Annotated in this window: 90 protein-coding genes, 4 tRNA genes, 1 other RNA gene and 3 pseudogenes; 40 read left to right on the top strand and 58 right to left on the bottom strand. The window is 36.4% G+C overall.

Going from position 1 to position 115,343, the window contains the following annotated elements:
• Positions 1–83: 83 nt before the first annotated feature.
• From BLW28_RS06545 to BLW28_RS06530, 4 genes are all read right to left on the bottom strand, one after another.
• Positions 84–740: a T9SS type A sorting domain-containing protein gene (locus BLW28_RS06545; protein WP_073216751.1), complete on the bottom strand. Its 657-nt coding sequence runs from the start codon at positions 738–740 to the stop codon at positions 84–86.
• Positions 741–952: 212 nt separating this feature from the next.
• On the bottom strand, positions 953–1,672 hold the full coding sequence (locus BLW28_RS06540) for a carboxypeptidase-like regulatory domain-containing protein (protein WP_073216748.1): 720 nt from the start codon (positions 1,670–1,672) through the stop codon (positions 953–955).
• Between the two features lie 243 nt (positions 1,673–1,915).
• Positions 1,916–2,437 carry a DUF488 domain-containing protein gene (locus tag BLW28_RS06535; protein WP_073216745.1) on the bottom strand — a complete coding sequence of 174 codons (522 nt, stop codon included), beginning with the start codon at positions 2,435–2,437 and terminating at the stop codon, positions 1,916–1,918.
• A gap of 306 nt (positions 2,438–2,743) precedes the next feature.
• On the bottom strand, positions 2,744–4,525 hold the full coding sequence (locus BLW28_RS06530) for an AMP-dependent synthetase/ligase (RefSeq protein ID WP_073216742.1): 1,782 nt from the start codon (positions 4,523–4,525) through the stop codon (positions 2,744–2,746).
• 584 nt (positions 4,526–5,109) lie between these two features.
• On the opposite strand from BLW28_RS06530, the gene BLW28_RS06525 reads away from it, so the two are divergent.
• The gene (locus tag BLW28_RS06525) at positions 5,110–7,938 is read left to right on the top strand and encodes a M16 family metallopeptidase (protein ID WP_073216739.1); all 2,829 of its coding nucleotides are present in this window, start codon (positions 5,110–5,112) and stop codon (positions 7,936–7,938) included.
• A 183-nt stretch (positions 7,939–8,121) separates the two neighbouring features.
• Here BLW28_RS06525 and BLW28_RS06520 read toward each other — a convergent pair whose 3' ends face one another.
• The 9 genes from BLW28_RS06520 to BLW28_RS06480 all read right to left on the bottom strand — a co-directional run bounded on the left by BLW28_RS06520 (position 8,122) and on the right by BLW28_RS06480 (position 17,819).
• Entirely contained in the window at positions 8,122–9,822 is a 1,701-nt protein-coding gene (locus BLW28_RS06520) for a sodium:solute symporter family protein (RefSeq protein WP_073216736.1), read from the bottom strand.
• 122 nt (positions 9,823–9,944) lie between these two features.
• Entirely contained in the window at positions 9,945–12,437 is a 2,493-nt protein-coding gene (locus BLW28_RS06515) for a PIG-L family deacetylase (RefSeq protein ID WP_073216733.1), read from the bottom strand.
• Positions 12,438–12,583: 146 nt separating this feature from the next.
• Positions 12,584–13,147, bottom strand: a complete 564-nt coding sequence (locus tag BLW28_RS06510) for a mechanosensitive ion channel family protein (RefSeq protein ID WP_073216730.1) — start codon at positions 13,145–13,147, stop codon at positions 12,584–12,586.
• Positions 13,148–13,157: 10 nt separating this feature from the next.
• Positions 13,158–14,093: a septum formation inhibitor Maf gene (locus BLW28_RS06505; protein ID WP_073216728.1), complete on the bottom strand. Its 936-nt coding sequence runs from the start codon at positions 14,091–14,093 to the stop codon at positions 13,158–13,160.
• A gap of 34 nt (positions 14,094–14,127) precedes the next feature.
• Complete coding sequence (locus BLW28_RS06500; protein ID WP_073216725.1) at positions 14,128–14,715, bottom strand: Maf-like protein; 588 nt, start codon at positions 14,713–14,715, stop codon at positions 14,128–14,130.
• Between the two features lie 65 nt (positions 14,716–14,780).
• On the bottom strand, positions 14,781–15,692 hold the full coding sequence (locus tag BLW28_RS06495; protein WP_073216722.1) for a geranylgeranylglycerol-phosphate geranylgeranyltransferase: 912 nt from the start codon (positions 15,690–15,692) through the stop codon (positions 14,781–14,783).
• Between the two features lie 178 nt (positions 15,693–15,870).
• Positions 15,871–16,398 (bottom strand): KdsC family phosphatase, encoded by a 528-nt coding sequence (locus tag BLW28_RS06490; protein WP_073216719.1) that lies wholly within the window; start codon positions 16,396–16,398, stop codon positions 15,871–15,873.
• Between the two features lie 52 nt (positions 16,399–16,450).
• On the bottom strand, positions 16,451–17,203 hold the full coding sequence (locus tag BLW28_RS06485) for a Rossmann-like and DUF2520 domain-containing protein (RefSeq protein ID WP_073216716.1): 753 nt from the start codon (positions 17,201–17,203) through the stop codon (positions 16,451–16,453).
• A gap of 28 nt (positions 17,204–17,231) precedes the next feature.
• Positions 17,232–17,819 (bottom strand): Crp/Fnr family transcriptional regulator, encoded by a 588-nt coding sequence (locus BLW28_RS06480; RefSeq protein ID WP_073216713.1) that lies wholly within the window; start codon positions 17,817–17,819, stop codon positions 17,232–17,234.
• A gap of 79 nt (positions 17,820–17,898) precedes the next feature.
• Here BLW28_RS06480 and BLW28_RS15595 point away from each other — a divergent pair, with 79 nt between their 5' ends.
• From BLW28_RS15595 to ccsA, 3 genes are all read left to right on the top strand, one after another.
• Positions 17,899–18,186 (top strand): hypothetical protein, encoded by a 288-nt coding sequence (locus BLW28_RS15595; RefSeq protein WP_073216710.1) that lies wholly within the window; start codon positions 17,899–17,901, stop codon positions 18,184–18,186.
• Between the two features lie 6 nt (positions 18,187–18,192).
• The gene (locus BLW28_RS06475; RefSeq protein WP_073216708.1) at positions 18,193–18,600 is read left to right on the top strand and encodes a group III truncated hemoglobin; all 408 of its coding nucleotides are present in this window, start codon (positions 18,193–18,195) and stop codon (positions 18,598–18,600) included.
• Between the two features lie 188 nt (positions 18,601–18,788).
• Positions 18,789–21,974 (top strand): cytochrome c biogenesis protein, encoded by a 3,186-nt coding sequence (gene ccsA / locus BLW28_RS06470; RefSeq protein WP_073216705.1) that lies wholly within the window; start codon positions 18,789–18,791, stop codon positions 21,972–21,974.
• An 82-nt stretch (positions 21,975–22,056) separates the two neighbouring features.
• Here the strand turns inward: ccsA and BLW28_RS06465 are convergent, their stop codons facing one another.
• Entirely contained in the window at positions 22,057–23,424 is a 1,368-nt protein-coding gene (locus BLW28_RS06465; RefSeq protein ID WP_073216702.1) for a TlpA family protein disulfide reductase, read from the bottom strand.
• Between the two features lie 206 nt (positions 23,425–23,630).
• On the opposite strand from BLW28_RS06465, the gene hutH reads away from it, so the two are divergent.
• Positions 23,631–25,142: a histidine ammonia-lyase gene (gene hutH, locus BLW28_RS06460; protein WP_073216699.1), complete on the top strand. Its 1,512-nt coding sequence runs from the start codon at positions 23,631–23,633 to the stop codon at positions 25,140–25,142.
• Between the two features lie 141 nt (positions 25,143–25,283).
• Here hutH and BLW28_RS06455 read toward each other — a convergent pair whose 3' ends face one another.
• Positions 25,284–27,836: an ATP-dependent Clp protease ATP-binding subunit gene (locus tag BLW28_RS06455; protein WP_073216696.1), complete on the bottom strand. Its 2,553-nt coding sequence runs from the start codon at positions 27,834–27,836 to the stop codon at positions 25,284–25,286.
• A gap of 259 nt (positions 27,837–28,095) precedes the next feature.
• On the opposite strand from BLW28_RS06455, the gene gyrA reads away from it, so the two are divergent.
• Together gyrA and BLW28_RS06445 are read left to right on the top strand one after the other, a co-directional pair.
• Positions 28,096–30,630 (top strand): DNA gyrase subunit A, encoded by a 2,535-nt coding sequence (gene gyrA, locus BLW28_RS06450; RefSeq protein WP_073216692.1) that lies wholly within the window; start codon positions 28,096–28,098, stop codon positions 30,628–30,630.
• Positions 30,631–30,640: 10 nt separating this feature from the next.
• The gene (locus BLW28_RS06445; RefSeq protein ID WP_073216689.1) at positions 30,641–31,882 is read left to right on the top strand and encodes a tetratricopeptide repeat protein; all 1,242 of its coding nucleotides are present in this window, start codon (positions 30,641–30,643) and stop codon (positions 31,880–31,882) included.
• A gap of 67 nt (positions 31,883–31,949) precedes the next feature.
• Here the strand turns inward: BLW28_RS06445 and BLW28_RS06440 are convergent, their stop codons facing one another.
• Both BLW28_RS06440 and BLW28_RS06435 read right to left on the bottom strand, forming a co-directional pair.
• Complete coding sequence (locus tag BLW28_RS06440) at positions 31,950–32,699, bottom strand: C40 family peptidase (RefSeq protein ID WP_073216686.1); 750 nt, start codon at positions 32,697–32,699, stop codon at positions 31,950–31,952.
• Between the two features lie 33 nt (positions 32,700–32,732).
• Positions 32,733–33,911, bottom strand: a complete 1,179-nt coding sequence (locus tag BLW28_RS06435) for an acetyl-CoA C-acyltransferase (protein WP_073216683.1) — start codon at positions 33,909–33,911, stop codon at positions 32,733–32,735.
• A gap of 130 nt (positions 33,912–34,041) precedes the next feature.
• On the opposite strand from BLW28_RS06435, the gene BLW28_RS06430 reads away from it, so the two are divergent.
• The 4 genes from BLW28_RS06430 to BLW28_RS06415 all read left to right on the top strand — a co-directional run bounded on the left by BLW28_RS06430 (position 34,042) and on the right by BLW28_RS06415 (position 36,591).
• On the top strand, positions 34,042–36,087 hold the full coding sequence (locus BLW28_RS06430) for an HD family phosphohydrolase (protein ID WP_073216680.1): 2,046 nt from the start codon (positions 34,042–34,044) through the stop codon (positions 36,085–36,087).
• A 136-nt stretch (positions 36,088–36,223) separates the two neighbouring features.
• Positions 36,224–36,307 (top strand) — tRNA-Ser (locus tag BLW28_RS06425).
• Positions 36,308–36,398: 91 nt separating this feature from the next.
• Positions 36,399–36,473, top strand: a tRNA-Pro gene (locus BLW28_RS06420).
• 44 nt (positions 36,474–36,517) lie between these two features.
• A tRNA-Arg gene (locus BLW28_RS06415) sits at positions 36,518–36,591 on the top strand.
• Between the two features lie 867 nt (positions 36,592–37,458).
• On the opposite strand, the gene BLW28_RS06410 is transcribed toward BLW28_RS06415, so the two are convergent.
• The 5 genes from BLW28_RS06410 to tsaD all read right to left on the bottom strand — a co-directional run bounded on the left by BLW28_RS06410 (position 37,459) and on the right by tsaD (position 42,648).
• The gene (locus BLW28_RS06410) at positions 37,459–38,628 is read right to left on the bottom strand and encodes a class I SAM-dependent methyltransferase (protein ID WP_092842547.1); all 1,170 of its coding nucleotides are present in this window, start codon (positions 38,626–38,628) and stop codon (positions 37,459–37,461) included.
• A gap of 3 nt (positions 38,629–38,631) precedes the next feature.
• Positions 38,632–39,726: an AI-2E family transporter gene (locus BLW28_RS06405; RefSeq protein WP_073216677.1), complete on the bottom strand. Its 1,095-nt coding sequence runs from the start codon at positions 39,724–39,726 to the stop codon at positions 38,632–38,634.
• A 148-nt stretch (positions 39,727–39,874) separates the two neighbouring features.
• Complete coding sequence (locus BLW28_RS06400) at positions 39,875–40,531, bottom strand: DUF4159 domain-containing protein (protein ID WP_073216674.1); 657 nt, start codon at positions 40,529–40,531, stop codon at positions 39,875–39,877.
• Between the two features lie 203 nt (positions 40,532–40,734).
• A complete protein-coding gene (locus BLW28_RS06395; RefSeq protein ID WP_073216670.1) occupies positions 40,735–41,463 on the bottom strand; it encodes a 16S rRNA (uracil(1498)-N(3))-methyltransferase in 729 nt (242 codons plus the stop codon).
• 162 nt (positions 41,464–41,625) lie between these two features.
• The gene (gene tsaD, locus BLW28_RS06390; protein ID WP_073216667.1) at positions 41,626–42,648 is read right to left on the bottom strand and encodes a tRNA (adenosine(37)-N6)-threonylcarbamoyltransferase complex transferase subunit TsaD; all 1,023 of its coding nucleotides are present in this window, start codon (positions 42,646–42,648) and stop codon (positions 41,626–41,628) included.
• Positions 42,649–42,738: 90 nt separating this feature from the next.
• On the opposite strand from tsaD, the gene BLW28_RS06385 reads away from it, so the two are divergent.
• Positions 42,739–47,106 carry a translocation/assembly module TamB domain-containing protein gene (locus tag BLW28_RS06385; protein ID WP_234946446.1) on the top strand — a complete coding sequence of 1,456 codons (4,368 nt, stop codon included), beginning with the start codon at positions 42,739–42,741 and terminating at the stop codon, positions 47,104–47,106.
• A 125-nt stretch (positions 47,107–47,231) separates the two neighbouring features.
• Here BLW28_RS06385 and BLW28_RS06380 read toward each other — a convergent pair whose 3' ends face one another.
• The 3 genes from BLW28_RS06380 to BLW28_RS06370 all read right to left on the bottom strand — a co-directional run bounded on the left by BLW28_RS06380 (position 47,232) and on the right by BLW28_RS06370 (position 50,222).
• A complete protein-coding gene (locus BLW28_RS06380) occupies positions 47,232–48,068 on the bottom strand; it encodes an arsenite methyltransferase (protein WP_073216660.1) in 837 nt (278 codons plus the stop codon).
• Between the two features lie 87 nt (positions 48,069–48,155).
• A complete protein-coding gene (locus tag BLW28_RS06375; protein ID WP_073216657.1) occupies positions 48,156–48,473 on the bottom strand; it encodes an ArsR/SmtB family transcription factor in 318 nt (105 codons plus the stop codon).
• A gap of 78 nt (positions 48,474–48,551) precedes the next feature.
• On the bottom strand, positions 48,552–50,222 hold the full coding sequence (locus BLW28_RS06370; protein ID WP_073216653.1) for a SulP family inorganic anion transporter: 1,671 nt from the start codon (positions 50,220–50,222) through the stop codon (positions 48,552–48,554).
• Positions 50,223–50,453: 231 nt separating this feature from the next.
• Between BLW28_RS06370 and BLW28_RS06365 the strand changes: the two genes are divergently transcribed.
• From BLW28_RS06365 to BLW28_RS06355, 3 genes are all read left to right on the top strand, one after another.
• Complete coding sequence (locus BLW28_RS06365) at positions 50,454–51,272, top strand: carboxypeptidase-like regulatory domain-containing protein (RefSeq protein ID WP_073216650.1); 819 nt, start codon at positions 50,454–50,456, stop codon at positions 51,270–51,272.
• A 180-nt stretch (positions 51,273–51,452) separates the two neighbouring features.
• Positions 51,453–51,740, top strand: coding sequence for a twin-arginine translocase TatA/TatE family subunit (locus BLW28_RS06360; RefSeq protein ID WP_073216647.1), 288 nt, complete (start codon positions 51,453–51,455; stop codon positions 51,738–51,740).
• Positions 51,741–52,313 carry a phosphatase PAP2 family protein gene (locus BLW28_RS06355; RefSeq protein ID WP_073216644.1) on the top strand — a complete coding sequence of 191 codons (573 nt, stop codon included), beginning with the start codon at positions 51,741–51,743 and terminating at the stop codon, positions 52,311–52,313. It abuts the gene before it with no gap.
• Here BLW28_RS06355 and BLW28_RS06350 read toward each other — a convergent pair.
• The 3 genes from BLW28_RS06350 to BLW28_RS06340 form a co-directional block, all read right to left on the bottom strand.
• The gene (locus tag BLW28_RS06350) at positions 52,296–52,940 is read right to left on the bottom strand and encodes an O-methyltransferase (protein ID WP_073216641.1); all 645 of its coding nucleotides are present in this window, start codon (positions 52,938–52,940) and stop codon (positions 52,296–52,298) included. The genes BLW28_RS06355 and BLW28_RS06350 overlap by 18 nt on opposite strands.
• A gap of 124 nt (positions 52,941–53,064) precedes the next feature.
• The gene (locus BLW28_RS06345; protein WP_073216638.1) at positions 53,065–54,156 is read right to left on the bottom strand and encodes an amidohydrolase family protein; all 1,092 of its coding nucleotides are present in this window, start codon (positions 54,154–54,156) and stop codon (positions 53,065–53,067) included.
• Positions 54,157–54,252: 96 nt separating this feature from the next.
• The gene (locus tag BLW28_RS06340; RefSeq protein ID WP_073216635.1) at positions 54,253–55,038 is read right to left on the bottom strand and encodes an SDR family oxidoreductase; all 786 of its coding nucleotides are present in this window, start codon (positions 55,036–55,038) and stop codon (positions 54,253–54,255) included.
• Positions 55,039–55,483: 445 nt separating this feature from the next.
• Here BLW28_RS06340 and BLW28_RS06335 point away from each other — a divergent pair, with 445 nt between their 5' ends.
• The 3 genes from BLW28_RS06335 to BLW28_RS06325 are packed head-to-tail and all read left to right on the top strand — an operon-like array spanning position 55,484 to position 58,984.
• A complete protein-coding gene (locus BLW28_RS06335; RefSeq protein ID WP_073216632.1) occupies positions 55,484–55,969 on the top strand; it encodes a SixA phosphatase family protein in 486 nt (161 codons plus the stop codon).
• Positions 55,969–58,068: a polyphosphate kinase 1 gene (gene ppk1 / locus BLW28_RS06330; RefSeq protein WP_073216629.1), complete on the top strand. Its 2,100-nt coding sequence runs from the start codon at positions 55,969–55,971 to the stop codon at positions 58,066–58,068. Before BLW28_RS06335 ends, ppk1 begins: the two co-directional genes overlap by 1 nt.
• Before the next feature lies 1 nt (position 58,069).
• A complete protein-coding gene (locus BLW28_RS06325) occupies positions 58,070–58,984 on the top strand; it encodes a Ppx/GppA phosphatase family protein (protein ID WP_073216627.1) in 915 nt (304 codons plus the stop codon).
• Positions 58,985–59,075: 91 nt separating this feature from the next.
• Here the strand turns inward: BLW28_RS06325 and BLW28_RS06320 are convergent, their stop codons facing one another.
• The 10 genes and pseudogenes from BLW28_RS06320 to BLW28_RS06270 form a co-directional block, all read right to left on the bottom strand.
• Positions 59,076–59,639: a GNAT family acetyltransferase gene (locus BLW28_RS06320; protein ID WP_073216624.1), complete on the bottom strand. Its 564-nt coding sequence runs from the start codon at positions 59,637–59,639 to the stop codon at positions 59,076–59,078.
• 200 nt (positions 59,640–59,839) lie between these two features.
• On the bottom strand, positions 59,840–60,937 hold the full coding sequence (locus tag BLW28_RS06315; protein WP_073216622.1) for a poly(ethylene terephthalate) hydrolase family protein: 1,098 nt from the start codon (positions 60,935–60,937) through the stop codon (positions 59,840–59,842).
• A gap of 161 nt (positions 60,938–61,098) precedes the next feature.
• Positions 61,099–62,355, bottom strand: a complete 1,257-nt coding sequence (locus tag BLW28_RS06310) for a T9SS type A sorting domain-containing protein (protein ID WP_073216619.1) — start codon at positions 62,353–62,355, stop codon at positions 61,099–61,101.
• A 37-nt stretch (positions 62,356–62,392) separates the two neighbouring features.
• Positions 62,393–62,857, bottom strand: a complete 465-nt coding sequence (locus BLW28_RS06305; RefSeq protein ID WP_073216616.1) for a hypothetical protein — start codon at positions 62,855–62,857, stop codon at positions 62,393–62,395.
• 131 nt (positions 62,858–62,988) lie between these two features.
• Positions 62,989–63,753, bottom strand: a complete 765-nt coding sequence (locus BLW28_RS06300; RefSeq protein ID WP_073216613.1) for a CDP-alcohol phosphatidyltransferase family protein — start codon at positions 63,751–63,753, stop codon at positions 62,989–62,991.
• Positions 63,754–64,254: 501 nt separating this feature from the next.
• Complete coding sequence (locus BLW28_RS06290; RefSeq protein WP_073216608.1) at positions 64,255–64,512, bottom strand: hypothetical protein; 258 nt, start codon at positions 64,510–64,512, stop codon at positions 64,255–64,257.
• Between the two features lie 107 nt (positions 64,513–64,619).
• A pseudogene (locus BLW28_RS06285) lies at positions 64,620–65,927 on the bottom strand (chloride channel protein).
• 145 nt (positions 65,928–66,072) lie between these two features.
• Positions 66,073–66,654: a MiaE family protein gene (gene miaE, locus BLW28_RS06280; protein ID WP_073216604.1), complete on the bottom strand. Its 582-nt coding sequence runs from the start codon at positions 66,652–66,654 to the stop codon at positions 66,073–66,075.
• Between the two features lie 72 nt (positions 66,655–66,726).
• Positions 66,727–68,601, bottom strand: coding sequence for a DNA polymerase III subunit gamma/tau (locus BLW28_RS06275; protein ID WP_073216602.1), 1,875 nt, complete (start codon positions 68,599–68,601; stop codon positions 66,727–66,729).
• A 135-nt stretch (positions 68,602–68,736) separates the two neighbouring features.
• On the bottom strand, positions 68,737–69,033 hold the full coding sequence (locus BLW28_RS06270) for a hypothetical protein (protein WP_143036848.1): 297 nt from the start codon (positions 69,031–69,033) through the stop codon (positions 68,737–68,739).
• A 240-nt stretch (positions 69,034–69,273) separates the two neighbouring features.
• On the opposite strand from BLW28_RS06270, the gene rnpB reads away from it, so the two are divergent.
• Positions 69,274–69,609: RNase P RNA component class A (gene rnpB, locus BLW28_RS06265), an RNA gene on the top strand.
• A 235-nt stretch (positions 69,610–69,844) separates the two neighbouring features.
• Here rnpB and BLW28_RS06260 read toward each other — a convergent pair.
• Genes BLW28_RS06260 through BLW28_RS06250 form a run of 3 tightly spaced genes read right to left on the bottom strand, consistent with a single transcriptional unit; the run spans position 69,845 to position 71,845 of the window.
• Positions 69,845–70,384, bottom strand: coding sequence for an RsmD family RNA methyltransferase (locus BLW28_RS06260; protein WP_073216595.1), 540 nt, complete (start codon positions 70,382–70,384; stop codon positions 69,845–69,847).
• Entirely contained in the window at positions 70,384–71,205 is an 822-nt protein-coding gene (locus tag BLW28_RS06255; protein ID WP_073216592.1) for a DUF3822 family protein, read from the bottom strand. The genes BLW28_RS06260 and BLW28_RS06255 overlap by 1 nt, the downstream gene beginning before the upstream one ends.
• Positions 71,186–71,845: a hypothetical protein gene (locus BLW28_RS06250; RefSeq protein WP_073216589.1), complete on the bottom strand. Its 660-nt coding sequence runs from the start codon at positions 71,843–71,845 to the stop codon at positions 71,186–71,188. The genes BLW28_RS06255 and BLW28_RS06250 overlap by 20 nt, the downstream gene beginning before the upstream one ends.
• 127 nt (positions 71,846–71,972) lie before the next feature.
• Between BLW28_RS06250 and BLW28_RS06245 the strand changes: the two genes are divergently transcribed.
• The 5 genes and pseudogenes from BLW28_RS06245 (at position 71,973) to BLW28_RS06230 (ending at position 76,576) form a co-directional block, all read left to right on the top strand.
• On the top strand, positions 71,973–73,394 hold the full coding sequence (locus tag BLW28_RS06245; RefSeq protein WP_073216586.1) for an ATP-dependent DNA helicase: 1,422 nt from the start codon (positions 71,973–71,975) through the stop codon (positions 73,392–73,394).
• Positions 73,395–73,586: 192 nt separating this feature from the next.
• Positions 73,587–74,297, top strand: a pseudogene (kdsB, locus tag BLW28_RS15980) (3-deoxy-manno-octulosonate cytidylyltransferase); the annotation flags it as partial.
• 45 nt (positions 74,298–74,342) lie between these two features.
• Positions 74,343–75,401 (top strand): iron-containing alcohol dehydrogenase family protein, encoded by a 1,059-nt coding sequence (locus BLW28_RS15975; RefSeq protein WP_234946450.1) that lies wholly within the window; start codon positions 74,343–74,345, stop codon positions 75,399–75,401.
• 21 nt (positions 75,402–75,422) lie between these two features.
• Positions 75,423–75,959 carry a 1-acyl-sn-glycerol-3-phosphate acyltransferase gene (locus tag BLW28_RS06235; RefSeq protein WP_073216582.1) on the top strand — a complete coding sequence of 179 codons (537 nt, stop codon included), beginning with the start codon at positions 75,423–75,425 and terminating at the stop codon, positions 75,957–75,959.
• Between the two features lie 167 nt (positions 75,960–76,126).
• Complete coding sequence (locus BLW28_RS06230; protein ID WP_073216579.1) at positions 76,127–76,576, top strand: hypothetical protein; 450 nt, start codon at positions 76,127–76,129, stop codon at positions 76,574–76,576.
• Between the two features lie 96 nt (positions 76,577–76,672).
• On the opposite strand, the gene BLW28_RS06225 is transcribed toward BLW28_RS06230, so the two are convergent.
• From BLW28_RS06225 to BLW28_RS06215, 3 genes are all read right to left on the bottom strand, one after another.
• Positions 76,673–77,272, bottom strand: coding sequence for a superoxide dismutase family protein (locus tag BLW28_RS06225; RefSeq protein WP_073216576.1), 600 nt, complete (start codon positions 77,270–77,272; stop codon positions 76,673–76,675).
• Positions 77,273–77,471: 199 nt separating this feature from the next.
• Positions 77,472–78,686, bottom strand: a complete 1,215-nt coding sequence (locus BLW28_RS06220) for a bifunctional alpha/beta hydrolase/OsmC family protein (RefSeq protein ID WP_073216572.1) — start codon at positions 78,684–78,686, stop codon at positions 77,472–77,474.
• Positions 78,683–79,597, bottom strand: coding sequence for a diacylglycerol/lipid kinase family protein (locus BLW28_RS06215; RefSeq protein ID WP_073216569.1), 915 nt, complete (start codon positions 79,595–79,597; stop codon positions 78,683–78,685). The genes BLW28_RS06220 and BLW28_RS06215 overlap by 4 nt, the downstream gene beginning before the upstream one ends.
• Before the next feature lie 62 nt (positions 79,598–79,659).
• Between BLW28_RS06215 and BLW28_RS06210 the strand changes: the two genes are divergently transcribed.
• From BLW28_RS06210 to BLW28_RS06190, 5 genes are all read left to right on the top strand, one after another.
• Positions 79,660–80,628 (top strand): App1 family protein, encoded by a 969-nt coding sequence (locus BLW28_RS06210; protein ID WP_073216566.1) that lies wholly within the window; start codon positions 79,660–79,662, stop codon positions 80,626–80,628.
• A 93-nt stretch (positions 80,629–80,721) separates the two neighbouring features.
• Positions 80,722–81,843: a vWA domain-containing protein gene (locus BLW28_RS06205; RefSeq protein WP_073216563.1), complete on the top strand. Its 1,122-nt coding sequence runs from the start codon at positions 80,722–80,724 to the stop codon at positions 81,841–81,843.
• 84 nt (positions 81,844–81,927) lie between these two features.
• The gene (locus tag BLW28_RS06200) at positions 81,928–83,391 is read left to right on the top strand and encodes a magnesium chelatase (RefSeq protein ID WP_073216561.1); all 1,464 of its coding nucleotides are present in this window, start codon (positions 81,928–81,930) and stop codon (positions 83,389–83,391) included.
• Between the two features lie 79 nt (positions 83,392–83,470).
• Positions 83,471–84,235, top strand: a complete 765-nt coding sequence (locus BLW28_RS06195; protein WP_073216558.1) for an exodeoxyribonuclease III — start codon at positions 83,471–83,473, stop codon at positions 84,233–84,235.
• 207 nt (positions 84,236–84,442) lie between these two features.
• On the top strand, positions 84,443–86,932 hold the full coding sequence (locus BLW28_RS06190; RefSeq protein WP_073216556.1) for a DUF5686 family protein: 2,490 nt from the start codon (positions 84,443–84,445) through the stop codon (positions 86,930–86,932).
• Positions 86,933–87,046: 114 nt separating this feature from the next.
• Here the strand turns inward: BLW28_RS06190 and BLW28_RS06185 are convergent, their stop codons facing one another.
• Positions 87,047–88,711, bottom strand: a complete 1,665-nt coding sequence (locus tag BLW28_RS06185) for an ABC1 kinase family protein (protein ID WP_073216552.1) — start codon at positions 88,709–88,711, stop codon at positions 87,047–87,049.
• A gap of 265 nt (positions 88,712–88,976) precedes the next feature.
• Between BLW28_RS06185 and BLW28_RS06180 the strand changes: the two genes are divergently transcribed.
• From BLW28_RS06180 to BLW28_RS06170, 3 genes are all read left to right on the top strand, one after another.
• Positions 88,977–90,608 carry a tetratricopeptide repeat protein gene (locus BLW28_RS06180; RefSeq protein WP_073216549.1) on the top strand — a complete coding sequence of 544 codons (1,632 nt, stop codon included), beginning with the start codon at positions 88,977–88,979 and terminating at the stop codon, positions 90,606–90,608.
• 107 nt (positions 90,609–90,715) lie between these two features.
• Positions 90,716–93,028 (top strand): T9SS type A sorting domain-containing protein, encoded by a 2,313-nt coding sequence (locus BLW28_RS06175; RefSeq protein ID WP_083540683.1) that lies wholly within the window; start codon positions 90,716–90,718, stop codon positions 93,026–93,028.
• A 19-nt stretch (positions 93,029–93,047) separates the two neighbouring features.
• The gene (locus BLW28_RS06170) at positions 93,048–94,535 is read left to right on the top strand and encodes a T9SS type A sorting domain-containing protein (RefSeq protein WP_073216542.1); all 1,488 of its coding nucleotides are present in this window, start codon (positions 93,048–93,050) and stop codon (positions 94,533–94,535) included.
• A 195-nt stretch (positions 94,536–94,730) separates the two neighbouring features.
• On the opposite strand, the gene BLW28_RS06165 is transcribed toward BLW28_RS06170, so the two are convergent.
• From BLW28_RS06165 to BLW28_RS06155, 3 genes and pseudogenes are all read right to left on the bottom strand, one after another.
• Complete coding sequence (locus BLW28_RS06165; RefSeq protein ID WP_073216539.1) at positions 94,731–95,048, bottom strand: GNAT family N-acetyltransferase; 318 nt, start codon at positions 95,046–95,048, stop codon at positions 94,731–94,733.
• A 155-nt stretch (positions 95,049–95,203) separates the two neighbouring features.
• Positions 95,204–96,079: pseudogene (locus BLW28_RS06160) on the bottom strand (DUF5996 family protein); the annotation flags it as partial.
• A gap of 764 nt (positions 96,080–96,843) precedes the next feature.
• A tRNA-Lys gene (locus tag BLW28_RS06155) sits at positions 96,844–96,916 on the bottom strand.
• A gap of 235 nt (positions 96,917–97,151) precedes the next feature.
• Between BLW28_RS06155 and BLW28_RS06150 the strand changes: the two genes are divergently transcribed.
• Positions 97,152–97,673, top strand: a complete 522-nt coding sequence (locus tag BLW28_RS06150; RefSeq protein ID WP_073216536.1) for a shikimate kinase — start codon at positions 97,152–97,154, stop codon at positions 97,671–97,673.
• Here BLW28_RS06150 and BLW28_RS06145 read toward each other — a convergent pair.
• Positions 97,665–98,168 (bottom strand): phosphoribosyltransferase family protein, encoded by a 504-nt coding sequence (locus BLW28_RS06145; RefSeq protein ID WP_073216534.1) that lies wholly within the window; start codon positions 98,166–98,168, stop codon positions 97,665–97,667. The genes BLW28_RS06150 and BLW28_RS06145 overlap by 9 nt on opposite strands.
• Before the next feature lie 27 nt (positions 98,169–98,195).
• On the bottom strand, positions 98,196–98,585 hold the full coding sequence (locus BLW28_RS06140; protein ID WP_073216531.1) for an RNA-binding S4 domain-containing protein: 390 nt from the start codon (positions 98,583–98,585) through the stop codon (positions 98,196–98,198).
• Between the two features lie 78 nt (positions 98,586–98,663).
• On the opposite strand from BLW28_RS06140, the gene BLW28_RS06135 reads away from it, so the two are divergent.
• On the top strand, positions 98,664–99,599 hold the full coding sequence (locus BLW28_RS06135) for an FKBP-type peptidyl-prolyl cis-trans isomerase (protein ID WP_234946445.1): 936 nt from the start codon (positions 98,664–98,666) through the stop codon (positions 99,597–99,599).
• A 136-nt stretch (positions 99,600–99,735) separates the two neighbouring features.
• Here the strand turns inward: BLW28_RS06135 and BLW28_RS06130 are convergent, their stop codons facing one another.
• Together BLW28_RS06130 and BLW28_RS06125 are read right to left on the bottom strand one after the other, a co-directional pair.
• On the bottom strand, positions 99,736–100,689 hold the full coding sequence (locus BLW28_RS06130; RefSeq protein WP_073216526.1) for a transketolase family protein: 954 nt from the start codon (positions 100,687–100,689) through the stop codon (positions 99,736–99,738).
• Positions 100,690–100,815: 126 nt separating this feature from the next.
• Positions 100,816–101,661 carry a transketolase gene (locus BLW28_RS06125; RefSeq protein ID WP_073216523.1) on the bottom strand — a complete coding sequence of 282 codons (846 nt, stop codon included), beginning with the start codon at positions 101,659–101,661 and terminating at the stop codon, positions 100,816–100,818.
• A gap of 355 nt (positions 101,662–102,016) precedes the next feature.
• Between BLW28_RS06125 and tgt the strand changes: the two genes are divergently transcribed.
• The 5 genes from tgt (at position 102,017) to dnaB (ending at position 107,845) form a co-directional block, all read left to right on the top strand.
• Positions 102,017–103,147 (top strand): tRNA guanosine(34) transglycosylase Tgt, encoded by a 1,131-nt coding sequence (gene tgt / locus BLW28_RS06120; RefSeq protein ID WP_073216520.1) that lies wholly within the window; start codon positions 102,017–102,019, stop codon positions 103,145–103,147.
• 1 nt (position 103,148) lies between these two features.
• Positions 103,149–104,228, top strand: a complete 1,080-nt coding sequence (locus tag BLW28_RS06115; RefSeq protein ID WP_073216517.1) for an LptF/LptG family permease — start codon at positions 103,149–103,151, stop codon at positions 104,226–104,228.
• Complete coding sequence (locus tag BLW28_RS06110) at positions 104,215–105,117, top strand: DMT family transporter (RefSeq protein WP_073216515.1); 903 nt, start codon at positions 104,215–104,217, stop codon at positions 105,115–105,117. The genes BLW28_RS06115 and BLW28_RS06110 overlap by 14 nt, the downstream gene beginning before the upstream one ends.
• A 52-nt stretch (positions 105,118–105,169) precedes the next feature.
• Complete coding sequence (locus BLW28_RS06105; RefSeq protein ID WP_073216512.1) at positions 105,170–106,123, top strand: acetyl-CoA carboxylase carboxyltransferase subunit alpha; 954 nt, start codon at positions 105,170–105,172, stop codon at positions 106,121–106,123.
• 168 nt (positions 106,124–106,291) lie between these two features.
• On the top strand, positions 106,292–107,845 hold the full coding sequence (gene dnaB / locus BLW28_RS06100; RefSeq protein WP_073216509.1) for a replicative DNA helicase: 1,554 nt from the start codon (positions 106,292–106,294) through the stop codon (positions 107,843–107,845).
• A gap of 87 nt (positions 107,846–107,932) precedes the next feature.
• Here the strand turns inward: dnaB and BLW28_RS06095 are convergent, their stop codons facing one another.
• A complete protein-coding gene (locus tag BLW28_RS06095) occupies positions 107,933–108,532 on the bottom strand; it encodes a porin family protein (protein ID WP_073216506.1) in 600 nt (199 codons plus the stop codon).
• Positions 108,533–108,882: 350 nt separating this feature from the next.
• Between BLW28_RS06095 and BLW28_RS06090 the strand changes: the two genes are divergently transcribed.
• Entirely contained in the window at positions 108,883–110,067 is a 1,185-nt protein-coding gene (locus BLW28_RS06090; RefSeq protein WP_073216857.1) for an asparagine synthetase B, read from the top strand.
• On the opposite strand, the gene BLW28_RS06085 is transcribed toward BLW28_RS06090, so the two are convergent.
• The 5 genes from BLW28_RS06085 to thrS form a co-directional block, all read right to left on the bottom strand.
• Positions 110,064–111,011 (bottom strand): OmpA family protein, encoded by a 948-nt coding sequence (locus BLW28_RS06085; RefSeq protein WP_159431749.1) that lies wholly within the window; start codon positions 111,009–111,011, stop codon positions 110,064–110,066. The genes BLW28_RS06090 and BLW28_RS06085 overlap by 4 nt on opposite strands.
• A gap of 109 nt (positions 111,012–111,120) precedes the next feature.
• Positions 111,121–111,465, bottom strand: coding sequence for a 50S ribosomal protein L20 (rplT, locus tag BLW28_RS06080; protein ID WP_073216501.1), 345 nt, complete (start codon positions 111,463–111,465; stop codon positions 111,121–111,123).
• 139 nt (positions 111,466–111,604) lie between these two features.
• Complete coding sequence (gene rpmI, locus BLW28_RS06075; protein WP_073216500.1) at positions 111,605–111,802, bottom strand: 50S ribosomal protein L35; 198 nt, start codon at positions 111,800–111,802, stop codon at positions 111,605–111,607.
• A gap of 173 nt (positions 111,803–111,975) precedes the next feature.
• Positions 111,976–112,491 (bottom strand): translation initiation factor IF-3, encoded by a 516-nt coding sequence (infC, locus tag BLW28_RS06070; RefSeq protein WP_394331655.1) that lies wholly within the window; start codon positions 112,489–112,491, stop codon positions 111,976–111,978.
• 56 nt (positions 112,492–112,547) lie between these two features.
• The gene (gene thrS / locus BLW28_RS06065; RefSeq protein ID WP_073216497.1) at positions 112,548–114,494 is read right to left on the bottom strand and encodes a threonine--tRNA ligase; all 1,947 of its coding nucleotides are present in this window, start codon (positions 114,492–114,494) and stop codon (positions 112,548–112,550) included.
• Positions 114,495–115,343 lie beyond the last annotated feature (849 nt).

Genomic DNA, 115,343 nt, shown 5'->3' with positions numbered 1-115,343 from the left:
TTTTTATCAGTCAAAGTTTAACGCTAAACCTTATGTTTGATTTCCAAACGGGTTTAGCGTTTTTTGTTGGCTTCGATTTGTATTTACTTTTTAATGATTTTCTTGGTCTGAATTTCGCTCCCGCTAATTAATTTCAGAAAATAAACTCCATTTGAAAAATCTGATAAATCTATTTGCGTAAGATTTTCCGATTGTGATTTTTTCAATCTTCCTAGGGAATCGTAGATTTCTAAATATTCCACACTTGAGTTCTTTGATTCAATATGTAAAATGTTTTTGGTAGGGATAGGGTAAATATTTACATTTTGGGTTTTAAAATCATCTGTGCCCAAGAGATAAATAGTACCTATTGTATCTATCTCAAAATCCCCATTTTCATATGCACCATTAAATGAAATTTCTGGATTGTGGATTATCCACATCTCGCTCACATTGGTCAACACTTCCGCAATTGAATTCTCGCCTTCAATCAATGAAAAAAACTGTGGGGATGTTTCAAATTCTACAATCGACCATGCCCCAGTGTTTGCGGGTATTATTGTCGGTTCGGTAAAAACAATTTTTGAACCTTCAAAATCTGTAAACCCTAGGCGAAGATGGAGGTCAAAGGAATTATCATTCTTTATTTCCATAAATATCTTTGCAGCTTCCCCGCTATAATAGTTATCCTGAAAATAGGCGGGATTTCTAATGGCCATTTCGCCATTAACAGAGTTGCTGCCATCACAACTTTTTTTCAAGCTAAATGGATTTCGTTCCGCTAATGATAAATTTGCGGTCGACCCATCAGAGTTTGTTCATGCCTCCAAAGTTCCAGAATCAAAAAAAGTGTATCCAAAAGTTTGACTATAGCCAAAGGAAACGGACAAGAACAAAATATAAAAGTATAAGTTTTTCATAGTTCAGGGTGTTTGAGTTATCAATCTTATTTAGTCTAAAAAGCTGTATTGAATTATTCATCACAACTTTCTTTATGCTTCTTTTTAAAGAGGTTACCAATCCGTCTAAAAATGCTCTGTCTCTCAACTACAACCATTCCCGTAGTAACAACTTCTCCATTATCTTTCATTTCAATATTCAAAAAACCTGTTGTTTCGTTTACTCCTATTTCTTCGGTTTCAAAACCTATAAATGAGACTATTAGAATAGGATTTGCTTTTAGCATTGTCTTACTTACAGATAATGAGAAGTTTCCGTCATAATCGGTTTGTGTTCCGTAGTGCGTACCCATAAGGTGAATATTTACTCCTGGTAATGGGTAATGAGTATCGCTTACAACTCCTGAAATACGTATTGAATCGTTAGGTTTATCAATTTTATGTAATTCTCGCTTAACTTTTTCAAATTGTTGTGTTTCGAACGTTTTTGGAGTAGCATCTTGTCCATACGAAGGTGTTGCCAAGGTCAATAATGATGATATTCCTAAGAAAAAACCAATTTGAGAAACTTTGCTGTTTTGTGCTGAAAGTATAGGCACGTTTAATTGTTCTTGCCTAAATTTTCCACAAGGATTTTTACTTTGTTTTATAAGTCTTTCAATTTCTTGATTAGATTTACCGGTGAAATCAAGTACTTCTTTTTGGCAATTTGAGCAATAGGCACCTCGTGCAGTAGGAGTCATTTCGCTCCATTTTTCATTACAAGGTTTTGGTACTTTAATAGTGTACTTCATTTTATTTCGGTTCAATAAACAATTAAATTGAGCCAATTTGTACTTGAAAACTTGACTTATAACTGAATTTAATAAGATTTTCGAGTTAAAACCCTAGATATTAGCTTACTGTTCGCTACAATTTAAGGAATAATTTGAAACATTGAACTAGTCTACTTCTATTTATTGTTTGCTTTAACCTTTTTAAGAGGAAATAGGTGATAGTGAGATGATTTCGAAAAACATGTAGTAGAAGTGAAGGGCTTATTTTTCTTTAGAGTAATCTAATTTCCCATTTACTAATTTAGCAGGTGAAGTATACGGATGTTCTGTAGCTGTATTCTGGTTCATGATATGAAGAACCTCCCAGCCTTGTACTTTTAGGGCATCAGAAATCAAGGAGCGGTGGCAACTCCACCAAACAGCTTCGGCACACATAATAGCAGTTCGTTTTTCTGTAGCCAAGGTTTTAAGTTGGTCTAAAGCAGTGTTAAACTCCGTAGTTTCCATATAATCTGCGTAGGCACGAAACGAAGTCAGTCGCCAACCATCATTCTTTGAATTGGGCTCCATTTTTCTGCGACCGCCTAAATCTATAATATGTTTGTAATCGAAACCATTTTCAGGAAGACTTGTCGCTAGATTATCTTTATTGAAATGTGGAAATTTCCGTGAACCTGGATAATGGCGTACATCCACAAGTAATTCTATTTCGAAAGTTTTGAGCAATTGCAAAAATTCGGTTAGCGATCGAGTAGAATGACCGATTGTCCAGATGGTATACATTTTAAATAAAAATTGTTAACGTTATAAAATAAGACGCTATTTTGGTGTTCAAACCTTGGTCTTTTTGGCTTAGTGAAGTTAGCCTTCTAGTTATAAAGTTATGAAAACAACCAAGTTTTATAAAATATATAAAGTGTTTTAACGGAAGTTTAAAATAAAAGAAGCTGTTTCAAAACCAAGATATTGCTAACTTTTCTGTTTAAGTGGAGGTGGAGGTTATCGATTTCCAACGCTTTAAAACAGCTGCAATAAATCAATTTTGAGACAGCTTTACATTACGACTCAATGAGTATTGAACTTTGCTATTTAACTAGAATGCCCATAAATTCGCTCATACAAGTCTTTGTACATTGCTTTAATCACCTTTCGTTTCATTTTCATTGTAGGTGTAAGTTGTCCGTCTTCAATGCTCCAAACATCGGGTGTTATTTCGAATTTTTTAATTTTTTCCCATTGGCCAAAACGTTCGTTGTAGTGGTCTACTTCTTCTTGGATTCGTGCAATAACCTCTTTATTATTGACTAATTCTTTAGGGTCTGAAGGTAAGTTATGGCCTTTTAATTTACCCCATTCCTTGACAAATTCGAGATCGGCTTGAATTAGGGCAGCAGGCATTTTTTCACCTTCACCTATCACCATAATTTGTTCGATAAAACGCGATTGCTTCATCACATTTTCAATGATTTGTGGCGCAATATATTTTCCGCCACTTGTCTTGAACATTTCTTTTTTACGATCTGTAATTTTTAAGAACCCTTCGCTGTCTATTTCACCAATGTCGCCAGTATGAAAATAGCCTCCTTCCATTACTTTTGCGGTTTCTTCTTCATTTTTGAAATAACCAACCATTACCTGTGGTCCTTTCACTAAAATTTCGCCATCGCTTGCAATTTTTACTTCAGTTTCGCGAAGTGGCTTGCCAACAGTCCCAATTTTAAATCCTTTATTTCTCATGTCATTAACTGAGATTACAGGAGAGGTTTCTGTTAGACCATACCCTTCCATAACTGGAATTTGTCCTGCGTTAAAAACACGAGCCAAACGAGGTTGTAGTGGTGCGCTACCAGATGCGATTGCCTTTATGTTTCCGCCTAAAGCTTCACGCCATTTGCTAAAAATAAGTTTGTTGGCAAGTTTAAGCTGAGTTTCGTACCACCATCCGTTTTGTTCGTAAGGTTCGTAGCGCAACCCTAGGTCTATAGCCCAGAAGAATAGTTTCTTTTTAACGCCTGTTAGCTCAGTTCCTTTAGCATAAATTTTATCGTACACTTTTTCCAATACTCTTGGAACAGCCGTCATTACTTCTGGTTTTACTTCATTTAAGTTCTGGCTAATGGTTTCGAGCGATTCCGCGAAGTAAAGCTCTACACCACAGTATTGATACATATAGTGAAGCATCCGTTCGTACACATGACATACTGGTAAAAAGCTGAGTCCTTTAGATTTTCCCATTTCAATTGGCAATCTTTCAGAACTAAAAATGGCGTTACTTGCAATGTTTTTATGCGAAAGCATTACGCCTTTAGGCTTTCCAGTAGTTCCCGAGGTGTATATTAAAGTAGCGATATCATTTTCGCCTATCGCTTCTTTTCGTTTGTCTAATTCGCCCTGGTTGCTTTCGTCCTTACCTTTCTCTAATACTTCCGACCAGTTTTTGGCGCCGTCAATTGTATCAAATGTGTAAACTTCCTTTAAAGAAGGAACATTATCCTTAATCGACATAACTTTATCGTAAACCTCTTTATCTGAAACGAAGCAATAAACGGATTCACTGTGGTTTAAAACGTATTCATATTCTTCTTCCGAAATCGTTGGATAGATAGGAACGTCTTGTGCCCCAATTTGCATAATTCCAATGTCGCATATATTCCATTCGGTTCGATTGGTTGAAGATATTAATGCAACTTTATTATTTGGTTGTACGCCCATTTGTATTAGTGCACGACTAAGCGCATTTGCTTTGTCTATATACTCTTGAGTAGATGTAGGTACCCATTTACCGTTGTATTTGGTTACTAAAGCATTTTTTTGTGGGTAATGCTCAAGTTGGTAGTATGGGAAGTCAAAAAGTCTTTTCGGGTTTGTCATGATAGTATAGTTAAGGAGGACAATTTAACAATAATTTTTGAGGTTTTTGTCTTGAATAAAAAAAGGAATGCCACTTTGTAACATTCCTATAAAATTAATGTATTTTTTTCACCTTTTCAACTGCGCTATTAACGAAACATTCGAAAAAGGTAAGAACATATTGTTTTTTGAATTTTGTATTCTATAAAATCATCCTCAAGCAATTTCATAATGCAATTTCATAGTTCCTGTAAATTTTTCTTTTTGAGCGCTTACTGCTATTGTTACGAAAGTGCAAATAGCGAAAATAATGTGAGTTTTCATAAGTTTTTGTTTTTTAGTAGATTATCGAAATTTTTCAATAAAAGTATGATTGTTCCGATTGCCAAAACATACCCATTGACGGGTACTTTTTTGTATGAAATTCAAATTTAAATACATGCATTGATTTGCTTTACAATTGGTTTCATAATTTTGTTTGGCTGTAATAAATAAGAGATTAATACTGGTAGCACTTAGTCTAGTCTTTTATACCGAAATCCGTTTTTTAATTCTTTCAAAAATGTAAATTCGCATTAAATCAAAACCTTTAATTCACTTGTATTATGAAGTTTTTTAAAACCTTAGCCCTTAATTTGTTTTGTCTCACTCTTTTGGTATCCTGTGCAGAATCACAAGAAAAAGTTTCTGAAGACAAGGAATTTAAAGTCGATTTCGAAACGTACACTCTAGATAACGGTTTACAAGTTATCTTTCATATAGACCGTTCAGACCCTGTGGTGGCAGTAGCCTTAACAAGTCACGTAGGTTCAGCTAGAGAAATTGAAGGTAGAACTGGTTTTGCACATTTATTCGAGCATTTACTTTTCTTAGAATCAGAAAACCTAGGAAAAGGTGGACTCGATAAAATGAGTGCTCGTATTGGAGGTTCTGGCGCAAATGGTTCTACTAGTAGAGATAGAACAAATTATTTCCAAACCGTGCCCAAAGATGCTTTAGAAAAAATGATCTGGGCGGAAGCTGATAAGCTTGGCTTCTTTATCAATACAGTTACAGAACAAGTCTTGGCAAAAGAAAAGCAAGTGGTGAAAAATGAAAAACGCCAAAGAGTAGACAATGCTCCTTACGGTCATAATTTTTACGTAATTCATAAAAACCTTTATCCAGAAGGGCATCCTTATAGTTGGGAGGTCATCGGGTCTTTGGAAGATCTTCAAAATGCAACCCTTCAGGATGTAAAAGACTTCTATAACCGTTGGTACGTGCCGAATAACGTAACCCTGACCATTGCTGGAGATATTGATGTTGATCAAGCAAAAAAATGGGTTGATAAATATTTTAGTGAAATTAAACGCGGCGAGGATATTCCTAAAATGGAAAAGCAGCCTGTTACGCTTTCTGAAACTAAAAAGCTGTATTACGAAGATAACTTTGCCCGTGTACCTCAATTAACGCTTACTTGGCCAGGGGTTTACCAATATCATCCAGATTCGTATGCCTTAGAGGTTTTGGCGACCTATTTGGCAAAAGGTAAAAAAGCTCCTTTATACCAAACGCTAGTTGAAGATAAGAAGCTAACCGACGAAGTGGATAGTTATCAATACAACTCTGAAATTGCGGGTCAGTTTATGATGCAGGTTACTGCATTTCCAAACACAAGCTTGCAAGAGGTTTTAAATGGAATTGAAGAAGGATTAAAAAAGTTTGAAGCTGAAGGGATTTCTGAAGCCGATTTAGATAGAATTAAAGCGGGGCAGGAAACTGCTTTTTATCAAGGACTTTCAAGTGTATTAGGAAAAGGATTCCAGTTGGCTCAATATGAAATATTTGCAGGAGACCCTGGATTTGTAAATCAAGATGTGAAAAACATTCTTGCAGTTACGCCTGATGATGTAATGCGAGTGTACAACCAATATATTAAAGGTAAGAATTATGTGGCAACAAGCTTTGTTCCTAAAAATCAAAAGAATCTTGCCCTAACAGATTCTAAATTAGCAGACGTAGTGGAAGAGCCAATTGTTGAAGGTGCTGAAGAAAGTTTTGATGCAAGCGTAGTTGCGGAATATGAAAAAACACCTTCAAGCTTTGACAGAAGTGTGGAGCCTCCTTATGGTGAAAGTCCAGATGTGAAAGTTCCAGAAGTATGGAAAGACGAATTGTCTTCAGGTATTAAATTATTTGGAATAGAAAACAATGAAGTGCCTTTGGTGCAGTACAGAATTCAACTTGATGGCGGAATGCTTTTAGAAAATTCAGAAAAAATTGGTGTTTCAAATTTACTAGCAAGTCTAATGACTCAAGGAACTGCTACTAAAACTCCTGAAGAACTGGAAAATGCAATTGAAAGTCTCGGGGCATCTATAAATACTGTAGCTACAAAAGAAGCTATTATGATTTATGGAAATACATTGGCTAAGAATTATGATAAAACGATGAGTCTTATTGAAGAAGTTCTACTTAAGCCAAGATGGGATGAAAAGGAATTTGAACTTCAAAAGCAAAGTGTTCTAAGTCAAATTGAACGTCAAAAAGCCAATCCAAATAGTATTGCAGGTATTGAATTTGACAAGTTGATTTACGGTGAAAGCAATATCTTATCGCACGACAATTTTGGAACTAAGGAGTCTGTAGAGGCTATTACTTTAGATGATTTAAAAACATATTACAACACATATTTCTCGCCAAACATTACTAAATTTCACATAGTGGGTGCTGTGTCACAAGCTGAGGTTTCACGCTCGCTAACGTCATTAAATGATAAGTGGGCATCAAAAGAAGTATCGTTTCCTGAAATAGCTGAAATTAAACACCCTGAAACTTCAAAAATTTATTTTTATGATTTCCCAGGAGCAAAACAATCTATTCTTAATTTTGGTTACCCGGCTATAGCTGCTACACACGCAGATTTTTATCCTGCTAATTTAATGAATTACCGATTAGGCGGTGGTGGTTTTGCGTCGCAACTTACTCAAGAATTACGCGAAGGTAAGGGTTACACTTATGGTGTTCGTTCTGGATTTACAGGTTCAAGTATTGAAGGAACGTTTATGATAAGCAGTGGTGTTCGCTCTAACGTTACTTATGAGTCCACAGCCTTAATAAAAGAGATTTTAGAAAACTATGGTAAGAATTTCAATGAAAATGATTTGGAAATTACCAAAGGCTATATGCTAAAAAGCGGAGCAAGAGCTTTTGAAACATTAAATAGCAAGCTGTCTATGCTTTCAAATATTAGCAACTACAACTACCCAGTTGATTATGCAAAACAACGCGAAGCAACTGTAAAAGCGTTGACAGTAGAAGAAGTTAAAGCCTTAGCTGAAAAATATATTCGTCCAGATAGAATGATATATGTAGTAGTTGGCGATGCAGCAACTCAATTGGATAAACTAGACCAACTAGGAATGGGAAAGCCAATTCTATTGAACAAATAAAGAAGTTCTGAACCAGACATTAAATGCAAAACTTCAATCGTATGCGAACTTTTTGTGAAACTTACTCAAGTAAATTCACTTAAAGTTCGTAAAGGTATTTCAAAGCTCAAAAGGTCGTGAAATTAATTTTCAAGACTCTTGCACTTTACCCAGAAACCGTTTGAATTCAACCCCGATTTCGTTTTATTCGGAAGCGAGAAGCGGTTCTTTATCCTTCGTAGGCATAATGGTTTGCAGTAGGATTGCAATTCCCATCACCAAAGCGCATCCTACTAAATTCAACCATAAGTAGGGCATCAAATCTATATACCAAAAATAGATAATTACTACTTGGGTGATGAGGGCAGCTATAAAAACGGCTCTGCTTTTTACATATTTAATAAAGAAAGCCAATAAGAATATTCCCAGAACATTTCCGTAGAAAATAGAGCCAATAATATTTACTAGTTGAATCAGGTTGTCAAACAAATTTGCAGTACAAGCTACTAGAATGGCAATTATTCCCCATAAAAGAGTGAACCCTCTAGAGGCTGCTACATAGTGTTTTTCTCTTTTTCCCGGTACGTTTCTTTTGTATAAATCTATAGTTGTTGTACTTCCCAAAGCATTTAATTCGGAAGCGGTAGACGACATTGCAGCACTTAGAATTACGGCTAGCAACAATCCAATCAAGCCACGAGGAAGGTTATGCAGAATGAAATGTATAAAAACGTAATCCTTATCATTGGTTTCGGCATTTGGATTCGCCTTTTTAATAACCGCTACAGACTGGCTTCTAAGTTCATTTTCTGCTGCATTTAATGTTTTAATCTCGGTAGCAAGTTTTTGTTTTTCAAGTTCGTTTTCGGCTTTTGAATAACTTATTTGTGAAGCCGACAGTTGTTTGTCCAACGCTTCTTTTTGGGCTTCCAGATCATTGTATTCACTGGCGTACTTAGATTCCTTGACATCTTTTACCGCCGATGGATTAAAGTGAAGTGGAGAACTATTAAATTGATAGAACACAAAAACCATAATTCCCACCAATAGAATAAAGAACTGCATCGGAACTTTCAATAAGCCATTCATAATTAAACCCATTTGGCTTTGCTTCACGCTTTTCCCTGAAAGGTAGCGCTGCACTTGACTTTGATCTGTCCCGAAGTAGGAAAGGGCTAAGAATGTCCCTCCAATTATCCCACTCCAAAAAGTATATCGATTATCAAAATCGAATGAAAAATCTAGAATATCCATCTTTCCATTGGCTCCTGCAATTTCAAGAGCCTTGGAAAAAGTAATGTCCAGCGGTAAGTAATTTAGAATTAACAGAAACGCAATTGTCATTCCTAAGAAAATAACCCCCATTTGCTGCTTTTGGGTAACGCTCACAGCTTTAGTACCTCCACTTACGGTGTAAATAATTACAAGCACCCCAATAATAATATTGAGATAAATTAAATTCCACCCAAGTACAGCCGAAAGTATAATAGAAGGCGCAAAAATAGTAATACCACACGCCAAGCCACGTTGGATTAAAAATAAAATGGCGGTTAAGGTTCTTGTCTTTTTATCAAAACGGCTTTCGAGGTATTCGTATGCGGTGTAAACATTCAGTTTATGGTAAATTGGGATAAATACCATACAAATAATCACCATCGCAATTGGCAGTCCGAAATAAAACTGAACAAAGCCCATGCCGTCGTGAAAGGCCTGTCCTGGGGTTGAAAGAAAAGTGATGGCACTAGCTTGAGTTGCCATAACACTCAACCCAATGGTCCACCAATTCGCTGAATTCCCTCCTTTTAAAAAATCGCCTACATCTTTTTGTTGACGAGACTTCCAGGTACCGTAAAGCACGATAAAAAGAAGTGTTCCGATTAAAACAACCCAGTCAATTTGTTGCATTTAGACGAAATTTTGCATTATTAGATAAAACAAATAAATGTATATAGCGTTGAATAGAAGCACGAATGTAAAGCTCCTTTTCCAGACGAATTTATGTTTTTCTTCAGTCATTTTTATATGTGTTATTTTCCGATTGAAAGCATATTTGCAAACAGCCTATATGCTCCCGGGACTCCCGCTGGAAGTTCTCTAAAAAAGCTCAAGCCTGTATAAATATAATACCCTTTTCCGTATTTCGCGACAAGCAACGATCCTTTCGTTTTTGGGTCACCTTTGTCGTTCATTCCAAGGATAGGAGTAAATTCCTTTGCCCATTCATCAGGGAAGTACAAACCTCGTTCTTGAACCCAACCTTCAAAATCTCTTTGGGTTATTTTGTTAGGAGTATTTAAAATCGGGTTTTCTGGAGCAAGTAGTTTCACTTTAGAAAACTCATCGGTAACCCTGTCTCGAGAAAGTTTTAACGAATAGGGGGCAAGGTCTTCGGTCACCAAACCACGACTTGTGTTGTATTGAACAATTACCGTTCCTCCGTTTTCAATGTATTTGTTTAGAATGGGTTGAACAAAAGCTAGTTCCGCAACGATATTATAAGCACGAATTCCTACTACAATAGCGTCAAAACCTTGAAGGTTTTCTGCCGAAATATTCGCAGGATCAATCGTTGTTACTGAATATCCAATTTGCTTTAAACTTTCTGGAATTGCATCGCCAGCGCCATTTATATAACCTATGTTTTCACCTTTTTTCTGAATGTCAATTTTAGCAACTTTCGCTTCCGAAGGCAATAATACACTTTGATAAGGAATATGCTCGTAGTCGATTGTTACCAACTCTCTGTCAAACGTTTTTCCTTCAACATCTATAATCGTTTTTAAATATCCTTCACTTTGTCCAGTTGGTGGAATTACCGTGAAATTTAAAGTTTTTGTTTCCCCCAATCGTTTTAGATTAAAGGTTTGTTGTGTTGGTGAAACCTTCCAACCTTTTGGATGTTCAAGACTTACATTGCCAGAAATATCATTTTTTCCGGCGCGAACCATTACAGAAACATTTTGAGATGCATTATCCGCGAAGATTAAAACCTTTTCAGGAATTGTTGCCGTTACTTCGGGTAAAACTTCTAACGGGCGATACACTTCGCCCTTTACAGGATCGTTAAATTTATATATTATATTTCTTGTATATGGAATTGTAATTATTCCAAAATCTAACTCGAACACTAATTGTTCAAGTGGCGGAGTAACGGGGAGACCGCGTAATTGTTCTGGTGCTGCATACATACCGAGGGTTCCTTCTTCGTTTAACCAATAAGGAGATGAATACATGGGATTATGAATTCCCGAACTCACTGTTACTTCAAATTTCTTGCCTTCATTAAAAGGTAGCACTCCACTTTGGTTCCATAGAATATTGCCTTCAAGATTTTTTACAGATTTCAAAGTCACATTTCCTATGCCTCGGTTGATGGCTTCAAGAGTTACTTTAAAAGTGTCATTAGGATTTATTGTATTTACTTCGGAAACGGCTTCGAGAAAAATTCCGCTACAGTCAATGATAAGTTGTTTAAGTTGCTTTAACTTTATTTTTTTCCAGTGTTCATCTTTTAAATTTGAAATAAGTGGATACGCTTTTAATAATTGCGGAAGCATTTTGGAAGGATTTGAAAAGTTGAAGTTTGTTTCCAACGGATTTAAAATTGCTCCAATTTCCTGTCCGCCTTCAAGTCGTGTCCAATTTGTATTTATACCTTCAAATAAATTGTTGTTTTGAGGTTTTGATCCTTTAAGTAGTTCTAAATATTCTGTTTCTGATCCTCGCGAGCCCGTGCTTCCAAACCCTTGCGATTTGTGCATACTCCTGCTCAGGGAAGCTATTTCGCCATTGGAGAGACCAAGGGAAGGGAAATAATTGCCTGTTTCCACGGTAACGTGTTTCGATTTGTCTGCTTTTTCAAATTTTTCTTGGCTGCCATAAAACCACCAAGATGTGTTGAAAAATAGACGCTTCGGTTGCCAGATTCCATATTCCTGTGCAGATTCTGGAAATTTCGAAGCGTTGTTTACATCATCAAAAGCTTCTACGCTAAGCATTGCCGATGCGGTGTGATGGCCGTGCGTCGTCCCAGGACTTCGGTGATCGAACCGGTTAACGATAATGTCAGGTTTAAACTGTCTGATGGTTCTAACTACTTCGCCTAGAACTTCTTGTCGGTTCCAAAACTCAAATGTTTCATCTGGGTTTTTACTGTAGCCAAAATCATTTGCACGTGTGAAAAATTGTTTGCCCCCATCAATTTTACGCGCTTCCACAAGTTCTTCGGTGCGAATTACGCCTAGAAGCTCGCGCAATTCAGGGCCAATAAGGTTTTGCCCGCCATCGCCACGGGTTATGGATAAGTAGGCTGTATTTGCGTGAACATCATTTGCTAGGTAGGAAATTAGACGCGTATTTTCATCATCTGGATGTGCTGCAATATATAAAGCAGAACCTATAAAGTTTAGCTTTTGTAGGTTGTGATATATCTCTGAAGAAGTTGGTTTTTTGGGTGCTTGAGCCGAAATTGCTATGGTGAAAAATACAAATAGAAACTTGAAAAAGGATGATTTTTGCATAGAACTAATTAATTTTTACTCACAAAAGCTTCAAAGATACTTATAAGCAATAAATCTACTTTACGAAATTCGATGTTGAACAGCTAACTATGTGTTAAATTATGGCGTTATAAGTTTTTGGCTGCCAAAAACACTACGAGCGCAATTTAATCGTGTGGTAGGTTTTCAGTGTTTTTATCAGGCGTTGGCTGAGGTTCAGGAATTACTTTAGGCTTCACTATGCTAACTCCTTTTTGTAACATCATACTGTTTGGGTATGTTATAATTTCGTCATCGGTAGCGTGAAGAATAATGTGAAAGGTTTTTATGTCTTCAATATAGCCTTCGCAAGGTATTTCTTTGTCATGAATTTTAATATAATCGCCAATTTTATACGGAAAGGTAAAAAACATAATAACCCCGCTAGTAACATTGCTTAAAATAGACCATTGTGCAAAGAAAGCAATCCCAATTACCGCAAAAATAGACGACATTACAAGTCCGAGGTTTTTAAAATCTACTCCCCAAATAGTAATCAGTCCCAGAATCATAATAAATAAAACAGCAAAATCTACATGTTTCATTATTAAACCCGTTCTGTGTTCTAAGCGTTCAATTTTGTTTGCAAAGTTCCGGATAGTACGTTTTAAAGCCCACCGTATTATTAGGAGGACAATTATTAAAGCGCTGGACTGAATTAATTGTATAGAGTATTCTGTTATTTCCTTCATGTGTAATTAGTTACATTAAATCTAATGAATCCCTTAAATGCGTAAATTCATTTCGGTTTTTGTTCCAATAATCAATTTTCATTCGGTTACGCTTTGTAGCTGTGGTTCGTAACCTTAACGTGTCATTTTGTTTTGAAACATTTACCTCTTCCCACTTTTCAATTTCGTAAGGAAATCTACTTTTAAAAAACAGTTGCAACTGTCGCTGTAAGTCTATATAATTTAGGGTATAGACTGTAATGGAGTCTCCTTGCTTCAGATTAGCGAAAGCTTTGTACTCTTTTATTTCCTTATGTCGAAGTCGAATGTATTCAAAAGATGGAATTACAGATAAATCGCCTGTGGGAAGCTCTTCTGGATTAATTCGAATTAGATTCCAAAGTTCATCTTCAAGCCAGGTTTTCTGTAATGATAGTTTTTGGTCTGCTTCACCTTCAAAGTAGGAGTGCGCTTCAATCTCAAAATCATTTCGGTTGTTGAGCTGCATATATACTTGTCCGCACCATTCTTGAACGCTATTGCTTATTTTTAAGGCATGGCCTGTTGTGGAAATAGGGCTAAAGCTACTGCTCATAATAGCATAAGGGTAAATACCGGTATTGAAATTTTTCATCTGATTTAATTTCATAACCAGGCTATTCGTAGTGGATGAGGTATTTGCCTTAACCTGCTCTTCAGGCAAAAATTCTTCGGTAACAAAAATATTTACAGCCGTTCCTTCCCTAATTTCGCCATAACGCTCTTGCATCAATTTGTACGAAGTGATTTCAGCCTTTCCATCAAACCAATAATCTTTAAACTCTGTAGAAATGTTACGTGAAGTCTTTGTTTGAAGGTCGTTGGTTTTGTTTTCAACCCCTGTCGGACTGTTTTTTTCTTCGGAAGAATTGCAGCCGCTAATGAAAATCAATAAAATAAAAAGTAGTGTGTAGTTTGAAACATTCATGCAACAGCAGATTTCTTGCTAAATTACCAAAAAATCAACGGGTAGCCATATCACTTAACGTTTTATAAACAAGTCGAATAGGAAGACCCATTACATTAAAATAACATCCTTCAATCTTTTCAATTCCAATGTAACCAATCCATTCTTGAATACCGTAACCACCCGCCTTGTCAAGAGGTTGATAGTTTTTTATATAATAATCTATTTCTGAATCTGAAAGGGTTTTAAACCACACTTTGGTAACATCGTGCACCGTTTTTTGAAACCCTGATGTGGTAAAGCAAACCGAAGTTATTACCTCATGCATTTGACCGCTCAATTTGCGCAGCATTTCTTTGGCTTGTTCTGTGTTTTTGGGTTTTTCAAGTGCGGCTTCATTTAGCCAAACTATGGTGTCACTTGTAATAAGAATCTCGTCTTTCTGTAATTCGGTAAAAGCAGCAGCTTTTTGCTGCGAGATGTAATCTGTTATTTGAGAATGAGTTAAATGTGAAGGGTAGGTTTCATCTATTGCTTTTACTTGAATCTTAAAATCTAAATCTAATTCTTTAAAAAAATCTTGCCTTCTAGGAGAGCCTGAAGCAAGAATGACTTTGTGATTTTTAAGTATTTCGCGAAGCATACATGATGTTTTAAAATGAATAATAAAAGGATTCTAATTTTTTGATGAAATACATATACAAAGTACTACAAAAGGGCAATTTGAAATAAAAGCAACGAACAAATTCCTGTAAACATCACTATTTTAAGTAATGTAGAAAGAAAACCATACTCTTTTTTAGTTTCTGCACTCCACGCTTTGATGCAAAAAAACAATAGTGGCGCAACTATAGCAAAAAGGAAGTATAGCAATAAAACTTGTTGTTTATAAAGGTATTCATACATATAAAAAACCACTCCCATAACCAATAGGGCGCCGAGGATAAAAGTGATAGTTGTTGTTCTTTTTCTTCCTAAAGCAATGGCCAGCGTATTTAAACCTCCTTTTTTATCGCCATTGATATCTTGTAAATCTTTAACTATTTCTCTTAAAAAATTGATGGAAAAAGCAAACAGGGCATAGTCTAAAACAATACTGAAAATAGTAGATTGGGTGGCCTGATTTTCGGGGGTAACGGCAGGTAAAAGATCAAAAAGTGCGACAACAATAATGCTCATAGCCACTAAGGCGGAAATAAGTAAGTTTCCAACTAACAGCATACCTTTTAAATAGGAAGCATATAAATAGAGCAATGCCGAAAAGGCGATAAATAATGCCGAAAATCCAGGTCTGCCTATTATATTAGCAAGATAAAACCCAATTGCAACCCCAATTACGTTTAAAATTATAAACAGGTTATTGGCACTTTTTTCGGTGATTGTTTTTCCAATAAGAACTTTTTCTGGCTTATTGATTTTGTCGATTTCCACATCGTAAATATCATTTATAATATTTCCTGCAGCCGCAATGCAAAGTGTGGCAACTACTAGAAGTGAAAACCCGAAGCCGTTGAGTGTTATTTCAATTCCAAACGGATGAAATAGCCCGTATTTTATGAAAAACTGCACAAGTGCAATAAATATTAGGTTTTGATAGCGGATGAGGTGGAGGTATTTCAATTTTTAATTATAAGTTTTTTGGTTAGTTATAAGTTCATGGTTATGAGTTCGAATCCAGAATTGTCATTGAATATATTCTATCAAATTTGATTGAATGTTTTGAAAGCAATTCAGAATTTAGAATAAGAAAGTTGTTTTTAGTTTTCAAAATGTATCGAAGGCCAAGATGTACTCAATACTAGTCATATTTAGCACTTATACCTTTCGTAATGCCCCATTTACCTTGCACTTTCATTACTTGTTCCAAGACATCACGAACGCAGCCTTTTCCGCCTTTTTTATGCGATACATATTTTGATATCGCTTTTATTTCCTGAACAGCGTCTTGAGGGCAGGTGGGGAGACCAACTTCCTGCATTACTTCATAATCTGGTAAATCGTCACCCATATACAGCGTGTTTCTTAGTTCTACGTTTTTTTCTTTTAAATAATCTTCAAGAATTTCAGTTTTGTTATGAGCACCCAAAAACACATCTTTAATTCCTAAATTTTGTAATCGAACGCGCACGCCCTCATTATTACCGCCAGAAATAATACAGACGTGATATCCTTTTTCCACAGCAGTTTTAAGTGCATAGCCGTCTTTAATGTTCATAGTTCGGTACATTTCGCCTTGGGTTGTAACCATTATAGTGCCGTCGGTTAAAACGCCATCCACGTCGAAGATGAAGGTGTTTATGTGTTTTAAGTATTCTTTATAACTCATATTTTGCTTTTTACGGATTCACGATTTCTACCTTTACGTTTTCCAGATTCTTTTATACGTTTTTCAACGCTTTTGTAAATAGTTCATAAAACTCTTTGTTGTCACTGTTTTCTAGCAATTTTAAATGTTTGTCTATAGTCTTTTGGTCCTTTCGTCGGGCAGGACCGGTTTGTGCTGCTTTAGGCGAAAGGGTTTCAATTTTTAAAGCTGTTTCTGAAATAAGAGGCTTTAATAAATCGAATGGTAAGTTTTCTTTGTTCAAAATATCGCTTCCTATGGCGTATAAATGGTTCACAAAGTTATTTACAAAAACGGCGGCAAGGTGTAGCTTTAATCGTTTTTCTGATATAATCCCTACAACATTTTCTGAAATACATTCCCCTAGTTTTCTAAGAAGTTCTAAATCACGCACGTTTTCAGCTTCAATACAAATTGGAATGTTTTTAAAATTCACCTCCCGTTGCTTTGAAAATGTTTGTAACGGATAAAAAACGCCGCGTCTGCTGTTGTTTGAAAGCTCACTCATATTTACCCCACCCGAAGTATGGACAATCAGTTTATTTTGAATGGGCAGGCTTTCGGAAAATGGTGCTATTGCATCATCGGGGATACCTATAATATATACATCGGCATCCATTAGTTTTGAAATGTCTTGAGTACAAGGAACATTTTTCAATAGGCTAGAGGAAGAGTCGACGGAACTTCTATTGAAAACTTGTTTTATAACAACATTTTTGGCGCTGCTTAAGGCTATAAAGAGATGATGGTTAAGATTGCCAAACCCTAAAAACACTACATGTATCATAATGCGAAAATAAGGTAAATTTTAAATTTCAACGGAACACTTTACGATTTATCAATTCAATTTCGCTTTCTTGCTCCAATTGTTTTACGGCCCTAATAACCGTTTCCACCCTAAGTCCTGTAAGATCGGCTATTTGCTGTCTTGTTAGTTCTACTTGAAAGCGTTCTGTTGAACCGTATTTTCGTTTTAAAAAATCAATAAGGGTTAAAATACGATGTTCTGGCGTGTGAACAGAAATTTCCTTAAGGATAGTTGCTTTGTAATACAGCCTTTTGGCAAGCGCTTTTGTAAATTTTAAATGAACCTCGGGATTTTCTGTAAGAAGCTTAAAAAGTTTGGTTTTAGATAATTTATAAACCTGGGTTTCTTTTATCGCAGTAGCCGATGCAGGATATTTAAAATCGCCCAATAACGGAGGTTCTCCAAAACTATCTCCATCATAAAAAATGCCTTGAACAAACTCTTTCCCTGTATCGTTCAAATTAAACATTTTTATTTCTCCCGTTTTAATTTGGTAGTAAAAGTCTGCACGGCTGTTTTCAGAAAAAATCAACTCGGCAGGGTTATAAGTTTTCAGCGCGCAATTGTATTTTGAAAGTAAATTTTCAGGAATCATGTCTATATGATTAGCCTCATAAAATCTAGGCTATTAGTATGGGTAAATTTACCCATAAAACAATTAAAGATTAAATATTATGAAAATATTATCCTTAAAGGCTATGCAAGCCGAATTTGAATACGATTACTATATGTATGTACCGCTTACAATTATTTTAAATAGTTGTTTGGGATCTATTGCCGCTATGACCATTTTAGCCCAAGGTACATCATTACTTACGGGCATTGAGTTAACGCTTTGCGTGTCTCTATGTATGGGTTATAATGCTGCGTTATTATCGGGAGCTAGTAAAAAACTGAGCTTTTGGTTATTGGTGATATCATTAGTAGTCAATATGTTGTTGCTTTTGATAACTTTGCTGTAAAAAAATATGGCAAATCGTAAAATCAATTCTAGAGAAGACGTTTCCTTATTGGTTAGAACTTTTTATTCAAAAGTAAGAAAGGACGAACTGCTCGGCCCTATTTTTAATGGAATTATAACCGACTGGGAAAGTCACCTAGAACTTTTAACAGATTTCTGGGAAACCAACCTTTTTTTCAACCGTAAATACTTCGGAAATCCAATGCATGCACATGTTGAAGTTGATAAAAAGGTTGGTAACTCTATTAACGAAATGCATTTTGGAACTTGGATTAACCTGTGGGTTGAAACTATCGATACGTTGTTTGATGCTGACGATGAAAGAGCTCAAATTGCAAAAAACCGTGCACGAAATATGGGGACTTTTCTTCATCTTAATATTTTTAATTCAAGAACTCCTAACGCGGGGAAATAAAGCTTTCATTAAAACCTGTTTTTTATGATTACTTCTACGGAATAATCTACGTTTTATAGGTTTCTGTTATTCAAACTATTTAGCCGAGAATTAGGTGAAAAACCTTACTGCATTTTCAAATGTTAGAACAAGGTTTTTAGTAGCTTTAATGAGTACAATTACCTAAATTTGCCCCAAAATTATTTATAATGCTAAAAAAGATAGCTTCCGTTCTTTTCTCAACCCGATTAACCGCTGTTCTTTTCATTGTTTATGCCGCCGCAATGGCCGTAGGAACATTTTTGGACGCTTCCTCTCAAACCCCTCCAACTCCCTATACGCGTGAACTTATATACAACGCTTGGTGGTTTGAAGCAATCATGGCCATTTTTGTAATTAACTTTATTGGAAACATATTCCGGTATAATCTTCATAAACCGAAGATGTGGGCATCACTTATGCTTCACGTTTCTTTAATTCTTGTAATTTTTGGTGCTTTCGTTACCCGTTATATTGGTTTTGAAGGTGTAATGCACATCCGCGAAGGTCAAACAGAAAACTCCATTCTTTCAGAAGAAACTTATCTAGACGTTTTTATCGACGGCGATTATATGGTTGATGGTGTAGCGCAACGAAGAAAGTTGAAACCAAAAAAACTTAGACTATCCGAGCGGTTAAACAATAATTTTGAAATTAATACCGACTACAAAGGGCAGGAGGTAACGATAAAATATAAAGACTTTATAAAAGGAGCTAAAGAAGGCTTAACTCCAGACGAAACGGGAGAGGAGTATCTTAAAATTGTAGAGTCTGAAGGTGGTGAACGTCATGACCATTGGGTTAAAAACGGTGAGGTTTCCAATATTCACAATATACTTTTTGCAGTTAACAAACCTACTGAAGGAGCTATAAATATTACGACTCACGACGATGGAAGCTACACAGTTTCCAGTCCTTTTGAAGGAAATTATCTGCGAATGGCAGATCAGTTTGAAGGTGCCGTTGTTGCAGATAGCGTTCAAACATTTAATCTTCGATCTCTTTATCAATTAGGCGGAATTGGTTTTGTAGTGCCGGAACCTTTAACCAAAGGAAAATTTGGCGTTGTTAAAGCCGAAGCAGACGAACCTGCAAATCAAGACGCTCTTATCGTTGAAGTTACTTCAAACAACGAAACCGAAACGGTTGCATTGCTGGGTGGAAGAGGTACAGCTCCAAATCCTAAGGAAACCGAAATAGCTGGTTTAAAAGTATATATGAGCTACGGTTCTGAAAATATTGAGCTTCCATTTAGTATAACCTTAAACGATTTTATAGCCGATAAATATCCAGGAACAGAAAAGGGATATTCATCATTTAAAAGTAAGGTTACCGTAATAGATGAAAACAAAGAGCATTTCGATGCCGAAATTTTTATGAATAATGTATTAGATCATCAGGGATATCGGTTTTTTCAATCAGGTTTCGATCCAGATGAAGGGGGAACTATTCTTTCTGTAAATCACGATTGGTGGGGTACTTGGATCACTTATATAGGATACTTCTTTTTATACATTGGTCTAATGGCAATTCTTTTTAGCAAACACAGTCGTTTTGGGAAATTAGAAGTAATGCTCGATCGAATTAAACGTAAGAAAAAGAGCATGATGACTGTTTTAGTCTTGTTTTTTACTATTTCTGGAATGGCTCAAGAACACGACCCTTCACGACACGTTCCCGTACCCAGGCAGCAAATAGACTCTTTGATTGTCGCTAATGCCGTAAGTAAAGAACACGCCGATAAATTTGGACATTTATTGATACAGGATAATGGTAGAATGAAGCCTATCAATACCTTTGCTAGTGAACTCTTAAGAAAGGTTAGTAGAAGCGATCATTATCAAGGTTTGAATGCCGACCAGGTGTTTATTTCAATGGCGGAGTTTCCTCGACTTTGGGTAGAAGTGCCAATTATTGCATTAAAAAGAGGTAACGATAGTATTCGCCACGTAGCTGGCGTTCCTGAGGGGCAAAAAGACGTTGCCTTATTGGATTTGTTCGACGAAAAGGGAAACTACAAACTCGAACCGTACCTTTCTGCTGCCACGCGAACAACAACTCCTAACCAGTTTCAAAAGGACTTTATTAGAGCTCACGAAAACTTTTCGTTGCTTAATGCAGCACTTAGTGGAAGTATCTTAAAAATATTTCCAATTCCAGGGGATGAAGGAAATAAGTGGGTGTCGTACCCCGAATTGGGAGAAGTTAATTTAACAGGAATGGATTCGCTTTATGCCAGAAATATTCTTCCTATGTACTTTGATACATTAAAGAAAGCACGCGACACAGGCGATTATAAACAAGCTGATGAACTATTGGAAAGTATCACCAATTTTCAAAAGAAGTATGGTTCTGAAATAATGCCATCAGAAAACAGGTTGAAAGCGGAAGCCTTTTATAACAAAGCAGATATCTTTAATCGTTTGTACAAATATTTTGCGGTATTTGGAATTTTAATGTTCATCTTTATTATTGCGCAGCTTTTTAAAGATAGAAAAATCCTTCGTACGCTTGTAACGGGTTCTAAAGTTATAATGTGGATATTGTTTGCATTAATGACGCTCGGGCTTGCGCTTCGTTGGTATGTAAGTGGGCATGCACCGTGGAGCGATGCTTATGAATCGGTTATCTACGTTGCTTGGGCTACTGTTTTCTTCGGACTTTCCTTTGGTCGCAAAAGCGATCTAACTGTGGCTTCTACTGCTTTTGCAGGAGCAATTATATTATGGGTAGCGCACGAAAACTGGTTAGATCCTTCAATAGCCAACTTACAACCCGTTCTGGATAGTTATTGGCTAATGATTCATGTTGCTGTTATTGTAATGAGTTACGGCCCATTCACACTAGGAATGATATTGGCAATGATTTCATTGTTTTTAATGATTTTCACAAACAAGAAAAATTATAGCCTGATGGAAATTAACATCAGTGAACTTACGGTTATTACCGAAATGGCACTTACTGCTGGTTTAGTATTGCTGACCATTGGAAACTTTTTGGGTGGCCAATGGGCGAATGAGAGCTGGGGGCGTTATTGGGGCTGGGATCCAAAAGAAACCTGGGCACTTGTTAGTATTATGATTTATGCATTTGTTATCCACGCAAGGTTAGTTCCAGGCTTACGCGGGCGATGGACTTTTAATGTACTGGCAATGTTCTCGTATGCATCGATTATGATGACGTATTTTGGCGTTAACTTCTATCTAAGCGGTTTGCATTCATACGCTAGTGGAGATGCGCCAGCCACGCCAACTTTTGTTTGGTGGATCACATTATTTGCGGTAATTTTAAGTGTAGTGTCTTACTTCAGGTATAAGAAGTATTACGGGAAGAAAAAGAAACCTAAAAAAGCTTAAAGCTGAATAGAGGATAAAATATAAAAACCCCAGAATAACTTTGCGTATTCTGGGGTTTCTATTTATTTGTAAAACTATCTTATTAAAGCAAAGAGTCGAAAACTTCTTTTAATTTTAAATCGGATGGACGGGGTGCATCGGCATTTACAATGTTGCCTTTCGGATCTAGCAAGATAAATCTAGGGATTCCTAAAATGCCATATTCTTTTACAAACTTAGATTCCCAATTGTTGTCGGCCATGAGTTGAATTCCAACTAGAGATTTTTCTGTTACCATAGCTCTCCATTTTTCGTAATCTTTAGGTTCGTCAATAGAAATACTCACAAACTGAATGTTTTTTCCTCTATATTCTTCTTCTATTTCCTTTAACGAAGGAATTTCGCGTAGGCAAGGTCCACACCAAGTAGCCCAAACATCTATATAAACATATTTTCCTTTTAAATCGTCTAGGCTAGTAGTGCCTCCTTTATGATTTTCAAAATCGAAAGTAGGCGATGGTTCACCTTGCATTAGCGACTTTAGAAGATTGTAACGCTCTGTAAGTTTAGCGAGGTTTTTTGGGTTTGGATTAGACTTTACATAAATATCATAATTCTCGCCTAAATGTCTGTCGGCCTTAAGACCAAATTGAAGATGGTCGTACATTAATTTATCTTTAGCATAACCGTCGGGTAGGGCTTCGTCTACACTTTTTAGAAAGTATAAAGTATGTTCTGAATTATCTCCTTCTAGTGCTTCCTTACTCGCTACACGATTGAAGTGTACAGAAAGTAAATTTTGATAAGAAGCCGAATTGCGAAAAGCTAAGGTGTCTGAAAAATTAATATCGTTTAAAGATTCGTAAAACCCTTGACTAACTTGAAATTCGGGTTTCATAGTGTAATAACTATGTGCACTCTGATAGTTTTCAATTAATGAAGCTTTTGAATACTTATCTTCTTCAGCTAACATTTTTTTGAAATTATCGTTCTTGATATTATGTGAAGCATAAAGACTATCTAGTGCTTTTTGATCTTCATTTAGTTTGTTCAAAAAGCTATCTTCATCTCGTGTAAAGAGATATTTAAAATCTAGGTTTTTTTCGTTCCAAAGATATTTCTGTGCTAAAAAGTTATTCGGATTTGCAAGATCTCCCGAATATTTTAGGCTTTCGTCAAACTCTTCTGTGTTCAGGTTTACAGTAAGGTTCTGACCTTTTTCCAAATAAATTTCAGCTCGTTCCCTACCTACATATAATTGATAAAATCCATCATTTTGTAGGGTAAGTGTATCCAAAAATGTGCCCTCGAGCGATATAGGAAGTTTGGCTTCAAAATCAGTTCCACGTATTACAACATTTTCTGCTGTATTGTTTTCAACGGTGCCGCCAACTACTGTGTAGGTTTGTTTCTTTTCTTGCTCGCACGAAAAAAGCGCCAATGCTAGCAGAAGTATTGTAAATTGCTTCATTTTTTAATAAAAGTTTTAAGTGTTGATTTGATTCGTGGTAAATTTAACAATGTGCGCTGATATCTACGATACTAGTTTGTTAATTTTTAGGAATGTAAAAGTTTGGTTTTGACACTTGATTTTAAACTTTTACAAAACTCTTTTTAGAGCAGTTTACCTACGCTCACCCGTTTAAAATTGCTTACTTTTGCACAAATTTAAATACCATGGAAGGAATACATTATATTAGTTCTGACATCTTAGATTTATCCATTATTAAAGAAATATTAGATAGTCAGAAAAAGCTTGCATTATCAGAAGAAGCCCAATTGAATATTAATAAGTCTAGGGACTATTTAATAAACAAGATGAAAGACAACGAAACTCCCGTATATGGTATTAATACTGGTTTCGGTTCGCTTTGTAATGTGAAAATAACTTCAGATAATCTTTCCAAATTGCAAGAGAATTTAGTGATGTCGCACGCCTGTGGTACTGGAAGTTTTGTGCCGAAGCCGATTGTGAAACTAATGCTTTTACTAAAAATCCAGTCGTTGAGTTATGGGTATAGCGGCGTTCAATTACAGACCGTAGAACGATTGATTGAGTTTTATAACAATGAAGTGCTTCCTGTAATTTATACACAAGGAAGTTTAGGTGCTTCGGGAGACTTAGCTCCGTTGGCGCATTTATCATTACCATTATTAGGTAAGGGAGAGGTGTATTATGGAGGAAAGCGTGTTGCTTCTGAAAAAATAATGAAAAAGTTTGGCTGGGAACCCATAACACTTCAAGCAAAGGAAGGTTTAGCACTCTTAAATGGAACTCAATTTATGACTGCTTATGGTGTTCATTGTCTATTAAAAAGCTATAAACTTTCGTATATGGCCGATTTAATTGGGGCAATTTCAACAGATGCCTTCGATTGCAATATGAGCCCTTTTAATTCTTTGGTGCATTTAATTAGACCTCATAGAGGGCAAGTAAAAACTGCCGAACGATTTCTTGAGTTCCTTGACGGTAGCGAAATTGGGAATTCAGAGAAAATAAATGTGCAAGATCCGTATTCTTTCCGATGTATTCCACAAGTGCACGGAGCAACAAAAGACACTCTCAATTTTGTGCACAAAACGTTTAAGACTGAAATGAATTCGGTTACCGATAATCCTAATGTTTTTGTAAAAGAAGACGTTATTATTTCTGCAGGAAACTTTCACGGACAGCCGTTAGCATTGGCTTTGGATTATTTGGCAATTGCAATGTCTGAATTAGGGAGTATTTCTGAAAGAAGAACATACCAATTAATCTCTGGGTTAAGAGGGCTTCCGGCATTTTTAGTAAACAATCCAGGATTGAACAGCGGGTTTATGATTCCACAATATTCTGCAGCGAGTATTGCAAGTCAGAATAAGCAACTAGCATCGCCAGCGTCGGTAGATTCTATTGTTTCTTCTAATGGGCAGGAAGACCACGTTAGCATGGGAGCGAATGCAGCTACTAAATGTTTACGCGTTATCAACAATATTGAAACAATATTGGCTATTGAATTGATGAATGCTTCTCAAGCATTAAAATTTAGAGAACCTAAAAAAACTTCGCCATTTATAGAAACCTTTCTAAAGCCTTATCGCTCTATAGTTTCGTTTATTGAAGAAGATCGAGTAATGGCAGACGATATTCATGCAAGTGTATCATTTCTTTCTTCATTAGAAGTAGATCCAGAAATAATGTTTGAATAAGAAATAATGCGTTAACAGATAATCTGAATCTAAGTGCTGCAAGTGAATGCTGCTTACTGAAACAAGCAAATATTTAAAATAAAAAAATCCCCAAGATTAATCGTTCTTGGGGATTTTCATTTTTATGAATCTTTACACTCATTAAGATTCGGTTGTCTTCTTTTGTTTTTTGATATTAATAGTCAACTCCTTTTTCTCTTCGTCTAAGTCCATTGTAATGGTATCGCCTTCGTTTAATCCGCTGTTAATTATCTCTTCGGCCAGCGCATCTTCAATATACTTTTGGATAGCTCGATTTAAAGGCCGTGCTCCATATTGTTTATCGAATCCTTTGTCGGCAATAAAGTCTTTAGCCTTTTCAGATAAATTCAAGGTGTATCCAAGATCGTTAATACGAAGGTAAAGCTTGTCAAGTTCGATGTCGATAATCTTATGAATATCGTCTCTTTCTAAAGCATTAAATACCATAACATCATCAATTCGATTTAGGAATTCTGGTGCAAACGTTTTCTTAAGTGCGTTTTCGATAACACTTTTGGTATACGTTTCCTCTTGGCTCTTTTTCGCCGAGGTTCCAAAACCAACGCCTTGCCCAAAGTCCTTAATTTGGCGCGCTCCAATATTGGATGTCATAATGATAATAGTATTTCTAAAGTCAATTTTACGACCTAGACTATCTGTTAAATAACCATCGTCTAAAACTTGAAGCAGCATATTGAATACATCTGGGTGTGCTTTTTCAATTTCGTCAAGCAGCACAACAGCATACGGTTTTCTTCTAATTTTCTCAGTTAGTTGGCCACCTTCTTCATATCCTACATATCCTGGAGGTGCTCCAATTAAACGGGAAATAGCAAATTTTTCCATATACTCACTCATATCAATACGTATAAGCGCATTGTCTGAGTCGAATAATTCACGTGCCAATACCTTTGCCAATTGGGTTTTTCCAACGCCTGTTTGACCAAGGAATATGAATGATCCAATCGGTTTATTTGGGTCTTTTAAACCAGCTCGGTTACGTTGAATAGCCTTCACTACTTTAGTAACTGCTTCGTCTTGCCCAATTACCTTTCCTTTAATTCGGTCAGGAAGCGCAGCTAATTTGGTGCTTTCGGTCTGTGCAATTCGGTTTACAGGTATCCCTGTCATCATAGCTACAACTTCAGCTACATTTTCTTCGGTAACTGCAATTTTATTGAGTTTAGACTCAGCTTCCCAATTTGCTTGTTCTTCTGCCAGTTCTTTTTCAAGATTCTTTTCGTCGTCACGCAGTTTAGCAGCTTCTTCATACTTCTGCTTTTTCACTACCGAGTTCTTTAATTCGCGAACTTCTTCTAATTGGGCTTCAATTTTAAGAATTTTATCAGGAACGTGTATGTTCGTAATGTGTACGCGGGATCCTGCCTCATCTAAAGCATCAATGGCTTTGTCTGGAAGGAAACGTTCCGTCATATAGCGATTTGTGAGTTTTACACACGCCATTATTGCCTCGTCGGTATATTCTACGTTGTGATGCGTTTCGTACTTATCCTTAATATTCATAAGTATTTCAACGGTTTCTTCCACGTTTGTAGGTTCAACCAATACCTTCTGGAAACGTCTTTCTAAAGCCCCGTCCTTTTCAATATACTGGCGATATTCGTCCAACGTGGTAGCTCCTATACATTGAATTTCGCCTCTGGCCAACGCAGGTTTAAACATATTTGAAGCATCGAGCGAGCCAGTGGCACCACCTGCGCCTACTATAGTATGAATTTCGTCTATAAAAAGAATGATGTCATCGTTCTTTTCAAGCTCGTTCATTACTGCTTTCATTCGTTCCTCAAACTGTCCTCTGTATTTTGTACCCGCAACTAAACTCGCCAAATCTAAAGTAACAACGCGTTTGTCGTATAAAATCCGCGAAACTTTTCGTTGTATAATTCTAAGTGCAAGTCCTTCAGCGATTGCAGATTTTCCAACTCCTGGTTCTCCAATTAAAAGTGGGTTGTTTTTCTTTCTACGACTTAAAATTTGAGAAACTCTCTGAATTTCATTTTCCCTTCCTACAACCGGATCTAACTTTCCTTCTTCTGCAAGTGCGGTAAGATCTCTTCCAAAATTATCTAATACAGGGGTTTTAGATTTTTTATTGGACTTAGAAGCGCCACCTGTGAACAGATTTTCTTTTCCGCCCTCGCCTGGTGAAAAATCGTCTTCGTTCGGAAGTGCATTGGAGGGGGGGGTATCTATAAAATCATCTTCATTAGTTATCATAAGCTTAAATTGGTCTTTTACAGCGTCATAATCAATCTTCATTTTGTTCAACAATTTTGTTGTTGGATCATTTTCGTTTCGAAGAATGCATAAAAGTAAGTGCGCTGTGTTAATTGAAGTACTTTGAAAAAGCTTGGCTTCCAAAAAAGTAGTTTTCAATGCCCTTTCGGCCTGTCTAGTTAAATGCAGATTCTTTTTGTCATTTGTGGTTGTTATTACTGCGGAATTAGCAGGTCTTAAAATCTCCACTTTTCTACGTAGATGGTTTAAATCTACCGCCAGTGAATTTAAAATTGTTACTGCTTTTCCGTTTCCATCTCTTAATAGCCCTAGCATTAGGTGCTCCGTGCCAATAAAATCATGGCCCAATCGGAGTGCCTCTTCTTTACTATACGCTATTACGTCTTTTACTCTCGGTGAAAAATTATCCTCCATGTTTTAAATATCCTTTCTTCTTTAAAATACTAAATTAATCAATATTAAGTCAAAAACCATTCCTCTTTCAATTCATTTTAGTAAAAGGACAAAATCTAAATCGAAATTCAAAGTTTTCATCCTTATACTTATCAACGGTTCTACCTCCTTATTTTGTTAATAAATTCGTGATTTTGACCTGCCGAAAACTACGTAAAACCTATTGAAATATGTATCTTGCTCCGTAAATTTTATTAACGATAAATAAACTTATATTTTTATGGCTGACGGTGAAAAAGTGATTCCCATAAACATTGAAGATGAAATGAAATCGGCATACATCGATTATTCGATGTCGGTCATTGTGTCACGTGCTTTGCCAGACGTTCGCGATGGTATGAAGCCCGTGCATAGACGGGTTTTGTTTGGAATGCACGAATTGGGTATTAGGGCAACAGGGGCACATAAAAAATCTGCTAGAATAGTCGGGGAAGTTCTCGGTAAATACCATCCACACGGTGATACTTCTGTGTATGATGCCATGGTAAGAATGGCGCAGGAATGGAGTTTACGCTATATGTTGATAGACGGACAAGGTAACTTTGGCTCGGTCGATGGCGATTCTCCTGCTGCAATGCGATATACTGAAGCTCGTATGCAGAAGATTTCTGAAGAAATGTTAGCAGATATTGATAAAGAAACCGTTGACCACCAACTTAACTTTGATGACACGCTAAACGAACCTACAGTATTACCAACAAGGGTTCCTGGATTGTTAATTAATGGTGCAAGTGGAATTGCAGTTGGTATGGCAACGAATATGCCACCTCACAACCTAACGGAAATAATTAATGGAACCATAGCTTATATTGATGATAATGATATTGATGTAGATGGTTTAATGCAGCACATTAAGGCTCCAGATTTTCCAACAGGTGGAACAATTTATGGCTATGAAGGTGTTCGCGAAGCATTTCATACTGGTCGTGGCCGCGTTGTAATGCGTGCTAAGGCTACTTTTGAAGAAGTAAACGGTAGGGAATGTATTATTGTTACCGAAATTCCATATCAAGTGAATAAGGCTGATATGATTAAAAAAACAGCCGACCTTGTAAATGAAAAGAAAATAGATGGCATTGCCAACATCCGTGACGAAAGTGATAGAAAGGGAATGCGAATCGTTTACATATTGAAGCGCGATGCAATTCCGAACATCGTTCTCAATACATTATATAAATACACCGCATTACAATCTAGCTTTAGTGTTAACAATATTGCTTTGGTCAAAGGAAGACCGCAAATGTTGAATTTAAAGGAGCTAATTCATTATTTCGTGGAACATCGCCACGAAGTAGTAGTGCGTAGAACTGAATATTTACTTCGAAAAGCTGAAGAACGCGCCCATATTTTGGAAGGGTTAATAATTGCTTCAGATAACATTGATGAAGTAATTAGGTTGATTCGCTCGTCCTCAAATGCAGATGAAGCAAGGCAGAAATTAATTGAAGCCTTCAAGCTTTCAGAAATTCAAGCAAAAGCAATCGTTGAAATGCGTCTACGCCAGTTAACTGGATTAGAACAAGATAAGCTGCGATCTGAGTACGACGAATTAATGAAAACCATAGCCGACTACAAAGAAATTCTTGCCAGCGTAGAAAGAAGAATGGAGATTATTAAAGAAGAGCTTGTAGAAATCCGTAATAAGTATGGTGATGAGCGCCGTTCTGTAATTGAATATGCAGGGGGTGATGTAAGCATAACAGACCTTATTGCCGATGAGCAAGTGGTAATTACCATTTCGCACGCAGGATATATTAAGCGTACATCGCTTACCGAATACAAAACTCAAAATAGAGGAGGAGTAGGCCAAAAAGCTTCTGCTACCAGAAATGAAGATTTCTTAGAGCATCTATTTGTAGGTACAAATCACCAATATATGTTGTTCTTCACCCAAAAAGGGAAGTGTTTCTGGATGCGGGTTTTTGAAATTCCAGAAGGCACCCGTACTTCAAAAGGTAGAGCAATACAAAACTTAATTAATATTGAGCCGGACGACAGCGTAAAAGCGTTCATCAACACACAAGATTTAAAAGATGAAGATTACATAAACAGTCATTATGTAATCATGGCAACTAAAAAAGGTCAGGTTAAGAAAACACCTTTGGAGCAATATTCACGTCCTAGAACTAACGGTATTAATGCCATTACTATTAGAGAAGATGACGAGCTATTAGAGGCAAAACTTACAACCGGCGATAGCCAAGTAATGTTAGCTGTACGATCTGGAAAAGCCATTCGTTTTGAAGAAGAAAAAACGCGACCTATGGGAAGAAATGCTTCTGGAGTTCGTGGTATTACACTAGGCAGTGAAGATGACGAAGTAATAGGAATGATTGCTGTAAATGATTCAGAGTCTGATATTCTTGTGGTTTCAGAGAATGGCTACGGAAAACGATCATCTATCGAAGATTACCGAATTACAAATCGAGGTGGAAAAGGTGTAAAAACCATAAACGTTACTGAAAAAACAGGTAAATTAGTCGCCATTAAAAACGTAACTGATGATGATGATCTTATGATTATCAATAGATCTGGAATTGCAATTAGAATGGCTGTCGATTCACTTCGTATAATGGGAAGAGCCACACAAGGGGTCCGTCTTATTAAAGTAAGGGAAGATGATGCTATCGCGGCCGTTGCTAAAGCAATGAAAGACGAAGATGAAGTTACTATGGAAAACGATCAAGAACAAGAAAGTGAAACAAATGGCACTATTCTTGACTCAGATGATGAACAAATAGAAAACAACGAATAAATTTTAAAACATGCGAACACGATTTTTAATAGCCGGACTGGCATTAATGACAACTGTTTCCTTCGCTCAAAAAAGAGAAATTAGGAAAGCTGAAAAAGCAATTAAATCAAATCAGTACAATGAAGCTTTAGACTATTTAAAAGAAGCAGAACCCACGCTTGGTTCTGCGGATAATAGTATGAAGGCACAATTTTACGCTGCAAGAGGCGAAGCAATTTTTGGCGTTGGTAAGAACGATCACGCTAAGTTACTGGCGGCTACCGAAGCTTTTCAAACCGCAATCTCTCTTGATCCTGCTATTGAGGGACAGCTAAGTGCGCAACTTCAAAATCTTAGAGCATCACTTATAAACGGTGCTGTTAAAGATCAAAATGCTCAAAACTACAAGCAGGCAATTGAAAAACTGTATGCTAGTTATGTTACTTCAAAAGACCCTTCCGATTTATACTTTGCGGCTGGAAACGCTGTAAATGGGCGTGATTACAAAACGGCTTTAGAGTATTATCAAATGCTTTTGGATATGGATTATACAGGTGAAGAAGAAGAGTATGTAGCTACCGATAAGGTTTCTGGTGAATTAAAGTCTTTTGACAACAAAAATCTACGTGACCTAGCAGTAAGAGCCGGTGAATATATTAAGCCAGAAACTCAAAAAACTGAATCGAAAAAAGGTGAAATCCTTCGAAATATGACACTTATATATATTGAAGAAGGAAACACCGATAAAGCAACTGCTTTAATGAAAGCAGCACGAGCAGAAAGCCCAGACGATGTTTATTTAATGCGTGCAGATGCTGATATGAGTTATAAAATGGGGGATGTAACTAGATACAACGAAATAATGAAAAAAATCGTTGCTTCAGATCCAACAAACCCTGAATTATATTTCAATCTAGGCGTAGGAAGCGGTGAGATTGGAGATAAAGAAAAAGCTATTGAATATTACGAGAAAACCTTAGAGTTAAAACCAGATCACGAAGGAGCACTTATTAATATTGCTGTGGTAAAGCTTTCAGGCGAAGATAAGTTGGTTGAAGAAATGAACAGCTTAGGAAACTCTGCTGCAGATAACAGAAAGTATGACGAATTAAAGAAACAGCGTCAAGCTATTTATGCCGAAACCGTACCTTATTTAGAGAGAGCGCATAAACTTAATCCAAACAATAAAGAGGTTATTCGTACTTTGATGAACATCTACGGTCAACTTGCCGACGATGATAAATATCAAGAAATGAAAGCTAAATTAGACTAGAAATTAAACTCTTACAACCTGTGTTTAAAAAAAATCCCTCGGAAAAAATTCGAGGGATTTTTTATTTTTAAATAATTCGTTTTATAACGCGCAGTCGGTGTGTGTGGTTGCCAACATCGTAATTGAAAATTCCACTATGGTCTAATCGGTCAATTCGTACTTTTCCGTGAGCATGGATAATGTAGTTGTCTTCCATAATGATTCCTACGTGGGTTATTTTTCCTTCGTCGTTATCAAAAAATGCTAAATCTCCAGGTTCGCTTTCTTCAATAAAACTTAAAGCCTCTCCCTGAGTTGCTTGCTGACTGGCATCACGAAATAGCTTGTGCCCATTTAGCTTGTAAACCATCTGAGTAAATCCGCTACAATCTATTCCGAAAGGACTTTTACCGCCCCATAGATAGGGTGTATTTAAATATGATATCGCAGTTTCAATTATATTTTCCTTCGGAAGCATTCCAAAAACAGATCTTCCTTCATATAAATGGTTTAAGAATTTCGCTGATGAAATACTGCTTCCCATACATATCGACAATAATTGATTCTTTTCATTTGTAACGAAGTCAACCATGTCTGAAGACAAAATAAGTTGTTTAGACTCAAGTTCTGAATAGTTTTCTTCGCTGATGTTTAGGTACTGCTTGTTATCTAGCCAACCTTCGTATTTGTCAAAAGAAAGTCGGATATAGCTCCATTTCTTTCTTTTTTCCAATACTTTAAAATGTTCGCCATACAGCACCTGAGTAACCATTTCACTAGAGTCATTTGGCTCTGCGCGAAGTGGGACAATGCTTAGATTGCATACACCGTATTCCATTCAGGGTTAATTGTGGGTTTGCTAGGAAACGGATTAGATCGATTCAATTACCATTGCCGAAGCACCGCCTCCACCATTACAGATAGCCGCTGCCCCAATTTTAGCATTGTTTTGTTTCAATACATTCAGAAGTGTTACTAAAATTCTAGCACCGCTGCAACCAAGTGGATGACCTAATGATACGGCACCACCGTTCACGTTTACGTTGCTATCGTCTAGACCTAAAATCTTCATATTTGCAAGTCCAACTACTGAAAAAGCCTCGTTAAATTCAAAATAATCAACGTCTTTAATATCGACGCCTGCTTTTCCTAATGCTTTAGGTAATGCTTTTGCAGGAGCTGTAGTAAACCATTTTGGTTCGTGTGCTGCGTCTGCGTATCCTTTTATGTACGCCAAAGGGGTAAGGCCTAATTCTTTTGCTTTCGCTTCACTCATTAAAACCATAGCGGCCGCTCCATCGTTGATAGTAGATGAGTTGGCAGCAGTAACAGTACCGTCTTTTGTAAATGCAGGACGTAACGTTGAAATTCTATCCATTTTCACATTCTTATACTCTTCATCTTCCGAAACGATAACTGGTTCTCCGCGGCGTTGGGGTACTTCAACTGGAACTATTTCTTCCTTAAATTTGCCTTCAGACCAGGCTTTTGCAGAACGTTCGTATGATTGTTTTGCGAATGCATCTTGATCTTCTCTTGAAAATTCATACTCGGTTGCGCATAAATCTGCACAAGTTCCCATTGCATTTTGGTCGTAAGCATCTACCAAACCATCTTTTTGCATACCATCAACTAAGGTAGCTGGGCCAAATTTATTTCCATTTCGCATGTGTACGTAATGAGGAATATTACTCATACTCTCCATTCCACCAGCTACTATTACATCGGCATCGCCTAAAGCAATAGATTGTGCAGCTTGCATAATAGCTTTCATACCCGAAGCACATACTTTGTTTACAGTTGTACTCGGTACAGAATCTGGAAGACCAGCTCCTAAAGCAGCCTGACGAGCGGGCGCTTGTCCCACACCTGCCTGAACAACATTACCCATAATCACTTCCTGAACTAAGGAGGCGTCTAGATTTATTTTCTCAATGGCTCCTTTAATAGCAGCCGATCCTAATTGGGTTGCGCTAAGTGAAGAAAGACTTCCTAAAAAGCTTCCGATTGGGGTTCTAACTGCCGATACTATAACTACTTTATTACTCATGCTATTATTTTTTACGATTAAAATAAGGTTTGCGAAATTACAGATTTATAACTTAAATGTCAATAATTGCATAGATAGGTTTTGCAATATTCCGTTCCTTATTTATACCTTTACTCTAAGTTATATTTTTATGAAAGATCTTTTTTCCTTCTTTGCCAAAAATCAATCCCTGATTTATAAGGTTTTTCTCTTTATAGTGTCCACGCTTTTGCTAATTTATTTATTGCCAAAGGGCGGACAGTTTAAGTACAACTTTCAGAAAGGTAAACCTTGGCAATACGAGAACTTATACGCACCCTTCAGTTTTTCAATTAAGAAAAGTGATGAAACCATTAAGAAGGAACAGCAAGAAATTCGTGTAAACTCTATTCCCTATTTCGATTTTAACACTGAAATCATTCAAGATGTTTCTGAAAAATTCCGGAACGACGTTGAGAAAAAATATATCGATAGTCTATACACAACGTCAAAAACCGTAGTGGCACGATTAGGAGAGCGAATAATAAAAGATATTTATGAAAATGGTGTCTCTGATGAAATTCATCCTTTCGAAAAAGACAAGCTCATTTATTTAAAAAGAGGGAATGAAATTGAAGAACGCACTTATTCACAGTTATTTAATAAAGAAAACCTTAATAAGAAAGTTCGGGAAATAGTTGAAAAAAATAACACTGTAGATGTACAACCACTCCTTTATACATTGCTGAATGAAGCAATTTCTCCAAATGTTAGCCTAAATACAAAACTTACAGAAGCCTCTATTAATGCTGAGTTAAAAGCACTAAACCCCAATAGGGGCGTAATTGAAAAAGGCGGAAGAATTATTGCAAAAGGGGAAGTGGTTGAAGGAGGCAAGTTCCAAATTTTGGAATCCCTAAAAGCCGAATATCAAAGCCAAATTTGGAGCAAAAACAATTACCTATGGCTATTAGTGGGCTATTCATTGTTGGTTTCATTGGTGTTTTTAATGTTGTTTTTATTTCTAAAAAAGAACCGTCCCGAGATTTATCATAACAATACGAAGGTTACATTTATATTTTTCAATATATTTTTGATGGTGTTTTTAACAACGCTCATCGTAAACGTACACGCAGATTATGTGTATGTAGTGCCAATTTGTATTCTTCCACTAATTCTCAAAGCTTTCTTTGATCCTCGATTGGGGCTTTTTGTACACGTGCTTACTGTGTTGCTCCTTGGTTTTATTGTGCCTAATAGTTTCGAGTATATGTTCTTGCAGTTTATCGCCGGAATTGTAACTATTTTAACTGTTTCGGAACTTTATAAAAGAGCGAACCTATTTATTTCTGTTGGGCAAATTACGTTGGTTTATGTTGTTGGGTATTTTGCTTTTTATGTAATTCAAGAAGGAAATGTACAAACCTTACCAATTGAAAACTTCGGTTATTTTTTTCTATGTGGGTTGGCAACTCTTTTTGCCCATCCGCTAATTTACTTTTATGAAAAAATATTCGGACTGGTTTCGGATGTATCATTATTAGAACTTAGCGATACCAATTCAAAACTATTGAAAGAGCTTTCCAACAAGGCACCTGGTACTTTTCACCACTCATTGAATGTGGCAAACCTAGCTGAAGCATCTGCTAATGAAATAGGAGCCAATAGTATGTTGGTGCGTGTTGGGGCGTTATATCACGACATTGGTAAAATGCACAATCCTACAATGTTTACTGAAAATCAGGTAAACTCTATTAATTCCCACGATGAGATGGATCCGAAAGAAAGCGCTCAGATTATAATTGATCACGTTATAAAAGGAATTGAGATTGCCCGGAAAAACAACCTTCCTGATAGAATAATCGATTTTATACGCACTCATCACGGAACAACTTTGGTGTATTACTTTTATGCCAAAGAGCGTGAGCTTCAAGGTACAGCAGACAAAGAAGATTTTTTATATCCAGGGCCAATTCCGTTCTCTAAAGAAACGGCTATTTTAATGATGGCAGACAGTGTAGAAGCGGCAAGCAAGAGTTTGAAAGAACCGTCTTCTACAATTATTGATGAGTTTGTGGAGAAAATAATTAATAACCAGATGGATCAGGGACAATTTTTAAACGCAGATATCACTTTTAAAGAAATTCAATTGATTAAAAAGGTGCTAAAAAAGAAATTGAACAATATATTTCACCTTAGAGTGGAGTATCCTGAATAATTTTCACCATTCAATAATCCATAAAATCAACGAATTAGATAATATGTTTAAAAAAGGCTGTTTTTTGTTTGCGTTATTCCAAATGAAGACATACATTTGCAACCGCAATTTAAAGCAACAAGTTCATTACATAATTGGAGAGGTGCCGGAGTGGTAACGGAGCAGATTGCTAATCTGTCGACGGGTAACCGTCGCCAGGGTTCGAGTCCCTGTCTCTCCGCATTGACATAAAAACAAATAGTATTCTAAGTTGCCGGATTTAGAATATGTTTTTTAATGTTAGAAAAGTTAAAGTTCTAAAAAAACTTTTTCGGGGTGTAGCGTAGCCCGGTCATCGCGCCTGCTTTGGGAGCAGGAGGTCGCAGGTTCGAATCCTGCCACCCCGACAAAAAGCCGGACAATTGATATTGTTCGGCTTTTTTATTTTAATGGTCGCATAGCTCAGCTGGATAGAGCACCTGCCTTCTAAGCAGGCGGTCGAAGGTTCGAATCCTTCTGCGATCACTTAGTAATCAAGCATTTATAGATGAATTCTGTAGATGCTTTTTTTGTTAATCAAACATTTTTCAAACAATTTATATTTAAGAAAAGTTCCTCTCTAGGGGTAAGGATTGGATAAACAACCTAAACTTTAAGCTCAGAATTTTTCAAATAAACTTGATGTCACCTTCCAAATGTCGTATATTAGTACACTGTGAACAGTTAATAATAAGAGTGTTAAGGTCAAACTTGTTGATCAATCAAATTAAGTAAATCGCTTCTTTATTTCTTCCCAAAGCCGATCTAATGCCGACCGAAAGCCGACTCAATGCCGACTCAATGCCGACTATACTTCACAGATACTCCTAGGTTATCCCATTGCCAACCTATTTTCCTCCTTACTATTTTTGATGCACTCCTTCCTTTTAACGTTGGATAATCGATTCACTATAGGTTTCTAATTTAACCCCAATCGTTGGGCGATTTTAGCCTTATGCTAAAATTAGTGTCAAACTAAATAGACAAAAATCTGGGTTCCTATTTCCTCTCCATAAACTGTTATATTTAAGCTTAGATTGGTTCATCAGAAACGTTTGTGAATTGGTTATGAATGGAATTGAGTATAATCTTAGGGTAGATGTAATTGCACTGCTAATATCTGCTGTGTGCAGCTTTTGGATTCTTTCAGATGGCGTGGGGTTAAAGTCGCCTAAATAAGCGCTAATAATCAACCCTAAGACATCAAAATACTTGTTTCAAGGATTTCGCCTTTATCATTAATCCATGGCTTTTTTGACGATGTCTATTCTTTTTCCAAAGACTAACCACAACAGTTTTTTTGATAAAAGATTCACAAATATTCACCTTTTTAAAAGTGGTTTTAGAAAACAACTAGACCTTAGAACAAATCAGCATTTCCTTCTTATCGTTTAAATTCGTTACGAAGAACAAATAAACATTCCCGCCATCGGCAATTTTCCATTTCTTTCGAAGTGTAGCTACAGATTCAGGGAAGTTTCGTGTCGCAATATTTGCTTTTCTAAAATTCAAAGCTAACCGCATTTCAGATTTAGTGTAAGGAATCACTTTTTCAATTAAAAATCTTCTTCCAGGGAAATCTTTTAATGTCTCGCTCGTATAAAGATGCGTGTTTCTGTTTAGCTTGTTCAGTTTCAGTTTGTCCGAAAGTAAATTGAAAGCACCACTCTTTAGAATTGCAGCATTGGGTTCATAAAGATACTTTTGAGCCAAACTATAAGTCGCCTTTGAAGTTTCCTCCCATTCAAAATCAAACTGTTCTTGACCAGACTTTGTAAAGTTTATGGTTTTAACTTTCAAGGGCTCTTCATTGTTTTTCTGAAGCAACCACAACAGTTCTTTTACTTCATTTTCAACTGCCACAATATGAATTTCTGAAACATTTTGCAACTCATCTAAGCCGACCGATATATCTAACATCGGAGAAGTTTTTAGAAGGAATGTGTTACAGTGGGTTAATATTTCAGAAATATGTTTTGGAATATTGGGCAAACAATCGTGTAAGAAAAAAACTTTGCCTTTGCTATCGTGGCGGCGGGATGGATCCGCGTAAATAACGCTGTATTCGTTGTTTAGAACACGGTTTAATCCGTCTTCAGCTTTACAGCGAATATTCGGCCTGTCTAATATTTTAAAGTTGTTTTGGGCGATTTCCGAAAGATCTGTGTTGACTTCAAAATGATGAACGCTAGTAAACCTTTCAGCAAAGAAAAAGCAATCAACGCCAAAACCTCCTGTTATATCTGCCAAAGTTTCACCGCTCACTAATGAAGCTTTGTACTTGGCGGTTGTTTCGGAAGAAGTTTGCTCTAAGTTTAATTTGGGAGGATAGATAATATTTGATGTTTCAAACCAAGTGGGAAGTTTTTTTTCAATCCTTCTTCTACTTTCAATTTGCTGCATCAGCTCTTGAACGGCAATATTTTTGAAGGGGCTTCCTGCAAAGGCAAGTTTTGAAACAGCCTCGTTATAGCTTCTTATAAATTCTTGAACCGCACTATGTAAAAGACCTTTATTAATCAATTATTAAAGATTACGGGTAAGGTGTTTTACAATTTTTTGTTCCGAAAGAAATTCCTTTGCAATTACTTTTATACTTGTGTATGTTGGAACTGCCAATACCATCCCAAAAATGCCAAAAACGAAGCCTCCAATTAGTATTGCAACAAATATTTCCAGCGGATGAGAGCGAACACTTCGTCCAAAAATTACGGGTTGTGTGATAAGGTTATCAAAGAGTTGTGCCACGGAATACCCTATGGAAGCTATGATTAATAGAGGCAACAATCCTGTGGAAAAATCGGCTCCCAGATTGTTTGAAACTATTACTAAAAGCATTATTCCCCATCCAATTAACGGTCCTAAGTATGGAACAATGTTTAGGAATGCACAAATTAGTGCTACGGCAATAGCATCGTTAATATCTATGTAGAGTAGGATGACCGAATAAAAGAGAAAAAGAATTATAATTTGTAATAACAGCCCTATAAAGTATCTAGAAAGCAACTCGTTAATTTTAATTAGTATTCTTTTAAACTTCTCCTCATCTCTATTTCGCGCAAGAGCTAAAACACTACGGGCAATGAGGCTTTCATCTTTTAATAAGAAAAAAGAAATAAACAATACAGAGAAAATTCCAACAATAACATTGCCTAATCTTGCTAAGAAAATTTGCAAAAAACTTGGTATTATATCTACATTGAAATCTTGAACATAGGAAGATTGCTTTATTGCTTCTACCAACTGAAAATGATCTACACCAAGATAATCACTAGCCTGAATGTTAAGTTCGTTTAAATCTTGTTTTACCTGATTAAAATCTATTCTGGAAATATGCTTGCCTTGCTCCACAATTACGGGAAAGAAAATACGCATCATTAAAACAATAGTGCCAATAATGACCAAGAGTGTTAAAACAGAAGCTAAGGTGTTTCTTAATTTTAAACGATACTTTAGAAAATGTACCAAAGGTCGTCCAATAAGGGAGAGTACAATTGCCAACCCAACAAATAATATTAGGGCTTGTATTTTGTAGAGAAACCATAGTAAAACAAAAATCCCAGCCACAACGGCTAGGGCCTTAAGTATTCCTATAGTGATTGCTTTTGCATTGGTTTTCACAGGGTAAATATACTATATTCTTATTCGGAAAATAATAAAAGTTATGTTAAGGGATTTGTGGTTTCAACATAAATTTTGGTTAATTGTAGCTACAAAAAAACCGAAACTATTATTGATGATTGTACTGTATATTGGAGCTTAAAGTGAATTAATTCTCAAACACATACTTTATCATATTGGCACCCATTTGTAGCGCCTTTAACCGAACTTCTGGCGGGTCATTATGCACTCCAGGGTTTTCCCATCCATTTCCTAAGTCAGATTCGTAAGTATAGAGCAAAACCAATCTATCTTCTACATAAATCCCAAATGCTTGTGGTGGCATGCCATCATGAACGTGGATTTTAGGTAAACCTTGTGGAAACTTATAGAAATAATTGAATATAGGATGGTTTACAGGAAGCTCTTTTAATTCTTTGTTTGGAAAAACTTTGACAATTTCTTTTCTAATATATTGATCCATCCCATAGTTGTCGTCTATGTGGAGAAACCCGCCGCTCATTAAGTATTTCCGTAAGTTTTCGGCTTCTTCTGATGAAAAATATACGTTTCCGTGCCCAGTCATATGTACAAACGGATAGTCAAATAAATCTACGCTTCCAGGGGTAACGGTTCCAATTTTTTCTGCAATTGCAGTATCGATGTGCTGATTACAAAATTTCGCTAAATTAGGAAGTGAAGTAGGATTCGCATACCAATCGCCTCCTCCGCCGTAATGAAGCACTGCAATTTCCTGAGCTGAAATATTTCCAAGCCCAAGCGCAATGTGAACGAAAAGGGAAACTAAGAAAAGTTTTATTCGCATAGCTTTCAAAAGTACAAATTCAAGGGGAATATAGGTGTTATATTTTTTAGAAGACCAAAACGATTTAATACAGTAGGCCGTTGGGCATAGAACAGAATAAATTTGATAAACATGCCTTCAGGTAAATATTGATTTACTCCCATGTCATATGTCCTTTCGTCCTATTTCATTTTAATTGATGGTTTAAAAAATCAAGGAAAATTTCAGACTTCATTTACAAATGCAACGCTGTGGCAAGCAACGACAGCCGCTGTTTCTGTTCGTAAGCGACTTTCACCCAAAGCAACTGGATTAAAGCCATTTTTTATAGCGAGATCGATTTCTTCTGAAGAAAAATCACCTTCAGGTCCGATGAGAATAGTGATGTTTTTTTTAGGCAGTAAAAGGGACTTTAAAGATTTTTTGTCGGTCTCTTCACAATGGGCTATAAATCTTAAAGAGTCCGTGTCATTTTTTGTTTCAATGAACTCTTTAAATGAAATCGCTGGATTTAAAACAGGTAAAAATGCTTTTAAAGATTGTTTCATCGCGCTTTGAAGAATCTTTTCATAGCGTTCTACTTTAATTACTTTTCGTTCGCTGTGGTCGCAAATGATTGGGGTGATTTCAGAAACACCTATTTCGGTAGCTTTCTCTAAAAACCATTCATAACGGTCGTTCAATTTTGTTGGCGCCACCACAAGATGAAGTTTGTAGGGGAGTGGGGATTGATTTTCTTCTGATAGAATTTTAACCAAACAGCCTTTTGGATTGGCACTTATAATTTCAGCATTAAAAAAAGTCCCTTTTCCATTCGTAATTTTAAAGGTATCACCTTCTTTCATTCGTAAAACCTTGACGATATGTCGACTTTCTTCCTTGTCGAATGTAACTTCTTTTGTATTGCGATAACTATCAGATGCTGAAATGTTGGGGTTGTAAAAAAGTTGCATGAGTATTTAATTTGTGGTGTTTTTATTTTCATTCAGGACAAGTCCATTCAGACCTATAAGGAGGTTTTCTTTCTACTGCGAAATAGAAAACAATACTTCAACAAGCCTTGCACAGCGACCATGCAGGTTGGTTTGAACTTTTGTCATCCAGCACCCACCATTTTAAAATTTCATCCTGGCCGATGCCATTACATTGCTTTCAGCAAAGTTTTGATCTTTGTATTTCAATTCGCCTACAATTGCAATCATTGCTGCATTATCTGTACAGAACTCAAAATCTGGAATGTGGGTTTTCCAGCCGTATTTCGCTTCGGCTTCTTGTAATGCCTTTCTAATTCCACTATTTGCTGAAACCCCGCCGCCAATTGCAATTTCTTTTATTCCCGTTTCTTTAACTGCGTTTTTCAGTTTATCCATTAAGTACGAAACAATGGTAAACTGCAAGCTCGCACATATATCCTCTATGTTTTCTGAAATAAAATCGGGGTTTTTACGGGTTTCTTTTTCAACAAAATACAGTACCGAAGTTTTTAATCCGCTAAAGCTAAAATCCATTGGCCCAACTTTCGGTTTTGGGAATTTAAAGGCTTTGGGGTTTCCTTTTTGCGCATATTTATCGACCAATGGACCGCCTGGGTAGGGTAGTCCTAATATTTTTGCACTTTTGTCAAATGCTTCGCCTACGGCATCATCTATGGTTTGCCCAATTACTTCCATTTTAAAATAATCGCTCACTTTCACGATTTGCGTATGTCCGCCACTAATGGTCATTGCTAAAAACGGGAAGTTTGGCATCTCCTTTCCGTCGGTTTTAATAAAATGTGCTAAAATGTGCGCTTGAAGGTGATCCACATCTATCAAGGGAATCCCCAATCCAAGGGCTAAAGATTTTGAAAATGAGGTTCCTACTAATAAAGATCCCATAAGCCCTGGTCCGCGTGTAAAGGCAATGGCAGATAACTGATTTTTGTCGATATTTGCCTTGTGTAACGCTTGGTGAACAACGGGAACAATGTTTTGCTGATGGGCACGTGATGCCAACTCAGGGACAACCCCTCCATATTGTTCGTGAATTTCCTGGGTAGCAACAACATTGCTGAGGATTGAACCGTTGTTAATAACGGCTGCAGCAGTATCGTCGCAAGATGATTCGATACCAAGTATATAACAGTTTTTTTGTGCCAAAGCGTGAAAATTTTGTAACGGGTAAAATTAAAACATTAAAAGCGTATCAAAAAACTTCGTAAAATAATACTTCGAATCTTTGCAATCATTGTGTTGCTGCTTTTGCTTTTGATTATTGTTTTCTCAATTCCATCGGTTCAAACGTGGGCTGCCAAAAAAGTTACAGACAACCTGAATGAAACCTATGGTACCGATATTCATATTTCCCGAGTCGGTTTAAATTGGAAAGGCGAGGTAGATATTCGCGATGTTTATATTGCAGATCATCATCAAGATACCCTAATATTTAGCAAAGAAGTACAAACCGATATTCTCAATTTCCGCAATTTAATTAATGGTAGGCTGGATTTTGGTGATATTGCGCTAGACCGAGCCAAACTGTATGTGAAAACCTACAAAGGCGAGAACAATGACAATCTCTCTATTTTTGCCCAAAAGTTTGATTCAGGGAAGGAATCTACTTCTACCTTTTTTCTTTTTGGGAATGATGTTAGCATAAAAAACACTAAAATTACTATTACTGATGAAAACCTTGACAATCCCGAAATCTTTGTTTTTAACAATGTAAATGCCAATGCCAACGGTTTTAGTATTCAAGGAACCGATGTGAGGGCAAATATTCTTAACCTCTCAGTTGATCTGGATCGAGGTATTAATGTAAAAAACTTAAAAGCTGATTTTCTGTATTCTGAAACTAATATCACCTTAAAAAATATGGTGCTTGAAACAGATAAATCAGAAGTCGTGGGCGATGTAGATTTGGATTATTCCAAAAATGGAATGTCAGATTTTGTGAATGACGTTGTGATAACGGCTAATTTTAAAGATTCGAAAATTGCTACAAACGACCTTAATGCTTTTTACGACGAGTTTGGTCCCGATCAAATATTGCAGTTAACTACAGAAATGCAAGGAACCTTAAATAACTTCACTGCGAACAACCTTAGTTTAACTACAAGTGATACTAATATTCAAGGAGATTTTGCATTTCAAAACATTTTAAACGATGAAAAGACTTATAGTATCGTTGCAAGTAACCACGATATAAGCACCAATTATTTCGATTTAAGACGTTTTATGCCTAGGGTTTTAGGCGATGTTATTCCTGTTGAACTCAAAGAATTAGGCAGTTTTACGTTAAACGGAAATACTTCTATAGTAAATGCAGAACTCAATACTAAAGGCTTATTGCAGAGCAGGATTGGCCAAGCCAGATTGGATTTAAAAATTGGCAATATTGAAGATATCGATAATGCATACTACAGGGGAAATGTTGTTTTAAGGAGTTTTAACCTTGGAAGACTTTCAAAAACGGCTTCTGTTGGAAGAGTTTCTGGTAATTTGAATTTTAACGGAAGAGGCTTAAATCAGTCCACCGTAAATACCGAAGTTTCCGGAGCTATTTCATCTTTTACCTTTCAAGGTTATAAATATCAAAACATAAAACTTTCCGGAGTTCTCAAAAATCCGCTTTTTAACGGTGAATTGAGTATTGATGACCCAAATTTAAAATTGGATTTTACAGGAATTATAGATTCTTCTTCCGATACCAATAAATTAGATTTTGAAGCCGACGTAGAGTTTGCGGAGTTGAACAAATTGAACCTAGTAACCCGTGATAGTATTTCTGTTTTTACCGGGAAAGTCGTAGTCGATATGAAAGGAAAAACCATAGATGATGTGGTTGGCACCATAAACTTCAGTCAGACATTTTATCAGAACGAACGTGAATACTACTATTTTGATGATTTTACTGTAACTTCTTCTTTTGACGATAAAGTCAGGACAATTGAGGTAAATTCCCCAGATATTATTAACGGAAAGATTTCAGGTGAATTTTTAATTGAAGATATTCCCAATCTCTTTCAAAATGGAGTTGCTAGTATTTATGCCAACTATATTCCGCGAGAAGTTACTACCAACCAATACATTAACTACGAATTTGTTGTCTATAACAAAATAGTTGACGTTTTTGTCCCACAATTAAAGTTAGGAGACAATACACGGGTAAAAGGCGCTGTGTTTTCAGACAAATCAAAGTTTGAGCTGGATTTTCGCTCGCCCGAAATAATGTTATTTGGTAATTACATTGGTAATTTGAATGTTCAGATGGATAATGACAATCCTCTTTTTAATACCTATATAGCTGCAGATAACGTTAATTTGGGCTTCTACGACATAACCGATTTGAACGTGATAAACAAAACCTTGACCGATACCATGTACGTTCGAGCAGAATTTAAAGGAGGCGAAAAAAAGGAGGATCTGTTTAATCTTTCGCTTTATCACACTATAAATCCGAAAGGAAAATCGGTTATTGGCGTGAAAAAATCTGACATTACTTATAAAGAAAATGTTTGGTACTTAAACGAGCATAACAATAGGCTTAACAAGGTTGTTTTTGACGATAACTTTAAAGAATTACGAATCGATTCATTGGTGCTTAGTCATCAAAATGAGCTAATTCAAATGGCGGGGACCATTCGCGATTCCACTTATAAAGATTTGAAACTGCGCTTCAGAGATGTAAATATTGGAAATATTACCCCTGAATTTGACAGCCTTCGCCTTCAGGGAAATATGAATGGAAAGTTTGATTTTTTACAAAAAGATGGCGCCTTTTACCCAAATTCTTCAGTTACTATAGACGATGTCATTATTAACGATATTCCGTTTGGCGATTTAGTTGCAAACGTAGATGGCAATGAAGATTTAACAAAATACGATATAAACGCTTCCCTTACAAATAACAACATTAGATCCATCAATGCCGTTGGAAGAATTGATGTAGCTCCTAAAAATCCACAAATTCAATTAGATGTAGATTTAAATCAATTTAACCTTCAGGCTTTTAGTCCGTTTGGAGGCGATGTTATTACAGATATCCGTGGATTGGTAACAGGAAGTGCTACAGTTTCTGGAAATTATAAATCGCCAGACATTAATGGTAGGCTTCTTTTAGAAAATAGTGGCTTGAAAGTTCCATATTTAAATACCGACTTCGATATTGAAAACAATGCTCAAATAATAGTTTCAAAAAATAAATTTGAAATTGGTAATACCGTAATAACAGATACGAAGTATGGCACGAAGGGAATATTATATGGAAATGCTTCTCATCGAGAATTTGGAAGCTGGGAACTAGATTTACATATCGATTCAAACGACAGAATATTAGTTTTAGATACACCTCACGATGAAGATGCACTGTATTACGGAACTGCATTTATCAGTGGTTTTGTTTCCATGAAAGGCCCAGTAGATGAATTGGTAATAAAGGCTGATGCAACGACTGAAAGAGGAACTTCATTCAAAATCCCGATTAGTGAAACAGAAACAATTAGCGATGATTCTTTCGTGTATTTTCTTTCACCTGAAGAAAAACGAGCCCGGATTGAAGGTGAAACAGTTGTATCTGCCGATATTAAAAAAATGACCCTTGAATTTGACCTTAACCTGAATAAAAATGCGGAGGTTGAAGTAGTAGTAGATCAGGTAAATAATTCAACTTTAAAAGGAAGGGGAAGTGGCACGTTGCTTTTACGAATAGATACTGCAGGAAAATTCTTGATGTACGGTGATTTTGTGGTGTTTGATGGGCAATTCGACTTTAAATATGGTGGGATTATTCAGCGGAATATAGAGGTGGTTCCTGGTGGGAGCATAGTTTGGGATGGAGCGCCAGAAAAAGCAAACCTTGAACTAAGTGCACTTTATAATACTGAGGCAAATCCTTCAGTATTATTGGATAATCCATCGATTAATCGTAAAATTCCGGTAGAAGTTTATGTGGATTTAAAAGGGCTATTGGAGCAACCAGAATTGAATTTTAAAATTGAATTCCCAAGGGTAAGTTCTACTTTAAAAAGTGAACTTCAGTTTAAATTACAAACGGAAGAACAACGACAAAATCAAGCTTTATTTTTATTAGCTTCAAATTCATTTGTAAACGATAGTTACTCAGGAACCAATGCCTTCGCAGGAACAGTGGCAGACAGGGTTTCGGGTATCGTAAACAGTCTTTTTGCCGATCAGGACGGAAAGTTTAGGGTTGGTTTAGATTATTCTGTAGGAAGTACAACACCTGATCAAGAAACTGCAGATCGCTTCGGAATTACTTTGAGTACGCAAATAAACGAACGAATCCTTATAAACGGAAAAGTTGGGGTGCCTGTAGGCGGGGCAACAGAAACTGCTGTAGCGGGTGATATTGAAGTGCAATGGCTGATTAATGAAGATGGAAGCCTTAGAATGAAATTCTTCAATAGGCAAGCCGATCTTCAATTTATTGGGGAAGATCAAATTTTTGAGCAAGGTACGGGAATTTCATATTCGGTCGACTTTAACACCTTTAGGGAGTTGATGCGTAAACTATTTCAGAATAAGTCAACTAAAGAAGAAATAGTGCTTCCAATTGTTCCAGACGACAATACCTATCCAGTAGATTTTGAGCCGTAAATTTACTGTTGAATGCTACAGGTTTATAGAATCGTTATTTAAGGATGGACAGGATAAACAAAAAAATCACACCCTTTTAAAAGATGTGATTTTTCTTGATTTGAAAAGCTTACCTGAATTTATCATTAACAGCAACCCGTTGTTGGCGAACAACAAGATGGTTTTTCTGCATAAACGGTAATGCTGTAAATAACGGTCGGACTGCTTTTATAGGCTGCTATTTCGGTTTCATTTAAATAATCTTTTAAAATATCGTCTGGAACAATAATAGGTTTTTCTTTTTGAAGCGTGATGTTTTCAAAACCAGTTTCCTTAATATAGCCTAAGTATTCATCTTTGTCGATAGCGCTAGCAACACAACCTGCATACATCTCGGCTGCCGATTTAATTTTTTCTGGAAGCTCGCCTGTTAATACAATATCCGAAATACTGAAATGTCCGCCAGTCTTTAGTACTCGAAAAATATCTTGAAAAACTGCTTTTTTGTTTGGAACCAAGTTCAAAACACAATTGCTCACTACAACGTCGGCTACTTCGGAAGTTACAGGCATGTTTTCAATATCGCCTAATCGGAATTCAACATTGTTCATTCCTAGTTTTTCTGCGTTTATTCTGGCTTTATCTACCATAGTGGGCGTAAAGTCGATCCCGATTACTTTTCCGGTTTCTCCAGTTTCTACTCTGGCGATAAAACAATCATTTCCGGCACCGCTTCCCAAATCAATGACAGTGTCTCCTTTTTTGATTTTAGCGAACTCTGTTGGCAATCCACAACCTAAACCTAAATCTGCATCTGGGTTATAACCTTCTAATGAGGTGTAATCATCAGACATAATGTTGTAAACTTCAGTAGAACAACTTCCTGCACCACAGCAAGAGGACTGATTTGCTTCCTTTTCTTGTAAAGCAATTTCACTATATTTCTGCTTTACCATTTCTTTTAATTGTGTTTCGTTTGTCATATAATTCGTTGTTGAGTTATTTGTTATTGAATTATTAGTTTTTGTCGTTAAAAGTGATATTCAGACCAAAAAAATGAATAGCCACGTTTAACAACAGGTGTTTTTGGTTACTAAAATTTCTTTAGCTCGATCAAAGTAATTCGCTAATTTTTCTACCCCCTTTTCATCTAAGCAATAGCAAATCGTATTTCCTTCTACCGTGCCTTTTATAAGCCCGGCATTTCGTAATTCTTTTAAATGGAGTGAAACAGTAGGTTGTGCAAGAGGAAGAACATCTACAATCTGCCCGCAAATACAGGCTTTCACTTCTAATAAATGTTCTATGATTGCTATTCTGGCAGGATGACCTAAAACTTTCATAATCGTTGAAATTTCAATCTGCTCTTGGGTATATTCTTTTTTCATTATATCACTTAATATCTATATTGCAATATTACAATATAGTTTTTTAATAGTGTATAAATTGCATGTTTTTTTGCAATATTAACTGTCAATTATCTCTTGTGCCCTTTGGGAAGCCATTTCAATATTTGAAGTAATATTGTCTTCGTTAAGAAGGGTGTAAATATTTGCTACTTCTAAATCGTGCAAAACTTTGGGGTTTACTCCTGAGAGTATAATATGTGTATTCTGCTTTGCGAATTTTTTGATAATCTCCATCAATCTGTAAATTCCTGTCGCGTCGATAAAGGGAACGTGTCGCATTCGTAAAATCAGTACTTTAGGTTTATCAGGAAGGCGCGCCATAGTATCCTGAAAAGTTTGAGTGGCTCCAAAAAATAACGGTCCACGTATTTCGTACATTGTGGCTCCTTTAGGGAGCATAGGCAGTTCGTCATCAAAGATTTCTTCCGGTTCATTTTCCTGATTGTTGAACATATTATTCGCTTCCTTTACGGTTGTGGCGTCGCTCATTCTTTTCATTAATATGAAACTTGAAAGGATAATTCCCATTTGTATCGCAATTACTAAATCGAAAAATACAGTGAGGAAAAATGTAACAAGTAAAATCATTACATCGGCTTTATTTCCTTTTAGTAACGCTTTAAACTGTCGCCATTCACTCATATGATAGGCTACTACAATCAAAATTCCAGCTAGGCAAGCCATTGGGATTAATTTCGCAAAGGGTGCAAGTGCCAACATAATAACTAGAAGCACCACAGCATGCACTATTCCAGCAACAGGGGTTCGTCCACCGTTATTAACATTGGTAGCTGTTCTTGCAATGGCACCAGTCGCCGGTATTCCGCCAAACATTGATGAAGCACAATTTGCTATTCCTTGTCCAACGAGTTCAGCATTCGAGCGGTGGCGGCCTCCAATCATTCCATCACTTACAACAGCAGAAAGCAAGGATTCAATTCCTCCGAGTAGCGCAATGGCAAATGCCGGTTGTATCAACTTTTGAACAGTGGCAAAATCTATATCTGGAAAGGTGGGCATAGAAAGTTTACTAGGAATATCGCCAAAGGAAGTTTCAATTGTACTTACCGGAATATTGAAGAAGTAAACGGCCAAGGTGCTAATTAAAATGGCGACAATAGAGCCTGGAATTTTTTTACTTATTCTTTGAAAATTCAGGGCTAACAAAATTGTGCCAACAGCAATACCTACCGCTGCCCAGTTTATACTATCGAAATTTGCAGCATAAACTTTCCATTTTTCAACAAAATCGGCAGGCACGGTTTCAATTGAAAGTCCGAAGAAATCTTTTATTTGAGACGAAAATATTATTACGGCAATTCCGCTTGTAAACCCTACAATCAACGGATAGGGAATAAATTTTAATAGGTTACCGAGACGTGCTAGTCCCATTCCTATTAAGATAATTCCCGCCATAAAAGTGGCAACTATAAGTCCGTCAACACCAAACTCTTGTACCACGGCATATACAATTACAATAAAAGCACCGGTTGGCCCACCAATCTGCACACGGCTTCCTCCTAATACGGAAATAATTAATCCAGCAACAATAGCCGTAATTAACCCTTTATCTGGCGACACACCAGAAGCAATAGCAAAAGCAATAGCCAGTGGTAAGGCAACAATACCGACAATTACGCCTGCAATAATATCTTTTCGCAACTGTTCCTTGCTTATTCCTTTCTTCAAAAGCGAAAAGAACTTAGGTGTAAATTGAGATTCTTTCATGAATAGGAAATATGACTTTTAATATACTACAAACAGTGAGGGATTCCAAGCTTAGCAGAAGCAAAGGTATTTAAAGAATTAAATGCAGGTTTTTATTGCGAGCTAAATTTAAAATGTTTTCAGTTTGTTGTATTAGATTCAATTGAAAATTACCTCTTAAAATTTCTTGAATAACTCAAAAATTGAAGTTTTAAAGTTTTTAGTTGAAAAACAAAACAGTACTTTTATAGTATGATAAAAAAACTAACATTTTTCCTATTCGTCATTGTTTCTACTTCGCTTGTGGCTCAAGAAATTGATCGTGTTATAGTAGAAGGAAAAATCCATGTTCCAAATGATGAAGACGCCGAAGGTATTTCCGTTTATAATGTTTCTGCTCAAAAAGGGACAGTTACAGCTGCAGACGGCACGTTTAAAATTGCCATTGCAGAAAATGATAGGCTTCAAATATTTGCTTTGCAGTATAAATCGTTTACAGTGGTTGTGGATAAGGGCGTTGTAGAACAGAAAAAATTGAATATTTTTTTAAATCCTGCGATTACGCAGTTAGATGAGGTTGTAATAAAACCTTATGATTTGTCAGGTAATGTGCGAGCCGATATTGAGAAAATTCCTACTTATTCCATTGGTCATGATTGGGATTTAAGTTACAAAAGCCTGGAGTTTGGATACAACTTTACTCGTGATCAATATTCTTCCATTGAAGGAAATGCTGCCGAAGAAGCTTTAAATAGTAATAATTTGACTGATGGACTCAATTTTGTTTCGCTTCTTGGAGGGGTGAGTAATTTGTTGTTCCCTAGCGGGAAAAAGCTGAATAGCGTAGAAAAACAAAAGGTTAAAGAATCTCTTAGCAATAATATGCAACGACGTTTTAGTCAGGAATTTATTCACGATAACTTTGATATTCCAAGAGATAAAACATTCGATTTTTTATTTTTTGTTCAAGAAAATGGATTACAAGAAAATCTTTTAAAGCCTGAAAACGAAATGCAATTGATGAAATTTCTGCACGAAAAAAGTAAAGAGTACAAGAAGCGGAATGAGTAAAAACTCACTGTTGTTTTAGTATAAAATTCTTCAAGAATGTAAATTTTTTGTTTCCAACGGAATATCTTCTAGATTTGTCTTTTTATGGCAATAAAATTATCTAACCTATCTTGTGTTCGCTACAATATTTTTTTCGCAACTCACTACCTTTAACTCGTATCAGCTAAGTATATTTGCACAATGATTTCACAGGCAATTTTTCTTTTTATAAGTGGTGTCGAAATAGGGTTTATCCTGTTTGTCGTTCTTTTGGTTTTTGGAGCAGATAAAGTTCCAGATATTGCTCGAGGTTTGGGCAAGGCTATTCGACAAGTAAAAGATGCAACCAATGATATAAAGTCAGAAATCACGAAAGGTATCGATAGGGAAGGCGAAAATATTGATATTTCTAAAGATGTCCGTAAAGAAATAGACAAGGTAAAAGAAGATGTAGAAGAAATTACTGGACCCATAAAAAGGAAGTTTTAAATGTTAGAAACTTTAAAAAATTGGGACAGAGAGATTTTTATTTTTCTGAATAGTTTAGGCGTAGAAAAATATGATGAGTTTTGGATCTTCGTAACTCAAATTAATACTTGGATTCCGCTTTTTATTTTATTTGCGTTCCTGATTGTCTATTACTATCGAGGCAGAAAAGGATTGATTGTGATTTTCTTTTTATTGGTTGCTGTAGGGGTAACAATGCTCTTCACTAGTGGAGTAAAGGGTTATATAGCACGTTTACGACCCAATAATGTAGAAGCCTTAGGCGAGCTTATTCGTATTCTTCAAAAACCTACAAGTTATAGCTTCTTCTCAGGTCATGCTTCGTCTAGTTTTTCGATAACGACTTTCATGGTGTTATCCCTACAGAAATATACCAAATGGATATACCTTTCGTATCTATGGCCACTTATTTTCGTTTTAAGTAGGATTTTTGTGGGAGTACACTATCCGAGCGATATTCTTGTTGGCGCTTTGGTGGGAACTGGTTTTGCGTTTTTATTTCACTATATATGTCAGAAGACCTTACAAGGTGAACTTCTAACCAATAACCCTTGAAATACTGAGTCCATCGCGAATAGGGAGGATTACAGTTTCTAACATTGGCTGTTCATTTAAGAGCTTGTTATACTGAAGCAGCGCCTTGGTGTCTATATCATCGTCTTTAACTTTTTCCACTACTTTTCCGCTCCAAAGTACATTGTCGCTTAAAATTACGGCACCTTTATTCAATTTTGGAAGAATTAAATCGAAGTAGTTTGGGTAATTGCTTTTGTCGGCGTCAATAAACACAAAATCGAAAGTTTTATCGAGAGAGGGAATAATCTCCAAGGCATTTCCTAAATGTTGAAAAATTTGTTTTCCATAAATGGAAGCATCAAAATATTTACGTTGAAAATCTACTAATTCTTCATTGATGTCAATAGTATGAAGTTCACCGTTTTCCTGCATTCCTTCAGCCAAACAAAGCGCTGAATAACCCGTATAGGTACCAATTTCCAGAATGTTTTTTGGTTTAATTAACTTGGAAAGTATACTTAGTACGCGCCCTTGAAAATGTCCGCTTAGCATTCTCGGCGCAATCATTTTCTGCCAAGTTTCACGATTAAGCTTCTGAAGCAACTCAGGTTCAACTTGAGAGTGTTTTTCAACGTATTCGTTTATTTTATCGGGTAGAATGTCCATTTTTTTAGTATTTCAGTAATTCAGTAGTCAGTACGCAGTACTCAGAAATTAGAGTAAATTGTTGATAAGTATTTGGTTTTCAGTTTTGAGAGTGGAATATATTTTTTTTCAGAAACTCATAAACTCATTCCCCTGTAATCCTAGCTCTTAATTTCTTTTTAGCTTCGTCATCATCTCCGCAGAGCCATTGAATAACGTTATCTTCCCACATTTTATCAGCTTCATCTTGATTAATTACATTGCGTTCTAACGCTAAATCGAGAATTTTTCCAGGATAAGAGGATTGCGGGGCGCTTTCCATTTCGCCTAATGGATATGGATCGTCTAAACCAACAAGAACTTGTTTAGAGCCTTGATTTCTAATTACCAAATCTAACGAACCTGTATCGTGAACTAGAGTGTCAAAGAAAATATTTTTGTGACCAACCGATTTTCGAGGATGTGTTTTACCTTTAAATAAGTCAGGGCGACCGTCAAACCCTTGTATTCTTCTTCCTAAATTTATTTGCGCCAATTGCCCTCCGTGTGCGAAACAAGTTCGCATATTAGGGTATTTATCGGCATAACCATTTAACGTTAAAAAGTGATAAGCATCTGCGCATTGGGCTAACATCCAAATTAAGTGAAAACGCCAAGCGGTATTTTCCAATTTGATGAATTTTTCACCATCGTAAGGATGTATTTCTACTGCGAGGTTGTATTTGGAAGCCATTTCAAAAATGGGTTCGTTTTCTTCGTCAAAAATACAGCGCCACGTGCCTATAGAGTCCATATAATGCGTTGGCAAACATAAAAGTTGAAGACCAAGTTCTTCTACACAGCGTTCAATTTCCCATAATGCACCACGAACAAAACCAGGATGAACTACAAAACCACAAGTGAATTTTGAAGGATGGTTGTGTTGAACCTTAGCGTTAAAATCATTTTGAAAACGGAGTGCTTTTTTCATTTCTTCAACACGGAGGCCATTTCCATAGAGTTGTGAAAGATTTAGTACTACAGCGTGATCTATTTTGTAGCGCTCCATCCATTCAAGTTTTTCATTTAAAAAGAAACTAGAATCGGTAACGGGACGGCTCCAATCTTTCTGAAGCATATACTTACGCTCTGGGTCTACCCAAAAAATTTCTTTATCCTGCATAAACTGAGGAATTTCTTCAGGATAGGGTAGAAGGTGAGAGTGACCGTTAATGCGTAGTTTTCGTTTCGTATTCATGTTGTAAAGCTAGGATTGTTGTGGCTGATTTAATTTTTTAAAGTTACAAAAGTTTTGAACGGTAATAAGGCTTAAATCGCTCCCGGTATGAGGACATTATAAACTCTTAGTACGTCCGCCGTCTACAGGAAGATTCACGCCATTAATGTAACTCGCGGCTTCACTTGCAAGAAATGCTACGGCACTGGCAATTTCGCCTGGTTGTGCAAAACGTTTTGCAGGAACAAGGTTCTTCATAAATTCGCTAGCTTCTTGTTCAGTTTTGTTTGTTCTTTTAGCTGCATTGCCAACAATGTCTTCAAGTCTATCTGTTGCTGTAAAACCAGGTAAAACGTTATTAACGGTGATTCCGTACTGTCCCAATTCATTTGCTAAGGTTTTACTCCAACTTGCAACCGCGCCACGTATAGTATTACTCACTCCAAGGTTATCTATAGGTTGTTTTACGGAGGTAGAAATAATATTAATAATTCGTCCGTAATCTGCATTTTTCATACCAGGAACCACTGCTTGCACCAAGATTTGATTACAAATAACGTGCATCGAAAATGCTTTTTCAAATTCTTCGGTAGCTGCAGAAAAAATAGGTCCTCCCTTTGGCCCTCCGGTGTTATTGATTAAAATATGGATTGTTTTGTTGGAAGCTGCAACATTAACTTTTTCTTTTACCTGCTGTGGGTTTGTGAAATCGGCAACGTAATAATTGTGTTTTTGACCTTTTTCGTGAGGCAGTTCTATTAAAGTTTCTTTTAACTTCGATTCATCACGGGCAAACAAAGTTATCGTTGCACCTAATCTGGCAAGAAGTATTGCCGTAGCCTTACCTATGCCAGCAGTGCTTCCACATACAAGAGCATTTTTATTGGTTAAATCTAAATTCATATATGTCTATGTTTTGTATTGTTCTGATAGTCATCAACTATGAAAAACTTATTTCTTTTAGTATAATGAATACCTACAAAGTAAGGAAAAATTTAATAAAGAAGAGGATGTCATATAGCTTTATTCTTAAGTAAGAACAACTAATTTCAATAAAAACAAACAGTTCGTAGACTCTAGTAGGTGATATTTTCTAAAACTTAACTTAAAAGCATTTGCATCATAGGATTATTTAATAAATTTGATAGATTGTAAAGTTTCAAACGAAGATTATTTGGAATTAATTTTTTTCACACTTAAAACCCCGATATTATTTAAGACTGAAACCCCATTTGAAGCGTAACCTCTTCATAGAATAATTTCAATTTTTAGTGAAAATCTTTTAAAGTCAACTTTATATTTTAATAGCAAATCTAGCCTACTTATAGAAAGCAAATAATTTAAACAAATGAAAACACTTTACCTTGTAAGACACGCTAAATCCTCTTGGAAGCACGATGTAGACGATCACAAGCGTCCCTTAAAAGAAAGGGGAAAAGGAGATGGAATGTTAGTTTCTAAAAAAGCGAGCACCGAAACAGAAGCTCCTCAAAAAATAATTAGTAGCGACGCTACACGGGCATTAGCTACGGCACATTACTTTAAAGATGCTTGGAATATAGATGAAGCACAGTTTGAAACAAATCACGACTTATACGATTTTAGTGGTCAAAATGTAGTAAGGGTTATTAAGGAATTAGACGATAACTTAGACCGCGTTATGATTGTTGGTCATAACCACGCATTTACTTCAATTGTTAACATGTATGGTAACAAATATATTGAAAACATTCCGACGTGTGGTTTTGTAAAATTAGAGTTTGATGAAAATCATTGGAGCGATATTACTACTGGCAGAACTGTTAAAACAATTTTCCCACGGGACTTAAAATAATGGCAGATAAAGTAGTAACACATCCTACTAAGGTTGAAAATCAATATGTTAATAGGGAATTAAGCTGGTTGCAGTTTAATGCTCGGGTTTTGCAGGAAGCCTACGATAAAAAAATTCCGCTACTTGAACGATTGCGTTTTTTGGGAATATTCTCAAATAACCTAGACGAATTTTTTAAAGTCCGTTATGCTACTATTAGACGAATTGAAGAAGCAGGAAAAACGGGGCGTAGTTTTTTGGGAGGTTTTTCGGCAAAGGAATTATTAGCAGAAATCACTCAAATAGCCATTGAGCAACAGGCGCAAAGTTTGAAAATTCTTAGTGATATTCAACGTGAATTGAGAAAGGAGAACATCTTCATTATCAACGAAACCCAAGTTACCCGAAAACAGAGTAAATTTATTTCAGATTATTTTGTGCGTCACGTTAGCCCCGCCATGATGACCATTATGATTGGAGAGGTTGATGAATTTCCAAATTTGCGGGATAATGCCGCTTATTTGGCGATTCGGATGGTAATGAGCAAAGAAGACGACACTTTCGAAACCAAATACAACTACGCCCTAATTGAAATTCCGAGAACGATAGATCGTTTTGTAGTGCTTCCCAAAGAAGGCGAAAAGCAATACGTAATTATTCTAGACGACCTGATTCGCTACTGTATGAGCAGTATTTTCAGCATTTTTAATTATGAAACCATTTCGGCCCACATGATTAAAATTACCCGAGATGCAGAACTCGATATAGACAGTGACTTAAGTAGAAGCTTTATTGAGAAAATCTCTAAAAGTGTCAAAAAGCGAAGTATTGGAGATCCCGTTCGGTTTGTTTATGACAAAAACATAGACACAGAAACACTGCAATTTTTATTAGAAAAAATGGGGATTGATAAAACCGATAGCATTATTCCTGGGGGAAGATATCACAATAGACGTGATTATATGAACTTTCCAAGATTGGGAAGACCCGATTTACAATATGAACCCAAAGAGCCACTGCCCATTCCTGGTTTGAGTATGGACGGAAGGTTGTTTGATAAAATATTGGAAAAAGACTATTTGCTTCACACGCCCTACCAAACCTTTATGTATGTTATAAAGTTTTTGAGAGAAGCAGCTTTAGACCCCAAAGTTAAATCTATAAAAATCACTATTTACCGTTTGGCGGAGGTTTCGCATATTGCCAGTTCGCTTATCAACGCAAAGAAGAACGGTAAAGATGTAACGGTTCAAATTGAACTTCAGGCACGTTTTGATGAAGAAGCGAATATAAAATATGCAGAATTGCTTCAAAGTGAGGATATACGTCTCATTTTTGGCGTTAAAGGACTCAAAGTTCACTGTAAAATGATTTTAGTAGAACGACTTGAGAATAAAAAATTAATCCGATACGGTGTGATAAGCACAGGAAACTTTAACGAATCTACGGCTCGAGTTTATACAGACTACACGCTCTTTACAGCCGATGAACGAATTTGTAAAGAGATGAACAAGGTATTCGACTTTTTTGAAGTTAATTATCAAGTCAAGAAATATCGCCATCTCATTGTTTCACCTCATTATACCCGAAATGCTATAACTCACTTAATAGATAATGAAATAAAGAACAAAAAAGCTGGTTTGCCTAGCGGTATTAAGTTGAAAATGAATAGTCTGTCGGATTATAGAATGATTGATAAACTTTACGAAGCCAGTAGGGCCGGGGTACAAATAAAATTGATAATTCGAGGTATCTGCTGTCTTATTCCTGGAGTAAAAGGAATGAGCGAAAATATTAAGGCTATTAGTATTGTTGGTAAACATTTGGAGCATCCGCGCGTGTTTATTTTTGAAAATGCTGGAAGACCGAAAATTTATATCTCTTCTGCAGATTTTATGGGAAGAAACCTAGACAATCGTGTTGAGGTGTCATGCCCAATCTATGATGAAGATATTAAAAAAGAAATACTAGAAAACTTTGAAATTGGATGGAGCGATAACGTGAAAGCCCGTGTTATAAGTATTAAAAACGACAATGCTTACCTAAAAAATAACAAGCCACCAATACGCTCACAATTTAAAATGTACGATTATTATTTAAATAAACTTGAAGTAAACTGATTTGCTGAACATTGAAAAATACGGTGCCGTAGATATAGGTAGTAATGCCATAAGATTGCTAGTTGTAACTGTAATTGAACAGGAAGGAAAAGATCCAATCTTTAAAAAAACTTCCTTGGTTCGAGTTCCTATCCGTTTAGGGGCAGAAGTCTTTCTAGACGGAAAAATTTCGGATGGAAACGCAGCACGAATGATCGATGCCATGTCTGCTTTCCGGTTATTGATGAATACACACGGAATAAAACGATATAGAGCGTGTGCTACTTCTGCAATGCGGGAAGCTTCTAACGGAACTCACATTGCCGATGTTATCAAAAAAGAAAGCGGTATCGTAATAAATATTATAGACGGAAAAGATGAAGCCAAAATTATTGCTTCAACAGATTTAAAAACACTAATTCAAGATGATAAAGTGTTCCTCTATGTCGATGTTGGCGGTGGGAGTACAGAGCTAACGGTTTTCGCAAATGGTAAAAATGTTTGCTCTAAAAGCTTCAAAATTGGAACTGTTCGACTTTTAGAAGGGTTGGTAGACGAATCTGTTTGGAATGAAATGAAGACGTGGATAAAAAGTGAAACCAAAGATTTCAAGAAATTATCAATGATTGGAAGCGGAGGAAACATCAATACAATATTCAAAAAAAGTGGAAAGAAACTGGGAAAGCCACTTAGTTATATTTACCTGTCTTCATATTACAAAAAACTGGAATATCTTTCGTACGAAGAACGAATTACCGAACTCGATATGAACCCAGACCGTGCCGATGTTGTAGTTCCAGCTACTAAAATATACCTTTCTGCTATGAAATGGAGTAAGGCGAAAAATGTTTTTGTTCCAAAAATCGGACTTAGTGATGGAATTATTAAAAGCCTTTATAATGAAAAAGTGGCAGCCGAGATAACTAATAATGAATAGTTTTGAGTAAACTGAATCAATTCAAAACTTCATTTAATTATTCAAAGTGGGCATTAAACTACAAAAACATTGAAAACAGCAATTCATTTGTTTACAGCACAGACTTCGACATATCGAGCGCTAAACCGATGTAGGTGTTATTATTAAATTGGAACTCATCAATTATCTCCCAACCCAGTTTTTTGGTATGTGCGTTTGTAGAAATAGCATTGACTTTGTTTATGAATGTAATTGAGATAGGATATTTTTTGAAAAACTCAAGTCGCATTTCTTCAAATATCTTATTTAATAACCCCGTTCCCCTGTGTTTTTCATCAATACAAATGGGGCCGTATTGAAAACTGTTTAAAGTTGTAATTTCCTTTCCCTGAAACGATAATTTTGGAAATCGGGAAACCATAAAATTGAAGATTTCCCATTGTTCAAAATATTTCCAACTTCCAGCAAAAACATACGAAACGATTGTTCCGTCTTCAGTTTCAGCAATAAACAATCCATTTTGTAAAAGAATTTCTTCAAGCTGACTTACGGTAAATGGCGTGGTTACAAATCCTTTTTTCCGCTCTTCATCACTTAAGTTACGGTAAAGATATCTTGATTGAAGTGCTAATACACCTTCAAAATCTGTCTTATTTCCTAATCTGGTTGTTATCATTTGCAAGAATTTTTAAAGAAATACAGAAGTTTATTTGTTGTAATACCATAAAAAATGTTTGTAAGAAATCCCTACTTGGGTTGAACTTATCGTTACTATGTCGAATCTGTCGGCGTTGGTGTTTACGTAATCTAAAAGATCTTGCTTTTTATTAAATTCAGCTACTTTTAATTTTTGTTTCCTTTTATTGTTACAGCGTTTTATTTTCTAATAATCCGTATTGTTTCATTTTCTACACGTACATAATACATTCCTTTTGCGAATTGTGAAAAGTCGATTTGTTTGTTGCTTTGGTCGATTTCACCAGAAAGTAAAAGTTGCCCTAAAGCAGAATACACTTTATAGCTGGCAATAGTAGGAATACTAACGGTTATAAAGTTATCGGTTGGATTGGGGAAAATACTGATGTCGATATTGTTTTCAGCAATACCAATAATTGGCTCACACTCAAAACTAGCTTCAACTTTAGACGCCGCAGGAGGATCGACTAAAAGTGAATCGGTTAGTAAAGGACAATAGCAATCATTATCATCCAAATATAATTTAAGCCACGAAAGTGCGATTTTTCCCACTACACCATCTCCACCGGTTGGTGTATTAGCAACAGAGTGACTTCCGTTTGCAACTTCAAAAAGTAGTTTGTTAGTAGTGTCTGGAGTCACATTGTAGTGAACATCGGCGTGTATTCCTGGAGGAGCAACCGTGTCATCCTGGCCGCTAAAAATTAATACAGGGCTGTTGTGGTTAAAAGTTGCTTGTGGATACCACGGGCATAATGCTAGAACTGCTTTAATCGAGCTATCCATTTGTGCAGCCAATTGTGCGCCACCACCGCCCATCGACCACCCGCTTACGGCAAATTTGTCTACATCAAGTTGGTTTTCTAATGGCGAATTTTGGCGTTCATTTTCTTGTCGTAATGTCTCTAATGCATCTAACAGTGCAGTGGCTCTCAGATCGGGGAACTCAAATGGTGAGTTAGTGCCTATTATGATAGTTACAATGCCGTGCGAAGCGTAAAACGGCCCCCATTCTTCCACACTCGAAGGTTGTGCAGTAAAGCCAGGAACAATAGCGATACTTGCATACGGTGGTGTAGCATTGGTTGGATAATATACTGTTGCGTCTAAATAATCTGGACCGTTTCGAATACCGTCATCTTCTGTAAGTGTAGCAACTTCATACGGACCTGGGTTTGTTAAGCTTTCAATTGTTACATCTTCACATTGTGCAAAAATTGTATTTGGAGCAAGTGAAGTAATTAAGAATAAAACAGCTAAAGGGTATATTATTTTCATATCGTTCTTCCAGATTAATGTAGATTTTTAAGCAAATCAATATTTAATTGAGAAAAGTAAAGTTTTTTATGGGTATGTAAAAGTTATTGATAATTAAAATTTGTTTTTGATTAAAATATTTAAACTTTATAGATCAATAGCCCGACATTGAATTCTAATTTTTATTCTTTTACTATTTTTTGAACGTAAACGTTGTCGTCTGCAAGAACTTTTAAAATGTATAATCCTTTACTTAAAGTAGAAATGTTGAATTCAAAGTTAGTTGAATTTTTGATAGTCGTTTTTAGCAAGGTCTTTCCAGAAAGACTTGAAATTGAAATGTTTACTTGTTTGTAATGTTTTACCAAATTTACGGTTAATTTGCCCGCAGTGGGGTTGGGATAAACGGCAAACTGCTGTTTGTTAAAACCCTCTGTATGTAAGGTTATAATTTCAATTGTTTTTGTTTTAGTATCAGATTTTTCGCATTTTGTAATGGTTTGTGAAACTTCATAAATTCCATTTTCTATAAATGTATGAATTGGGTTAGTTTCTGTAGAAGTATTTCCATCGCCAAAATCCCAAAGAATTGATTCGAAGTCACTTCCAGTATGTGTGAATGAGGCCTCACCGTTATTAATTTCTTCAGAAAAATCTGCAATTGGCGATAGTGTAAAATCCCAATCGGATATTTCGTTAAAAACGATTGTTTTAGCAGCCATTTTTATAAGATTGGCTTCGGTTTCATTTAAAGTTGAATTCCAGGAAATAAAAGTAGGGTCTTTTTTGTAAATCATAGTGTAAAAGGCACACGCCACGGCATACGATCCTGCCAATGAAGGATGCGAGCCGTCACCTGAATACAAATTAATATTCGGATAATTTTCCCTGAGAAAACGCCAAACAGCTCCTGCTGGTGCGAGTTCGGCTGCGTTACTTTCAGACATAAAAATATAGCTTGCCCTAATAGCATCGTCCATTCCTTCATAGGTGCAAACCCAAGGAATGAAAGAACAATTAGTTGCATCGCCATTTTCGCGTCCCCATGTCATATAAAATAACGGTTGCGAACATTCGTTGTTTGTTCTAATAGCATTGCTTAATGTTTCGGCAGGAGGGTACACTTCTGCTTGCATTTGCGCTTCACTAAATGATGTTTCCTGACTTTGCCCTTGAAGCGCAACATAATCCCAATTATCTGAGTTGATTTTTGAAAGCGTGGTTTGGTCAGAAGCGTGATTCATAAATCGGTAGCCTCCCGGTGTGTACGAGTCGTATATCAATGCATCGCCAGTACTGTTAGCCATGTTTTTTACGAGTAACGGTAGGTTATTGGCAGCGGTGTAGCTATTGCCAATGAACAAGACTTTTTTAGTGCTTTGGCCGTGAATCGAGAAGCTGACTATGGCGAAGGAAATTAAGAAAAGCAGTTTTTTCATTGCAGGGTTTCTTTTTGAAGTCTCACTGTGATAAAAATTAATACGAAATCTCAATTTGTAGTTGCCTACCTTCTTCCTGTGCTTTATTGTCCATTTTAGTCCCTACAGCAATTCCTATAGCCATTCCAATAGGTAAGCCTATGGCTAATAACCCCATATTACTAGTCATTAACCCGAAGACGACACCGAGTGGTAACCCAAAAGCCGACATTCCTAAAACTAACCATAGATTACGGTAATAGTTTTTAGGTACAATTTTATGTTCTTTTTCTAATAGCCTAATGATCTTGGTTCGCTTCTCCTTGGCGAACTTTAACAATCTAGAATCAGTAAGGGATGAAGTATTCAATTCCTTAATTTCAAGATTTATATGCTCAACAACTTGTGGCGAAAGCTTCTTCTTATTTAACTCCTTTAAAAGTTCTTCTAGCTGAATATAAACTTTGCATAACTTGATGTTTTCAGTTAAATTTTCTTTTTTGTGGAGTTCGAGTAGGTTCATGGTATGTTTTAATGCTATAAGGTTGGTGAGGGTTCTAATTGAATCATATCAAATATATTAAAATTCGTTTTGGTTATTGTTTCAGTATTGTAAATAGTCAATTATTTCAGCAAGTGCTTCATTAGATTTTATCAGAAAAAAGTCTTTCGAATTCCGATAAAAACCAATACCATCACAGTATATCCTAAAAAGAACGGAAGAATAATGTTTTCTAAATTCAAAACGAGCATAATGGCTATTAACAATAATTGGAAACCCAATCCGAATGTAGAAACACTTGTCATAAACCATTTTGGAAATGCTTTTCCTTTATGTGCGTTTCTATCTAGGGCATAAATTGATTTGTCAAAAGGGCCGTATAGCAGCTTATACAGTCCGAAAAGAAAATTTACGTGCGCTTGTTTTTCTCCTTTAAGAGCTTTGGGTGATGAGGTTTCAAACACACGACTAGTAGTGTTACCGTCATATTTATTTCGTAGAATTACATAATAGTAATTGTAAAGTGTGCCTTGCAATTGAAGCCCTAAAAAGGCTAGAAGGCAAATCCAAAGTGAACTATTACTTATAAACCAAACCGATAAAAATATTAGAGCATTTAATATAATATCTGCTACAGAATCTAAATATCGACCTGTATATGATGGCTTTTGTGTTACGCGAGCTAGTTCGCCGTCGGCAGCGTCTAAGATAGACTTAAGAATTAAAAACAATGCAGCAAACCAGTAATAGCCTTTAATTATGCAGTAAATTCCTATTAATCCAGCAATAATAAAACAAATGGTAACGTGAATAGGAGTGAAAGAAGTGTTCTTTAATGAATTCGCGATGACCCTAGCTATCGGTCTTCCATAATCTGAAAGGTCTATAAACTTATGTTCTTTGGGTAGTTTAGACATGCAATATTATAGAAAGCTGAAATAAGGAATATACCTTCAGAATTACAAATATAGTATTAAACCAAGGTTCATGAAGCACTAATTGAAACAGATTAAGGTGAAACGGCAATGTTATATGCCGTTATTTTGTTGAAGTGTTTGACTCAATTTTTTGTAAAAGGTAAAATACTATTCCACCTAAAGAATAACAAACCACGTCCCAAATATCCCCAGTGTACCTGAACGATTGCTTTGGGAGATAATATTCAAAAGCAATGGAATACATTATTACCAAACTTAAAATAGTGAAAATATTTAGACGAATGGAACTGTCTTTTTTAAGAAACCATACACCGTGTAGGCAAATGGTGGCAACCATCGGAATCGTTAAAAAGTCATTTAAATAATGGAAAACCCAATTAGAGCGAATGCCACAAAAATATTTCCAAGCCTGCACGCAAACAAACAGAGCTAAGGAAAGGAATACATAACAATGCAAAACCTTCAGCGGAAGCCTGCGCATTAAATAAATAGGAAGGAAATTAGCCATAAAATAAATCCACCTATAACCATAACTGTCATCCAAATGGAACGCAACACATAAAAACTACCTCTAATTAACCAAAATCGGCTAGTTTTCCACTTATCAATAAACGAATCTTTTTCTTCAGCTTTAAGTTCTGTTTTTATAGGGTCGTTAACAGAAAGCGATCCCGGGTTTTGGTTTTTTATATCAGAACCATCAATTTCAGAATTTTCAGAATTTTGCTGTTGCGACATTATATGCCAATTTAGTTATGTGTTCTAAGTCTCATGTAAAGTTCAAATTACAAGAATACAAATTATATCTGACGAAATAGAGTAGAATAACTTTTAGAAGCTGTGAATTACTGCTTTGAGGTTTTTTTTCGTTGTAATAAACGTCGTTCTTTTTCTTCCATTTGAGATTTAATAAATGGAATTCGCGGGGCAAGAAAGTAGCCTGTTAAACTTGCAAAGAGTATTGGGATAAAGTAGGTAAACCCAGTTAAGGTAGCCAACAAAATTGTGGTGCTCATAGGTGTTCTGGTTACACAGACATTGATGGCTGCCATACAACTTACAATGGTTAAGGATAAATTAATAGAAGGAAATATAGTGTGAATAAGCATTCCTAATGCAGTGCCACAGAAAAACAAAGGAATGATAAACCCTCCCCGCCATCCTGAGGTAATGGTAATTGCAATAGCAATAATCTTAAAAATTAATACGGCTGCCAAAAACTGGATAGATCCCTCTGCTTCTAATAGTTCATTAATCTCAAAGTGGCTGAAATATCGTGTAAGAGGAATATAAAAGGCAATTGCTCCTAAAAGGATTCCACCGATGAGTGTTTTAATATAAATAGGAGTCGTTAATTTTCCGAATAGGTTTTTGAAGAACTTAGTACAGAATATGAATCCTCAACCTACCAGTGTAGCTAGTACTCGAAAAAACACAGCCTAACCAAAGTCGAAAAATGTTTCCATTTCGTAGGATGGTAAATTCCACATAGGGCCTAATCCTAATTGAACAATTATGGCGAAAATTACGTAGCTAAAACCGCTAGCAACTAATGCGGGAATAATAGCCTTATAATATTGTACAGAGTGTTTGTGGTGTAAAATTTCTAAAGAGAAAAGACTACCGCCCAAAGGAGCGCCAAACAAGGCTGTAAATCCAGAAGCCATACCGGCAATACTTAAGGAGCGCAATTCTTCTCCTTTAATTCCCAATAACTTTCCAAGTAAAGTGCCTGTAGACCCTGTAACTTGAACTAATGGCGCTTCAGGTCCTAAGATTCCACCTGAGGCAGCGCAAAGTAGCGATGAGAGCACCATTGATGGATTGTTTTTCGGATCTAATTTGCCTTTGTTAAAACGAATGTTGTTCACAATTAATTCCATTTCGCCAGGATCGCCAATAAAGTAAATAACAAGACCTGCGAGTAAGCCACTAATTGCCATAACAGGAATGACTAACCAGCCTTGCCACGTTCCTAAGAAATCCGTCAACAGCATTAAAACAACCCAATAAGATCCAGAAATAATTCCACCAATGAGCCCAAGAATAGCCCATAGAATAAACATTCGACTAAAAACGAAAGGATTAAAACGGATTGGATGATCCAAAAGGTTTGTGTAGGAAACCAATTTTCTTCTGCGCCCGATTTTCATTAGTTGAATTTTCTTTAACTTATTGCTCAGTTAGGGTTTTAACCATTGTTCGTAAATTTTCAGATAATTGGGGCAATAGCGAAACGGTTATCATTAAAACTTTTAGCATTATTAGTTATCTTGTTGATAATAAATAACCAAGTACCTACCCGTGAATAGATTGGTGTTTTCCTAAATCTTTCATTACTTCTGCTTCAAAGGATAACAATTCATTCCACTTTTTATCAACCTCATCACGATTGCCATATTGCCGAGCAAAGCCTAGAAACATGGTGTAGTGGTTTGCTTCACTAACCATTAACTTTCTGTAGAATTCGGCGAGTTCCTTATCTTCCAATTCTTCGCTTAACAATCGAAAACGCTCACAACTTCTTGCTTCGATTAGTGCTGCATATAACAATCTATGCACTAATTGGGTTGTTCTACTGCCACCTTTGGGGAAAAACTGAACTATTTGTAAAACGTATTCGTCTTTTCGATCGCGACCTAATATCCAGCCACGCTCCAAAATTTTGTCGTGAACCATTTTAAAATGGCTTATTTCTTCCTTCACCAACGCTATCATTTCCTGAATAAGATCAGGGTATTCCGGAAAACTTACAATCAAAGAAACGGCGGTTGAGGCTGCTTTTTGTTCACACCAAGCATGATCTGTGAGAATATCCTCAATGTTCTTTTCAACAATATTTACCCAACGCGGGTCTGTGGGAAGTTTTAAACCTAACATTTTGATTTACGTTTAATGATTTATTAATTTTATAACTATAAGATTTTGATTTCGCCTTTTTGGAATAAAGGTTTAAATGTCCAAATCAAATTCTTGACGAAGCTTTTCTATTGCTGGATTTTTCTCTTTCAACTTATCAAATTTCTCTCTAGGGGAATAAGCATACTTTTTTTCAACCTTCTCGTTAACGGTAATATCAAGGTCGATGTTGTGATTGTTTAAATTCTCTCTTAAAAACTGAAGCAGTTCAAACTTAGCGCGTTCTAATTCTGTTTTTATAGTATAGTTCGGAAATTCAAGATGTATTATGTGGCCATTCAATTTTGGTACGTTCATACTCAAATGAGAAAGTAGATTATATTTTCCTTCTTGCTCAACAATTTTTGAATACGAATTCCACACGGCTATCATTTGTTCTTCAGAAAACTCTTCTTTCGGCAGAATTCTCTGTTTGGGTGTGTTTGCTTCAATCTCTTCTTTTAGTTCCTGCTGTTTTTGAATGCTTTTTAGCGAAAGTGCTGAAACTTTTCGCGCATTTCGTTCCATCAAATTTTTAGAGCGTTGAACTATTTTGTCGGTGTTATCCTCAATTGCTTTTTCTTGGTTATTATCTACGGAAGTTTGGGCGTTTGAAGCCGTTTTTATAGTTGAATTGTCTTCGGAAGAAAGTTTTTGAGGGGGTTCATTTACGTTGCTGTTCGTTGCTCCCAATTCATTCGTTTTAATGGATTTTGAAGCACTACTTCCAGCCGAGGTTATCTGCTTTTCTTTTGCACCTGAAAGAATAGCGCCAGGTTTTTGAGCCTTAAAGTGGGAGGGAGGAATTACGAAACGCTCAGGGTTTATATTGAGCTGAGTTAAAGTTTGGTTATTGGAGTTTTTTTTTTCGCCCTGAAAAGTCAAGGAAGCTAATTGCATCAGGCATAGTTCGACTAATAGTCGTTGATTCTGACTAGTTTTATACTTTAAATCGCAGGTGTTGGCTATGTTAATCGCGTCTATTAAAAACTGCTGACTTGTTTTTTGGGATTGTTCAAAATACATTGTTTTAACCTGTTCCCCAACTTCTAAAAGTTCAATTGTTTCTTGATGTTGGCAGACCAAAAGATCACGGAAATGTGAAGCAAGTCCCATTACAAAATGGTGACCGTCAAATCCTTTTGATAAAATTTCGTTGTAAGCTACCAAAACCTGTGGAATATTGTTTTTTAAGAGTAAATCTGTTATATGGAAATACCAAGTGTAGTCGAGAACGTTGAGGTTTTCAGTTACAGCTTCACGCGTTAAATTTGTGCCAGCGAAACTAACAACGCGATCAAAAATAGATAGTGCATCTCGCAAAGCGCCATCTGCTTTTTGAGCAATTATATGAAGCGCATCGTCTTCGGCTTCAATTCCTTCGGCCATGGCAACTTCGGCTAAATGGTCTTTAATATCACGAACACCAATTCTTCTGAAATCGAAAATTTGGCATCGAGAAAGTATGGTAGGGATTATTTTATGCTTTTCAGTAGTTGCCAAAATAAAAATGGCGTGTTTTGGAGGCTCTTCAAGAGTTTTTAAAAACGCGTTGAAAGCCGCAGAAGAAAGCATATGGACCTCATCAATAATATATACTTTGTAATTTCCTACTTGTGGCGGAATACGAACTTGATCTATTAAGTTTCGTATGTCGTCTACAGAATTATTTGAAGCAGCATCGAGTTCAAAAATATTAAAAGCGAAATCTTCGTCTTCTTTTTGAGTTCCGTCTTGATTTATTTCTTTTGCAAGAATTCTAGCGCAGGTAGTTTTTCCAACCCCTCGCGGTCCAGTAAAAAGTAGGGCTTGCGCTAGGTGATTGTTTTTTATGGCATTCTCCAAAGTATTGGTAATAGCCTGTTGTCCTACAACATCCTTAAAAACGGCAGGGCGATATTTTCGGGCAGATACAATGAATTGTTCCATAGTGTTTGTGTCGGTAGCTTATTGCTTGCTTGTGTATTGTACTACTGAAAAGGAAAATCAGAAACAAGCAAACAAAACAGCTTACATTTAGTAAGCCAAAACTAGCAATTTTTTATGTACTGTTGTTTGCAGTATTTATTTAATTCGTATATACTTCGTTTTCACTTCAAAATCCCGAACTTTTAGCTCAAGATTCAAGGTATCATTTTGTAATTTTATTAACTTAACGTTTAGCACTTCACCGATTGGAAATTTAAATTTTGGCCAAGTAAATTCTGTTACTGTAGCATTATATTCACAGTCATTAATCCATTCCAATTTTGAATTAATGTAATACTTTTCATCTTCTACATACTCAGTATGTATGGAATCTTTGATTATAACGAATCCATCATTTGGAGCAGAAATCCTGCGCATTTTGATGTTTTTCAAAATGGAACAATCCGTTTTATTTTCTGTTTGGGAATATAAAAAGGAATGAGTGAATAAAAAGAATAACACTAAAGTTAATCGAATCTTATTTAACATCTAGTCCCGTTTTGTCATACTACACACCAGTTACCTTTAAATACTTAAGAAGTGACTTAGCAGCAAATATAAAGATGAACTTTGGGTTTTAAAAAAATAGGGGTTCGTATTTTACCTTATTTATTAACATTAGACTACTTTTGCACAGCAGGCCGCCTTATCGTCGAGATTCCCGCCTTCGCGAGGATTTGGGAGGAAAGTCCGGACACCATAGGGAAGCATAACGGCTAACAGCCGTCGGGATCCCCGCCTTAGCGGAGATTTCAGGACAAGTGCAGCAGAAAGGATGTACAGGTAATGCTGTAGTGAAATCAGGTAAACTCTATGCGGTGAAATGCCACGTAAACCTGTGCTTGAGGGTTCCCGCCCGATGCAGGAGGGTAGGCAGATTGAGCGTTTCGGTAACGGAACGTCTAGATAAATGATAAGGTACCGAACTAGCTTCGGTAACAGAACCCGGCTTATAGGCCTGCTTTTTTTTATTCTCGCGAAGGCGGGAATCTCTTTTCTGAAGATTGAAAATTCTTTAATTAATAAGGATTCAGGGAAAACTTACCAAAATATAATTTCCATCGTGGTGGTGGTGCCAAAATAAATTCAAGAATAATTAGTGGGTTCGAAACTCATAAAAACTCTTAAAAATTGGTTCTAAAAATCATAGACCAAGTAGCGATAGGGTTTTCAGTAACTTAGGATTCGCGCATTCGTGGTTTCTCTATGTCAGACTAAAAAAACTAAACACACTGCCCCCGTATTTTCTAGCTTCTGAGAAATTTGGCATTTCGGAAAGGTTGTTTTCTTTTGAATGTTCGATAATTAGTGTTCCTTCTTCGTCAAGTAATTCTTTTTCAAATACTAAATTTACGATTTTTTCAAACTTTGAAATGTCAAAATCGTAAGGTGGATCGGCGAAGATAATGTCGAATTTTCCAGAAACACGTTCTAAATAATTGTCGGCTTCAGATTTAATAGCTGTTATGGGAAAGGAAAATTCTTCCGAAACTTTATTAATATATTGAATACATCCATAGTTTGAATCTACAGCGGTAATGGTAGGCACTCCTCGAGAGGCAAATTCAAAACTGATGTTTCCAGTTCCTGCAAATAATTCTAAAACCGAAATTTCATCAAAATATAGGCGTGTGCGAAGTATATTGAACAGGGCTTCTTTTGCAAAATCGGTTGTTGGTCTAACGGGAAGGTTTTTTGGGGCTGTGAGTCGTCTTCCTTTGTGAGTTCCTGATATTATTCGCATTAATTTGAGTTTTTTAGTGTGAAATGACGGTGCTCATCTTCGGCTTCATCAATTGTCAAAGCAGTCATTTCCGATTTTACAAATTCAATATTTCGAATGTAAGTGTAGGCTATTTTATACGTATTATCATTCTTTCCTATATCCCCACAAAGCATCACGGGAAGCGTTTCTGGGTCGAGATTTAATTGCTCCATACAAAATAATGTATAATAGATAAAATCTTCCGCAGTTTTATAGTTGTAAGTATTACAGAGTTGGAGTTTTCCGTGTTTTAAAACAATACAATCAAAACTGTTTGGTTGGAAATGTAAATACATTTTTGGCAAAGCGTACTTTTCCTTTTCAAGAATGGTTTTCAATAATATACTTACAGAATGATAATAATTAAAGGAGCCGTATTTTTCAAATAAATAATTATTTATGTTCATAAATGGAACATAAACCACAACAATTTCTTGACGGTCTAAAACATCGTGCGCAATATAATCATTCGCTAATATTTTAGAATTAAATTTGAGGTATTCACTTGCTTTTGTTTCGTCAAAAAGAGATGTGGGAATGAGGCTATAAATTGATGTTGAGTAGATTACTGTAACTTCAATAAAGTTGTTTTGTAGAATTTCATTGTTTGCAATAAGTTCTTCTAATTCCATCAGAAGTTCTTCTGGTGTAGTACTATGGATTAGCTTTTTCTCCTTAAAAAACTGTGTTTTACCATCATTAGAATCTACAATCAAAAAAGAAAGCCCGTTCAGGGAAACCTGAACGGACAGTCTACTTGAATATAAATTTTCAATATTTTTATTTGATGACAGTGTCATAAATTTTAGGCCAGTTTCCGGTAGTGTTTACTTCGTCCATAGAGCCTACTTTTATATAGGGCCCGTTTACACCATCTACAGATTGAACTTGCTTCTCTTGAATTAATAAATCTTTGTCAAGATCGTGTAAAACAACATCTTTTGAAACTCTAGCTTCAAAAACTGAATAATCAGCATCGTTTCTTGTAATTGTTCCTGCTTCAAGTTCAAATTTAGCATTAACACCTTCAATAGGAACATTCATCATTGTTTTATATCTATCAGAACCGCGAAATAATGAATCTTTTACAGGTGTAAATCCTAACGTGTCTATTAGTGATCTTTCAATGTAGTAACCTTCAGTGATTCCAAAAGCCTTGTTCTTTTCGACATCGGCATAGCTAGTGTCTCTTCGTTGTGTTCTTGCAAATTTGGCAGTATCTACAAAGTTTATCAGGCTGTCCCAATCTCCTGTGAAGCTCCCTGTAATTTCTTTGTGAGCCAATTCAGCTGCTTGGATATCCTTCAAACTTTTAATTACTTTGGTATAACGGATTTCTTTTACTTTGTTGAACTCTACTGGCCCCATAATAGAGGACCAAAGCTTCCAACCCAAAAAGACGATAACAATCCAAAGAACAATCTGAATTACTAATTTCATTGTATATTTTGTTTAAGTGTTGATTTACTAAAAGGTCTATCGCAAATCTACAATTTTTTTTTGTTCGCAAAAGTTTATTCCGAAAAAATGATAGCTATCTTTAAACCCCCATTGACAGTTGAAAATGATGAATGTATCAGAATTTTATAGTTTTTTAAAGAATGAATTCCCCCATAACACCACTCCCAAACAGGAAATTGCGCTCCAATTATTGGCGAAATTTGTGTTGGGTACTAACAAAAATGAAACCTTTTTATTGAAAGGGTATGCCGGAACAGGAAAAACCACAATAGTCGGTACACTTGTTAAAAACCTTCCAAAAGCCAAAATGAGGTCTGTACTTTTAGCGCCAACTGGCAGAGCGGCGAAGGTTATTAGCTACTATTCAAAAAAGCAAGCCTTTACCATACATAAAAAGATTTATTTTCCAAAGAGTGAAAAAGGTTCAGTTTCGTTTACGCTTCAAAACAACAAACACCGAGATACTATATTTATAGTTGATGAAGCTTCGATGATTCCTGACATAAACCAAGATTCCAGATTGTTTGAAAATGGTTCGTTATTGGACGATTTAATGCAATATGTTTACAGCGGCCACAATTGTAAGCTTTTATTAATTGGTGATACGGCACAATTGCCGCCAGTTCATCTTTCTGTTAGCCCAGCACTCGACAGCCAAATATTAGAATCGCAATACAGTCGGGAAGTTATTCATATTGAGCTAGATGAAGTAGTTAGGCAGCAAAAAGACAGCGGGATTCTAGAAAATGCCACCAAAATTAGAGAACATATAGAAGATGGCTTTTATGACACTTTTAAATTCTCTGGGATACAATTCCCCGATGTAATACGCCCTATTGATGGTCAGGAAATAATGGATGCTATTAGCGATAGTTATTCCGAATTAGGAAATGAAGGTACGGTGATTATCGTTCGTTCTAATAAAAGAGCGAATCTTTATAACCAAAGTATCCGTGAACGAATTTTGTTTCAAGAGTCTGAACTTTCCTCTGGAGATTACTTAATGGTAGTGAAGAACAATTATTTTTGGGTGGACAATGCCAGTGAGGCGGGCTTTATTGCCAATGGCGACATCGTGGAAGTATTGGAAATATTTGCGTTTAAAGAATTATATGGTTTTCGATTTGCTGAAGTAAAAGTGCGCATGGTCGATTACCCTAACATGCAACCTTTAGAAACCGTTTTACTTTTAGATACGTTATCATCAGAAACACCATCGCTTACGTATGAAGAATCAAATAGCCTTTATCAGGAAGTTATGAAAGATTATGCTTCAGAAAAGTCAAAGTACAAGAAATTCATGGCCGTAAAAAAGAACAAGTATTTTAATGCGTTACAGGTGAAGTTTAGTTACGCAATAACCTGTCATAAATCTCAGGGTGGACAGTGGAATACTGTGTTTGTCGAACAACCTTATCTGCCTAACGGAATAGACAAAGAGTACTTACGTTGGTTATATACAGCCATCACTCGAGCTCAGGATAAATTATATTTAATAGGGTTTAAAGATGAGTTTTTTGAAACGTGAAATTATGTAGTAGGCTGGTATTCAGTTAGGTTTTAATAAGGTCCGTGGGGTCTAAACAACCACAATGGTTTTAGAGCGTTATAGGTTAAAATTCGTTTTATAAAAACCTTCTGGAAAAAGCGTCGCCAAGAACTTAATCTTCTTATTTTTGGGGAGATTTTAAAAAAAATATTTATTTTGAAAATTATAGCAATGATCCCTGCTCGCTATGGAGCTTCAAGGTTTCCAGGTAAACTAATGCAAGATTTAGGAGGAAAGCCAGTAATAGTTAGAACATATGAAGTAACTAAAGCTACAGGCTTATTTGATGAGGTTTATGTCGTGACCGATAGTGAGGTTATTTTTGATGAAATAATCGGAAGCGGAGGTAAAGCAATTATGAGTAAGAAAGAGCACGATTGTGGTAGCGATCGAATTGCTGAAGCGGTAGAAAACATGGATATTGATATTGTGGTCAATGTTCAAGGTGATGAACCTTTTACTAGCCGTGAGGGCTTAGAGAAAGTTCTGGCTGTTTTCAATGAGCCAGATGCTGATAAAATCGACTTAGCTTCCTTGATGACTGAAATCCACGATTGGAAGGAAATTAACGATCCAAATACTGTAAAGGTTATCGTAGATAAAGACAATTTTGCGCTTTATTTCTCCCGTTCTCCCATTCCTTATCCGCGTGATAAGAATGTTGACATCCAATACTATAAGCATAAAGGTATTTATGCTTTTAGGAAAGAAGCAATTATGGATTTCTATCGCTTGCCAATGCGTTCGTTAGAAGCGGTAGAAAAAATAGAGTGTATTCGTTATCTTGAATATGGCAAGAATATTAAGATGGCTGTGTCTAATACGGTTGGGGTTGAAATAGATACTCCCGAAGATTTGGCACGTGCCAATAAACTGCTCAAGGAAAGCAAACCAAACGGCATCAATAATAAATTTCGAAATTTTCCTATGGTTCCAAAGGTTGTTTTTGGTGAGGGAAGCTTCGATCAGCTGCCATCTATTCTAGCAACTCAAAGACAAGAAAAAGCACCGTTTATATTTTTGATTGATGACGTTTTTAAGGATAATAAAGCCTTTTTAGATCGCATTACACTTCGATTCAATGATAAATTACTTTTTATCCCTACCGAAGAAGAGCCTAGAACTGCTCAGGTAGATAGCCTTGTTCAAGATATTAAAGCTGAATTCACTAAAAATCCTTCAGGAATTATTGGAATCGGAGGTGGAACGGTTATGGATCTAGCAAAAGCCGTTTCTATTATGCTTACAAATCCAGGGAGTGCTGCAGATTACCAAGGATGGGATTTGGTCGTAGAAAAAGCCGTATACCATGTTGGAATTCCAACAATATCAGGAACTGGAGCAGAAGTTTCACGCACTACCGTTCTTACAGGCCCAGTAAGAAAATTGGGTATAAATAGCGACTATACGCCCTTTGATCAAGTAATTCTTGATCCAGAATTGACTCAAGGAGTTTCTAAAAATCAATGGTTTTTTACAGGAATGGATTGCTTTATACATTGTGTGGAATCGTTGAACGGAACTTTTCTAAATGCCTTCAGTCAGAGTTATGGTGAAAAAGCTTATGACCTTTGTAAGGAAATTTTCTTAGAAGATAACCTTGCTGAAAGTGAATCAAGAGCGAAATTAATGATGGCTTCGTGGCATGGAGGAATGAGTATTGCTTATTCACAAGTAGGGGTTGCACACGCGTTGAGCTATGGATTAGGATATGTTTTAGGAATCAAACACGGTGTAGGAAACTGTATTACGTTTCAGTTTTTAGAAGAGTTCTACCCAAAAGATGTAGCTTTATTTAAAGAAATGGTGAAAAAACACAATATTGAGATTCCGCAAGGAGTGTGTAAAAACCTCACCGATGAACAAATGGACCTAATGATTGAAGTTGCCATGAGCATGATTCCTCTTTGGGAAAATGCCTTAGGTGCTGATTGGGAAAAAGTAATAACTCGTGATAAACTTAAAGCATTGTATCAAAAAATGTAATATAAATCTAAGCTCCAACTAATGGGTGTTGCTAAATTTTTATTTTATAAAATAATGGGTTGGAAAATCAAAGGAAACTTCGATCCAGCCATTAAGAAATCAGTTATTATTGTAGTTCCGCATACCAGTTGGCATGATTTTTATATCGGTGTCTTTATTCGAAAAATCCTAAAGATTAATATTAACTTTATTGCCAAATACGAACTTTTCCGTTGGCCGTTTGGAGCTTATTTTCGTTGGATGGGCGGAGTTCCTTTGGATCGTACCCCTGGACAGAACAAGGTTGAAGCTATTGCAAATATTTTTGAAGAGCGCGATGAGTTTAGATTATCACTTTCTCCCGAAGGCACGCGCAAGAAGGTTACAGAATGGAAAACAGGATATTATTACATCGCCCTTGCAGCAAAAGTGCCTATTATTTGTGTGGCTTTTGATTACGGAACAAAAGCGGTTATTATAGATAAAGCGTATTATCCAACGGGTGATATTGAAGCGGATACTAAAATATTCCGATCGTTCTTCAAAGGTGTGGTTGGTAAGAAAAAGGAATTTTGTTAAAACTATTTTGAAGTAAGGGTAATAAATATTTCTATTCATATAATTTCCTTCGGAAATACATCTATCACTCTAAAGTTAATAAAGCCTGGAAGTTTTGCCTACAGCTTAAAAATTATAATTATAGTATATTTGATGAATATTGAAATTTGTAACCTAAATAACGAACAATGATAGAACAAATAATAGGAAAATTAAAATCTGAAATAGGAGGGCAACTAACGAGTCAAACAGAACTTTCATCTGGAAATCTAGACAGTGTATTTTCAATTGTAGGCGATGTAGTAAAGTCTGAAGCAACAAAGGAGATGTTGGGCGGAAACATCTCAAGTTTAATTAACCTTTTTTCAGACAAACCAAATGATGCTGGAGCTAACAAAATACAGTCACAGATGAGTTCTGGGATTGTTGGTGAATTAATGGGCAAACTAGGAATTTCTCCAGAACAATCAAATAAAATAGTTGCAATTGCCTTACCAGCTTTGCTTAATATGATTGCAAAAAAGAAAGATGGTGACTCTAACGATGACTCCTCTTTCTTGGGCGATTTACTTGGAAATGCCGGTAGCGGTGGAATAGGAGGAATGGCAAAAGGCTTGCTAGGTGGCTTCCTAAAATAATTTCTACTCTGTTTATATAGATTAGATTACAGTGAAAAACCAAAAAACCATTCCGACTCGGAATGGTTTTTTGAGTATAGACAAAGTCTCAAAATATTATTTAATAACGCCACCGCAGGCTACTCTTCCTCCTGCATCGCCAGTTGGTTGCGATACAAAATCATCTGCTCCTTCGTGAACAATTACTGATTTTCCAAGAATGTCTTTATTATCGTCTCCACAACCAATACACCATTGGTCTGTTTCCATAGTAATACTAGCGTTTCCGTCATTATCTGCTTCTAAATTGCCAATATCTCCTTTGTGATAACCTTCGGCATCACCCCATTTTCCATGTTTTTCGTGAGTTGGATTCCAGTGTCCACCAGCCGAACTTCCATCTGGAGCACTGCAATCAGCTTTTTCGTGTATGTGAATTGCGTGTACGCCTGGCTTCAATCCTTTAAATTTTGCTTCTAGCTTTACAACGCCGTTACTTTCTGAAAAGTACACTTCACCTTGCGCAGTACTATTACTTTTAGACTCCATTAATACACTTATTGTTTTGGGAGCTTCTTTCTCATCTTGTTCTATAGTAGTTTCTATTTCTACAGATTCATTCAATTTATCGGTGCTATTAGCATCCTTGTTACTGTTGTTACAACCCACAAAAGCAAATATTAGCGAGGCTGTAAATAAAATTCCTAGTTTTTTCATTGGTAAAAAATTTTGTAGTTATTGTTGATTTTTCGGTATTAAAGGTACTATATCGATTTTGCTCAAACAAAATTTTATTAAAACCTTAGCATTACATCCTGTTATTTAACGAAAGCCTTTTATTGAGCTGTGTTTTTATTGGAACGAAAACCCTATACGAAAGATAACACCTGTAATACTAGTAATATTCAAAATCTAACTAATCAATTCGTTTGGTTAAAACTTGAGTTGCACTGGTTAATGTTTTATGAACCGGGCATCTTCCACCAATTTCTATCAGTCTTGCTTTCTGTTCTTCGGTAAGGTTGCCTTCTAATTTTATTTCTAATGAAAACGTATCGATTTTAGCCGATGAATCTTCACAATTTTTACAATCTACTGCGTGGTCTCTGGAATAGTCTACATTTACAGTAACATTGTCTACTGCCCATTTTTTACGTCTTGCGTACATTTGAATAGTCATAGCTGTACACGCTGCCAATCCTCCAGATACATACTCATAGGGAGAAGGTCCAAAGTCGTTACCTCCAAACTTTGTAGGTTCATCGGCAATTAAATTGTGGCTTCCAACTTTTAAATTAGTTGTAAATATTTGTTCGCCATCCAAGCTAGCAGTCACTTGACTTTTACTACGTATTTGTTTTTTTTCAGGAAGCTCTATGTATCTTGAAGCCCACCCAGCAATCACCTTTCCTACATATTCAGAATCTTCTTTATTGGAAAGCATGTGGTTAGCATCATCTAATGACACAAAGCTCTTTGGATGATGTGCCGATTTATAAATTTCTTCAGCGTTATCAATCCCAACAACTTTGTCGATAGGAGAGTGTAGAATTAAAAGTGCTTTTTTAAAGGTTTTAACCACTTCCTGGAGGGGTTTATTTTTAAGATCGTCTAAAAATTGTTTTTTAATAGTGAAATCTATGCCTCCTAAATTCACTTTTGCCTTTCCGTTTTGAGCTATTTCGGCCGTGCTACTTTTTAAAAGGTTGGTAACATGTGAAGGGTGGCTAGGAGAATTAATTACAGCTACAGCTTTTATCGACGAAATTCGATCTGCAGCAAAAATAGCGGCGGCTCCGCCTAATGAGTGACCAATAATTAAAGTAGGAGCTATGTATTCTTGTTCTAAAAACTGGGCAGCTTCTACAAGGTCTTCTACATTTCCAGAAAAATTGGTGTTTTCAAAATCTCCTTCACTTTCACCAAGGCCGGTAAAATCGAATCTTAGAACTCCAAACCCTTCTTGAATTAATGCGCGCCCAACATTTTTTATGGCAGTTAGGTTTTTTGTGCAAGTAAAACAGTGCGCTAATATTGCGAAGTTGTGCGGTTTTTGATCTATTGGTAGCTCTAGCCGACCAGCGAGTTCTTCCTTGTTTTTATTTTTAAAACTTACTTTGTGAATACTCATGGTTTCTTATTAAGATTATGTGATTGTAAAAAAGATTGTGGAACTGCAATAGATAAAATTTCGTGCTTAATATAAGCATTTACGGTTTCAATCTCGTTAATATATTCTCCATCTACCTGAAAAGGAACTTTTGATTTGCTGATGATTTTCGCTTTGTGCATTGAAATAACTTTGACAAAATCTGATGACATTTCTGGATTCTCCTGCGTCGTTTTCAATATTTCGAATACATCGAGATTCTTAAACACCAGAACTTCAAATTTTCCGTCATTCAATATTCCATTGGGGTTTATATTGGCTCCCGTTCCAAACTTGTTAGCATTTGCAATTGCCAGTAAAATACCAGTTTCTTTAAAAACTTCATTATCGGCTTCAATAGTAAATTCAAAAGGGAAATCAGAATTAAAAAGTGTTGGAAAGGATTGAATAAAATATCCTAATTTTCCTCGAATACCCGAATTTTCATAATTTTTAATGAGTTCTGCGTTTATTCCCAAATCTGCAATATGAAGGCACATTATATCATTTACAAAAATCACGTCAGTTTTCAATATTTCACCAGAAAGCGCAATGTTAATCTGTTCTTTGAGAGCTGTTGGAAGCCCTATATTCACTGCCATTCCATTTGCAGAACCAGCAGGAATTATACCCAAACAAATTTCTGTTCCGTAAATACAACTTGCTACTAGCGAGATAGTACCATCGCCACCAGCCACTAGTATCCGCGAAGGATTGTGATTTGCTATGAACTCAACTATAGCTTCTTTGTCGCCTTGACCAGTGGTTTTAAAAACTTCTAAATCTAGATTTTTCGCCTTAACTTCAGAGGTTACCAAATTGATTATTGGTGTTTTGTCCGAATCGCCCGCAATAGGGTTTACAACTAGTAGTATTGAATTTTCAGATTTCATTGGGATATATTGATTTTAAAATTAAGTAATTTGGAAACGATAAATCGTTAACAAATTCTCAATTGGTAAAACTCGACTTAAAATTATATCGCGGATATGTAAATAAAGAAGAATTAATTGTATTTGGGCACGTATTTCAGTCGTGGTCGCCAGATCATTACAGTTTGGATCGAAAAGGAATTAAGCACGCCGTTTCAATTATTCATATGTTCCGGATAAAACCTCTGAATAATGTGCCTGTTACCTTAAAGTTTAGAGGTTTGGAAGTAACCACAAAAACTATGGATGACGGTTATTTTCGTTTCACAATTCCTTATAATAAGGAGCTAGAGCCTGGGTGGCATCCATATCAAGTGGTTTGTAAAATATATGACTTTGGAATTGTTGAATGCGCAGAACTTTTAAAGCCTTTTGAAAGCAAACTAGGAGTAATTTCTGACATTGATGATACGTTTTTAGTATCGCACAGTGGTAATTTTTTTAAGAAGCTATACGTACTGCTTCTTAAAAATATAAACAAACGAAAAGTTTTTGAGGACGTAGTACCTCATTATCAATTTTTAAGTAAGGCAGGACAGGAGAGTGCCCAAGCGTCCAATTCATTTTTTTACGTTTCCAGCAGCGAATATAATTTATATGAATTTATCGATTCATTTATTAGAATTCATGAACTTCCAAAAGGAGTTATGAAATTGAAGAAAATTAAAAAAGGAATTTCTGATTTTCTATTTACAGGAAGAGGAAGTCACGATCATAAGTTTGAAAAAATTAAAGACATTATCGGATTTTATCCTACTTTACAATATGTTTTATTGGGAGACGATTCTCAAAAAGATCCTTATTTGTATGAGCGCGTTGTGAAAAATTTCCCACTTAATATTAAAGCCATTTACATTCGTCAAACCACACATAAAAAAAAGAGAAAGGTTGAAAAGGTTTTAGAAAACATTAAATCTATGGATGTGGCAATTTGCTATTTTAAAGATAGTAGCGAAGCAATTGCGCACTCAAAAAAAATGGGCATTGCCTAAACGCCAATAGGCTAAAATTTTACTTCTTGAGTTTTGATATTAGTTTAACGTTTCAGCTTTTATTTTAAACAAAGATTACACTATTTTTAAAAAATGAACTACAAAGCAAATAAGAGCGGATTTGTTTTCACCAAACACATTCCTCAAGATCAATCACCATTCGAAAAATTATTTGATGTTTTTCAAGAATTAATTACCCATACTGCGGGCGATTTTGATGAAGCCATGGATTGGTTGCAACAATTGGATGAAGAATACAAGTTAACAACCGAAGATTATACCTTGGAAGACTTTGTTGAGGATTTAAAAAAGAAAGGGTATTTGCGTGAAGAGGTTAAACCCGATGGAAAAAACGGACTGGCAATTACAGAAAAAACCGAACGCGCATTACGAAAAAAAGCCTTAGAGCAAATCTTCGGAAAACTTCGAAAAAGCGGTGCCGGAAACCATAAAACGAAATTTACGGGCAGGGGGGATGAGCAAGCAGGAGAATTTAGAAATTATCGGTTTGGTGACTCTTTAGAACAAATTTCAATGACCGAAAGTCTAAAAAATGCTCAAATAAATCACGGAATTGGCGAGTTTACACTTTCTGAAAACGATTTAGTTGTCGAGGAAACGATGTACAAAACTCAAATGAGCACTGTATTAATGATTGATATTAGCCATAGTATGATTTTGTATGGTGAAGACAGAATTACACCCGCCAAAAAAGTGGCTATGGCACTCTCCGAATTTATTGCTACACGTTACCCCAAAGATTCATTAGATATTTTAGTATTTGGAAATGATGCTTGGCCTATTAAATTAAAGGATTTACCTTATTTAAAAGTGGGACCTTATCATACCAATACAGTGGCTGGGCTTCAATTAGCAATGGATATGTTGCGTCGGAAAAAAAATACAAACAAACAGATTTTTATGATAACAGATGGTAAGCCTAGTTGTATTCAGTTGCCAGATGGTCGTTATTATAAAAATAGTATGGGTTTAGATCCTTATATTGTTGAAAAATGCTATTCTATGGCTGCTCAAGCAAGGAAGCTTCACATTCCAATTACTACATTTATGATTGCCGAAGATCCGTATTTAATGCAGTTTGTTGAGCATTTTACGGCTGCCAACAAAGGCAAAGCATTTTATACAGGATTAAGAGGACTGGGTGAAATGATTTTTAGTGATTATGAAACGAATAGAACAAAACGAATTAGATAGAGACAGGTCGCGTACAGACAGGTCGCATAGAGACAGGTCGTGACCTGTCTGTACTCGCGTAGAGTACCATTAAAAAAAAATAGCATGAAAATAGAAAACATAAAAACATTCGGTGAACTCAAAAGAGCGGGTTACCAGCCAAAATCAATCAAGGAAGAATTACGTAGAAATTTACTTCAGAAAATATTGAAGAAGGAGCCTTCGTTTGTGGGTATCCATGGTTATGAACTGACAGTCATTCCAGAATTGGAACGTGCGATTCTTTCAAAACACAATATTAATTTGCTCGGACTTCGCGGGCAGGCAAAAACGCGATTGGCGCGCCAGATGGTGGGCTTGTTAGACGAATACATTCCAATTGTAGAAGGGAGTGAAGTGAATGACGATCCCTTTGCACCAATTTCCCGTTATGCGAAAAACCTAATGGAAGAAAAAGGAGATGACACACCAATAGACTGGTTGCACCGTAATAGTCGTTTTTCAGAAAAATTAGCCACACCCGATGTAACAGTGGCCGATATTATTGGCGATGTTGATCCTATAAAGGCAGCAAACCTAAAATTGAATTATGCCGATGATCGTGTAATTCATTTCGGGATGATTCCTCGAAGTAACCGTTGTATTTTTGTTATAAATGAATTACCAGATTTGCAACCCAGAATTCAGGTGGCACTTTTTAATATTCTTCAGGAAGGTGATGTACAGATTCGCGGATTTGCATTGCGATTGCCATTAGATATTCAATTTGTATTTACAGCAAACCCCGAAGACTACACAAACAGAGGTAGCATCGTAACGCCGCTAAAAGATAGGATTGGCTCACAAATATTAACGCACTACCCCGACGATATAACAACTGCCAGAGCGATTACCGAACAAGAAACAGCAGAAGCTATGGAGGAAAAATCGAATATTTATGTTCCAGATTTAGCTCGGGATATTTTAGAACAGATAAGTTTTGAAGCACGCGAAAATGATTTTATAGATGCCAAAAGTGGGGTTAGTGCACGTATGAGTATTACTGCCTTCGAAAACCTAATAAGTACTGCCGAAAGAAGAGGACTACAAAACGGCGACGAAAAAACTACAGTGAGATTAGGCGATTTTGTAGGCGTAGTGCCTGCAATTACAGGAAAGGTAGAATTGGTTTATGAAGGAGAACAAGAAGGGGTTTCGCAAGTTGCCCAGCAATTAATTGTGGATGCGGTAAACACAATATTCTTACAAAAGTTTCCTAAAATTGAAAAACTCAGCAAGCAGGATGATCAAGATCCGTATGCCGAAATTGTTGCGTGGTTCTTTGAAGAAAATGATTTCGAATTGCTCGACGCATATTCAGATTCTGAATACAAAAATGAATTGGATAGAATAATTCCATTGCAGCAACTAATAGACAAATATCAACCCGAGACCACAAAAGAGGATAGTTATTTCCTTAAAGAAGTAATTCTTTGGGCTTTAGCCGAAAATAAAAAGTTAAGTAGAATGAGTTTGGGAAATGGGCTACATTTTAGAGATTTGTATGGTAGTTTTATTAGCGGGCTGTAATAGCTTATAATAAAATTTAGAAGAGAAAAATAGTTAATCACAAATTGTTAATTGGTTAAAAAGCAAATCCATCTGCATTATGAAAATAGTTTCTTGGAATATAAATGGTATTAGGGCAATAATAAAAAAAGACTTCTTTGAAGATATTTCAAAAATAGAACCTGATATTATATGTCTTCAAGAAACAAAGGCGCAAGATGCTGAGGTTGAAAAAGCGTTGGCAGATCTAACCCAATATCATCAGTTTTTTAACTCGGCAGAGCAAAAGGGATATTCGGGAACAGCAATTTTGAGTAAGACTAAACCACTCTCAGTTACAAACGACATGGGAGTGGCAGAACACGATACAGAAGGAAGGGTGCAATGTGCCGAATTTGAAGATTTTTATTTGGTCAATGTTTATGTGCCTAATTCAGGTCAAAAATTGGAGCGGTTAGATTATAGAAAAAAGTGGGATAAAGACTTCCGTAATTACCTAAAAAATCTTGAAAAATCAAAACCCGTTATTCTTTGTGGGGATTTAAATGTGGCGCACAGAGCAATAGACCTTAAAAACGATAAATCTAATTACAATAAAACTGCAGGGTACACCCAAATAGAAATTGATGGTATGGATAATCTAATTAACGCTGGTTTTGTAGATACGTTTCGGCATTTTCATCCAGAGGAGGTGGCCTATACCTATTGGAGTTATCGATTTAAATCTCGTGAGCGCAACACTGGCTGGCGGATAGACTATTTCCTTGTAAGCAAATCCTTAATAGAAAAGATAAAGAACGTGGAAATTCTATCTCAGTATTACGGCTCTGACCATTGCCCTGTACAGTTGGAAACGAGTTTTTAGTGAGTCAGTTTGGAGTAGTCAGTTTTCAGTCGTAGCCGCAGTCATCAGTATAAATTGGTGATATGTATTTGGTTTTCAGTTTTGAGAAAGGAAAGTAAAATTTATTTTTCATAACTTATAACTTATAAATCATTTACTCAATAAAAAACTTCACTTCCAACTTCTTAAATTTATTTTTGCATCTTTATAGGCATCTAAAGCCCTAATATGCGGTGGAACCTAATATTGTTTGTTTTCTTTCTTTCAACTACTGTTTCGGCACAAATTGTCGGAAACATTACAAACACTGCAGGTGAGCCTTTGTCGTATGTAACCATTTATCTTCAGAAAAGCTATTCTGGAACTTCTTCAAATGATGACGGAGATTATTCGTTAACGCTGCCAAAAACTCAAAAATACAATGAATATAAAATCAGTTTCAAGGCTTTGGGTTACAAAACAGTTTCATATAACATTGCTCCAACGTCATTTCCATACGTTCTAAATGTAGTTTTAGAAGAAGAAACCACAGCATTAGATGAAGTAGTGCTGAGTTCAGAAGAAGACCCGGCTTATCGCATCATTCGAAAAACCGTCGAAAAACAGAAAGAAAATCTTAAGAACTTAAGCGAGTACACAGCTCATTTTTACTCTAGAGGCATGTTGAAAATGAAAAACGTGCCTGAAAAATTATTCGGTCAAAAAATAAGTGATTTTGAAGGTTCGTTAGATTCTACTCGTTCGGGAAGTATTTATCTAGCTGAAAACATTTCAGAAATATCCTTCCAAAAACCAGATAAGTTTATAGAAAAAATAATAGCAAGCAACGAAATAGGGAACGACAACGGTTTTCGCATTAACAATGCCGAAAGTTTGAATTTTTCGTTTTATGAAGATAATGTGGTTTTCAGGATACCGTTACTGTCTCCTATAGCTAGCACTGCGTTACATTATTATAAGTACAAACTTGAAGGCGTTTTTTATGAAGGGTCTAAATTGATTAATAAAATTCAAGTAATTCCACGACGACCCTATGAAAGAGTTTGGCAAGGCTATATTTATATTGTCGAAAACGATTGGCAATTATACGGCGTAGATCTTTACACTACGGGCAGTGAGCTTCAGATTCCATTCTTTAATACATTAGAAGTGAAACAGAGCTTTAAGTTTGATGTAGAAAATAACTTTTGGGTAAAAATGCTGCAAACCATTGAGTTTGATTTTGGCCTATTGGGAATTGATGGTGAAGGTAGTGCGCTCGGTGTTTATAGCAATTACAATTTTACCCCCAAATTCGATAAAAATTCTTTTACGAATGAAGTAATCTCTTTTCTTCCTCAGGCCTACGATAGAGATAACAAATTTTGGAAAGAAATGCGCCCAGTACCTTTGTCTGCAGAAGAATCATTTGATTATATAAGAAGAGAGAAAATTCAAGATTTACGTCAAACAAAGCCCTATTTAGATTCGTTGGATGATGTGGGTAATAAACCAGATTTACTTAGCCCTTTCTTTGGTTATAAATATCAAAATTTATACGAACAATGGTTTTTTAACTATGAAGGCTTGCTACCAGTAATTAATTTCAACACCGTACAAGGTTGGAATGATAATGTAGCGCTTAGTTTTAATAAATGGTACAATAAAAAGCGTACCAATACCCTTACTGCCAAACTAGTTGGAAATTATGGGCTTTCGGAAGATCGATTTAGAGTAAATGGTAGTGTAATTCGTGTTTTTAACCAAGTGAATAAGCAGACAATTGCTATTTCGGGAGGAAGTAAGCCTACACAATTTAACGATTCTAAACCAATTTCACCTATTAAGAATACTGTTTCAACGCTTCTTTATGAGAATAACCATATGAAGCTGTATGAACTTAATTTTGCACAAATAGCATACGGACAGGAGGTTTTTAATGGTTTACATTTATATGGACGTGTGAGTTATGAAAACAGACAGCCGTTGTTTAACAATTCCGATTACGTTTTTATACAGCATAAAAACCAGCACTATACCAGTAACGATCCGTTGGCACCAGATAATTTTAATAGTGCGGCTATTGAAGAACACAATATTTTAAAAAGTAAATTTCGAATTAAAATAAACTTTGCACAGCAATATTTCTCTAATCCAGATTACCGATACAGCGTAGATAATGAAAAATATCCTGAATTTAATTTAGTGGTAACCAACGGAAGTTTTCCATCTAAAAAACAATATGAATTTACACAATTTGAAGGAAGGCTAGGGCAGTCAGTTACTTTCGGAAATAAGGGAAGCTTTTCATATTTATTTAAAGGTGGTGGCTTTGTAAATAGCGATGGAATTTCCTTTGTCGATTTCAAGCATTTTAACGGAGATGAAACTTGGTTAGGAACAACCAGAACATATATAAATATATTCAATCTTTTGCACAGTTACGAATACAGTACCAGACAAGCCTATTTTGAAGGACACCTTGAACATAACTTCCGTGGGTGGATATTAGGTAAAATCCCAGGAATCAATACGCTTAACCTAAACTTAGTTGTAGGTGCGCATTATTTAAGTATTGAGGAACGAAAACCTTACTCCGAATTTTCTGTGGGTCTAGATAACATCGGGATTGGAAAATTCAGAATGGTTCGTGTAGATTATGTTCGCTCTTTTTACAGCGGAAAGAGCGACAGCGAAATTGTACTCGGTTTAAAGTTCTTAAATATTCTGGGAATATAGGTTGAAGCTTGTAAAGTGTTATTCCAAATGGTAAGGTGAGACCTTTGGCTGCGCTCAGGGTAAACAAAGGTCGACTCCCCTATGGTTAAAACCATTTCAATTTTTAAATGCAAATTACTTTTTCCGTTTCATTTCGTCTTTGATTAGAATTTGATACAAGAGGTAAAGTCCGATAATTGCAGCGATAATAAATAGAAAAAAGGCAAAGGCAGGATAGCCGCCAATAGTCCAAGAGCTGGGCACACGCACTAACATTGCGGCACCTACAATTAGCGCAGCAATAATTAAACCTGCCGTTATTCGGTTTGCTACTTTCTGAAAGGCTTCAGTAAAACGATGCTCATCTATAGCATCAACTTTTACTCGAATCTTATTTTCAGCTAAGTTTTCTGTAAATTTATTGAGTCGAAAGGGAAGGTTTTCAGTCAGTTCTTTCATTTCTAAGAACAACTCCATCAAATTTGCTGGTTTCAGGTTGTCTTTCATTCGCTTTTGCATCAACAAATGCACATACTCCTTAACCGTGTTGTGCATATCGTACTCAGGGCTAAGGTGCGCAACAATCTGATCCATATTTAATAATATTTTCCCAAGTATATTAAGTTCAACAGGAATATGAATCCCTTCTTTTGCGGCTATTTGATTAATTTCGATAATCGTTCTTCCAGTTTGTAAATCCTTTGCCTTTTGGTTTTCACTTTCTTGCACTTTTCGAGCAATCATTTTTCTAAAAAGGTCTAAGTCCACATCATTTTCATTATACGTGCTAATAGAGAGTAAAATATTCGTTACTCGTGCACTGTCGTAATTGCTTAGGCCAATCATTAATTTTAAAATCGTTTCCTGCAATTCATCGCTAAACTTGGCTACCATTCCCAAGTCCATTAAAGCTATTTTTGTGTCTGGAGTGAGATATACATTGCCCGGATGCGGATCTGCATGTGCAAATCCGTCTACAATTATTTGACTTAGGTATGCTTTAACCAAGTCGTCTACCAGCGGTTCGAGATTAACTTCCAATCGTTTTAGTGGAGAGATTTTGGTTATTTTTCCACCTTCCACAAATTCCATTGTGAGTACGCGCGATGAGCAATAGTCGTTTATAGGCGCAGGAATAAAGATATTAGGGAAATCTTGAAGATTGCTTTTTAACGTGCTGAGGTTTTGTGCTTCCAAGGTATAATCCAATTCTTTTAAAAGAATATAACGCAACTCTTCAATAACGTCGTGAACAGCATAGTTTCGAGCAGTTTCACTAAATTTTTCAGCCTTTTCAGACAATGCCATTAAAGCATCTAAATCCTCTATAAACCGTTTTCGAATTCCAGGTCGTTGTATTTTTACTGCCACAACTTTCCCCGAATGCATAACGGCTTTATGAACTTGCCCAATGGAGGCACTCGCTAACGGTTCTTTTTCAAAAGAAGCAAAAGCTTTGGAAATACGTACACCAATTTCTTCTCTGAAAATTTGTTCTATTACTTGATAATCTACTACTTCTACATCGTCTTGGAGGGTAGCTAAAGCTTTCATAAAGTGGGGCGGAAGCAAATCTGGACGGGTAGAAAGTAATTGCCCTAATTTTACATAGGTAGGTCCCATTGCTTTTAAATCTTCTGCTAGTTCTTCAGGGCTGTCACCAAATTCATCAGGCTTATTATCATTATCAGACCCTGAAACTTGTTCTTCCGGAATGGAAAACACATCACTATTCCAATATTTAATCATAAACTGAAAAAAGCGAAGGTATTTATCGTACTGATCTGGCAATAGACTCATAATGTAGTTTTTCCTGAAAGCTACGAAAAATCTTGTGTTATAGAATTAACTTTAATTAAATTATAGCATTTCCGGCTCGGAGTGGTATAAAAAATTATGTTTTTACTGGCTATTCTAGATGTCAAGTTGAGTGCTTCGACTGCGCGCTGGATAAACCGAGGTCAAACCCTGCATAGTCGTAACGAAATAATGTTTAACATCATTGTCGTTCCAAAACATGAAGCACTTGTTATAAATATTTATATTTTCGTCTCAAAAAATTGACGTGAGTTTTTTAAGAAAATATCTACTCTTCGTATTTCTCATTATTGCATCCCTCGGTTATGGTCAATCCATTAACCAAGAGCAGTGTGATAAGCTTGTAGAAGAAGGAGTAGCCCTGATGTTTGAAAAACAACACGTGCAATCTCTGGAGGTGCTCCTTCAAGCGTCGACTATAGCCGAAGAAAACCAATGGCATCAAACTGCATTCAGGGCAATTTTGAATACGGGCTCCAATTATTATTTAATGTCCGATTTTGGAGAAGCCTTAAATTATTATTTAAAAGCCTACGAAATAGCCATTGCCCATCTTGAAACCAAAGATGAACTTACTGTGCTCAATAATATTGGAATATTATACTTTCAGGAAAGTGAGCTTCCTAAGGCAAAGGAATATTTTGAAAAGGCCTATAAGCTTAGTTTTGACCAACAGGACAAAAGCAAACACGGCTATTATGCCATTAACCTAGCGCTGGTTTCCAACAAATTAAATATTCCAGATGCAGCTCTAGAATACATTCAGGAAGCCTTGCCACTGGTTAAAAACAAGCCCGATATTGTTCTAATGGCGAATCTTGCTATGGCTGAAAATCTATTTATTAGAGAAAAATACCGGGAATCAAAAAATTTTGCTCTCAATCTATTGCCACAAATGAAAGGGGAAGCAAATACAGATAACAGGGTTTTTATTTTACTGTTGTTATCTCAAATAGCCGAAAAAGAAGGCGATGCAAGTAAAGAACTCGCCTATGCTCAAGAAGCTCGCAATACGTCTATTCGCCTAGAGAATAGAGAAGATATTTACAATGCGCTCTCGCGCGCCCAAGCAAATTTGGGAAATTACGATGCTGCGTTAATTTTTAAAGACAGTGTGCTGATATCCAGAGATATTCTTCAGCAAACCAGAAATAATACGCTTTATGAAAACAACAAAATTAAATTTGAGCTTCAAAATTATGCCCACGAATTAAGTGAGAGCCGGAAATTGTTACAAAAAGAAAGACGTTTTTTTTATGCAGTTACTATTAGTGTTGGGTTATTACTGATTTTGTTAGTTTGGATATTCCTAAGTTATCTAGCACGCCACAAACAACGCAAGAAAATTTCTGAACTGGAATTAGAGCAGGAAAAAAACAAGCGACTTTTGGCAGAAAGGCAAGTACGCGAACAACAAACTCAAGTTCTTTTGGAGCAGGAGCGTCTTAGAAATGAATTGGATAAGAAAAACAGAAAACTAACTTCTAAGGCGCTATACCTGTCTAGTAGAAATGAATTAATTCAAGAAGTTGTGGATGTCTTGACGGTAAATCCTCAGATAAAGGCCCAACCAGAAATTCTGACTCAGATAAAGGAATTGAGTAAACACTTAAAGAAAAACCCACAATTAGATAGTTTCTTTAGTCATTTTGAGGAAGTGAATCCCGATTTCACTAACAGACTTCTCCAGTTACATCCACAATTGACTCAACAGGATATTCGTTTTGTAATCTATCTCTATATGAATTTAAGTAATAATGAGATTGCTTCACTTCTAAATATTACTCCACAGTCGTGTAGAAAACGAAAAGAACGAATTAGCAAAAAACTAAACATCCCTGAAGAAATGAGCCTGAGCGCCTATATTTCCAATATATAGTTGCTTGTCACACCTTCTTACCTCCATGTCACGAAATGTCACGCTACTTTTTGTGGCCTAATCCCTTGTAGATACTAATTTTACCCTACAACTAAAACAAAAAACTCATGCTACGAACTATTACACTTTTTACATGCCTATTAATGGGCTTTGTATTTACTGCCAATGCACAAATGGAATTTTCTGCTAATCCAGAGTATGGGCAAATCTTTGACATCGTTTATGATAACGATCAAGAAAATACCCTGTATGCGCGAACAGTGGGAAACCATATTGTTAAATCTGAAGACAGCGGACAAACTTGGGAAATCTTATATAGTGAACCAATGGATCAATACTGCACGCTGAGTGCATTGCGACTTATGAACGACGGCGATAACTTAAGTTTTATTGTAAAAGCAGAAGGTACTGATTATAACAAGGTGGTTATAATTAATCCAGAAGATGGGAGTGTAGAGCGAACTTTTAGTGCCCCCAATTCTCATCAATCAGATATCCTAATCGCCAGCTATGACGTTTACGAAGCAGATAACGATATAGCAATACTACACACTACCTTTTCAGTAGATTTTAATTTCACAAGTGAAGTGTTTTTCACCACCGATGGAGGTATTTCCTGGGAGAGCATTTATTATGCACCTCATAATGGTGGAATTTCAGTCAACAATGTGGCAATTGCTCCAGATGATGCTAATAAGCTATTCATTATGCGCGGAGTTGCCACGGGTAGAGATTTTGGAGGCTTGTACCTAAGTCTAGATGGAGGCGATACTTGGACTGAAAAAATAGCTGGAAATAATTACAGTGCCATAACATTTAATCCCAACAACCCCCAAGATATTTTGCTTGGTACCTTTTATGGCTTTGACAGCCACCAAGAAAATCTTTATCGATCTTTAGATGGAGGCGATACTTGGAATATAGTGCCTATTACTTGGACTTCTATGTCTTCAGACCATATTAACCAAATAGCTTTCAATCCTACCAATACAGATAATATCATTGTGTTGGAAGAAAATGAAATCGCGATTAGTACCGACAATGGTGTTACTTGGGAAAATCACGTATATCCTGAAATTAATCCAGAGGCTTATCATTACGGGCTTTCTGTTACATTTAATCCATTTACAGCAAATGAGGTTATTATTGGAACCGACTTTTATCCATTAAAATCTATTGATGGAGGGGTTACACTTGAAAAACTTGAAAATCCACTTGTAAACAGTACTGGACGAATAGATTTCTTTACAAGCCCTACAGAAACTCACTTATACTACGGTTTAAGAAATGGATATATCCACCGAAATATGGACACTGGGGAAGAAGCTGAGGTAAGAATGCGTTCGCTTAACAACAGCTTTGGCGCTACTACTTTTCCATACGCTGATAAAGAAGTGGCAGGCAGAATCTTCAATAGCGCCCGATTTGGATGGGACTCGACACTTGAAATGAGCACAGATCACGGTCAAACCTACATGGCGTTGTATACTACCATGGAGTTCTTAAATATCTATGAACTTGCTACTGCCCCTACCAATTCTAATATTGTTTGGTTTTCTTTTGGAGACAAAATTAAAAGAATAGACGTTACCGACCCAGCTGCGCCAGTAGTTGATGATATTACACTTCCTATTATGGAGCTATGTCACGGCCTCGTAATTGACCCAATTGATGAATCACGTGTAGTAATTGCACAAGGTTCTAAAGTGTTTGTTACTACCGACGGAGGTTTAACTTGGGATGAGGCTTCTGAAGGATTAGAAAACTTGGAGGAAGGAAGAGATACAATTCTAAAAATAGCGATTAACCCGCTAGATTCTGATGAATACGTATTAACATCAACAAAAGGTATCTTTTTATCTGAAGATGCAGGTCTTACTTGGACTCAAGTATTTGAAGAGTTTGTAGAGAACATTGCCTTCTCTTCAGAAACTGACGGTCATATAGTGGCAATCAACCATTATTCTGATGGGTTTTTATTTCCTCAATCAGAAACTAGAATTATCTATTCTACAGATAGTGGTGAAACTTGGGAGATAATTCCAGGTGAAGCCTTAGAATATCTAAACGCCGGTAGCTCAGCAATTCAGTTTCATGAAGATAATGCCGATGTGTACTTCGGAACTTTTGATACCGGACTTGTTAAATACAATATTGAACTGGTTACTCTTGGAACAACAGATATGGCGCAGTCCCATGAAGTATCCCTTTTTCCAAACCCAGCAACCGATTTTATAAATGTTTCAAGCGAAAGTAGTGCTGTAAAAAACGTAACAATTTATACCGTTACGGGTCAGGAAATTCTTCACGTTTCAGGGAACACACAGCAAATAGATATATCTATGTTGCGTGCTGGAATGCATTTAATTAAGATTGAAACAGAGAAAGGTACAACCTTTAAGCGCCTTTTAAAGCGATAATAATCTAAATCAACCAAAAATGAAAACACAAACTATTTTACCAAAATTACTTCTTATTGGCAGCCTACTGTTTGGGTATAATGCTGCTGCTCAATATACGCAACAAGCAAAAGTTGTAAGTCCAGACCGCGAATCTCGTGATGAATACGGGACAGCTACCGACATTAGAGGCGATTATGCTATCTCGGGAACACCCCGATATAACATCGCTGCCGGAGCCGCTTATATTTACGAAATAAACAGAGATGGTGAATGGAATCATTTTCAAACGCTGATACCAGTTGATGCGCAAGAGATGGCGGAATTTGGAGGGGCCGTAAAGATGGCAGAAGACTATATTGTAGTGGCTTCAGGTAGAGCCGATATTGGCACCACCGTTCGCGCAGGAGCCCTGTATGTTTATGATTATAACGGAAGTTCGTGGGACTTCAGCACTAAATTAGTTGCGAGCGACTATAGCAGCGATGCGAAGTTAGGAATGAACAATACTACTATCGATGCCGAAGGCGAAACCATTGTTAGTGGCGCCCCAGCAGATGGCGGATGGGTAGGTAGTGTCTATGTTTTTGAGCGTTCTGAAGATATTTGGAATGAAGTTCAGAAAATTGAAAACCCAACCGGTTCCAACGATACTTTTGGTATTTCTGTGGCCCTTTCAGGGGACACCATGGTTGTTGGAGCAAACGAATCGAATGGTTTAAAAGGTGCTGCCTATGTATATGTAAAAGACAGCAATGGTCTGTGGGTAATGGAACAGGAGATTGCAGCATCCGATAGCGCATCTGGCGATTATTTTGGATCCTCGGTAAGTATCGATGGAGAAACGATTGTAGTAGGTGCCTACGGAAATAACTCGGTTAAAGGAGCTGCCTATGTTTTTAAGAAGGACACCTCTGGCAATTGGGTTGAGGTACAAAAGTTAGTTTCTTCTACTCAAATTACAGATGCCCATTTTGGCTGGCAATGTGAAATAAAAGGAAACAACGTAGTAGTCAGCGCACCTCATATTTACGCTTTTACCCAAGGCGAAGTGTTTATGTTTCAGGAAAATGCTTCGGGTCAATGGATGGAAACTCAAATTATCCAAGGTGAAGACAGCGTTTCAGAAGATTTTTTCGGCTGGGCAGTGTCTATGTATGAAGACCAAATAATGGTTGGTGCTCCTTGGGAAGATGAAGATGAAAATGGCGAAAACCCTGTAGATAGAGCAGGTTCAGCATATATTTTTAAATCCACCACCTTGGGAAGTGAAGACTTTAATTCAAAAATCAGTGAAATAACAGCCTTCCCAAATCCAGCAGAAAATACATATACTATTGAAAGCAGTATTAAAGCTATAAACAACATTTTTGTTTATTCAATTAATGGCGTCGTTATTCAAGAGATGAAGGCCATAAATAACCATAGATTAACACTAGACGTTCAAGGATTTTCTAAAGGAATCTATGTAGTAGAAATTGAATTTGAAAACGGCTCAAGCACCATTCAAAAATTAATTAAAAAGTAATTTTCAAAAGATTAATTGCATCCCTAAATTCCCTTTTTTAATGTATTCCCCATCCCCCAATTCCTAACTGGAATTAGGGGATTTATTTTTTTATCTTAGAATACTCAGTGTGACATAGGGAAGTTTATTAAATAGAATGTATTTCAATTTATGCCCCTCTGTTTAGCATAGATGTTTGATTATCATAATGCTTACCTATAGGTCGTCGTATCCTTTAAATTTCAGGCTTACTATACGCTTCCATTCTGGATGCTTCTTTATATATGCGAATACATAAGGACAAAAAGGGAGTAATTGGATATTATTTTCATCGAGGTAGTGCAAGGTTTTTTCTACTACAGCAGCTGCAGCGCCCTTTCCTGCCAACTCAGGGTCGGTTTCGGTATGAATTAATGCAATTTTATCACCAGGTTCCTTGTAATCTATAAAGGCATAATGGCCATCGATTTCAATTTCGAAGCGTTTTTTAGCTACGTTTTTAACTAAGGGGATGTTAAAGTATTCGGTATTCATAATTTCAATTTTTTTAATTCAGACTATCTTTTCAATTGCACTAGGCGTAAAGTTATGATTTGTATTACGTAGGACTAACCACTTACAAGTCAAATAAAGGCTTCAAAAACTTGTTTTTATTAAATAGGGTAGGGTGTAGACCTATTTCAAAAACACTATTTTTTATTTAGTTTTAGTTTTAATTTATCTGTGTCCCAACCTGCGAGATTGGCTGCGGTGCTGTAACTACTTTGAAGAAACTCCATTAACATCTTAGAAGGATTGTCTGCCTTTTGAACATCTTCATAGTTCAAAACGAATTCTCTAAGGTTTTTGTGAAAGTAGGCGCTGCTGGGTTTTATGGTTGCTTCCTCAAACCCTTCTGGCGCTGGGTAGATGTAGCTATAAAATGCGGCAGACGGATTGTTCTTATCTCCAGGCCAAAAACCACAACTCATTACTTCGTGTGAATACGCCTCCTGTGTTACCCAATCAGGAAGATTAGGAAAACCTCCTGGGTGCAATGGTGCTTCCTTGCCTGAAAATCTGGAAACGACTAAATCAAAGCTGCCCCAAAAAAACATTACTTCACTGCTTTTGCCTAAAAACTGAGAGCGGTAGTCATAAAAAACTTGGTTGATTTTTATCAATGCTTTATGCAGATTGGTAGCTGCTTCTTTATTGTATGTGCCGGTATGATTTTCGTGGAAATGGATGGGGTCTACCATTTCGTTGGGAAGCGTATTTATTTTAACTTCAATACCTATTTCGTTTAGATAGTTTAAAACCTTGTTGTAGCAACTTGAAACTTTAAGGTTTTCTAGTTCAAAACTTTTCTTTTCGTTTTCACTCGAAATTATAGTTAATTGGTGTTCTAAAAAGTTCAAGCTAATCTCAACTTGTTTTCCTTCGGCAAAAATGGGACCGCTAGTCAAGCCATTGGTGTTAACTCTTAAGGTGGTATGCCACGAATGATTAACCCAAGGGTTTAGTTCCAACTTAATTTTTCCGATTATTTGCGTCCACAGATGTAATGTTTCGTAGGTTTCTTTGCCCTTTTCAAACGATTATACTGGCCATTTTTTAGTTCCCATAGTTGATGTTTTAAATTTTTAAAATCAAAATTTAGATGATAAGATAATCAATCTGTGGAATTTCATCAAAAAAACAGCTGGGTAATTTTGTGTTTGGGACGTTTGATGCACTTGGACGTAGTTCATATTGAGCCCTTCGGCTACCCTCAGGATAAACCAAGGTCGAACCCCGCCATAGTTATAACGATTCTATTTTTTGCGCACAGTGCACTTCGCAAGCAGCTCTATAATTAAAGTATGATTACAGTATCTTTATAGCGTATTTATAGCGTGTTTGTAGCGTGTTTGTAGCGTATATTAAGCGTATTATATTCATATATCATATATTCAACCTTGCTTTTATGTTGCGTAAAAAGAGATTTTTAGAATACGCTTTGCTATCGTAAACCAGGAACATAAATTGCCATAAAACACACTGTTTTAAAACTTACGTATATCAGAGTAGCGCAGTCGAATCCGCATAGTTCAGAGGAGCTAAAAACATATAATTCTTTCTATTTAGATTAACTACAATTTTTGCATAAACACAACAATTGTTCTTGATCCATTTTTTCCTATTTAGACTAACAACAATTTTTGCATAATCCTGAAATCCCACAACTTTTGGACTTGATCCCAACTTTTGGACTTGATCCGCTATTTCGGCTGCGCTCAGTGTGACAGTAGAAATCCTTTAAACAAAAAAATCCCGACTTTCGATCGGGATTCTTTTTAGTTCTATGTGACTTGGCTGGGGCTCGAACCCAGGACCACCTCCTTAAAAGGGAGGTGCTCTACCAACTGAGCTACCAAGTCATTATTTTTTTTGAACTTTTCTTACGAATAAACTTCTGTGCTGTTGTTCGTATGAGGGTGCAAATATACTATCAATAAATACATATTTCAAAATGAAAATGAATTAAATTTCAAGAAATTTCAAATTCGCTGAATTTCAGGGGCTACCGAATAGCATTTTTATCTTTATTTTCGCCAACAACAGCTAAATTGTAAAAATTACAGTGATGAAAGACCCTTTTAAAGCTCAAAATTTATGAAAATCGTACTTATTGGATACATGGGAAGTGGAAAGTCCACCATCGGAAAATTACTTGCCAAAAAACAAAATCTTCCTTTTAAAGATTTGGATCAAGAAATTCAGATAGCGGAAGGGATGTCTATAAGTGAAATATTTTCAAAAAAAGGAGAGATTTACTTTCGAAGAGTAGAAAACGAAACACTTAAAAATCTTTTGGCACTAAATGAAGGTTTCGTGCTTGCTACTGGAGGAGGAACGCCGTGTTATGCAGATTCGCTCGATGCAATGTTGAATTGCGCCGATGCGGTATCAGTCTATTTAAAAACCCCGTTGCCAATATTATGTGATCGATTAATGAATGAAAAAGGGGTGCGACCCTTACTGAGTCATTTAAACACAAGGGAAGAAATGTTAGAATTTGTAGGGATTCATCTTTTTGAACGCGCGCATTTTTACAATCAAGCAGAGGTGATTGTAGAAACAGCAAATGATGCTCCCAAGGAGGTTGTAGCTAAAATAGTAGAACGCTTACTCTAAAATAGCTCTGTCATCGTCGTCTTCGAATATCACATTTATGTTTTCATTAAATGAAGTGGACAGGGAAATACCTTTAAAATCTGCTTTTATGGGGTACTTCTTGTGATTTCTATCTACGAGTACAGCAGTTTTAAATTGTTTTAAGGGGACTTCTAAAAAATGTTTTACACCATAAATTAAAGTAGTGCCCGAGTGCAAAACGTCATCTACGAGCAAAAGTGATTTGTTTGTATATTCATTTGCCGATAGGGAAGTAGTGATTGGGTTTGTGGGATCTTTCTTATCAATTATAACTTCACACAACGTAACCTTTATAGGTGAAATACGCTCAACTTCTGTTTTAATTTTCTGCGCAAGAATGTAACCGTTTTCTTTAATTCCAGCAATAACAACCTCTGTTTCGTCCACATTGGTTTCATATACTTGATAGGCCATACGTTTAATTTTATGGGCTATTTGCTTTTTGTTCAGAATAAGTGAGTTTAGCTTTTGCATAGTGGCTTGCAGTTTTTTCAAAGATAATTAAAGTGGTTCGCTTTCGGGATTTTCAGGATCGGTAAAATCGTCTAAATCTCTACGGTCTTTTTTGGTAGGTCTTCCTACACCTTTTTTGCGATAATAACTTTTAGCATATTGTAACAACTCGTTTGTTTCAAAGGCTTCCTTAGGAGTTTTATCTATTCTGTAAATATCAACAAGTTTTGCTCCCACACGACTTTCGGGAATATCCAAAACCTCTATTTGGTAATTAATTTGGTTTTTCCGAAGCGTAATAATATCGCCTGGATAAACCTCTCGCGATGGTTTTACAACGCTACCATTAACCCTAACAGCTCCTTTTTTACAAGCTTGGGTAGCAATATTTCGCGTTTTGTGATATCGTATACACCACAAATATTTATCTACTCTCATAAATTATAAACCTAAAAACAACGTTAATAGCGTGTACAAAAATAACCGAAAATTGTATCTTGCGCCCTCAAATTAGCGATGATGATTAGATTTAAATACATATTTGTTTTATTGGTAGCTTTGTTCGCCTTTACTGTTTCTTGTAAAAAGGATGATGACTCGCCCGAGCCACCACCTCCGCCAAGAGAACGTGGGCCAGAAGCAGCACGTGCTCAAGCCGAAATTGAAGAGTTCTTAGAAACGCACTTCTATAACTATGAAGACTTTTTAACGGATCCGGATAACTTTAAAATTGTTTTTGATACAATTGCAGGTGAAAATGCATCTAAAACGCCTTTAATTGATCAAGTTTCTTCTAAGGTAGTTACTGATGTGATTGATTCTAGCGTTGAATATAAATTATATTATTTGAAAGTTCGCGAAGGTGAAGGTGATAGACCTCACTTTTCTGACAATACAACAAATACTTACGAGGGCAGAACATTAACCCTAGAAATGTTTGACAATGCGGTAACTCCAATTCGCTTTAACTTAGTTGATGAACAAAACGATCAAGGGCTTAGCGCAGGTATAATTAGAGGGTTACAACAAGCTTTAATTGAGTTTAGAGGAGCTTCAAACGTAACTACCAATCCAGACGGAACTCTGACTTTTGAGAACTTCGGAATTGGAGCTGTTTTTGTGCCATCTGGCTTGGGGTACTATCAATATCCTCCAACAACAGCTAATATTCTTCCGTATGACCAGCTAATTTTCTCATTCGAATTGTTCTCAAGAGAAATTGCAGATCACGACAATGACGGAATTCCTTCGTATATGGAAGATTTAAATAACAATCAGTACTTGATGGATGATGATACCGACGGAGACGGAATTCCAAATTATTTAGATAACGATGATGATGGAGATCGCCGCTTAACTCGTGATGAAATAATTATTCATGAAGATGGAACGCTAGAATTTCCAGATAAAAATGGAAATGGTATCGAAGATTACTTAGATCCAACGATCTAGAATAAAAAAAGAAAATAAATAAAATGCCCCTTTCATAACGAGAGGGGCATTTTATTTTTAAGAAATTATAAAATTATCGAATATCAATTTAGTAAACTATAATAGTAATACCATCAATCCAATAAAGAACAACGCGTTATTTTCGAGCAATAACTCTATTAACAGCGTTTACAATTGCTGAAGCGTTTAAGCCGTATTTTTCCATTAATTGTTCTGGAGTACCCGATTCGCCAAAGGTGTCTTGTGTTGCTATAAATTCCTGTGGTGCTGGATGCTGTGTTGAAAGTAATCTAGCTACACTTTCGCCTAAACCACCAAGGAAATTGTGTTCCTCTGCGGTTACTACACAACCAGTTTTTTTAACGCTTTTTAGAATTGCATCATCATCCAAAGGTTTTATTGTATGGATGTTGATTACGTCTGCTTTGATACCTTTCTCATTAAGCGTTTCTGCTGCCTGTAAAGCTTCCCAAACTAAATGTCCGGTAGCAATTATTGTAACATCAGTTCCTTCTTGCAGTTGAACTGCTTTTCCTATTTGGAAGTTTTGGTCTTCAGGAGTGAAGTTAGCCACTTTTGGTCGTCCAAAACGAAGATATACTGGGCCTTCATAATCGGCTATAGCGATAGTGGCAGCTTTGGTTTGATTGTAATCGCAAGTGTTAATTACAGTCATTCCTGGAAGCATTTTCATTAATCCGATATCTTCTAGAATTTGGTGTGTTGCACCGTCTTCACCTAAGGTTAATCCTGCGTGTGAAGCGCATATTTTCACGTTTTTCCCACTATAAGCTACACTCTGGCGAATTTGGTCGTATACCCTTCCTGTAGAGAAGTTCGCGAATGTACCTGTAAACGGAATTTTACCGCCGATGGTCATTCCTGCCGCCATTCCAATCATATTAGCCTCGGCAATCCCCACTTGAAAGAATCGTTCTGGATGATTCTTTTTAAAGTCGTCCATTTTTAGCGAACCTGTTAGGTCTGCACAAAGCGCTACTACATCCTTATTCTTCTTCCCAAGTTCGGTTAATCCATCACCAAAACCAGAGCGAGTGTCTTTTTTGCCTGAATCTGTATATTTTTTCATATTTATTGCCCGCGCAGGCGGGTATCTTTTAGTCCTCTCCAACCTCTCCAAAGGAGGGGTTTTCTTAGGTCGTTTTTACAATTAATGTTTTCATTGAGTTTGAGTTCCCCTTAAGGGGTAGGGGGATCAATAATCCCCTAAAGTAACTGGATTCTGCGATAGTGCATTTTCTAGTTGTTCGTCGTTAGGTGCTTTTCCGTGCCAGTCGTGTGTGTGCATCATAAAATCAACACCATTACCCATAACAGTATGTAACAAAACACAAACAGGCTTACCGTTGCCAGTTCTTTCCTTTGCTTTTTGCATTCCTGGAATAATTGCTTTCAAGTCGTTTCCTTCTTTTATATCTAAAACATCCCAGCCAAAAGCTTCAAACTTAGCTCTTACATTTCCTAAAGGAAGTACATTGTCTGTTGATCCGTCAATTTGTTGCCCGTTTAGATCTACGGTAACAATTAAATTGTCCACGCTGTTTCCGGCGGCATACATAATTGCTTCCCAATTTTGTCCTTCTTGTAATTCACCATCGCCACAAAGAGCATAAACTATGTGGTTGTCGTTGTTTAGTTTTTTAGCCAATGCAGCACCAATAGCGGCTGAGATTCCTTGCCCCAGTGAACCTGAAGCAATTCTAACCCCTGGTAAGCCTTCGTGTGTGGTTGGATGACCTTGAAGTCTAGAGTTTAACAATCTAAAGGTGTTTAGTTCTTCAACTGGAAAGTATCCAGATCGTGCCAAAACACTGTAGAACACAGGGGAAATATGTCCGTTGGAAAGAAAGAAGATGTCTTCATCTTTGCCGTCCATCGCGAAGGAATCCTTGCGCTCCATGATTTCGTTGTAAAGGGCTACAAAAAATTCGGCACAACCTAACGATCCTCCAGGATGCCCTGAGTTAACTTTGTGTACCTGTCTTAAAATGTCTCTTCGAACTTGAATAACCAAATCTTCAAGAGCTTTATAATCTGCCATAATGAGTTTTTATTTACACTGTAAAAGTAATGCTTTTAAGTTTGGTGGTCAAAAAGGAGAAGAAGGGTTTATTAACGATTTTGGAGTTTTGTTAACAGATGGGTGCTAGATGCTGGGTGTTGTATGACAGATATTAGCCATTAGATGCTAGATGACAGGTGCAGAACTTCCCTAATTAGCGTTGACCGTTTTTATTAAATTTTCATTCTTTACTAATAGAGACTCTTTAGGAAGTATCGGGTAATGTCTTAAATGAAAAACCATCAATCTAAATTCGACTATCCAAAATCGTCATTCCAAAATCTAAAATCTAAAATCCATAATGCTATCTTTGCGACTTACTAAAATTAGCTGAATGCAATTTAAATTAGAAGCTACAGATATAAATAGCGACGCTCGTGCGGCAACAATAACAACCGATCACGGAGTAATTGAAACTCCAATATTTATGCCTGTGGGAACAGTGGGCTCGGTAAAAGGAGTTCATCAACGCGAACTTAGAGAGGATATAAATCCAGATATAATTCTTGGTAATACCTATCATTTATACCTACGTCCGCAGATGCCAATTCTTGAAAAGGCAGGAGGACTTCATAAATTCATGAATTGGGACCGAAATATTCTTACCGATAGCGGTGGGTATCAGGTGTATTCGCTTTCGGCAAATAGAAAAATCAAAGAAGAAGGGGTGAAGTTTAAAAGCCATATAGATGGCAGTTATCACCTGTTTACTCCAGAAAATGTAATGGAAATCCAGCGCACAATTGGTGCGGACATTATTATGGCCTTTGATGAATGTGCGCCTTATCCGTGTAATTATAATTACGCAAAACGATCTATGCATATGACGCATCGATGGCTAGATCGATGTATTAATCATTTAGGGAAATCACCTGTAAAATACGGTTTCGATCAGTCTTTTTTCCCGATTGTTCAAGGGAGTACCTATAAAGATTTGCGAAAACAATCGGCAGAATATATTGCTTCAGTAGGTGCAGAAGGAAACGCCATTGGCGGACTTTCTGTTGGAGAACCGGCAGAAGAAATGTACGAAATGACAGCTGTGGTTACAGAGATTCTTCCAAAAGATAAGCCTCGATACTTGATGGGAGTAGGAACTCCGGTCAATATTTTGGAAAATATTGCTTTGGGAATAGATATGTTCGACTGTGTAATGCCTACGCGAAACGGACGTAATGGAATGCTTTTTACTTCTGAAGGAATTATAAATATCAAAAATAAAAAATGGGAAGATGATTTCTCTCCTATAGACCCCATGGGAATTACTTGGGTAGATACCGAATATAGTAAAGCCTATTTACGACATTTATTTACCGTAAACGAAATGTTAGGAAGACAGATTGGTAGTATTCATAACCTTGGATTTTACCTTTGGTTGGTTCGCGAAGCCAGAAAACATATATTAGCGGGAGATTTTGCTTCGTGGAAGGAAAGCATGGTCAAGAAACTAGATCAACGACTGTAATATGCTCAGCATACTGGATAGATACATATTGCGAAAATACTTGGGCACCTTCGCCCTTTTGTTGCTGCTTTTTATTCCTATAGGTATAACAGTTCACCTTGCTGAAAAGATTGATAAAATTCTCGATAACGAAGTGCCAATAATAGAGGTGATAAAGTATTTGTACGACTTTACCATCTATTTTGCCAACCTCCTTTTTCCTTTATTCCTCTTCTTATCAGTAATCTGGTTTACTTCAAAACTCGCTAACAACACCGAAGTTATTGCATTTTTGAGTAGCGGTGTTTCCTATTATCGATTTTTACGACCTTATATAATTGGAGCTACTATTGTATGTATTTCAGCCTTGATATTCAGTATGTATTTAGCGCCCAAGGCGAGTAAAGGCTTTAATGAGTTTTCATATAATTATTTAAAAAAAGGGAAGCAAGATCGAGATCAGAACAACGTCTATACCCAAATTAATGATAACGATTATATCTACGTGAGCTATTTCAATGTAAATGAGAATATTGGAAGTAATTTTACTTTGGAGCATTTCGAGGGCAACGAAATGAAGTATAAAATTGCGGCTACACAAATTAAATACAACCCTGAGGACAGTACGTATACACTTTTCAACTATACAAAAAGAGAAATTGGAAAAACTTCTGATATTTTAGAGCGAAGTCAACGATTAGATACTGTGTTTTCTTTTGATTTGGAAGATTTAACCCCAGTAACCTACATAGCTGAAACACTTAGTTTTACAGAATTAAACGATTTTATTAAAAAAGAAAAGGCACGGGGATCATCGAATATTGGAAGGTATGAAGTTGTTCGCTACAAACGCTGGAGTTTACCTGTTTCTGCATATATACTTACCATTATCGCAGTAGCTGTATCTTCTGTAAAAAGAAGAGGAGGGATGGGCGTAAACCTCGCCATAGGAATCGGTATTGGAATGATTTTTATCTTTTTTGATAAAGTCTTCGGAACAATGGCCGAGCAGAGTTCATTCTCACCTTTTATTGCCACTTGGTTTCCGAATATTGTGTTCGCAATCCTGGCAATTTATCTTTTAAGAAATGCAAAACGATAAGCTCCTCAACTACCTTCATCTCCATTTTATAGTTTTTATTTGGGGATTCACTGCGGTTTTAGGAGCATTGATAACTCTTGAAGCAATTCCACTAGTTTGGTATAGAATGTTACTGGCTACCGGATTTGTGTTTTTGTACTTAAAAATTAAAAAGGAGAACCTTAGGTTCTCAATGAAGACGCTAGGCGGTTTTGCCTTGGCTGGAATCATCATTGCTTTACATTGGCTCACTTTTTTTGGTGCAATAAAAGCATCAAATGTTTCGGTAACGCTTGCTGTTATTTCTACAGGAGCATTTTTTACATCGCTACTAGAGCCATTACTTTATGGAAGAAAAATTATTTGGTATGAGGTGTTTTTTGGACTGCTAGTAATGGTCGGACTTTATATCATTTTTGATGTAGAGGCTTCCTATACATTAGGAATTGTTTTAGCCTTAATATCTGCATTTTTAAGCGCATTGTTTTCTGTAATTAATGGGAAATTCGTTTTGAAACATAAGGCTTCGGCTATATCGTTTTATGAATTGCTATTTGGTGTCATCGGAATCTCCATATATCTCGCTATCTCTGGCAGTTTTACCACCGAATTTTTTAGTGTTTCTACTCACGATTGGATGTATCTAGCCATTTTAGCTTCGGGTTGTACTGCGTATGCTTTTATAGCTTCTATTCACGTTATGAAATGGATAAGTCCCTATACCGTAATGTTAACTATTAATATGGAGCCGGTTTACGGAATAATATTAGCTTTGTTGGTTTTGGGAGATGCTGAAAAAATGGGGTCTCAGTTTTACTACGGAGCTATCATTATCTTGTTGACAGTCATAGCTAACGGAATTATTAAGATTACTCAGGAAAGAAAACGAAAAAGATTATCAAAAACCTAAGCACAAAATTTTATCTTTGTGAATTAATAAATTTTAAAGAAAGGTAGTTAATATGGAATATCTCGATTTTGAATTGCCTATTAAGGAACTACAGGAACAATACGAAAAAGCTTGTCTTATAGGAGAGGAGAGCGATGTAGATGTTAGCAATACCTGTAAGCAAATTGAAAAAAAGCTCAAGGAAAAGAAAGCAGAAATATATAAAAATCTTACGCCTTGGCAGCGAGTGCAGCTTTCACGTCATCCAGACCGTCCTTATACTATGGATTATATTAACGCCATGTGTGGGGATTCTTTTTTAGAACTTCACGGCGATAGAAACTTTAAGGATGATAAGGCAATGGTCGGCGGTTTAGGTAAAATTGGAAATCAGAGCTATATGTTCATTGGCCAGCAAAAAGGATACAATACTAAAACCCGCCAATACCGAAATTTTGGTATGGCAAATCCAGAAGGCTACAGAAAGGCGTTGCGCTTAATGAAATCTGCCGAAAAGTTCGGGCTTCCAGTTGTTACTCTTGTTGATACTCCAGGTGCTTTTCCAGGACTTGAAGCTGAAGAAAGAGGACAAGGAGAGGCGATTGCTCGAAATATTTTGGAAATGACTCGATTAAAAGTGCCTATAATTGTAATAATAATAGGTGAAGGTGCCAGTGGCGGCGCTTTAGGTATTGGTGTAGGCGATAGAGTCCTTATGCTTGAAAATACTTGGTATTCGGTTATTTCTCCAGAAAGCTGTTCATCTATTTTATGGCGAAGCTGGGAGTATAAAGAACAAGCAGCTGAAGCCTTAAAACTTACAGCTACCGATATGAAAAAACTCAAACTTATCGATGAGATAGTAAAAGAACCTTTAGGTGGCGCTCATAGCAATCGCGAAAAAACATTTTTGACCGTTGCTGAGGTTATTGAAAAGACTTACAAAGAATTAAAAATGTTATCCCCAACAGATTTGGTTAAAAAACGGATGGACAAATATCTGGACATGGGAGCCTTTAAAGGGTAGAAGTAACTATAGTATACAATACCGCAAATCCGAGGTTCGTGCTTCGGATTTTTTTTGTGGTTATAAACATAAATTTGAAGTTGTTAACAGTTAGATTGTTGACGACATGTTAATAGAGAATCCTAAAAAATAATGGATTCATCTCATCATTTTCTTTACATTCGCTCAATGGAAAAAATTAAACCCCACACTAGTTTTTCACCCCGCAGTTCGCAGGTTATCTCGCTTGAAAAAGGGAAGGTTCCTCCGCAAGCAATTGATTTAGAAGAGGTTGTTCTCGGCGCATTGATGATTGATAAAAAAGGAGTCGATGAGGTTATTGACATTTTAAACGCCGATGTTTTTTATAGACCAGCGCATCAATACATTTTTGAAGCGATTTATGCATTGTTTGAAGATAGTCAACCAATTGACTTATTAACCGTTTCGTCACAACTTAAAAAAGCTGGAAAATTAGACTTGGCAGGAGGTGAGTTTTACTTGATTCAACTCACTCAAAAAGTGTCTTCTTCGGCACATATTGAATTCCACGCACGTATTATTCTTCAAAAATATATTCAGCGTAGCTTAATTAAAATTTCGAATGAAATAATAGAGGCTTCATACGACGAAGGAACCGATGTTTTCGATTTGTTAGATAGCGCAGAAGCAAAACTCTATGAGGTAACTCAAGGAAATATTAAAAAATCTTCTGAAACGGCGCAAGACTTAGTTATTCAAGCGAAGAAAAGAATTGAAGAAATAGCCAATAAAGAAGGACTTTCTGGAGTTCCTTCAGGTTTTTCTAAACTTGATGAACTAACTTCGGGATGGCAACCAAGTGATTTGATTATTATTGCCGCTCGTCCAGGTATGGGTAAAACGGCTTTAACGCTATCTATGGCGCGAAATATGGCTGTAGAACACAATATTCCTGTGGCATTTTTCTCATTAGAGATGTCCTCAGTTCAGCTTATCACGCGTTTAATTTCGTCAGAAACTCATCTAAGTTCAGAGAAACTACGTACTGGAAATCTTGAGAAGCACGAATGGGAACAATTAAATGTGAAGGTGAAAAATTTGGAGAAAGCACCATTATTTATAGATGATACCCCTTCGCTTTCTATTTTCGACCTTCGTGCAAAAGCTAGAAGACTCTCATCTCAACACGATATTAAACTAATTGTAATTGATTACCTTCAATTAATGACAGCAGGCGGAAGCCAGAAAGGAGGAAATCGTGAGCAGGAAATTTCTACTATTTCTCGAAACTTAAAAGCACTAGCTAAAGAATTAAGCATTCCAGTAATTGCACTTTCGCAGCTTTCTAGAGCAGTAGAAACCCGTGGAGGGAGTAAACGCCCGCTGCTTTCCGACCTTCGTGAGTCTGGTGCAATTGAACAGGATGCCGATATTGTATCATTTATTTATCGTCCAGAATACTACAAAATTGATGAATGGGATGATGAAGAACATTCACCAACCGCTGGCCAAGCTGAATTTATTGTCGCGAAACACAGAAATGGTGGCTTAGATGAAATTAGACTTAAGTTCGTTGGGCATCTTGGTAAGTTCGAAAACCTCGATACTTTTGATACACCAACAGAAATTTATTCAAGAATGAATGATGCTGCAAATGACGATTCTTTTAAAACTAAGAATTTGCCATCAGCTAATGAAGCGTTTGGTAGCTCAATGAATGATGATTTTGGTGGAGGGCATGAAAACGATGTTCCTTTCTAAAGGAGAATATCTCAACAATTACAGGACAGAATAAATAGAAAAGGGTCGAGAAATTTCTCGACCCTTATTTATTACCTACGTTTTATTTTAAAACATATATCCTAGACCAGCTGAAAATACTGATGTATGGATATCATTGTTTTTAACCAAGTCAGAAAACCCATACGTATATCGTCCTTGTATAAACAATCCGTTATCAAACTTATATTCTAAACCACCAGTTCCTTGAAAATCGAATGTTTGAATTTTGTCAGTTTCAATAGAACCAACAACTGCGGAAGAATCATACGCAACTTTTTCACTTACTTTAAACCCAAATTGTGGACCAGCAGCGATGCTTAGCCCTTCTACTATATAAAATTTAGCTAATAGAGGTACTTGAATATAGTCTGCCTTATTCGTGTACGCTATTTTTTCGTTAGCTACTAAAGGAATGTTTCGCTCAAAGCCTTGCCCAGAGTAAAAAACCTCTCCTTGCAATGAAAAGCGTTCCTGTAAAGGAAGTTCTGCTACCAAACCTGCGTAGAAGTTTGTTCGGCTCTCTGGAGAACCTAAATCGTCGTTTGTTGTAATATTTGCAAAGTTTACACCTCCGCGAACACCAAAGTCAAAACCCGATTTATCCGATTGTGCTGATGCTACAGCAATACCTAAAAATGTTGTTAGAATTAAAAATGTCTTTTTCATATCTATAGTTTTTTATTGTAATTTACAGACAAAATTAGGAGAGGATAATGCGCTGTCAAAGGCTTTAGAATAACTTTAGCTTTTAGATTTTAAGCTTTTTTTCTTAATTTGTTTACTATCAATACTTATCCTTTGAATTTAACTTATCTTTTATTTTTTTAACCTTTTCTTGCTCACGAATCGAAATATAATTTGAAAGATGACTATTTTTCACTGTATTCTGAATAATTATGTGGCCAAAGACTTGGCTTAAAATTTGTTGCTATATTTACACTATGATCAAGAAAATCTCTTTACTGTTTTTACTTTTATTTTCAATTAATTCATTTGCTTCATACATTCTTATTCCAATGGATGCAAAATTTCAAAAGGAACATTTGAAAGCTTACGGAATAACCTATTGGGTTTTGGAAAAGCAGCTAACTGTAAAATGGTTATTGAACTATCGAGGTGGTTCATTTTTGATGCCCGATACTCCCGAAATTCAAAGAGAATGTCAAATTCGCGGTGTTTCTTTTGAAGTGCTTTCCAATAGTAGAACGGAACAAATTTTAACCGAGATTAGTAGTCCTTCAAAAAATATGGACGCTGTGGTTTTGGAGAAAGCGCCTAAAATAGCAGTCTATTCGCCTAAAAGTAATTTGCCGTGGGATGATGCAGTTACTATGGTTTTGACTTATGCTGAAATTCCGTATACCGTAATTTATGACGAAGAGGTTCTAAGCGACCAGTTAATTTTATACGATTGGTTGCACTTACATCACGAAGATTTTACGGGTCAATATGGAAAGTTTTACAGGGCCTACCGTTCGACTCCTTGGTATATTGAAGAAAAGAAACGAGCAGAAGCGCTTGCTGCCAAATTAGGGTATTCAAAAGTTTCTGAAGAAAAGCTGGCTGTTGCTAAAAATATTCGAGATTATGTAATTGGAGGTGGATTTATGTTTGCTATGTGTAGTGCAACTGATAGCTTCGATATTGCTCTTTCTGCTGAAGGGGTGGATATTTGTGAACCCATGTTTGATGGTGATCCTAGCGAGCCAAACTATCAAAGTAAGATTGATTTCAATAAAACCTTTGCATTTACTGATTTTACGTTAGAAAGAAATCCGATGGTTTATGAGTTTTCAAGCATTGATACGACCAACAAACGAAAAGTTCCAAAGGAATCTGACTACTTTACGCTTATGGATTATTCTGCAAAATGGGATCCTATTCCTACCATGCTTTGTCAAAATCATACCGCTCTAGTAAAAGGATTTATGGGGCAAACTACGGCATTTGAGCGCGACCACGTAAAGGCTAATGTATTGGTGATGGGAGAAAACAAATCAAATGGCGAGGCAAGATACATCCATGGAATAAATGGGAAAGGCTTTTTTACTTTTTACGGAGGTCACGATCCCGAAGATTATCAGCATAGAGTAGGGGATGCACCTACCGAGTTGGCCCTACATCCTAACTCACCAGGCTATAGGCTTATTCTAAACAATGTGTTGTTTCCAGCAGCTAAGAAGAAGAAGCAAAAAACTTAATTTTTCTGTATACTTTCATAGTATTCCTTAGGTGGTAATATCATAATTTCTACCCTTCGGTTTATTTGTTTGTTTTCGTCTGTGTCATTTGGAACTTTAGGCTTGCTTTCCCCAAAAGCTAGCACTTCATAGTCGTAGCCAACAGATTCGCCTAAAATTTCAGATAGTCGTTCTTTAACTGCGACACATCTATTTTTTGAAAGTTCCATATTCATTTCTTCATTTCCATCACTATCGGTATGCCCTTGAATTACTATGGTAGCTTTATCTACAATTTGTATAGATTTAGCTAGCGAATCAATGCTGTGTTTGGCTGTTTCTTTTAAATCGAACTTTGCTACGTCAAAAAGGACATCGGCTTCAATGGTTAGTTTTATAACACTATTAATAGCTCCGATGGCATCAATATCAGCACCAGCACTTATACTTCTGCATAGGCTTTTTAGGTCTGTAATACGTAAAAAATAGAAAACGGTATCTTCATCAATTCCTACATCACTTAAATCTATGGGTGATTTTCCTCCAGTAATTAATCCTGCATATAGCCAATCTTCGCCGTCTTCAGAAATTTCAACCTTTGCTGCTTCACGCGAGGGGCCAACTTCAAAAATATAAATGTCATCGCCAGGTAAGTTCATAAAACCATTGTCGGTAAATTCAACAACCAAAACGCCTCCACATCCTAAGGATGCAAAATTTGGAGTGTGGTAATTAGAATAGTTAGGTTCGTGAAGGACTTGGGTGCTATCTCGATATTTTTTATTTGGAGCGGGATGTCCCACTTGGTATGTAACCAATCTATCTGCAAAAGATATTTCCCCCATTGGAAGATATACCTTATCGTATCGATCTATTCTGTAATATTTTCCAGTAATTTTTTGAGCAAATAGAATACTTCCTGAAAGCAATAGAAATAGAAGAATCAGGAGTTTTGTTCGTTGCATTAGAAAGGTTTTTAACGAAGATAAGAAATCTTCCTTATTTCGTCTAAATACATAAAAAAACCGCCTCATTACTGAAGCGGTTTTAGAGCGAAATAATATAGTTAATGTCTTATTTTACTTTTTTTACGATTGCTGCAAAAGCTTCTGGATGATTCATAGCTAAATCTGCCAAAACCTTACGGTTAAGTTCTATTCCGCTATTTTTCATACTTCCCATAAACTGTGAATAAGACATTCCATGCTGTCTTGCACCCGCATTAATACGAGTAATCCATAAGGATCTGAAATTTCTCTTTTTTACACGACGGTCACGGTATGAATAAAGCATAGCTTTGTCCACAGCGTTTTTTGCTACCGTCCAAACGTTTTTACGTCTTCCAAAGTAACCTTTGGCTTGTTTAAGAACCTTTTTACGGCGGGCTCTCTTCGCAACTGAATTTACTGATCTAGGCATAATTTTAATTGTTTTTGTAGTAGGCGGTCTTTATTTTAATGACACTTGTTTCAAACTTCTTAAATCAACAATGGCTAATTTAAAATTGTGTTGGCGCTACTCCAGGGTGTAAATAATAGTTTTAACCGGTTAAACAGTATTACTTCAAACGAAGCATTTGCTTAACATTACTTTCGTCAGCCTCATGAACTAATGCATCGTGAGTTAACGCAAGCTTACGTTTTTTGCTTTTCTTTGTTAAGATGTGGCTTTTAAACGCATGCTTTCTTTTAATTTTACCTGTACCTGTAAGCTTAAAGCGCTTCTTAGCACTGGATTTTGTTTTTTGTTTCGGCATGTTTTCCTACTTTAATTTAGTTATTATTTCGCTTTTTAACCCTCCAGCCATTGTATGATAGGAGGGGTTCCTTTCTATACTTCCTTTGCGTATAAACAAAGAAAGATTATTAATCCTTTTATTGGATTTAATATTTTTTAATAAAATCTAAGCAAACAGCTTGAAAACTGTTTTTACTTCTTTTTAGGGGCAATGAACATAATCATACGCTTCCCTTCAAGTTTCGGCATTTGTTCTACTTTTCCAAACTCTTCCAAATCCCTGGCAAGACGTAAAAGCAAAATCTCACCTTGGTCTTTAAAGATTATAGAACGACCTTTAAAGAACACATATGCTTTAAGTTTAGAACCTTCCTGCAAAAACTTTTCAGCATGTTTTTTCTTAAATTCGTAATCGTGATCATCGGTGTTCGGGCCAAACCTGATTTCCTTAATGGTTACTTTGGTTGCTTTAGCCTTTAGTGCTTTTTCACGCTTTTTTTGCTCGTACACAAACTTTTTATAGTCTATGACTTTGCATACAGGTGGATTTGCATTTGGTGAGATTTCGACAAGGTCTAGTTCTTGTTCTTCGGCAATCTCACGCGCTTTTCTTAAAGGATAAACTCCTACTTCAACATTCTCTCCTACAAGGCGTACTTCTTCGGCACGAATCTTTCCATTAATTCTGTGCTGATCTTCTTTAATCACCCTTGCAGGGCCTCTACTTCTTTTTCTTCGTATTGCTATGGCTAATATTATTTTAGTTAAACATTAAATTCTTTCGATTCGGCTTTAATTGCATCTTGAATCAATTCTGAAAAGGTTTCCAGAGGCATTGTGCCTATGTCGCCTTCTCCGTGCTTACGTACAGAAACCGTACCATCTTGTTCTTCTTGCTCTCCTACGATAAGCATATAAGGGATTTTATTCATTTCAGCTTCCCTAATTTTCTTACCAATGGTTTCGTTTCGATTGTCTGTAAGGGCGCGAATTTCGTCATTTTCAAGCAAATTTAAAACTTTTTGGGAGTATTTTTCATATTTTTCGCTGAGTGACAAGATGGCTACCTGTTCTGGCATTAACCATAAGGGGAAATTTCCTCCAGTGTGCTCCAATAAAATAGCTATAAATCGTTCCATACTACCAAAAGGAGCACGGTGAATCATTACTGGTCGGTGCATTTCATTATCACTGCCTTTATACTCTAATTCAAATCGTTCAGGCAATGTATAATCTACTTGAATTGTTCCTAGTTGCCAGCTTCTACCCAATGCATCTTTTACCATAAAGTCGAGTTTTGGCCCGTAAAATGCGGCTTCTCCTTCCTCTATTACATAGTCAAGTTCCTTGTCTTTTACAGCACTGATGATGGCTGCTTCCGCCTTTTCCCATAATTCCGGGTTGCCTATATATTTTTCAGGTTTATCGGGATCCCTTAACGAAACTTGTGTTGTAAAGTTATCAAAGCCTAATGAACCAAATACATAGAGTACTAAGTCAATTACCTTTTTGAATTCGGTATCTAATTGATCCGGAGTACAAAATATATGAGCGTCATCTTGCGTAAATCCACGTACGCGAGTCAAACCGTGAAGTTCGCCACTTTGTTCGTATCGGTACACTGTTCCAAATTCGGCAAATCGTTTGGGTAAATCTTTATATGACCAAGGCTTAGTTTTAAAAATTTCACAGTGATGAGGGCAATTCATTGGTTTAAGTAAAAACTCCTCGCCTTCATGTGGAGTTAGTATGGGCTGGAAGCTATCTGCACCGTATTTTTGGTAATGTCCAGAAGTTAGATATAATTCTTTATGACCAATATGAGGCGTTACTACCATTTCGTAACCAGCCTTTTTTTGAGCTTTCTTTAGGAAGTTTTCAAGTCTTTCGCGAAGTGCAGCGCCTTTTGGTAACCAAAGCGGTAGACCTTGCCCTACTTTTTGTGAAAAGGTGAAAAGTTCAAGTTCTTTACCAAGCTTTCTGTGGTCGCGCTTTTTAGCTTCCTCTAATAACTCAAGATATTCGGTTAATTCTTTCTGCTTAGGAAAGCTGATACCATAAACGCGCGTTAATTGTTTATTGTTTTCATCACCTCTCCAATAGGCGCCTGCAATACTCATTAATTTAATGGCTTTAACAATGCCTGTGTTAGGAATGTGCCCGCCGCGACAAAGATCTGTAAAGTCGTCGTGATCGCAAAAAGTAATGGTTCCGTCTTCTAAATTTTCAATTAACTCTACTTTATATTCATTACCTTGCTTCTTGTAATAATCTAAGGCTTCTGCCTTGGAAGTTTCTCGAATAGAAAATTCGTGCTTTCCTCTGGCAATTTCTAACATTTTAGTTTCAATCTCTTTAAGGTCTTTATCAGAAAGAGTTGTGTCGCCAAAATCAACGTCGTAATAGAAACCGTTTTCTATCGCGGGTCCTATGGTTAGTTTAATATTTGGATAAAGTTGTTCTAATGCTTGCGCTAGAATATGAGCAGACGAATGCCAAAAAGCTTTTTTACCTTGATCGTCCTTCCATGTATATAATACTAGGTTTCCATCTTGGGTTAATGGGGTGGATGTTTCTACAGTTACTTTATTGAAGGCTGCCGAAATTACATTCCGAGCAAATCCTTCACTTATGCTTTTAGCTACATCCATTGGAGTAACACCTGCTTCAAATTGCTTTACACTTCCGTCGGGTAAGGTAATGGCTATCATATGCTGAAAAATTTTAGGGTGCAAAGATAGTGTTAGTTTCGGCAGTTTGCAATAATTGATTTTGGTTATTGTTGGCGAATTAAATGAAAGCGGTAGGGAGTTCCTTATTAAGGCTGTTAGTTGTGCTTAGTTGGTTTGTTAAATTGATTATAGGGATGCGAGGCATCGGAGTGAAATTATAGTCTATATATTAAGGTATACATTAAATAAAATTAATTTTAGGTGTAAGTATTTTTGTTATAGTTGGTTGGTGATATTTGGATTAAAAAGTTTTAAAAAAAGGTTGAATTAGTTTGTGTGTTTTAGAAAAGGGTTCTACATTTGCAGCCGCTTAGGACGGGAGCTTAGGTTCCCTTACAAGTTAGGAAGCAGTTCTTTAAAATAAATTAGGAAATACTTTAAAAAAGTGTTGCGAGTTACGAAAAAGGGTTTTACATTTGCACCCCGCTAACGACAGCAGAATAATGGTTGTTTAAATTAGTTAGTAACACGTTCTTTTTTTTAGAAATACTTTTCAAAAAGCCTTGTGGGGTTGCAAAAAGAGTTTTATGTTTGCAGCCGCTTAGGGAAACAGCAAAAGTGTTTAAAAAGCAAAAACAAGTTCTTAATTTTTTTTCAAATGTTTTTACAAAAAGCATTGCAGGATTAAAAAAGAGTTGTATATTTGCACCCGCTTAGCGATAGGCGCGTTCGTAAAAACACGGTGAGGGGCAGTGATAGTAACGGTTCAACTCCGTGCCACCGACAAAAAGTACTTCTCTAACATATAGGGAAAAGTTCATTGAGATATTGAGATTGACAGCGTAGATTAACTTTCGAAAGGAAGTTGGTCAACAAAGAAACTAAACT

The organism is Aequorivita viscosa (assembly GCF_900106795.1).
In the GTDB taxonomy this organism is placed as follows: domain Bacteria; phylum Bacteroidota; class Bacteroidia; order Flavobacteriales; family Flavobacteriaceae; genus Aequorivita; species Aequorivita viscosa.
This window is presented reverse-complemented; position numbering and strand designations above follow the sequence as displayed.

What these genes read in the sequence shown, in the direction of transcription:
- BLW28_RS06540 (WP_073216748.1), bottom strand. Translation starts at nt 1,672, where the DNA reads ATGAAGTACACTATTAAAGTACCAAAACCTTGTAATGAAAAATGGAGC.
- BLW28_RS06535 (WP_073216745.1), bottom strand. Translation starts at nt 2,437, where the DNA reads ATGTATACCATCTGGACAATCGGTCATTCTACTCGATCGCTAACCGAA.
- BLW28_RS06530 (WP_073216742.1), bottom strand. Translation starts at nt 4,525, where the DNA reads ATGACAAACCCGAAAAGACTTTTTGACTTCCCATACTACCAACTTGAG.
- BLW28_RS06525 (WP_073216739.1), top strand. Translation starts at nt 5,110, where the DNA reads ATGAAGTTTTTTAAAACCTTAGCCCTTAATTTGTTTTGTCTCACTCTT.
- BLW28_RS06520 (WP_073216736.1), bottom strand. Translation starts at nt 9,822, where the DNA reads ATGCAACAAATTGACTGGGTTGTTTTAATCGGAACACTTCTTTTTATC.
- BLW28_RS06515 (WP_073216733.1), bottom strand. Translation starts at nt 12,437, where the DNA reads ATGCAAAAATCATCCTTTTTCAAGTTTCTATTTGTATTTTTCACCATA.
- BLW28_RS06510 (WP_073216730.1), bottom strand. Translation starts at nt 13,147, where the DNA reads ATGAAGGAAATAACAGAATACTCTATACAATTAATTCAGTCCAGCGCT.
- BLW28_RS06505 (WP_073216728.1), bottom strand. Translation starts at nt 14,093, where the DNA reads ATGAATGTTTCAAACTACACACTACTTTTTATTTTATTGATTTTCATT.
- BLW28_RS06500 (WP_073216725.1), bottom strand. Translation starts at nt 14,715, where the DNA reads ATGCTTCGCGAAATACTTAAAAATCACAAAGTCATTCTTGCTTCAGGC.
- BLW28_RS06490 (WP_073216719.1), bottom strand. Translation starts at nt 16,398, where the DNA reads ATGAGTTATAAAGAATACTTAAAACACATAAACACCTTCATCTTCGAC.
- BLW28_RS06485 (WP_073216716.1), bottom strand. Translation starts at nt 17,203, where the DNA reads ATGATACATGTAGTGTTTTTAGGGTTTGGCAATCTTAACCATCATCTC.
- BLW28_RS06480 (WP_073216713.1), bottom strand. Translation starts at nt 17,819, where the DNA reads ATGATTCCTGAAAATTTACTTTCAAAATACAATTGCGCGCTGAAAACT.
- BLW28_RS15595 (WP_073216710.1), top strand. Translation starts at nt 17,899, where the DNA reads ATGAAAATATTATCCTTAAAGGCTATGCAAGCCGAATTTGAATACGAT.
- BLW28_RS06475 (WP_073216708.1), top strand. Translation starts at nt 18,193, where the DNA reads ATGGCAAATCGTAAAATCAATTCTAGAGAAGACGTTTCCTTATTGGTT.
- ccsA (WP_073216705.1), top strand. Translation starts at nt 18,789, where the DNA reads ATGCTAAAAAAGATAGCTTCCGTTCTTTTCTCAACCCGATTAACCGCT.
- BLW28_RS06465 (WP_073216702.1), bottom strand. Translation starts at nt 23,424, where the DNA reads ATGAAGCAATTTACAATACTTCTGCTAGCATTGGCGCTTTTTTCGTGC.
- hutH (WP_073216699.1), top strand. Translation starts at nt 23,631, where the DNA reads ATGGAAGGAATACATTATATTAGTTCTGACATCTTAGATTTATCCATT.
- BLW28_RS06455 (WP_073216696.1), bottom strand. Translation starts at nt 27,836, where the DNA reads ATGGAGGATAATTTTTCACCGAGAGTAAAAGACGTAATAGCGTATAGT.
- gyrA (WP_073216692.1), top strand. Translation starts at nt 28,096, where the DNA reads ATGGCTGACGGTGAAAAAGTGATTCCCATAAACATTGAAGATGAAATG.
- BLW28_RS06445 (WP_073216689.1), top strand. Translation starts at nt 30,641, where the DNA reads ATGCGAACACGATTTTTAATAGCCGGACTGGCATTAATGACAACTGTT.
- BLW28_RS06440 (WP_073216686.1), bottom strand. Translation starts at nt 32,699, where the DNA reads ATGGAATACGGTGTATGCAATCTAAGCATTGTCCCACTTCGCGCAGAG.
- BLW28_RS06435 (WP_073216683.1), bottom strand. Translation starts at nt 33,911, where the DNA reads ATGAGTAATAAAGTAGTTATAGTATCGGCAGTTAGAACCCCAATCGGA.
- BLW28_RS06430 (WP_073216680.1), top strand. Translation starts at nt 34,042, where the DNA reads ATGAAAGATCTTTTTTCCTTCTTTGCCAAAAATCAATCCCTGATTTAT.
- BLW28_RS06400 (WP_073216674.1), bottom strand. Translation starts at nt 40,531, where the DNA reads ATGCGAATAAAACTTTTCTTAGTTTCCCTTTTCGTTCACATTGCGCTT.
- BLW28_RS06395 (WP_073216670.1), bottom strand. Translation starts at nt 41,463, where the DNA reads ATGCAACTTTTTTACAACCCCAACATTTCAGCATCTGATAGTTATCGC.
- BLW28_RS06380 (WP_073216660.1), bottom strand. Translation starts at nt 48,068, where the DNA reads ATGACAAACGAAACACAATTAAAAGAAATGGTAAAGCAGAAATATAGT.
- BLW28_RS06375 (WP_073216657.1), bottom strand. Translation starts at nt 48,473, where the DNA reads ATGAAAAAAGAATATACCCAAGAGCAGATTGAAATTTCAACGATTATG.
- BLW28_RS06370 (WP_073216653.1), bottom strand. Translation starts at nt 50,222, where the DNA reads ATGAAAGAATCTCAATTTACACCTAAGTTCTTTTCGCTTTTGAAGAAA.
- BLW28_RS06365 (WP_073216650.1), top strand. Translation starts at nt 50,454, where the DNA reads ATGATAAAAAAACTAACATTTTTCCTATTCGTCATTGTTTCTACTTCG.
- BLW28_RS06360 (WP_073216647.1), top strand. Translation starts at nt 51,453, where the DNA reads ATGATTTCACAGGCAATTTTTCTTTTTATAAGTGGTGTCGAAATAGGG.
- BLW28_RS06355 (WP_073216644.1), top strand. Translation starts at nt 51,741, where the DNA reads ATGTTAGAAACTTTAAAAAATTGGGACAGAGAGATTTTTATTTTTCTG.
- BLW28_RS06350 (WP_073216641.1), bottom strand. Translation starts at nt 52,940, where the DNA reads ATGGACATTCTACCCGATAAAATAAACGAATACGTTGAAAAACACTCT.
- BLW28_RS06345 (WP_073216638.1), bottom strand. Translation starts at nt 54,156, where the DNA reads ATGAATACGAAACGAAAACTACGCATTAACGGTCACTCTCACCTTCTA.
- BLW28_RS06340 (WP_073216635.1), bottom strand. Translation starts at nt 55,038, where the DNA reads ATGAATTTAGATTTAACCAATAAAAATGCTCTTGTATGTGGAAGCACT.
- BLW28_RS06335 (WP_073216632.1), top strand. Translation starts at nt 55,484, where the DNA reads ATGAAAACACTTTACCTTGTAAGACACGCTAAATCCTCTTGGAAGCAC.
- ppk1 (WP_073216629.1), top strand. Translation starts at nt 55,969, where the DNA reads ATGGCAGATAAAGTAGTAACACATCCTACTAAGGTTGAAAATCAATAT.
- BLW28_RS06320 (WP_073216624.1), bottom strand. Translation starts at nt 59,639, where the DNA reads ATGATAACAACCAGATTAGGAAATAAGACAGATTTTGAAGGTGTATTA.
- BLW28_RS06315 (WP_073216622.1), bottom strand. Translation starts at nt 60,937, where the DNA reads ATGAAAATAATATACCCTTTAGCTGTTTTATTCTTAATTACTTCACTT.
- BLW28_RS06310 (WP_073216619.1), bottom strand. Translation starts at nt 62,355, where the DNA reads ATGAAAAAACTGCTTTTCTTAATTTCCTTCGCCATAGTCAGCTTCTCG.
- BLW28_RS06305 (WP_073216616.1), bottom strand. Translation starts at nt 62,857, where the DNA reads ATGAACCTACTCGAACTCCACAAAAAAGAAAATTTAACTGAAAACATC.
- BLW28_RS06300 (WP_073216613.1), bottom strand. Translation starts at nt 63,753, where the DNA reads ATGTCTAAACTACCCAAAGAACATAAGTTTATAGACCTTTCAGATTAT.
- BLW28_RS06290 (WP_073216608.1), bottom strand. Translation starts at nt 64,512, where the DNA reads ATGTCGCAACAGCAAAATTCTGAAAATTCTGAAATTGATGGTTCTGAT.
- miaE (WP_073216604.1), bottom strand. Translation starts at nt 66,654, where the DNA reads ATGTTAGGTTTAAAACTTCCCACAGACCCGCGTTGGGTAAATATTGTT.
- BLW28_RS06275 (WP_073216602.1), bottom strand. Translation starts at nt 68,601, where the DNA reads ATGGAACAATTCATTGTATCTGCCCGAAAATATCGCCCTGCCGTTTTT.
- BLW28_RS06260 (WP_073216595.1), bottom strand. Translation starts at nt 70,384, where the DNA reads ATGCGAATAATATCAGGAACTCACAAAGGAAGACGACTCACAGCCCCA.
- BLW28_RS06255 (WP_073216592.1), bottom strand. Translation starts at nt 71,205, where the DNA reads ATGACACTGTCATCAAATAAAAATATTGAAAATTTATATTCAAGTAGA.
- BLW28_RS06250 (WP_073216589.1), bottom strand. Translation starts at nt 71,845, where the DNA reads ATGAAATTAGTAATTCAGATTGTTCTTTGGATTGTTATCGTCTTTTTG.
- BLW28_RS06245 (WP_073216586.1), top strand. Translation starts at nt 71,973, where the DNA reads ATGAATGTATCAGAATTTTATAGTTTTTTAAAGAATGAATTCCCCCAT.
- BLW28_RS15975 (WP_234946450.1), top strand. Translation starts at nt 74,343, where the DNA reads ATGGTTCCAAAGGTTGTTTTTGGTGAGGGAAGCTTCGATCAGCTGCCA.
- BLW28_RS06235 (WP_073216582.1), top strand. Translation starts at nt 75,423, where the DNA reads ATGGGTGTTGCTAAATTTTTATTTTATAAAATAATGGGTTGGAAAATC.
- BLW28_RS06230 (WP_073216579.1), top strand. Translation starts at nt 76,127, where the DNA reads ATGATAGAACAAATAATAGGAAAATTAAAATCTGAAATAGGAGGGCAA.
- BLW28_RS06225 (WP_073216576.1), bottom strand. Translation starts at nt 77,272, where the DNA reads ATGAAAAAACTAGGAATTTTATTTACAGCCTCGCTAATATTTGCTTTT.
- BLW28_RS06220 (WP_073216572.1), bottom strand. Translation starts at nt 78,686, where the DNA reads ATGAGTATTCACAAAGTAAGTTTTAAAAATAAAAACAAGGAAGAACTC.
- BLW28_RS06215 (WP_073216569.1), bottom strand. Translation starts at nt 79,597, where the DNA reads ATGAAATCTGAAAATTCAATACTACTAGTTGTAAACCCTATTGCGGGC.
- BLW28_RS06205 (WP_073216563.1), top strand. Translation starts at nt 80,722, where the DNA reads ATGAACTACAAAGCAAATAAGAGCGGATTTGTTTTCACCAAACACATT.
- BLW28_RS06200 (WP_073216561.1), top strand. Translation starts at nt 81,928, where the DNA reads ATGAAAATAGAAAACATAAAAACATTCGGTGAACTCAAAAGAGCGGGT.
- BLW28_RS06195 (WP_073216558.1), top strand. Translation starts at nt 83,471, where the DNA reads ATGAAAATAGTTTCTTGGAATATAAATGGTATTAGGGCAATAATAAAA.
- BLW28_RS06190 (WP_073216556.1), top strand. Translation starts at nt 84,443, where the DNA reads ATGCGGTGGAACCTAATATTGTTTGTTTTCTTTCTTTCAACTACTGTT.
- BLW28_RS06185 (WP_073216552.1), bottom strand. Translation starts at nt 88,711, where the DNA reads ATGAGTCTATTGCCAGATCAGTACGATAAATACCTTCGCTTTTTTCAG.
- BLW28_RS06175 (WP_083540683.1), top strand. Translation starts at nt 90,716, where the DNA reads ATGCTACGAACTATTACACTTTTTACATGCCTATTAATGGGCTTTGTA.
- BLW28_RS06170 (WP_073216542.1), top strand. Translation starts at nt 93,048, where the DNA reads ATGAAAACACAAACTATTTTACCAAAATTACTTCTTATTGGCAGCCTA.
- BLW28_RS06165 (WP_073216539.1), bottom strand. Translation starts at nt 95,048, where the DNA reads ATGAATACCGAATACTTTAACATCCCCTTAGTTAAAAACGTAGCTAAA.
- BLW28_RS06150 (WP_073216536.1), top strand. Translation starts at nt 97,152, where the DNA reads ATGAAAATCGTACTTATTGGATACATGGGAAGTGGAAAGTCCACCATC.
- BLW28_RS06145 (WP_073216534.1), bottom strand. Translation starts at nt 98,168, where the DNA reads ATGCAAAAGCTAAACTCACTTATTCTGAACAAAAAGCAAATAGCCCAT.
- BLW28_RS06140 (WP_073216531.1), bottom strand. Translation starts at nt 98,585, where the DNA reads ATGAGAGTAGATAAATATTTGTGGTGTATACGATATCACAAAACGCGA.
- BLW28_RS06135 (WP_234946445.1), top strand. Translation starts at nt 98,664, where the DNA reads ATGATGATTAGATTTAAATACATATTTGTTTTATTGGTAGCTTTGTTC.
- BLW28_RS06130 (WP_073216526.1), bottom strand. Translation starts at nt 100,689, where the DNA reads ATGAAAAAATATACAGATTCAGGCAAAAAAGACACTCGCTCTGGTTTT.
- BLW28_RS06125 (WP_073216523.1), bottom strand. Translation starts at nt 101,661, where the DNA reads ATGGCAGATTATAAAGCTCTTGAAGATTTGGTTATTCAAGTTCGAAGA.
- tgt (WP_073216520.1), top strand. Translation starts at nt 102,017, where the DNA reads ATGCAATTTAAATTAGAAGCTACAGATATAAATAGCGACGCTCGTGCG.
- BLW28_RS06115 (WP_073216517.1), top strand. Translation starts at nt 103,149, where the DNA reads ATGCTCAGCATACTGGATAGATACATATTGCGAAAATACTTGGGCACC.
- BLW28_RS06110 (WP_073216515.1), top strand. Translation starts at nt 104,215, where the DNA reads ATGCAAAACGATAAGCTCCTCAACTACCTTCATCTCCATTTTATAGTT.
- BLW28_RS06105 (WP_073216512.1), top strand. Translation starts at nt 105,170, where the DNA reads ATGGAATATCTCGATTTTGAATTGCCTATTAAGGAACTACAGGAACAA.
- dnaB (WP_073216509.1), top strand. Translation starts at nt 106,292, where the DNA reads ATGGAAAAAATTAAACCCCACACTAGTTTTTCACCCCGCAGTTCGCAG.
- BLW28_RS06095 (WP_073216506.1), bottom strand. Translation starts at nt 108,532, where the DNA reads ATGAAAAAGACATTTTTAATTCTAACAACATTTTTAGGTATTGCTGTA.
- BLW28_RS06090 (WP_073216857.1), top strand. Translation starts at nt 108,883, where the DNA reads ATGGATGCAAAATTTCAAAAGGAACATTTGAAAGCTTACGGAATAACC.
- BLW28_RS06085 (WP_159431749.1), bottom strand. Translation starts at nt 111,011, where the DNA reads ATGCAACGAACAAAACTCCTGATTCTTCTATTTCTATTGCTTTCAGGA.
- rplT (WP_073216501.1), bottom strand. Translation starts at nt 111,465, where the DNA reads ATGCCTAGATCAGTAAATTCAGTTGCGAAGAGAGCCCGCCGTAAAAAG.
- rpmI (WP_073216500.1), bottom strand. Translation starts at nt 111,802, where the DNA reads ATGCCGAAACAAAAAACAAAATCCAGTGCTAAGAAGCGCTTTAAGCTT.
- thrS (WP_073216497.1), bottom strand. Translation starts at nt 114,494, where the DNA reads ATGATAGCCATTACCTTACCCGACGGAAGTGTAAAGCAATTTGAAGCA.